Genomic DNA, 115343 nt, shown 5'->3' with positions numbered 1-115343 from the left:
TTCTATGCCTCAAAAGATTCATCGAAATTTATGCTACTTAGTAAATTTCCAGGGACCAACTCCGTATCCACAAACTCTTTTAAGAGCGCTGCCTGCCCATCTTCACCCATATTACTAAGTTCCTGTATTTGCTCATGTATTATTCGCAAAGTTTCATCATCAACAGTTTGAATACCGTGCACGCTACCAACTTTAGAACCAATCAAACTCAAAATATGGGCAGCATCTATCACTTGAGTCCCCGCTAGTTTGGTTTTACCTACAAGTGGTTTGACAATCGTAGGTGACGGAGGAGTGCCTGGCTTATATGTAAGATTCTTATATGCACCTATATACTGCATCCACTATTTCTAATATCAGTTCTGTTGTATAAATTCTTTTTGGCATAATAAAACACTCCCCATTTATCAGACTGGTTATGATTTTGTTCTGCGGTTAATCCAGAAATAATTCATACAAATTGCTTCATAAAAAGCATTTATTTTCACGAATACCCCAAGCAAAAAGGATTTTATTTCCTTGTAGTAAATATTTTTTTGCAGCTTTTTGCAAACAGGTATCTTCAGGATAGCTTTGTTTGTTTTCCGAAATAAATCCAAAAATTCGTTCTTCCGCTTGACGCTCCTGCAGATCAATGGTAAAGATCTTGTATTCTTTTTGAAAATTTAGGATGTTCGAGTCTGAATCCAACAGCAGAGGCAATGCCGGGCTCAGTAGCCAAGACCCGCATAAAAACTACATCGGCTCCAACTTAAAAAAATCGATAGCTTTAAGATAAGAGAATTTCATCTGCTCTGAAAACAGCTTTTCGCCCTCGGGAATATGTAGTTTAGGACAATCTGTCCTTTCTTTGGGCAGGCAGCATCTTGTATTTCAAAAGGAAAGGGCATAGGCTGAAACTGCAATCGGCCAAGGCGGAATAATTTGAGCTGCAAATGCAACGATAGCCAGTCGTACTCCTGTAATCCATAAATACCAATATTTTGAAAGCATTTTCTTTTCCATAACGTAATATCAGAAAATGTATCCCAGTATACCTCTTCTGAAATACCCTTTTCTGTATATTGTGCTCTTATGTCCATAGCGAAGCGTATGTAATATTGAAGGAAAATACGCTCACTTTCAGGCTGTGATCAAATTCCTGATAAAAAGCTTTTTTATCAGAATATAATTGATTCTTCTTCACTTGATAAAGTTCTTCATCGAAAGCAAGCGTACTTATATTATCAATTGCATCAGAAGAAAGCTTTATCCTGCTACAGAATTCATCTATTTGCATTTTGTATCGCTCCTTATCATTTATAAAAATGGATATTCAACATGCTAAAGGCGGAGCGCTTTTTCTTTATAGGTATAGTTGTACATAATATAAAATTCCATTATGTACAATTTATCGGCATTAGGGATTGATAGTTTATTACTAGCTATAGCTTTCTTAGAACAATTAAATCCCCTTGTTCGGTGGTTATTTCCAATATCATACCCGTGCTCTCAATGATAGCATCCTTCCAGCCCCAGCAGCCTTTCGGAATTGCTACTTGCCTTACATTCGTATTCTTAACAAGTATCGGGGCGACGAGAAGGGCATCACCTAACATGAACTCGTCCATCACCTGCGCCCACCCCTGATTGGGGAATTCATATTCCAGCGGTCGCAAAATGGGTTCTCCGGTCTCTCGGCAAAGCTGTATCGCCCTGTTGATTTCCTCCCAATATTTATTTCGTATCTGTACAAGATTTTTAATTCTATCAAAGTATGGTGAGGAGAGCACACGCCACGGCGCAGCAGAAAACTGCATTACCGGCATTAAGCAGGCCACCTCTGTATGTCGAAGAAACAATTCCGGGTCAAGCGAGGTCTGGCTTAAAAAATTGCGGTACTCTCCCCCGCCAATCATATCTGGGGAGCAAAAAGGGTGCCCCGTCAGGTTTTGTATCAAAGCATCTGGAATCAGCGCGGCCAAGCCCGTTTCGCCCCAGCTATGGTCTTTATCGCAAAGCCGCTGCATCAGCGACCATCCCCCTGCTTTGGTTGTAACGCGAAATTCATTGAAGTGAAAGCGTTCTCCATAAGCTGCCCAGAACCCTGAATGCCCATCAGGAGAGATTTCACCATCAACCGGGTAATAGGTGCTATCACCCGCATCAAACTTGAAGCCATCCACACCCAATTTCCGGAGCTCATCCATCTGTTTATCCAGCCAGCTGCGGGCTGCAGCCTTGGATAAATCAAGAACAGCCGACCATCCGTTCCACCAGTGAGCAATGTGCACTTCACCGCATCCATTTTTTACGAGGAGGTTCTGTTCCTTCAATTCGCGGTAAACCAGAGTGTCCGGCGTGATAAACGGGCAAACCCATACCATCACAAAAAACCCCCATTCATGCAGCTGTCGGAGCATCTGCTCCGGCGCAGAAAAGCTCTCCCTGGAAAAACTCCACTTACCATAATAGTCGCTCCAGCCATCATCAATTATTAAAACTCCGGCGGGCAGCCCATTTCTCACAATGTTTTCAGCATAGTTTAATACGGCTTGCTGCGTCTGGTAAAAGGTCAGCTCAATCCACGTGTTATACACCGGGGTTTGAAACATCTGAGGTGCCAGATGACAGGGATGAAACGGGAAGTGCTTCTTCATCGCACCGGAATACGCTGTGCGCAAGCTGTCTCCCGCTTTGCCGATTTCCACATCATCAGGGCAATCGATTACCCCTTTTTTAAACTGAACAGGGAATCCACGATCTTGCCAAAGCCAGCGGCCATGGGTAGATACAAACAATGGCATAGCCTGATTCGGAGTTGAATTCTGCGTAAGGTCCAATACCACATCACTTTCCGCCCCGTACGGTTGGCGAACACCCTCTGTTACATAGCCCCCATACCAATACTCTTTTTCTAAAAAGCGTAGCTCCACTGCCGTCATCCTCTCTTGTTTAATGCTCCTTTTTATGGCCAGACGCCCCCTCGCGCTTTCCGCTCGGGGTCGTCTGGAATAGTAGAAGAAGATAGCTGAATTAAGGTAATATGCTACTGGCGCCATCAAACACTTCCAACTCATTGATGGCAAAATGCTTCCAATCAAGATTTGCCGAATTGATTTTAATGCGGAGGTGTTTTACATTTTCCACGCTGGTAAACGTAAAATCCTTGCTCTCAATGGTCTTATCATTGGAGTGCCAAACTAAATCCCCGCTGTTTGCCGCCGTCATCCAGGCGGTTCCATCAGCCGATGTCTCAATATCGACATTGGTGGGCGCCTGGCTTTGGGCGTACCAGCAGTGCATCTTTACACGGTCAAAGCTGACAGGGGTAGCCCAGCTTAAAGTTATGTACTGCGGCATTGCCAGATTATCTTTGCTCTGTGTGGCTTTGCCCAAGTTATTATCCGTCAGAAATCCTGCATCGGCGCTGTTCATGATGGGGATAGCTTCATTTGCAATATTTGTACCGACGCAGGGTGTAGAGGAATCTTTTACGATTACCTCATTGATGGCGAAATGCTTCCAAGCGGTATTGGCACTATTGATTTTCAGCCGCATTGCTTTTTGACCGGTAACTTTGCTGAAGGCAAGTACTTTGCTTTCAATATCCACAGTGTTGGTATTCCATGTCATATCTCCGGAGGATGCTACCGTACTCCAATTCGTTTCACCGTCAGCAGACACCTCCACATCCCAGTTGGTTGGTGCCTGACCCTGTGCATACCAGGATTTCAATGCAACTGTATCAAAATCCTGCCCATCTTTCCAGTCAAAATAAATGTACTGCGGAAATGTGACGTTATCTTTGCTCTGCATACAGGTATATGCATTATTATCGCCTGCGTTGCTGGGAGGGTTGTTCCAATCCCAGCTTTTGTCAGAGCCCTTCACTGCGTAGGGGGCAAGATTTTCACCAGCAGCAGGGGTTCTTTCCTGCTCAATCATAGCAGGTCTTTTGTATGCCCTAAAGTAGTCGATTTCAAACTTTTTGGGATACAGCGCATTGGGGTCGGGGATGCCTGTCCAAGAGTTTGGCGCCTCGTAAATACCCAAAAGTGTTGTCATTTTATAATTGGGAGTCTGTGAAGTCTGCTTGACAAGCTGGTTGTCAAAATAGAATTTCATTCCGGTTTCATCCCATTCGAAGCCGTAAACATGGAATTCATTGCTTAAATCGGCATTGGCATAATAGTTCAGGCTTTGCTCCCGGCTGGCCGGATCTGCCCAAGGGTGTACCGACACATTTACCTTGCTGCGGTTGGCGCCACATTCCTTGCCCAGAATTTCGAAAATGTCGATCTCGGTTACTTCATTTGCATTGTCCTGGTTGCCAACCATCCACCAAGCGCAGTGCATACCGGGGCCGCCTTGAATGCGGGCACGGAGCTCAAAGTAGCCGTATTTGGTTTCATAATTGGTGTTGGCGCGATGATGGTCTACCATCTCAACATCGTTGCCAAACCGGTGCAATCCGTCCCGCATCCCAGTGGCAATGCTGGAAATCATCTGTACGGTACCGGGGCGCCATCCGCCCTGATCCTTGTCGATTTTCAGCACCAAATTTCCGTTCTCAAAGGTATAGTTGGCTTTGCTTTGCTCCAGGGTGGTCCAGTGGGTAAGGTAATTGTCTGTAAATTTGGTCTTATCCAGTTCTGGCCCATCAAATTCATCCGCAAAGTCCAGCTGCCACTCTGCTTTATCCGGCGGGTTTGCAGGGTAATCGGCTGCGTACACGGTCGTACCACTGCCGATCGATGCAATTATGCTAATGCACAGCGTGCTTGTGAGAAGTTTCTTCCAGAATATGCTCGTTTTCATAAGATCCTCCTTTTCTATTTCAGGCTGCCTCTATCCTAAGCTTTATAATTATAACTGCACCAATTCTCCACAATTTTTATTGAAAACAGGTCTGCCTTTTCGGGACGGAAAAGCTGTTGTCTTTTGTACTTTGTTGTGAGTGAAACAGACTCTCCCCACATTTTCCAGATGCAACAAACGGTCATCAAAACAGAGAAAACGATTGCCGTCGAGCATAAGGAACTGATGATAAAAGCGGTTTGGCACTGTTTTTTGATAGCGTGGAGTCGCCTGAATGGGCGCATACCCCCAATCAGGAACATAAGAACAATTATCAAAGGTGTTGTCGCTTATTACAATATTCTGTGTCGTCCCGCTCTCAAACCAGTTGCTGGCGTCTCCCTCCATCAGTATGGCTGCGCCCGGTACCTGAAAGAGATTGCCCTCCACCAGAACATTCCCTGCGCTGGTGAGCAGCAGTCCCCGCGCGCGGTTGTTTCGAAAAGTGCAGCGGGAAATTTCTACATTCGGCACCCATGAGATGTTTTCTATAGAGTTGCCCTCGATGAGCCCATCGACCGGTTCTTGCAGTTCCATATAGAAGTAATCTCGATTCAGCATAGAATAGCTCTTTATGGTTGCCTGTCCGGTCTCCAACATGGTTTGATGGTCTACGCAACGGAGCATTTCACCTATTTCTGCAAAACAGACCCCTTTTTGCATAGGATGAACCAATTCTGCTACAAAACAACCGGGTTGTAGCACCTTTTTGATGCGAGCGTAGATACCATGGATATTGACTGCGTCATCCAGCTGATTTTCGAAAAGGCTTTCCTGTATGGTGATCTTGCCGCCGCAATAGACAAAATGAGTGGCATCGGCCGCGGCCGTAAAGATACGGGGTCTTTTATTACTGCGGCATACGTTAAAATGACTTAGGGTAAGGTGGCGGCTTCGCTGTGCCATAAAGGCAATCCCCGTAGCGTGATGACATTGCACATTGAGCAGGGTAACATGTTCGCACTGCGTGACGTAAAAGCCCGGGTGACTACGGGGATGGTGGCGAAGAACCAGACGATTTCCGGGTCGGCTTTGCGGAAGAAAGCTCTTTTCGTCCTTTATATGGACCGCCACAGTGTTCGGCCCGGTTTCTTCATACCATGTGAAGTGTTCTCCCCGGCTGCCGTTAAAGTTCATATCCAAAATGTTATGAACCGGTGCACAACGCTTTTGGTCAAATTCCAACCATGCGGTAAGCTCATGCTCAAAATTCTCCCCCAGAAAAACCAGCCGCCCGTGCCGCACTTCGTAAGGGTAAAGCTCACAATCGATGCGCAGTACCGTGGTTTTGGGCGTTACCTCTAAAACCTCTGCCTCGCTGTAGGAAGGGCGGACATAGTCCACAGAAAAGCCTTCCAACGTAAGGTTTTCTGCTTTGTGAGCATAAAACGGGATACAGTCGGTGTGAAAAAGAAATTCCGCCCCGTTCCCTATCAAGTGAAACCCTTTGGTTTCGGACAGATCAAAGATAATTCTTTTTAGGGTATCTTCATCGTGGTTGGAGATACAAAGAAGTTTTTCGTACGCATAATCGGGGTAAAAATGGTAGGTGCCCGGGGTAAACTCTAAAGTCACTCTGGAATTTTTTCGTACGTTGTCTAAAAATTTTCGAAGCGCCAATGTAGTTTCACGGCAATCACCGGGTAAAAGCCCGTAATCCGCGGCGTGGCAAACAATATGTTCCATTCACTTCACCTCATGGATGGGAGAGAAACTTGCTCATCTCCGTTACGGTATGGCTTAGACGGGAACGCTCGGCTGCGAAGCACATAAGGTGGCTTTGCAATGATGCCCGGGCTGAGGATAAGCTATCCCCCCGCCCTTGTCCCTGTACCAATCGGACAAAATCACGCATGAGGCAGTAATCCCCGCCTCCGTGACCATAGTTGTTGCTCTCTTTAGGCGGTATGATATTAAATGTTTCAGGCTTATCCTCACCAAAACGGTGCAGGACTATGGTGTTTGCCCCCATATCGGCCGTAATTTGACCTTTGCTGCCCATGATTTTGATCTGACGAGCCGAATCGGTGGTAAAGGCCGTCATAGTAAGGCTAGCCACCGCACCACCCTCAAACTCCATGCTTACCACTTGACGATCCACCACATCGTTGTCGCAGTGGTAAACGCACCGACCATAGGGGCCTTTCTTCAGTGCTGTGACCCGACCATCGTATGACAGATCGGTGCTGATCATATCGGTAGGCCAGCCGATGTTGTGGGTAAGATACAGCTTGGGGGCATAGTAGGGGCAGCTCTCACTATGGGGGCAGCCATCCAAGCAACGGGCAGGCGCACCTTTCGGGGCGTTTTCCGGCGTGAAATGCCGCAGGCTGCCAAAGCTAGAAATCCGCTCGCAGTCACGCCCCATAAGCCATAAGATAATGTCGAGGTCATGGCAGCTCTTTTGTAAAATCATCGGGCTCGTCTCGGCTGAATTTCGCCAATTACCCCGAACAAAGCTATGAGCCTGGTGCCAATAACCGACGTTTTCAATTTGGTCGATGGAGGCCAGCTCTCCCACAAATCCGGCTGTGATAAGCTCTTTCAGCTTTTGATAAAAGGGCGTATACCGCAGCACATGGCAGACGCTGAGCACCCGTCCGGCGTTTCGGGCTGCCGCCTCAATGGCGCGGCATTCGTCCTCGGTGTTGCTCATCGGCTTTTCGAGTAAAACGTGATAGCCTTTCTCCAGTGCCGCCAAGGTGGGGGTGGTGTGCAAATCATCCAGAGTGCATACTAGCGCCGCATCTGCAAGGCGGTGATGCACAAGCAATGGCTCCCAGCTCTTGTATTGGTTTTCAGATAAAATACCGTATTTTTCACAAAACTGTATCCTGCGGCTTGTCTTGGGCTCTGCTACCGCTACAATTTTAAGCTCCTCCGGGTGCTCCATAGCGTAGTTAGCATAAATCTGCCCCCGGGCGCCAGCGCCCAGCAGAATGGCGGTTACCTGTTTCATTCTCTCATTCCTTCCAGTCGCTCAGAGCCTGCAAAAGCTCCTCATATACAGTTTCAAAAATGACAGGATCGTCGTTATAAGTGTAGTTGTTGGTAAATACCCTGCCCACCAGTTCGTCATGCCGGGCTTCGTCCTTTTGCCGCAGCAGCTTCAAAAGTTCAGCATCCTCCGCACCCCGGCGCTGTGCCTCCATCCGCATTCCCATCCATGGACCGTCTTTGCCGGGATAGACGATAAAGGAATCCCCGCAGGGGAAGTTTGTGCCAATTCCGGTGTGGTTGGGGCAGCTCGTGCCTTTGAACGGATCCATCTCCATTGGAAATTGGTTAAAACCCCAATGCAAAAAACCCGAAATGCGGTTTTTTGCGCAGCCCCAAAAAAGCAGCCTGCTTTTTAGTACCGCAAAATCCAAAAAGCGGTTGAGCCAATGCCCCTCAGGCCCACAGCACACATAGGTCCAAACCTCTTCTCCTAACCCAATCAGGTGGTCAAACTTTTCTTTCTGCTCCTCGTAACCGGGGGTGCCGGGCACCCAAATATCTACGCCGCCCCGGAATTCGGCAGAGGAAACCGCCTCAATGGTGCGCACGCCGGGCAGGTATTTGCGCAGAATGTTTACAGCCAGATAGTACTGCTGCTTACGTGCCTCAATGGTTTCGGGGCTTTTCGCATGAATATCAGGCTCGTCGTGAACGTGAAATACAACGCAGTTGTGCCAATTGTATTTTGTTAAGAAGGCTGCCAGCGCCTGCACAAACCGCACCGTAATGGTGTAGCCCTCGGTGGTATCGACAGGCACCTGAGGTGCCATAGCGCACTTAAAGCGGTCGGTATACATATCCGGCATTCCGCTTGGTAACCCCCCCCTTGACAACAACGGACCAATCTCCAGTTGCTGCATTCCGGAGCTAAAAAACGTCTCAATGATTGGGCGTAAGTATTCAAAATCAAAGGTGTAGGGCTCTCTGCCGGTCACACAGGTGTCATCCAACTCCAAGTAAAACAGCGTCTGGCGGGCACGGCGCATCGCCAGTGCATATTCTTTTAATACAGCATAGAATCCCGGGGTATCCCGCTCCACTTGATGGAACCGGCAGATGGCATCCAGGCTGAACCAGTTGGTTACCGAAAAGGTTTCAGCGGGGATGTTTACCGGATACACCTGTATGGTAAGGGTGCAAGTGTATATACCTTCGTCGGTTTCTATCGAAAGCAGGGCGGTATGCTCTCCTGCCACCAGAACCCTTTTCGGGTGAAGGCAAAAGTATACAGGGGCAAAGCCGTCTGCTGCTTGCACCATCCCTTCCGTTGCAGGCGCCAGACAGTCATACACCCAAAAGGGTGCCAACCGGGTGGCATAGGACGGCTTCTCAGTTGGGCGGCTTTCCAGCACCATTCCGCCGCCCTGTTCCACCCCGTCACCAGTGTTGTACTCCACCGGTACCTTAACCATGCGATACCATTGTGGCTCAAAGCTTTCACTTTCCAGATGAAGTTTTACTGCGTCCCCACAGGTTTTGAGCAAAACCTGAATTCCGCGCAGACCGTTTTGTGCAGCGGCCAGACGTAGCGAAGTCGGAAGAACCGAGCAACTGCTGTCCGGGTATAGAAATTCTTCCCGCGAAGTAAGGATGCCGTAAAATGTATGTTTCTCCATTTTTGTTTTTCCTTTCTGGTAGAAATATGGCACGAGCCCGGAAAAGGGCCCGTGCCATACCCATAGCTAAGTATAGTTTAGGTCTTATTTGCTGATGCCAGCTTTAGCGGCAGCTTCGTTGACTTCTTTGAGCATGCTCGACAGCCCCTTTACTTCATACTGAGCAATTAGGTCATCCACCATCTTATCCACAGACTCGGTGCCCATCATAATTTGCATCAGGTCATCGCTGGTATTATATACAAACTTATCCTTCAGCGGAGTGGAGAGGAACATAATGGCATCATAGTACTTGGACAGGGTACCGTTGTTCACCGCGTCCTCATGGCGCGCATCGTTCAGGGAACGGTATTCTGCAGGGTTGTTTGAGGGGAACGTGGAATTCCAGTCGCTGGGGTTCCACATTGCAAGGCTATTAATATTAGAATTAGGATTCATAAAAGGATATTTGTCAGCTAGCACTACGCCGTCTTTCATAACCGTCATGCGGCCGGAAATCTCATAGTCTTCACCTTCAATTCCGCAGAACACAAGGCGAATACCCTCTTCCGAGTACAGAAAATCGAACAGCCTACAGATAGCGGTCATCTTTTCGTCATCCACTTTGGAGGATATGTAGCTTTCAGACCAAGACTCGGTATCTACAAAATAGTATTTTTTACCATCGGCACCAGGATACAGCTTTGCAATACGTACGTCATCGAGGAATTTCCGCCCGTACAGGGTCTCGTAATCACGCCCAATTTGGTTATACAGCCATGCGGGGCCAGACCCAGCAAAAACCATAGCGGCACTCTGCCCCTGTAGAAACTTCTCCTTAGAGGTATCCAGCTTGGCAAGGGCAATATCCTTTTCAATGGTACCCTCTTTGTACATATCGCGGGCAAGCTGCATAGAGGCTTTCAAATCGCCGGCAAAATAGCTGGGCATAAACTGGCCGTCTTTTTCGACCCATTTTTTATCAATAATACCGCCGTAAGGATAAATAAAACCTCCTAGGAGCTGCGGCAATGCCTGCGTCATACCGCTAATTTTTTTACCTTCAGGGTCGGCCGCAATAATTTTCTTAATCATATCGCGAAATTCATCGTAGGTTTCCGGTTCTTTGGTGACACCGGCTTTCTGCGCCAAATCCCAACGGTAAACCACATTGCGATCCTGCACGCTATAAGAGATATCGCCATAGGTCTGGCGGGGAATCATATAATATTTACCATTCTGTTTTGCAGCTACCGCACGCTCCATTGTCAGATACTCTTTTAAATTTGGGTATGCGGACAAATCATCAGGCAAAGCACGGATAACGCCCTGTTCTACCCAGTTGAAGAAGAATGATTTACCTACAAAATCGCCACAAAAAATATCGGGCAGCTGCCCATTCGTGGCCCACAGCTGAATTTTCTGCTCTGCGTCATCCCAGGTTACGTTCTGAGCAACTAGACGCACACCAGTTTTTTCCTCGAGTGTTTTCAAAACCTTATCATTTTCGCCCCCGGATAAACCATCCTCTGCGCCCCAGATTGCAATGCTGATCTCTACCGGTTTTGAAGATTCGGCTGCCGCTGCTGAGCTTTCACTTCCAGCTTCACCCGCAGCGGGTGTGCTGGAAACAGGTTTGTCGCCGCAGCCTGCGAGCATGCCAACAGACATAACAAGCGCCATTGCCAGTGATAATACTCTTGTTGTTGTTTTCATGTAGATTCTCCTTTTTATTATTTTACCGTAATGACCTATTCCTTTACAGAACCGACCATAACTCCTTTGACAAAATATTTTTGAACAAAAGGATATACACACACAATGGGAAGCATGGTGATGATGATCGTAGCCATCTGGATGGACTGAACGAACACCTTACCCTGCGAACTCATAATGGACTGTGCCTGTGTGGCAAGCTGGCTGTTAAAATTCACCAAGACGTCCCTTAGGTAGATTTGCAGAGGCTTAATGCTTTTGTCGTTAATATACAAAAACGCATTCCACCATTCGTTCCAGCGTTCAACGGCATAAAACAATGCGAAGGTAGCCATAAAAGGCGCCGAAATTGGAATATAAATGCGTGTAAGCACTACAAACTCATTCGCACCGTCAATGCGTGCTGCTTCCTCCAGGCTGGGCGGTAGGCTGGCGAAGTAGTTTTTCATAATAATCAGGTAATAGGTATTAATCAAACACGGTAAGATCATTGACCAGATACTATTCGTCAGCCCTAAACCGCTTACTACAAGGTAGGTGGGTATCATACCGCCCGAAAACAGCATCGTAAACAAGATGACGCTTAAGATAATATTGCGCCCGACAAGACGCTTTTTGGAAAGAACATACGCTGCTGTAACCGAAAAAAGCATATTCAGTGCAGTACCTACAATGGTAACAAACAATGTTGTACGCAATGATTTAAAAAAGTATGGGTCATTGATAATGGTTTTGTATCCGGTAAGGTCCATGACATGAGGATACAAATAGGGTGTATGGGTAGCGTTGGCAATCGTGTTTGAAAGCGAAACAATAAATACATTATAAAATGGGTAAATGGTAATAACGGCCAGCAGACCAAAGAATATGTAAAGAAAAATTTCAAAGGGTGAAATGTGCCGGCGATTTTTTACAACCGATTTTGCAGTTTGCATATAAAATACCTTCTTTCTAGTACAAGCCCTCTTCGCCCGCTTTGGTCACAACCTTGTTGGCAACCGTAATCATAATAACGCCAATCAACGATTTTAAAAGTCCGATTGCCGTGGTGTAACCAAAGTTCGTACCTACGCTGAAAGACTGACGAAATACATAGGTGTCGATAATATCTGCCACCGGATAAACGGGTGAGGAGTAAAGATTGAATACTTGGTCAAACGAGGCCCCCCCCATAATGCCGCCGATTTGCAAAATAAGCATAATACAAACCGTTCCGCGAATACCCGGCCAGGTGATATGCCGCATTTTTTGCAGCCTGTTTGCGCCGTCTATGCTGGCGGCTTCGTACAGTTGAGGGTCAATACCCGTAAGTGCTGCCATATAAATGATTGAATCCCAGCCGAACTCCTTCCAGATGTTTGAAACCCAAATAAACGGACGAAAAGAGGTAAGCGACACCAGCGGCGAAACCTCAGGTAAACCCAGTACACCAAACAGCTGGTTGACGATACCGTTTGATGCGAACATATTAATCAAAATACCGGAAAGCACAACCCATGAGATGAAGTGAGGGAACGTAAATACCGTTTGAAAAAACTTCTTTGTTCGCGGGTGCCGGATTTCATTGAGCAAGATCGCCACCACAATGGGAACCGGGAAATGAAACAATAGCTTACCAAAACTAAATATCAGTGTGTTTTTGAATGCACGCCAGAATTCCGCATCCTGAAACATGGTTTTAAAGTGCTCAAAGCCTACCCAAGGGCTGCCCCAAAGCCCCATATCATATCGATAGTTTTTAAAAGCGAGTGTCACGCCGCCCATGGGCAAATAACAAAAGATTAAATACCAAACCAATACGGGTAGCAGCATTGCATAAAGCAACCAGTCGTTCTTCATTTGTTTCCAGATTGAATGTTGTAAATTCGTTGCTGTAGTTTTTTGTCTGTTCATTTTCTCACCTATCACTCTATTGCCATCCTATATCCCCGCGGATGGATGCCCCTCTTTTTACCCTTATTATACAATGCGGAGACTGCGATGGGTATGGACATTTTAAAGGTCTTTTTCATAGAAAAAATGGAATTATTTTATTTTTTTTATATAAATCGTTTAGTTTAAAAGGAATATGGAATTTTATTAGGGCACCACATAACATTTTTCCATATTTACCTAACGGCAAGCATGTTATAATAAAAGCAACAGAAAGAAGGGACTGCAGTGAAACTTTCCAAGTTTTCTATCAAAAAACAATTTAAAATTATTCTGGCTTGCCTGCTTGTGCTCTGCTTTGCTCTGGCTACAATCTCTTATATGGCATTGGACAACCTGATGGTGAAAAACGCTACAGCCTATGCCCGAAATACCGCCCAGAAATTTGATGACGAAATGCAGTACCTTTTTAAACGCATCGATTCTATCTTCACCAGTCTTCTGTTCGACCAAAATATAGAACGGCTGATGCTTTCGCCTTATACGGAGGACACACAAAGATATATCAACAGCACGCTGGTGCAGTTCTCGTCTTACTCCATCATGAATCAGGATATCAGTGATATTGCCCTAATTACGGACGAGCTGAGTTGGTCCAACTTTTTTGATTCCAAAACCCTGCTGAAATTCGCCCAGACAATAGGGGGCAAATACGGAACACAGAGTTTTGGTATCCAAAGCACCCCGCTTAAAATCAGTAACGCACCGGAAGGACAGCGGCTCGTTTTTGGGCGCAATGTATACGGTATGCATGACTCTGCCCATTACGGGGAGCATCTTGGCAGTATTGTCCTTTCCATCGACCCAGCAAAATCACCTATCTCGCTGCCTCGGGCAGAGCGAGGCTCTACCTCCTTCGTGCTTGCAGATTCCGACGGTGACATCTTTCCGTTTAACTGTTCTGCTGAAATCGGTGCGGATATTTTGGCGCAGAGCGGACAATTGTCTGAATTTTGCCAGGATGATACCTGTGTTCTTGAAACACAGGATTACTTGATTTATATCACGCCCGTACCCGATGCAGGATATTACATGATTAGTGCCATTGACCGGCAGGCACTCAACCACGATGTGATTCAGGCTTCGATCTGGATTGTATTGGTTGTACTGGCCGCATTTTCTATTTTGGTTGCACTGATGTACACCATTTTACGCAATATGGTCACTCCTCTGGAGCAATTCTCCCGCTATATTCAGCAGATAAAGGAATCCCCTTTGTCCGGCCAGTACAAAGAGCTTGTTCTGGATGGCTGCAGTGAGATACGCACCTTAAACCAGTCTTTTGCGGAGCTGTTGGAGGAGGAGGAACGGCTCACCGCCGAGTTATACGATGCTACCGTTAATCTGTATGAAACAAAGCTTGGGAAAAAACAGGCCGAGCTTGATTTTTTACGCAGCCAGATTAATCCGCACTTTTTGTATAATGCGCTGGAATCCATCCGAGATATCGCAGTTGAACAAAACACACCCGAAATCGCCTCCATCGCAGGCGCTATGGGTAAGCTGTTCCGTTATAACGTAAAAGGCAGCGCAATCGTACCCCTGAAGCAGGAATTTGAGATCACGCAGGCATATCTGGATATCCAACAGGCACGCTTTCCCGACAAACTGAACGTCATCTACAGCATACGGGAAAATGTGAAAGACGTGCCCATGATAAAGTTTTTATTGCAGCCCCTGGTGGAAAACGCTGTATACCACGGGCTAGAGCCAAAATCAGAGAAAGGCACACTGTTTATCGGGGCACGTTTGCAGGAAGAAGCTCTGCTCATTACAATTCAGGATGACGGCGTAGGTATACCTGAGGGGCAGTTAAAAACCTTGCGGGAACAATTAGCCGGCATGACCCGGGTGAACGATTTTACAGGGCGGCATGTGGGGCTGCTGAATGTACAGCATCGCATTTTATTGACCTACGGGGTGAAATATGGCATCACTGTGGAAAGCCAGGAAGGCATAGGCACTAGGGTTCTGCTCCGTATTCCCTATGAAGAAAAGCTCCAATAATGTGCAAAGGAGAATTGACCAATGTTCAAGGTAATGCTTGCAGATGATGAAAACCGAATTTTAAAATTTTTACAAACCTCTATCCCCTGGACACAACTTGGCCTGGAGGTAGCCACAACTGCAACAGACGGCAACGAAGCGCTTCGCCTTGCCCAAGAGGAATGTGTGGATATTGTGGTAACCGATATCCGCATGCCGGGGCTCGACGGATTGGAGCTTTGCCAAAGCCTCCATGAAATCAATCCGAACATACAAATTATCATTGTAAGCGGTTATGCCGATTTTGATTATGCAAAACGAGCCATTCAATTGCAGGTGCTGGGGTATTGCCTTAAGCCTATTATAGAAAATGAAATGATTGCGTTTTTGCGCATCGCGGTAAAAAATATACGCAAAGAAACCACTTTAAACGGCGATTCCTTGCTGGACAGCATTGAAGAAGGCAACGAGCATCAAATTGCTGAGATTTTTGAGGAATTAGGGGTGGCTGCCTCGCGTTACTATATTGCAGTTTCGGTGAGGGTACATAATATTGCCAAGCAACTCGGTGCGGAGCTTACCCTCAAACTCGGCAAACACAAATACCTGTATTTCTCCTCACGTCCACTGAACAGAAAAGCCGCCAATGAACTGATTTGCTATACAGGCGAAAAAGGCGGAATCGGCATCTGGCCTGCTGCTGTTGCGCCGGGTCAGTTAAAAGATGCTATTTCAGACACCACCATCATGGCATACCAGTTTTTTATTAGCAGCGCACCTACTGTGTGTGAAAAACTGGTAGAAGGGCCGCTTACAGATGACCTGTTCTCGCAGATGAAGCAGGCACTAATTGCGCCGGAACAGCTAAAAGCCTTTTTAGAAAAATTGCAGACGGCAAACTGTTCGATGTTGTTTAATCTGCGCTGTGCATTTCGGTTTTATAATTATATCTATTCCAGTAAACTGTTAGGCACAATTCTGGAGGCGGATGAGTATTATCTGTACGGATATGAACAGCTTGCTGTGGAGTACGGCTGCTTCGAGGATGTCCTTTCAGAAATGCTGAATACACTGTGCGTACCGCCTATGCGAGAAACACAAGATGCTTCCTCCGCATCCTCTTTTATGAAGATTATCAAATACCTCAATGAGAATTACGAGAAGGATATCTCGTTAAAAAAGCTTTCGGAGCTGTTCCACATGAACTCCTCCTATATAAGCCAGCTGGTTAAAAACGAAACCGGGCTCACCTACTCTCAGTATCTGACAGAACTGCGTATTGGAAAAGCAAAGCAGCTTTTGCAGACCACCAACCTAAGTCTCACCGAAATCAGCGAAGCCGTGGGCTTTAACGACTATTTTTATTTTATTAAAAAATTCAAAAAAGTTGTGGGTGTAACCCCAGGTAAGTTTGACGGTTCGTTACAACGTTAGTTCCTTGTGTAAGAAAACTAATCCAAATAATCAGAAATCTATCTAAAGTAAAACGGACAGGTTATGCGCTACACCTGCCGTATATTAGGACGAGAGACATTTTTGTTTTTTGAAAATAACAACCGCTGGTTTGTTGAAGCAAAAGGATAGACAGTGCAAAATAGCACTGTCTATCCTTTTGTAGCAATATGTGGAAATTTGTAGTATAATAATTCCATATAAAATATTCACATAAATATGTTTGGGTTAAGCAATAAATTATGTGTTATAGCAATACTGCGCAATTCACTTTTCAATTGCATTTTGTTTATTGAGAACAGTCAAACTTGTATTGTATTAGTATGTTGGCAGCAATCAAGAATTGAACATGTCGAGGAGGGGCTTATGAGAATTACTTTTGCGAAAGTAAGCAACTATAGAAATATTGATGGGATCGAAGTCACTTTTAACCCGGAGTGCAATTATATTATCGGTGAAAACAACCTCGGTAAAAGCAACTTTTTATCGCTACTTGCTACGGTTTGCAGCGGTAAAGGGTTTGATGAGAGAGATTTTTCTAACCCAGAAAAGCCTATAGAAGTAGAGTTGAATATCAAATTGCTTCCAAATGAATTTGGATTTTTCGGAGACAATTTTTCACCAGATAAAGCTTCACTGCTAAAAATCCGATATCAGCAAACGGTTATGGATGCATACCCTACTATTGTCAGTGCTGACTCCAATGAAAGTATCAATCCTCGCCAAGTGCGGAAAATCAACTTTCTTAAGTATGAGACCACCTCCGTGCCAAGCAAAGAGTTACGCCTTGACACACAAAAAGGTACTGGGCTTTTAATTCGCATGATAATTGAGCGGTTCAACGATGGTACAACGCCTGACTTCCTCAATAATGATCAAGTCGATAATCTAATGGAATTCATCAACGGATATCTCGGAAAAATTCGTAGTTTCCGAGACTATTCTATCAAGGCAACCGTTGCGCAAAACCCGGCAGAAATGCTCACAAGCCTGTTTTACTTATCAGACGGTGATAGGAAGATTGAAGCCACCGGCAGTGGCGTTCAGTACATGGCTATGGCATCCATTAATATTATGTGTCAAATAATGGATATGTATAAGAGTAAATCTATTTCGTTTGCCGACCTACAGTACACCGATTCTTCTGGTAAGAAACTGCTACCACTCGTCTTATCTATTGATGAGCCGGAAGTTCATCTCCACCCATATCTTCAAAGGTCGCTCATTGGTTATTACAAGCGTATACTGCGTAACGAAGATAGTGAGTTTGTAGACCTCTTGAAAAATTGCTTTAATATTGACGGCATTGATGGTCAGCTAATCATTGTGACTCATTCGACCGATGCCTTGGCTGGGGATTACCGCAACCTAGTCCGCTTCTATAAAGGCGATAATAAGACGGCAGTTATCAGTGGTTATGCTCTTCGCCCGATTGCAGGCGCAAACAATGAAGGGCACATCAAATCTGAAAACGAGAAACATCTTATCATGCATTTTCCGGAAATTAAAGAAGCATTCTATGCTAAGTGTGCCATTTTGATTGAAGGAGAAACGGAATACGGTTGCATTCAAGCTTTTGCTAACAAGATGGGCATATCGCTGGACGATTACGGAATTTGTGTAATCAATGCAAGAGGTGAAGGATCAATTAAGCCGCTTCGTCAGTTACTTAGCCTTTTTGCAGTACCGAGCATAGCCATTTACGATGGCGATGTTAAGGTAGAAGATACTGCGACCCCTGACGAATTTTTTACATCAGAACTATGCTTTGAGATAGAGATAGTGAATACACTCTACGCAGCAGGAAAAGCGAATATAATCAGGCAAATTGCTCTTGATATGGATAGTCAAGCTGCTGCTGTTGAATTGGATGTTGATTTTGTTCGTAAACATTTCAAAAAGATGGGTATTGAAATTACAGGCTACATACCAAAAAAATTAAGCGATGTGCGCGATGACGACAAAGAAGACTTTTGCCACATGTTCTCAGCGTGGTTTATGGCGAAGAAGGGAGTTCTCCTCGGTAGAATTGTTGGAGAAGCTGTTCCGGCAGTATACATTCCCACTTGCTACAGAAAAGCCATACAAAAAGCTCAGGAGGCGTCAGCAAGTGTCTAATACTAATCTTGAAAAAATCAAAGAAAAGATAACTGCCCAACATGAAGGTGATGAGAAGCAACTCGAAGTTATTTTTTCAGATAGTCCACGCCTGATAGTTGAAGCCCCTGCGGGATATGGAAAGACAACTACGATGATAAGTCGGATCGCCTACTTGTTTGCCTCTGGTCGAATCCCAAACCCCAAACGAATCCTTGGGCTTACTTTTAGTGTGAACGCTGCTCTAAAGGTTAAACGAGAAGTCGCAGGGAAATTGCCCTCGTTGCTTGGTTCGCAAAACAGCCCAGTGGCAATCGGAGAAAAGGTCACGGTTACGAACTACCACGGTTTCTGCAAAGGGATATTGAAAAAATATGGATACCTTATTTCGGACGCCTTGCGGAAGGATATTAATCTTTTTCGAGCTGTTGGCGATAGTGATATCGAAAAACACGCGAGTCTAAAAACGGCATTGACTTCTGCCGAACTTCAGAGTCTCAAAGCCGTAGGAACTGCCGTTAAAGAGGCTCGTGTTCCCAATGCTGAGACAATCCACGCATATAACGATATTGTCATTAAGAAACTACTTCCATTAGATTACGTTACCCATAATGCAGTCATCTTGTTTGTATTGGAAATTTTCGAGAATCACACAGAGGTCAAGAAGTTTTATCAAAACTATTACCCACTCGTTGTTGTAGATGAATTTCAGGACACAAACTGTATAGCATGGGCGTTACTCGAATCGGTTATTTCAAATCAGACGCAGTTGCTCTTCCTTGGTGACCCACTACAACGGATATACGGATTCATAGGTGCGCTTCCAGATATAATGTCCAAAGTCCTTGATGAACATGGAATGGCTAAAGTATCGCTTTCAAAGAACTATCGTTTCCGCAACAACCCTGAAATGTTAAAGCTTGATAAGAACATTAGAGCCAACGCTGCCTCTTGCTTCACACCAATTATCGCAGATGAGGATTCGGCAGACCTTCCTATATTTTGGGGCTTAACTCAGCAAGATGAAGCGGAGAAAGTTGTTGCTAAAGTCCAAGCGCTGAGGGGTGAAGAAAATGCAAAGATCGCAATCCTGTTCCGTGGTCGTGGTAAGAATGCAGAAATCGTGGAAGCCGAACTTGCAAAGAATAACATTCCGTATTTTTATGGTATGTTTACCGACGAAGACACTGACTATATTGAGTTCCATAATAAGTGCCAAGATATGTTTATTAGGCGATTTGGTAAGTCAAAGTCCATAAATAAAAAGGCTCTGAGGACATTCTCCGACAGCGTAAAGACTGCTTATGCAGCATCTACAGACAAGACGGTTGATTCTCTACTTTGGTTGCTTGATGCCCTCGTAGAAAAAGTAGCCGTTGATTATGCAGACCTTGTTCCAGAAGATAAGTACACTCTACTACTGGATATTTTCGAGAACCGTCAACTAAAGCAAGCGATGGAATATGTCGATTCGCAAGTAATTATTTCAACCATTCATGGTGCAAAAGGTCTGGAGTGGGATTTTGTAATCATTTGTGATGTTGAACAATGGGTATTTACTTTTACTTGCAGAGACTGTCCAAGTAAATTGACACAAAATAGCCCTGTATGCAGGCTCCCACAAAAGGTGCCTACACAAATGGTTGGAACGTTACTTGATGACCTTTGCGTGTTTTATGTGGCACTAACCAGAGCCAGAAGGCAAGCATTCATCTCCGCAAGCGGAGAACGCTATAATGCCCGTGGTCAAAAGTTTACTGGCGGGAAAATTTGTTGCTTTGCTTTAGTTAATGGTGTTACGCTAATTAACGCTGCTACAAACAGCGGTGATTGAATTTATCCTTTTGAACTTTGCAGTTTGTTTAATATTCTATCAAGGTAAAGATAAAGGGCTGAGGTTAATGCCTCAGCCCTTTGCCGTATCAAAACATGTAGAAATTCGCTGTATTATTTTGTAACATTAGTTATAGATTCCTATTTGTGGTGATGGTATGATAATATTGTATGTTATAAGCTAGAAACTTTAAGCAATTATTTCGTAAAACAATGTTAGTACCATATTGTGTAATTTGCCTAACGATAGGTGATTAGCAATAACACGAAATTTATAAATGCAGTTTTAAATTAACTAATGACAGGAAAGGAAATATTTATGAGTCAATTCATTCTATTAGAACAACTTATTATTAAACATAAGGATAAAGTGCTGTGTGATATACAATTCACATCTGATACATTTGAACATAGTGGAATTCCTATAACAACATCTATTATTGGAACTAATGGCGTAGGTAAAAGCTTTGTATTGATGGAAATTTCAGAAATTTTCAATGCACTAGGCTCATCGAGAAATGTATTAAGCTTAAAATATGATTATTATCAACTTTCATATAATTACGATAATCATTTTTGTAAAATTAAAATTGCTAACAAAAAAGTACATTTTGTAATAAATGAACAAGAAGTGTCTTACGATAAAATGATTTTTCCAACTAAAGTCTTAGGTGTGTCGTATATCCTTAATGATAAATTCAAATTCAAATTATCCGATGATGAAATTTATCAATATTGTGGAGTGCGGCAAACTTCAAACGCGTCCTGGACGAGTTCTATTTCCAATAAAGTCGCCGACTATATGATGGAGATTTTTGCAACGATGCCGGTAGAAACCATTTCTAATATAACAAATTTTTTAGAAATTGACAATATGCTTTCCTTTTTGATTACGCCTAAATCAAAGACTTTCTTCAAAAGAAAAAAGAATATTACGGAGTTGCAGAATCGTGCAGCAAAATATAAAAATGATTATCGTATAGATAAAATTAAAAAGTTAGATTTTGATAGTTTTCAAAATATTATCGATTTTTTAGAAGAAATTAAATCAAACCATTTATTTGACGAGGATAAAGATGGACGCACAACCTTTGAATTTACTTTTTCGGGCAAAAGCGATAGTCTTACTAAGAGTAAACTTAATTCCTATTATCGCGCGATCAAAAATCTAAATACATTAGGATATATAAAGAACATTTCACTTTGTTTTTACAAAAATAAAGACATTTTTCCATTTGAATTTGCAAGTTCAGGAGAAAAACATTTTATATTTGAGATGGTAAGTATTTTAGCCAATATAAAATCCCATTCTATAATTTTAATTGATGAACCCGAAATAAGCATGCATCCAAATTGGCAATTAAAGTATATAAGTGGTTTAAAAAATATTTTCAAAAACTTTTCAAGTTGTCACTTTATTATTTCAACACATTCACATTTTATTGTTTCCAATCTAGACAGCAGTTCATCTTCGCTTGTAGCCATGGAATATGATTCAGCGACAAAGACACGAGAGGCAACTCTAATTCCATATAGTACGTACGCATGGTCAGCAGAAAACATTTTGTATAATATTTTTAAAGTGCGCACTACAAGAAATTGGTTCTTCGAGCAGGATGTTGCTAAATTAATTTTTTATATAGATTCAAAAGAGCCTGATAAAGAATCCATTAATCAGCTTATTGCCAAACTTGATGCCTATAAACTGTCAGATAATGACCCTTTGATTGAATTGATTAGCGAGGCAAAAAAATATGTTGAATTACTTTGATAACCTTACCCATAATGTGGATTTAACAACATATAATGAATTTATTGAATCCTTAAAGCCACATGCAGGAAGCACTTGGGACAACAAAACTGAAAAAATGAAAACTCTAAAAAGATATATAAGTAGTATGCTTGAGCGTTTTCAAAAACGTAGATGTGCATATTGCGGGTTAGAATACACAGCAACAGGATATACAAATATTGAACATATTGCTCCTAAAAATAAATATCCACAGTTTATGTTTGAATCAAAAAACCTAGTTGCTGCGTGTCCTAGATGCAATGGATTTGAGAAAAAAGGCACTCTAGATACCGTAGAGTTTTTATCTGCAATTTACGATGAATGCACCTTTATAATTGTACATCCATACTTCGACAATCCAGAGGATCACTTTGAATTTATCAATGGAGAAAGTGGAATTATTATCCGTCACAAAACCACTAAAGGCGCTAAAAGCATAGAAATATTTAAATTAGATGACACATGGATGTTAGAGCAAAGAGCGAAACTTTTCATTTCGCTGAAGACAAAAAAACCCGAACGAAAAAGACAAATAGATTCCATTTTGGCTGCTATGCATTAATTTCGCAATGTGTTTACTTAAGGGGTAAGCCCAGAAGGCACTCTTCTAGGCTTAATATTGATAATTTGGATTAGTACCATATTGTGTAATTTGCCTAACGATAGGTAATTAGCAATACTACGAAGTTGGCACTCAGTTTTGATTATGTCTATAATATCTTATAAAAAAGTTAAACAGGTTAAAATAATAGGAAACATAGTGATCAAAGTAAAAAATTAAGGTGATATGGAGGGACAAGCGTGAAAGATTCGGATAAGCGAATTCAATTTATAGCAGATTACATTTCTGCTTATGAGCAAAAGATTAAGTTACTAAATAATAACGGACTCTTTGATTCTGCTAAATTGTTTGAATTATTTGCAATTGAAGTAGGTTCTTTATACTTTGGTCAAAAGTTTAGTAATTTAAATATTGTTAAACCCAATTATCCTTATGTTGATTTAATTTCTGCTGATAAGAAAACCTACATACAAGTAAGTACCGAGAAAGGCATCCCTAAAAAGATAAAAAAAACACTTGAAAACATTAGAGACTCAAAGTTAAATGAATTTGAATCACTGACGAATGTAAAATTCATGGTGCTTAACAATGAAAGTATAGACAAGGTAAAAGACTATGTAGGAAAAGACAAAATAGGGCAAATTTCATTTACTAGAGTAAATGACTTGGTTACTACAAGGGATATTCTTCAAAAGTCAGAAAGTGATATAGATTTTCAAATAGCTTTATATAATCTACTTAAAAAAGAATCAGAGAGCATTAAAGATAATGAATATAAATTTAAAGAAGCCATTGAAAATAGCAAAAGCGTTGGATTAGGTAATATAGATTGTAAAATAAATAATGAATACGAAGTAGATAGAAGTAAACTGATTTCCAAAATAAAAGAAGAAAACCATAAAAACATTTCTATACAAGGCGGACCCGGTAGCGGCAAGTCAGTTCTTTGTAAGAAGATTGTTGAAGAAGAAACAAACCTTATTTATGCAAAGGCAGAACTGTTTCTTCAGGAAACTGACATAAACAATATTTGGGGGTTTAATGTTAGGAAAACGCTTGAATACCTAAATGGTAAGGTTGTATTTTTTATCGATTCTCTTGAATTTATTGCAGATAACCGTACAAAACTGGACTTATTATGTGTTCTCTATGAATGTACAAAGGATTATCCCGCAACAAAAATAATTACTTCTTGCCGTACAAGCGATAAAAATGCTTTCATTAAAATTGAAAGTAATTACTCAGTTCATTCATATGAAATACCTGAATTAATGATAGAAGAGCAATTAGATATTGCTAAAAAATACTCCATTATTAAAAAAATGTTCAATATGAATTCGTATGTTGAACTTTTAAAATCACCATTTTATATAAACTTGATAGTTTCAAAAATTACTGATATTGATAATATTTGTGATGAAAATCAACTAAGAGAATATATTTGGCAACATATAATTTGTTTAAACGACAGCAAGTATAAGAAAGTTGTTGAATCAATAGTTTTTACTAGGGCTAAAGATTTTTCGCTTGGAGCTACTAGCACAGACTATGACAAAAGAAAAATCAACAAACTAATTTCAGAAGGTGTGTTAGTCAAGAATGGTTCTACAGTGAGATTAAAATATGACATTTTCGAAGATATTTGCTTTGAACAGCATTTTGATAACGAGTTTAATAAATGTAAAGGCAATTATAATATATTCTTTAATGAAATAGAAATATTAGGAAGATGTATTTATCGGCGTTATCAAATTTGGATTTCAAATAAATTATTAGAGAAAGACAATCGTGAGAAATTTCTATTTGAATTGGTCTTTTCAGATAAGATGCCACCAATGTGGAGAAAACAAACTGAAATTGGTTTAGTGAAATCAAGATATTGCGAGCAGTTTTTTAGTGAGTACGGGCAAGCAATGATTGATAATAAAATCCTTAATAACTTTATTAAAACGACAAATTTATATGCATTTGAAATCATGAGTGACTATTCAAAATTACTTTCATATATTCGGTTGCGTCCAAGCGGGAAAGGAAGACAAAGCCAAATTCACTTAATTGTTGAAAATAATCTCTACAAGAAAGATGGACTTTCACAATTAGACTTAGAAAAACTTTGCACAGATTATTCTAAAATAAGGAATAAGGAAAAGAGGACAGCAGAAGAAGCTTGTATTATTTTAGAATATTTTATTGATAAATATCTAATCGAATTTGAAACAAAGCGCTACTATAAATTAGATGATATATTAAATCGTCTACTTGTGCCTATCTATCAGATGGCGGAGTATTCCCAAGAATGGATAAAAGGATTTTGGGGTAGGCTAAACTCTTACTATAAAGGTGATAATCGAGACAAAGAGCGACTGTCAGAAGATATTATCGAGAATACTCTCAAAGTCAATCACATGAAACTAGCAGAACAGTTACCGACGGAATTATGCAATCTTGCAGAAATGTTTTGGACATTTTCTCCTAGAGAAAAACATAATAAAGACCACTTTGACATTTATGATAGATACGATATGTCTTATCAGTATGGTTTGAGTGAGAATGCTGAACATTATGAACATGGATCAACTCGAAATACAGCAATAAGTAGCAATTTCTTTTATGCTTTATTTAAAAATAATTTTTGGATAGGCTTAAATTGGACAATTGAATTTGTTAATAAAGTAGTATTAAGTTTTGCAAAAAAAAATGAAGGTGGATTACCTACTAATGAAATTAAATTTATTGAACAGAATATAAAAAAGTCTTACCTAGGTTTACCAGAAATGTGGTTAGTAACTACGCAAGAGCATAGAGCACCTACCATAATAAGTGACTTAATATATTGCTTAAAAGAAGAATTACGTAACGTAATAGAAAACGATAAAGTTGTAAATAAAGAAACTGCTATATTTGCTGAGAATGTTAAAAAACTCATTTACGAAAAAACAAACAATATAGCATTGCTAACAATTATTGCAGATATAGGAATGGAATTCCGCCATAAACTTCCTGGATATGCATTAGACTTAGCAACAAATATTGATATCATCCTTATCGACTTAGAAAAGCTTTACCTATTAAAAAGGAATCCTTTTTCAAAAATGCTTGAAAAACAAATATTTATGACAGTGGGGATGCCGTTTCAATTTCCAGATAGGTACAACAATAACGATGTTAAGCAATATGATTTGATAACTTATATTAGGGATTCTCAAATTTATTATGGTGATGAAATTAGAATAAGATGTCACACAATTCTAGACTATCTCTATTCGATTGTACCAAACAATAAAGAGAACGCAATTAAATATTTACAAATTCAGAAGATGGATTTGCGAATTGCAAAAGCTGTGAAAGTTGATGATACTACCATAGCATTGATTCCAACTATCACTGGTGAAGCGGAAAAAGTCATTATTGAAAATGAAAAGCAACGACAGCCTGATAATGCAATGGCATCCTTAATTACAAGTTGCAATGATAAACTCAGCAAAGATGAATTTGGCTTAATAGATTGCCTGATAGCAGTAGAAAAGGTGTTAGAGACAAAAAATGATTGTGTTGTTCCGGGCGTTTATGATAAGTTTCTTGTTGATTTATTTACTATTGCACTTAACAATAAAGATCTTGATGCCGACACAAGGTCAAGATTTTGTCAAATGTGGATTGACGGAATAAAAAGTTATTTTTCAAACGGTAGCTTTATTTTTGAATATAGTCTCAGTATAAAACTTTTTGAACAAATAGAAACTGATGTTTGTACTGAAATAAAAAATCAGATAAAGCAATTGATAGTAGATTTGATATTATTTAAGGGAAACCATGGAGTAGTTGCTGAAATAGCACGTTATGCTAAAAGATATTTATCGAACAATGAGCGACTTGCCAGAGCTGTATTTAATACTATTGTTAAGCTTGCTGAAGATAAATTGAACCGTCAAAAATTTAATGCTGAATATATGAAGCAGCATAGACAAAACGAAAAAATTGAATTTGCCTCAAGCGCTCAGCCCAAACTCTTGGGTGCTAATAATAATGATGAAATGGGGTATCAGAGCAAGAAAGATGAAATAATCAGAGAGTATTTGTTTAATAACACCGGTCTTAATTTATCAAACTTTGATATGAACAATTATGACATAGCAACATTATGTTATGCCATTAATTGTGGTTTATCTCTTGATGATACAGCTTTTGCTGTGATTGTTAAAAAATTTGTTACAGATTTGATTAATCTATGGAAATCAAAAGAGAATACATATCATTCACATGATATACTTGGTGTCCACCCTCTTTATGAAGTTATGAAATTCTTTCAAAGAGAACTTATAAAAAATGAGAGTGAGACATCAATTGTCTTGAACATTCTCTTTACAGATGTTGATTTCTCAAAATTCACTCATGAAACTATTGAGTTCTATCTTGATGTATTTGGGTCACTACTCTCAGAGTATTTTGACTCACATAGCAATAAAATCAGAAGGGCAAACTGCGTAAAAATTATCCGTTCATTAGAAGAAAAGATTGTAGAAATAAAACAAGAAAATGTTAGGATTGAATTGTACAAATCACTGATGCTGTCTATTACAAATTATGGTGGTGCCGGAGACTGGAGTAAATGCCCGTCCGGATATTCTTATCAAGATAAGCAATTTTTAAATGCTTTATTCAGCAAATATGGCAGGTTCCATTTAAAAGAGATGTTAGATACAATTTATAAACTTCACTTAGATAAATTACTGCCGGAAATACTTTTATCAGTGAGAGATGTATTCAGATACACTCTGAGAACAGAAACAGGTGAGTTGAGAAAAGAGGAGTTCGCAGAAATAGTAAGAGATAGAAAAACAATTATTCTAACAATAATAACAAAAGCTTTTTTGGACTTCGGCGACGAAATAAAACAAGATGATGATTTAACAAAGGCATTTGAAGAAATCCTGGAGATGCTAGTAGAAATAAGCTACGAAGAAGCGGCAACTATCTTAGATGAATTCAGAGTTCACTAAATTATTAGTTGGCACGAATCCCGCTTTATTAGTAAGATTATGAGCATTAGCTGTAGTGATATGAGTTGCGCATTATGTTTATAATTGCCCCACCTGCGGCACTATCAGTATTTCTCAACCTTTGAAATATATTTAAAGGAAGGTAATCTGGGGCAAAATAAAAAAATACATCGACAGCTATGTTGAGCGTGTCGATATGTATAGGGATAAAGTAAATGTTTAACCATCTCTTCTGTTACTGTAATCTGCTGATTGCTTGTATCTATTTTCTTTAAATCTATATTTATTGCCGCAATCTTCCTTTCAACATTTTTTAGCTTCTCGGTAAACACATCATCAGAACCCGTCTTTGTAATTGCTTCAATAATATTTGCCTTGTTGTCTTCAAGTTCTTTCAGTCTACTTTGGTATTTAACAATGTTTGAATCTGCCTTACTCTGTGATTTTTTACATACTCATTTAATTGGTTAACCTTGGAATTATATTATCATTGAATAGATAGCTTTTCAGCTGTTCAATGACATATCAATACAGACTTCATTTGAGGTTGAGGGGGTAAGCATTATAATACAGGCTGATGGCTTATTGTTATCCCACATCTACCGCAAAAGGAATCTATGTGTCTTATCATCATTGTACATGGCTTCTGTCATGATATTGTTTTTTTCATTAATCACTGTAATCTGCTCCTTTTTAATATTCTTCTGCAAACAGCATGGTGGCATGGGTGTCATGATCTATACAAAATATTTTACGGTTACTAATAGGGTTGCTGACCTTAACAGTAACCGTATTTGCAATGTCATTTGTAATGTATTTGGGATTATTAGACATGGTTACATGTCCTTTTCAATTAGTTCTATTTGCTTAGGGGTTAATACTGATTGTGGGATTATAACGTCACAGCAAACATTATTGTTCTTAACCCATGTTGCAAAGTAGATAGCAGTATTATATATATTATTAACGCTAAACGTATTAAGAATATAGTTCTTAGACAACTATAGTATTAACGACAAAAAGTACATACCCCCGCTAATGCAGAAAAATTCCCACGAGAATGACACAAAGGCCATACTCATGGGAATTTCTTATTTTATTTTAAATGAAACTGATGAAAATGCTTATATATTTTCCCCTAAAACGGTTGCCCTTCGTGATATATTTACTGCTCGTTTTTCTTTTTTCTAAGGAATGCCAGAAAGCCTGTGATAGCTGCCAGCATTGCAACAATCCATGCAAACATAAACACACTGTTGCGGCTTGCAGCTGCGTTTTCGGGTGTTCCTGCAAAAGCATCCTTTTCAAAGCCACTGGTAGGTGGTGTAATGGTAATGGGAGCGTTAGGAGCCTTCTGGCTTTCTACAGTGGCAGGTGCTTCAAGATCCCACACATTTCCATCCCCGCCTGTTTCAGGGTTAATTCCCGAAACAATCTGCGTTTTAGCATCCTTGTTGAGCTTTTCCAACAGCGAAAGCGGATAGTAAATGCGTCCTGCTTCGGGCTTTAAAGCCTGACCTGCCGGAATTGTAATGGTATTTCCACCGTCCCAGCTAATCACCAGCGTTACACCCTTATCTTGCAAAGCTTTCATAACATCTACATCTAATTTATCATCTGTGTGCGCATTCACATTTATAGTGTCGCCATTTGCAGCCTTCTTAATCGCATCTTCTACAGACTGCCAGAAATCATCCTCAGAAGATTGAGAACTATTCGATGACCCATCGGAAGGTCCGGGTTTTGAAGATTTAGTGTATGTTATAGCATAAGTAGAAAATTTATCAGTTTGGAAAGTAATAGTATTGGGATCATTATCTTCATCAGAAAGCATAGTGACAATATCATTATGCACACGGGCTACTTGATAATTACTATGCCCTACATCTGAGTTAGGTATATCTATAACGATACGGATAAGGGATTCTGCAAGAGGAATTGCTTTTTTAGCTGCTGCATTGTTTCCAAGTATTTCTTTAAATAGTGAGATATCTAATACTTGCCCTAAGGTTTGTGTTGTTAAGGCACTTCGAATTTTAGTTGCATCCACAATATTTGCTGAGCCATCTGATAACTCCAGAGTATATTTTATGATATTACCTAAGCCTATGATATTCATATCTTGTGGACTAAATACATTGGATATATCTGAGTTTATTTGAATTGGTAATGCGGTAGTTACATCTGTTAACTTACCTGTAAGAGTTAGTGTAACATCACCAGGGGTTACAGTATCGTGAGTTAATGTAACTTGTACTTTATTGCTAGCGTTTTCATCGTTAGCATAAAGTGTGTATATACCTGCTGGAATTGGATCAAATATTACATGTCCTAGCTTATCTGTCGGTGCCGATACATAAATCTGTTGTGAACCGACACGTTTTGCATATACAAGTACTCCTTGCATTGGTTGGTTACCGCTCGTATTAGGTTGTACAACGGTTGCACTTATTCTAGCAAACATAGCTGTGCGAACGTTATGAACTGTAGAATATATCTTGGTTCCACCGTTTAGACTAGCATATGCTTTAATGTTGTATGTTGTATCTGAACTTAAGCCTTCAATTAATGTCTCGCTATTAGATATTGAATTAGCTGTGACTTTAATCCATTCACTTGCAGAGGCTGTTTTATATTCATAGCCTACTTCACGAACAGTCGCTAAGTCAAAGTTGTTTAATTTTAATTTGGCACTAATTGTACTTGAAGTTAATGTATTTCCCGGCAGTAAATCAACTGTAGGTACAGTACTTACCGGATCCCCGTCTGTTTTAGGGTATATCACGGTTTTAGTAACTCTTAAAGTATCCAAACTGAAAAATAAATTATCTGCACTGTCATTAACCTTTATAGTATTCCCGATAGGCATGCCTGAAGTGCGACTAAATACGTATTCAGCTGAATATAAAGTATTTGGCGCAAATGTATTGTTTATAAGTTTAGGAATCCAATTTGTTGCAACTGCAAAGCCCGGGGTTATACAAATTGCATCTTGTGCAATAGCATTTTTTACAGGTGCAGGGGGTTCCTTAAAAGTAATGGCGTCTGTAGGTGTGCTTGCAGCATTTACAACTAATTTAAGAGTTATGGGTTCTGCTATACAATTATCAGCTTGTGTGTTTGCTTTAATTGTATACACACCTGCTGAAAGATTTGGTAGAATATTCATAGAATATCCCACGGTTTCTTTCGGTGTCAGAGTCCCCGGAGTTGTATCCAATGTGTTTGCAAATCCTAGCACACTCGAGTCTGTTTTTATTTTATAATTAGTCACAGTACTGTCAGTTGGATTATTCACTCGAAGAGTTCCAAATAGAGTATCCGTATAGCCTTCAGTTACTGTTTTAGTAAATGTTATTCCTGCAACCGGATCTGTAGTTGTAACGATATCGGTGTCTGTCATAGATACTGCTAATTTAGATTTTGTTTGTTTTGTGATATTAACTATAAGTTTTGTTATGTCGTATGTAAATGGCATGCCCTCTAATGTTCCAGTTAGTCGAATTGCTTTTAAGAGCTGATTTGGTGGGATTCCGGATTTAAGCTTTATTTGTATTTGATTGGTTTCATATCCATTTAATAGCTGATCAGCATTTGAAATTAATTCGTAATAGTCTTTATAGGAGCCCAGTAGCATAATTTTGAAATCTGTAATTGGTCTAGACTCACTATTGGTTATTGTATAAGTTAATAAGTCTAAATCCGCATAACCCTCCACAAGATTAAAGGTAATTGTGTCCCCTTCGGGGTTTCCCCTTATTGGTTTATCCGAAAAGGGTATAGTATATTTCTTAGAAGATGTAGTTGCTGTCTGTTTGTCTGGACTAATATCAACAAGTGCACTTTTTACAAACTCATGAGGCGGAATTGCTTGAAAGGTGGCAGTAGAATAATAAGTTACACCGCCTAAAAAAGTATCAGCTACCTCTGGACTCCAACTTGTACTTACAGTATATGGAGAACCCTGAGGTATATTGTATTTTCCCGGTTTGTTACCTGCAACGGGTGTTGGTGGCGGGGTAAAATTAATATTATATATTGGTATTTGCTGGATAACATTAAGACCGGCTTGTAGAACAAAACTTCTTCTATCCGCACTAAGCCTACTTGGTTCTATACCCGGCCCACCGTTAATAGAGGTGAGTGTGTTGAATATATACCCTGACTTTGCTACTACAGTTAATTTACCAGTGTAACCTGAATTCATAACATACGAATGTCCGTATTTATCCCATTCAACTGAAGCTAAGTATTCTGCACCTTCTCCTACGTATGGTCCGGGAAACTGGTCGCCCAGATCAACTGTCATAAAAGACATGTCAATAGTTAAGTGAGTGACTACTGTAGGGTTTGAAACGTTTAATGTTGTATCTACTCTAAAACTTTTCATATCGCTAGTGAAATCAGCTAATGGTACTGTAGCTCCCTTGAATGTAGTATCTGCTGTAAAAACATAACCTTCTTTTGCACGTATATAAATAGTGCCAGTATATGACATTTCCTTAATTACAGTATCACTTCCCTTATTCCAAGATACAGATATATCATATCTGCTGTCCTGTGGTTTTGGATATGGAAATTCTTCACCTTTGTATCCATGTAAGAAAGCTGTATCTGGCGAAACATCTGCTATTGCAGTATCTAATACAGGCGTTGGATTCCCATTCGCTGTCACATTGGCTTCGGCGAAAACCGTAGTTGGCAACATAGTAAAAATTGTGAGAAGTGCTAGAAAAATAGAAAGGACTTTTTTCATTTAATATATCTCCTTTTAAATTTTATTACAGCTTATCGATGCTTTAACGTAAAAAAGACTGTTGTTGGTGATAGTTGCCACAGCCAGACAGGAACACCTCTAATCGCTAATAAGAAGTTGGATTGGTTTGCTTGGGGTTGCCCATCGGGCTTAAATCTATACTTTATCATTTTTTCTTTTGACCCTTTAGCCCCGGAGTAATGTGGTAGGACGGGCAGTGGCAGATGCTTTTTTCAAGCACAATTTGTGTGGTTTTACGAAAATCCGCGTATTTGCAATACCAACATTCACGCATTTCAAACGTACCGCCCGCACCCGCCTCCCAATTGGGACAGCTATACTCACCTGTCACAATTGGGTATCCGTCTTCGGTAATTCCGATCATACCGCCTATCTTCATAGGATTTCACAATTCCTTCCGTACATGTTTTCCGCCCTGTCCATATAAGTACGTATTGGTTGGTCATCTACAATACCAGAGTGCTTTTCCAACGTCAGCTTTTCAATATAAATTTGAAGTGCAGAGGTCAGCACCTGCTCCATTGATATCGACAGATGATCCGCTATGATTTGATACGCATCTTCTAATTCATTTGGCAGCACTACCCTATATCCGCTCACGCGCAACTCTCCTCTTTGAAAGATATGCCAAAAGACTACCCTTTCATCCAAATTTATACTATATTCTACATATTATTTTGTTTAGTGCCTGCCTATGTAAAAAATCAGGCGGCAAATGTTAAAAAGCCCCGAGCGTTTTTTCACTCGGGGCTTTTTGCATGCTTCTCAAAGGTGGTTTGCCATGTGTGAGGCAAAACGGCTTTTTGCTTCGGTAACCTTCACGCTGACCGGGATGCTGTTACCGCCTTTCATTACCATGGTGCTCCCGGATACCGAATACACATGATCCAAATTGACCATATAGCTTTTGTGGCATCGGTAAAATCTCTTATCATCCAGCTGCTGCTCCAACTCATCCAGCCGGATATAAAAGCAGAGTGGCTCCTTTTGATGAGTATGGACTAAGGCAACCCTAGCATTACTCTCCACATATAGGATGTCAGAGTAGCTTATGCGGTACACACCCTGCTTGTTGGTCAGTGAAATGCACCTATCCTCTCGGGAGGACAACTGTTCCAGTGCCTGAGCCAGCGCCTCGCCGACACTTCTCTCATCCAAGGGTTTAAGCAGATATTGTAAAGCGTGTACTCCATATCCGTGTACCGCATGATCACGGGAGTTGGTAGCAAAGATTATGGCACAGTTTTTATCAAACTCTCGTATCTCCCGGGCAATCTCAATACCGTTGGAAACCCCCATATATACGTCCAAAAAGTAGATGTTTGCACTGTACCCTAATCTTATATCATCAAGCAGTTCCTCTCCGCTAGCGTATTCGCTGATATAAAAAGAATTTTCCAACGTCATGCCATACAGTATATCTATCATGTGTTTGCGCTGCTTCTGCTCGTCGTCGCATACGGCAATGGTAACCATGGTTCAATTCTCCCTTTTGCAATAAAGTATGTTCTCTGTGTATTGCGCTGTCCGCTGTTAAGATATATAATTAAAATATCATAAAATTTACAAATTAGAAAGTGGGGAGATGAAAATATCTTGGCTTTATATTGTACCAACAATTACCTTAATTGCGCAATTAGTTGTCCACTATCAGACACTGGAAGTACGACGTCCCAGACGCATCCAGATTATATGCTGGCTTGCTGCATTTGCCGGGGTAAACAGTGGTGTCTGCCTGCTCATCTATATGACAGTTCACAACTTTCTGTATTACTATTCTTTGACTATATTATATATTGTCTGCTTCATTTATATATTTTCCGGCTCTGTGGCTAAAAAACTTTTCGTATACTTTACTACCTGGCAGATTGCCACATTCATCTCCACGCTGTGTGGGTATGTGGCAGGGAAGTTCCCGTTGGAGTTTGATGCGTGGCTGCTTGTGCGGTATGTGCTCTATATTTCTTCCTATCTAATTATATTGCCACTGTACATCACCAAGGCTCGGGACTTTGTGCGCAAGCAGCTGGCAATGATGGACCGCTGCAACCATATCTTTGCTCTGTATCCGGTGCTGGTATTTGTGGTTTTCTCAGTGCTTTTCAACCCAATCAGTTCAGAATTGGTCGTCAAGGAAGTCATATATATGCTGCTCTTTGAAACCATGATCATTTTCACTTATTACTTGCTGTTCAGCCAGATTGGAGCGGTGTATAACCGCACCATGGTAGAGAGTCGGTTGGAATCTACAGAGCAGATGCTTATGCTGCAGAAACGGTATTATGCTCAATTGGAGAGCAATATAACCCAGCAGCGATGCATAATGCATGATACCCGACACCACCTTGTGGCAATAGCCTGCCTGGGCAAAAACGGAGAGCACGATGAATTGCAACGGTATGTTGACGATCTGATCGAAAAGTGCGACGCGGCAGTTTCCCGTAGATTCTGCCAAAATTCTGCCGCCAACGCTATACTGTCCGGCTACATCGAGCGGGCAGAGCAGCACAACATATCCGTATCAGTAGATATAGAATTGCCCGAAAATATAGGCATCAACCGGTACGATTTGTGTACTGTTCTGGGTAACTGCATAGAAAATGCTATTGAAGCCTGCCAGCGAATATCACAGGACAGTCCATTATATAATAAGCGGTATATTGACATACGTGTCAGACGTGATGGTGACAGGTTGATTATCCGAATAGAAAATTTATGCGACACCACCATAAGTAAACATAACAGCCTTAAGTCAAGCAAGGGAAACCTTGGTGGTATAGGCTTGCAAAACGTCCGTAGCGTAGTGGAAAACCACCGAGGCAGCATGAGCACAGAGTTTGGAGACAGCTGTTTCACCTTGTGTGTCATCATGTGCGACAACGAAGATGCGGTGAAACCATCTGCAAAAACACCTGTTCTAATTTAGCTGGAAAGGTTAAGTAAACTGGGGAAAATATTAAAAATTGAATAGATAGCTTTTTAGCTGTTTAATAACATAACGCTCCAAATCGTTTCTTTTTATTTCTTACTATAGAAGTTATTTTAGATTGCGATAACTCTGGGCATAATTGTAAATTAGAATTATTCTGAACAAAAAAGTTAGTTTCCCATTATGAATAGCAAATTATCCGAGGCCAGGAATAAAAAAGGCAGCTTGTGATGCATTCACAACTGCCTGACGTTGGATAATTTTATAGCACGAAACCGCGGTCGTAGTTGCAGCGACTATGGGGAAAGTATCTTTTCACTTTCGCAAACTTAATTTTACTTAAAGCTTGAAAAATGCCACCGCCAAAGGCGTTTTAGTGCTATGTTTAAACAGAGTTCTACTAACGAAAATTTATATAATGGTAGGTATTTTAAAATGGGGTTATTTACAGGGGGAATTGCGTTTATAATAGCAATTATTAACTTAATATTAGTCTTTACTGGCAAGCATAAACATTGCAACATTCTTGCTTTTTTAAGCTTATCCAGTGGTTTACTTGCAATGTTAAGTGAGTATGTTTTGATAAACGGATGGGTACAAGCCGGCGATATTTCAGCTTTAATGGATGTTGTCCCTACTATGAACAATATTCTTATAACCGCAGTATGTATTGGAGTTGTTTTTAACGCTATCGCAGTGTTTGTAAATTACAAAAAGTTAAAGAAGTAAGCGGTTTTTAGAGTCCTGACTATAGAGGTTATGAGCATTAGCTGTAGAAGATTGAACTTCGTCTAATGTTTATATGGACATGTATACATTTTTGAAAGGTAGTAGAATAATGAGCAAATTTATAGAACTGTTTGGAAATTCTGCTTTTACAGCATTGATAGGGGCACTGTTTGGTGGAACTATATCAGTTATAGGTCAATTAATAACATCTAGATGTAGCAACAATCATGTGGAAAAGATGTATAATTTAAAACGTATGAACCACAAAAAAGAATTAAACTTTAAATACAAAAAGCAATCATACATAATGTTTTTAAAATGGGCAAATCAAATGACAAGTATACTTCAAAAAAGAAAACTTGCCGCTATTACTGGCAAATTAATCTCTGATGATACAGATATATGTGTTGAAGATATTTTTGCAGAGCTGCAATTATATGCATCAGATAGGATATATAGTTTATGTTGGGATTTTTTCAATTCTTCGTTTGAAAATAAAAGTGCAACAAACGATATTTTAATAAAAATAAGTAAAGAAATGAAACTCGACTTAGAAATTTAAGTAAATGAAAAAAAAGAATACCTAAGAATGCTATATTACGTCATTACTAACTTCTAATTATGTTTGTTTAAGATGAACAGCAGATACAGGAAACGCAATAGTGCAGACTATTTATAGCACGAAAGAAGAGTTGAAATGAAACCATGGTTTACAATAGATCGAATTGATGCAAGCACACATATTATCAGCGAGTACCGTCACTGGGAGGAAACACATTGTTATCTGCTTGAAGGCAATGATCGTGCCCTTCTTATAGACACTGGAATTGGTATCTATGATATTTCAGAAGAAGTGAAAGCTTTAACGGATAAACCAGTGATAGCAGTTGCCACGCATGTTCACTGGGATCACATCGGCGGTCATAAATACTATCCTGATTTTTACGCCCATGAGGCAGAACTCAATTGGCTATCCGGTGAATTTCCTTTAAGCATGGATACAATACATGGAATGGTGCTTGACCGCTGTGATTCACCGGACGGGTACGATGTAAATACCTATGAATTTTTTCAAGGAATACCCTCACGAGTACTGCATGACAGCGATATAATTGACCTTGGTGGCAGATCCATTACCGTACTACATACGCCAGGTCATTCACCGGGACATATGTGTTTTTGGGAAGCCGCAAGAGGTTATCTGTTCACTGGCGATCTGGTTTATAAAGATACGCTGTTTGCCTATTATCCATCCACAGACCCGCAGGCATATTTAAAATCCCTTGAAAAAATTGCGAAGCTGCCCGCAAATCAAGTGTTTCCATCACACCATTCCTTGGAGATTCATCCCGAAATACTCATTCGCATGCGAGATGCATTTAGTCGGCTTAACAATGAAGGAAAGCTTCATCACGGTAGCGGCACATTTAATTATGGTGATTGGGCTGTTTGGCTGTAATGAACATAATTTATATTAGGCGGTAGAAATCTAGTGGAATTTAAAACTTATCCCTTTAACACACTCGGAAATTATTTTTCTGCAGATATTATGCCAACTTATAATGGAAAATGGATATTTTGTATGCATAAAGATAGAATTACATGGGAACATCCAAGTGGTCATATTGAATCTGGTGAAACACTATTAGAAGCTGCAAAAAGAGAACTTTATTGCCAGATGAATTGACGTATCCGATTTTACGTGATTATTTTTCAATCGCCATAAGAAAACAGCAATAATTAGGCATTAGCTGTAGCAGATTCAGTCTAATGTTTAATAAAATTCCAGAAAGGATTTTCAAATGTCACATAAATTATTTGATATACGTAATTTAGAATACTATAAAAGCTACAACATTTTTACAGGCAGTAAAGATAACTTCAGGTACAAAATCACTCCAAAAGATGATTTGTTTTTTGTAGAAGTTTGGTATGGAAAGCTATGTTATGAAAAAAGTGAGATAGCACAACAAGCTGAATTTGTGTTTGACCAAGAAGGCTTTGATAAAGTCGCAGCATGGTTAGAAGAACAGTATCAGCAAAAACCAATTTATATCGTATAAACAACACAAGCCACAGCATTACGCTATGGCTTGCTTTTTTCTATACACTCTTTCGGTTCTTTATCATCCCTAAAGCCTTTAAAAACAGATTGGTTAAGTGCACCATTGTCCCGCGGCATCCATTGCACAACACAAACCTGCTTTGGCTCTAACCACACCGCATTATCGTTACCGGATGGAACTTCCAACGATGGGCTGGAAAGCCTTTGCAACTGAGAAAGAATATCTATGTGGCGAGAAGTAACTCCGGATGTTACATGCCCCTTATAAACAAGTACGCCTTCCCGATACTGTGCGATTACTAAACTTATCTTGCCTGCACCTTTAAGGATGTAACCGCAAACGACGAAGTCATCATCCAGTAGCCATTTAATTTTAATCCAGTCTTTTGTACGCTTATCAAAGTAGTATTTACTATCTTTGCGTTTTGCGACGATACCCTCTAATTTTTGTTGCTCAGCAAGTTCATACAGAGCTATGCCTTTTTCCTCAATATATCTTGAGATAGCAAACCTGTCATTTTCAGCCTTTACTACTTTCTGCAAAAGCTTTTTTCGCTCCATCAAAGGTAAATCCGTTACCTGTCTATCTTTGTAGTACAAGATGTCATAAGCTATAAAACTGGCAGCATTTTTTTCTGCTGCCAGTTTTATTTTAAAAGCGTTGCTCATTAGTGAGCGCCGCTGAATCTCTGCAAAACTGGGACGACCATTAACCATTACTATCTGTTCGCCATCTAAGATACAACGGCACTTAACTTGCTTGTGTATTTCAGACAGCTCAGGCACTTTGCTTAGCATTTTTACATTTCGCTTATTTCGCAGCTCTGTACTATCTTTATCCAAATAGGCTATGCAACGCTCACCGTCCAACTTTAACTCGTATATATAATCAGGGCTGTCAAAGGCATCCTGATTTTCACCGATCAACATTGGTTTAATGTTTTTTTCTTCAAATATATCCATTATGCCCCTTTGGGCTTTCTGCCGCGTTTAGGCTTGTCTTTTTCTGCAGGCTTATTCTTCTCTATGCTGGCTTTTAAAGCATCCATAAGGTCGATTACGTTGCTCTGAGGCTCATTTGCAGGGGCAACCACTTCTTTGCCTGCAATTTTGGTTTCAACCAGCTCACGCAATTTTATCTGATACTCATCTTTATAATTTTCAGGAGTAAAAGGAGTATCCATGGATGTAATCAAAGTTTTTGCCATCGAAAGTTCTTGTTCAGATACTTCGGGTCTGTTGTAAGTTTTAGGCAGTTCTTTGATATCATCCTCGTAAAGCATCGTTTGGATGAGCATACCGTCTTCACGCGGAATGATAGCCAACAACGTTTCTTTACTCCCCATCACTGTCTTTCCAATGGCAATTTTCTGCTCAGCCATTAACGCAGCACGCAACAATTCAAATGCCTTATCTCCTCCAGCCTCAGGGACCGCCTGATATGTTTTATCATAATACACGGGACTGATCTGATTCAAATTTGCAAAGTGCAGTATCTGTATGGATTTGTCCTTTTCTGATTTTATTTTCTCTAAATCATCTTCAGTAATGATAACATATTTGTCCTTATCATACTCATAGCCCTTTACAATGTCCTTTGTTGCTATTTCCTGCCCACAGTGACCACATACTTTTTTATACCGCACTCTTTGATTATCTGCTGTATGCAGCTGGTTAAAATGTATGTCGTTGTCTTGTGTAGCCGTATATAGACTGATTGGAATACTTACAAGGCTAAATGCGATTGTAGTTTTATGCGCAACCGCCATAATAACACCTCCATATATTATGGATAGTATATCCAACTTTATATGTAATAAACAAGTTCATTACTTCATCAAAAAAGTAAAAAGTGCAAAGTAGATATTTCCGGCTTTTTTGTTGCCTAAAGATTATAATAAATTACAAAAATATACATGTAGGTTTGTGCATTTTTAACCCGGTCTTTGCTTGACTTGCCACATACATATGTGGTATTATATATGCATAAGGTAAACAAGGAAAGGGGTAAACATAATGGATACCATTTATCATGACAGTTTAGGCAGACCGGAAGCTATTGCAGATATCGCTCTATACTATGATTATTTTAATAAGACATCTAGATTTGCACTAACGACATTATCTGACGCCCCTAAACCAAAGTGGGTTGCCAAAGATGATATTAATCAGCAAGCCATAGAGATTGCACAAGAGATGGAGTCCAATGGATGGGATTGTACAATATCAAAAGATGGTTACAATAAACCAGTTATCCGTTGCGTTCATATCGCAACTGAAAAACTGATATACAAAAAAGCGAATGAGCAAAAAGCTAAGTTTGAAAACGCAGAAGCAGGATATATCCGATTTGGAGAAATCCCTAAAAATGGAATATCAAAAAACTACCGTGACAACACCAACGAAAAAGGCTTGTCAGTGTTTGAAGCCGAATTTGTCGGCAACGATTACAGAGTAAAATTAACCCCAGTGCTTGAAGTTACGTACTTAAACGTTATGCAGCGTCAAGCGTACAGAGTGTACGGCGAAAGGGTAGCAACTGGTGCAGATGGGGAACCAATAATCAAGTTAGAAAAAGCAATCGCTATCAAATAATATTAAGCGGAATTACTCAGCAGAAAAGGATGAATCTAATGACTAAAATAGAAGCACGCCGTAAATGTAAAGGCTTATCCCGTGCTGAACTTTCACGCCAATCGGGAGTTCCGATTCGCACGTTGGAAAGTTGGGAAGCCGGTATAAATGTCCCAAGAGACGTTTACCAACTATACAAAGTGTCAAAAGTGCTAAACTGCCATATTGAGAATTTGATTGAGGTTGACGATGATTAGGCTGTGCGCTGTATGTAGCAATCCGTTTGATTGCCCGCCATCCGATAAAACCGTCACGTGCTCAAAAAAGTGCAGCCGTATACATAAATCTCGCACCCATAAAGGCAAGCGCAATAAATGGAGCGAGGCAGCACGACAGCGTTTGTCAAATAAAGGCGTTACAGACAACTTGAAAAAAGGCAGCATTGCAGCGCAAAATAGTCCCAACTCGGGGCGCTTTGAAACAAATGTAAATGCCAAAGAGTGGGTGCTGGTAAACCCTTGTGGTAAAATATACAAAGTGCGCAACCTTAAAAATTGGGCGCGCAACAACTGCCATTTATTCGACAAGGAAACAAGCGAGGAATCCGCAACCCAAATTGCATCGGGGATTAGGGCAGTTAAACAGGTTTTAAACGGAAATCGAAAAGACACATCACCGCAATACATGGGATGGACATTAAAAATGTGACAACCTCCCCATTAACTTAGATTAGAAGCTTATTATGTAAACTGTACAATGTACTGCACACAGCTATTCTACATATTTAAATTACATAAGCTATATAATGTACAGACATAACTGTTTTTAAGCGAGGTGTAACATGATTAAATATTGCTCTGAATGCGGAAAACCCTTTAAAAGCTATGTATATGAAAATAAATTAACTTGCTCGAAAGAGTGCAGTAGCGTGCGAAGATCACGTACACATAAAGGGTGCGGGGTTAATAATCCTAGAATTGGAAAGTTTGAAACAAATATTAATGCAAAAGAATGGATACTCGTGGACCCTCACGAAAAAGTTTATAAAATTAAAAATTTAAAAAACTGGGCGCGTTCCAACTGCCATTTATTTCAAAAGGAGACAAGCGAGAAATCCGCAGCCCAAATTGCATCGGGCTTTATTCAGATTAAAAAAGGATTTGAAGGTAAACGCAAATATATACAACGCACGTATAAGGGGTGGACGCTACAACTAAAAAGCAAGGATAAATTACCCCTGGCTTTTCGCTTTTTTGTAGAACGGTTTAATAAAGTTTTGTAAATATTTTATGTAGCGTGCAGTAGCGTGCGAAGATCACGTACCCATAAAGGGTGTGGAATGAAAAACCCTAGAATGGGGAAGTTTGAAACAAATATTAATGCAAAAGAATGGATACTTATAGAACACACGGCAAAATTTATAAAATTAAAAACCTTAAAAATTGGGCACGCCATAACTGCCATTTATTTAACAAGGAGATAAGTGAGCATTTAGCAACCCAAATAGCCTCAGGATTCAACAGGTTAAAAGAGTGGCTGAGGGTAAATGCAAAAATATGGTACCTGCGTATATGGGATGGACATTAAAATTGGACATACAATAAGTGAGATTGAGCAAATCCTCTGCTGTGTATGGTTGCATGGCGTAGCCCTTGGTAATATCTTGTTGCATTGCACTGAGAAAAGCGACTGCAGCACAATAAATCAATTATATTTTCAGTTGTAAAGAAAATTGGGAAATCCTTGCATCCTTTACCATTATGTGCTATATTATTTTCAGATAACAAAATAACACCCTCACAGCGCACTATCTGCTAGCAACAGATAATGCGCATCCGCCTTAAAGATGTGGTGACATCTTGTAAGACTTATGAGAGTGCATTCATGTCGTGATTTTAACACGGCTTGATATACACTGTCAAGGGCTTTCAAATGCTACCTATCCGTCGGAGGCATTTGAGGGCTCTTGCTTTTTTGTTTTAAGGTGGTCACTCGACCATTTTAAATAAATCCATACCGAATAGTAGTTGTTCACTGTCGAATAAACCTAGTCGGTATGTGTGGGCTACGGTAACGGTTTACCTTTAACCCACTGGCGCACCTTGTTGCAAAGCAGACAGCAACGCAATTGACGTCTGCTAGAGCATAGCATATCCACACGCTCTAACAACTGAATAGCCATACAAGAACATAATACCAAGGCATAAAGGAAAGTGTGCATTCTGCTCGCCCTTTATTTAATCGGCGCATAGCGAAACCTTGTGAATACATTCCAAGATAGCTTAACTGCTGCATTGCTACCTAGCTGAGGGATAGGAAATGTGCTTGTGCAAAATGGAAACTTATATAATCACCGAGTGGAGGATGTTAGCGCATTCTCTACTCGGATTATATACTGTTATAACACAAAAGAGCCTATGAGAAATAGACTTTTTTGTGTTATAATGGTATTTGGTTGGGCTGGCTGGATTCGAACCAGCGGGATGACGGAGTCAAAGTCCGTTGCCTTACCGCTTGGCTACAGCCCAGTATCTGAATACAGATGAGCAAATGTTTTTGTATTGCTCATCTGTACTCAATTATTATGGGGTGGATAGTCGGATTCGAACCGACGGTCTTCAGTGCCACAAACTGACGCGTTAACCAACTACGCTATACCCACCATATTGGCGCGCCAGAAGGGACTCGAACCCCTGGCCTACTGCTTAGAAGGCAGTTGCTCTATCCAGCTGAGCTACTGGCGCCTATGAAGATGATATTGGAGCGGGTGATGGGAATCGAACCCACGCGACCAGCTTGGAAGGCTGGAATTCTACCATTGAACTACACCCGCATCTACTTTTCAACGACGGATTTTATTTTACCAAATATTTTGCAGTTTGTCAAGATATATTTGAAAAATTGATGGAAATTAGGAGGCATAGCATTTCCATGCCTCCTTTATTTCTCTATTAGATGGTTAATAATTTAAGTTCGCCGTCTTGCACAGTTACTTTGATGCCTGCAGGCGGTGCATCCAAGCGCTCTACCAGCATATTGCAAATTGCATCTTCCACATTCTTACGGATAACTCTGCGAAGATCTCTTGCGCCGCTTTTCTTGCCATAAGCTTTCTGCGCAATCCATGAAAGTGCATTGTCATCGTACACAAATTTTATTCCCTTATCGGCAAGCGGTGTGGTAAGTTCATTCAGCATCAGGGCTGCAATCTTTTGGTAGTCGTTTTCATCCAAAGCGCGAAATACTACAATTTCGTCCACACGTCCGAGAAATTCAGGGCGCAAAAACTCTGAAAGCGCTTTATGCGCACGCTCTTTCGCCACATCGCCCGGGCGCTTCTCAAAGCCCATTGTGCCCTCACGCCGTTCACTGCCCGCGTTTGAGGTCATTACAATAACCGTATTTTCAAATGAAACGGTTCTGCCATGTGCGTCGGTAATTCTGCCTTCATCAAGAATTTGAAGCAGAATGTTCATCACATCGGGGTGAGCTTTTTCAATCTCATCAAACAGCACTACAGAGTAAGGCTTGCGGCGAACCTTTTCGGTAAGCTGCCCTGCCTCATCGTAACCGACATAGCCCGGAGGAGAACCTACAATACGAGACACCGAGTGCTTTTCCATAAACTCAGACATATCCAAGCGAATCAAAGGGTCTGTATTATCGAATAGTTCCTGTGAAAGAACCTTTACTAGTTCGGTTTTACCCACACCTGTCGGTCCAACAAAAATAAACGATGCAGGGCGTCGTTTAGCGGTAACCTGTACACGCGAACGGCGCACTGCCGCTGCAACAAGTTCCACTGCCTCATCCTGCCCGATGATTTTTTTCTTAAGGATTGGTTCCAGCCTTGCCACCTTGGCAAGCTCGGTTTCTTCAATCTTGCTGGCAGGGATTCCGGTCCACAGCTCGATAACATGTGCCAAATCCTCATGGGTTACAGCTGCATTCAATGCTGCGGGCTCCAACTCTTTTATTCTGTCATCAATGCGGATCAACTCGGCTTTGATTCTTGCCATCTTCTCATAATCCACTTGCTCGGTGCTTTGCTCCATTTGTTTTTCTTGGTCTTTCACTTTTTGATATTTCATGTTTAAAATATCGTATTCTGCCAGTTCTTTATTGCGCAAAGATGCACACGAGCAGCCTTCGTCCAAAAGGTCAATCGCTTTATCGGGAAGAAACCTGTCGGTGATATAACGCTCGCTCATTGTCACAGCACTGTGAACGATTTCATCAGAAACTTTTACATGATGATACTTTTCATAGTAACCCTTAATGCCTTTTAACATTTCCATGGTATCGGCAATCGAGGGCTCGTTTACTGTAACAGGCTGGAAACGACGTTCCAGCGCCGCATCTTTTTCAATGTACTTGCGGTATTCCTCAAAGGTGGTAGCACCAATTACCTGAATTTCGCCTCTTGACAGTGCAGGTTTGAGGATATTTGCCGCATTCATACTGCCTTCGGAATCTCCCGCGCCGACCAGGTTATGCACCTCATCGATAAATAAGATGATATTGCCTGCATCGCGAACCTCTTCGACAAGCCCTTTCATTCTGCTTTCGAACTGTCCGCGAAACTGAGTACCTGCAATCAAGCCGGTAAGGTCAAGCAGGTGGAGTTCTTTGTCCAGCATCTTGGGTGGAACAGAACCCTGCACAATACGCTGGGCAATGCCTTCAGCAATGGCGGTTTTACCAACACCGGGTTCACCGATAAGGCATGCATTGTTTTTTGTGCGGCGGTTTAAAATTTGTATTACCCGCTGAATTTCGCTGTCTCTGCCGACAATCAAATCCACCTTGCCGTCCGCCGCTTTTTTAGTGAGGTTCTCGGTGTATTGGTCAAGATACTTACGTTTTTTCTCTTTTTCTTTTTTGTCTTTTTTATCACGATTGCGGGTGGAAGCGTCATCTTGCACACCACCTGTGCTCAACGGCTGCCCTCCGCCGAAAAAATTTTGTAAAAAAGGGAACGGCTGTGCTCCCCCCATTTCAAAATTTTCATCTCCGTCAGGATTCATCATTTCCATAAGCTGATCGTCCATTTGTGCCATATCATCTTCAGAGAGCCCCATTTTCTCCACTAAATCGTTAATTGGCTTAATGCCTAGCTCTTTTGCACATTGCAGGCACAGCCCCTCATTGATGGTTTTGTCGCCCTCCATACGGGTCATATAAACGACAGCAACCCTTTTTTTGCATCTGCTACACATCATATTATTCATAAAAGTACTTTACACCTCATTAATCAATTAGCGCTAGGTTTTTGTTTTATATTTATCAAAATGTTATTTAACATTTCCACTTTAGTATACTGTGTCGTTATGAACGCATTATGACAAAAGAATTTTCTAATTATCAATATATACTTTTTCTGTAAGCATTTAATTAATCTTTCTTTTTGTTTAATTTTAAAAATACAGGAATATACATAAAAAATGCGAACAACATAAAAACCGCCATTATCACCAACAGACTAAACACTAATTGTGTTTTGAGGTTGGGAAATCCAATAATCATAAGCATTATTATATAAAACACCACTGTGTAAAGTTTACCAAACCACTTAGAGCCTTCCAATTCTTTGTCACGGCGGTAGATTTTTAGCCCCGCCAAAAGCATAATAATTTCTTTTATAATAAATAGAGCAAGAATCACCCAGAACTCGGGATTACGGATGCCCAGCATGATGCAAGCCGCCGCTTGTGTCAATTTATCTGCAAGCGGGTCAAGAATTTTGCCCAACTGCGTTATCATGTTAAATTTACGTGCAATCACACCATCCAAAAAATCTGTGATGCCCGAAAGCAATAGTATCAGCGCCGCAACATAAAACCACGGCTGTTCTTGAGCATTCAAATACACATAGCCAAAAATAGGTATCAATGCAATGCGAAAAACAGATAATATATTCGGAATATTCATACTTTTAGTACTCCTTCACCCATCGAAATACATTGCTGCAACCCGACGTTTATTTGAAATTTACGAAATCGTTTAAAAAGCCGAAGGGATTGAACCGCAAAAACAAACGATAGGTATAGGTTTGCTCCAATATCTCCTTATTTAAAAATTGAAGAGAATCATTTGTAAGCGTCAGTACGAACTGGATAATTGTAATAATGATAAATAAGTTAACCGCCCCTGTTAAAAGGCCGACTATGCCGCCAAGAATCGAGTTAAGCGGCCCAATCAACGGCACACGGTTTACCCCGTAAAAAAAACGTGTAAGGCTGCGTATCACCACCATCAGCACCGAGAAAAATACAATAAACAAAATCATAGTCAGCATACCCGTAATGGCGGGCGCGAATACCTGATCCACCACAAGTTCTGCTGTGTTTGAGCTGTATTCGCCAAGTAATTGCGCAAGTTCACCGGCATTATAGCCGCCAATGTTCAGCATACCCCCTATATAAGACGGCAGTGCCTCCAGTAAACTGGCTGCCGCTTCGGCAAAATCCAATCCACCGGGAATTTGTTCAAGCGCCGCGCTTACGCGCTTAACAAACCCTTCGCGAAGAAAGCTATCAAACAAGGCAGGAGCAGCCATTTTAGAGAACGCCCAGGCAGCGCTAAAGGCAACCGCGTATCCTATAAAACTTACCACAGTTGCAGCAAAGCCACGGCGGGATGATATATAAATATAGTAGAGCAGCAAAATTGCCGCCAATATGTCATAAACAATCGGTAAATATTCCGTCATTCCAAAGTCCTTCCCCGCTTATCATATATTACCTAAAAGTAACGATTCTAACCCAAACAATATAACACAGTTTTAATTTGATTTCAAATTTTCTAATTGAGCGGTATTTTTTCGATTGTATTGGGAGTAATTACATAAACGGTTGAGTCGATTGTTTGCATGGCAAGCGGTTCAACCGAGAGTGTTTTGCGCTTTACAGCCCTGCCCGAAAGGTCGTAGCTTTTCAGCTCACCGTCTACTACCATGCATATTTTACTTCTGCCAAGGTTCATCAAATCGGCATGCGAAGATATTTTTTGCTCCCATGCTTTGGTGCAGTCTTTCCCCAGTACAATCAAATCGCTGTTTTTATTTTCACGATAGTCTCCGAACATCAATGCGGTGTAACCTGCATCATTATGGTCAAAACTTACCAGCGTTTCGTTTTTATAATGATATTCTTGTTTTATTTCGCCTTTGTACGAAAGCTGTACCGCTCTGCGGTCGGTAATAATGTTTACCCCTTGCGAAGTGGTATCGATTGAGTGAATCAGTTCGCCTACAAATTCTTGTACGCCCACCTTTTCTTTTTGATTAAAGCGGAACATCTGTACTGTTGAGAGCAGGTCGCCCTCCCGTGCATTGACACCTGCTGCCGCAATGCCCTTGCCGTCGTGCAAAAATCTAAGGGCAGTGATGTAATTATCGGCGGAACGCCACGAAAACTTAGCCGGTTCGCTAAGCATTTTGTCGTAAACAATCATTTGAGACAGATAGCGTTGTGCTTCGGTAGCCACCGCAATCTCCCCGCGGCTCGAAATATCCCCTGCGTAAATAGCGTATTCAAACTCCTTTTGACCAACGGTACGCGCCAGTGTTTCTACACGCAGCTTTTTACCGCCGCGGTCGTAAATAAGAATACGCCGCCTGCTTATTTTCACCACAGGGTTCGAATATTTATGCTGTATGCTGCGAACTTCTTTGCCGCTTTCATTGTATATGTACAGGTTTGAATCGGTAAGCACCGCAAGATTGCTGCCGATTTGATAGGTGCCCTGCACCTGGTCACCCGCAAAATCCAGCGGATAACCATCGCCCGAACCCAAACCCGCAATCATATCTTGAATATAATCGGTAATCCCTATCGTGGTTACTTCGTCTTTTAATGCGTACATTCCTATGCCTGCACAGGTTAATGCAATCAACAGCAGGATTCGGCCAAGCAGAATTTTTCTGCGTCTCTTTTTCCTTACTTTGTCGATTTCAGAAAGTTCTGCTGCCATAGTCATCCTCCTGTACCTTATTCATAAAAAACTTCATCCAAATACAGCCCCCAGGCAGGCATTGTTTTGCATTCTACACGCCGCACACCTAATTTCATGATACGCGGGATGTCCTGTAAATTCAGTCGATTTTCGCATACAGCAATCACAGTACCTACTAAAATACGAACCATATTGTAAAGGAACCCGTCGCCTTCCACATAAAATTCAACAAGGTTACCGCTTCTGCGCATTCCGCAGGCTGTAATTGTGCGAATGGTATCTTCTTGTGTATTCTTACCGCCGCAAAACGCGGCAAAATCGTGCGTACCCACAAATATATCGCAAACAGCCTGTGCCTGTACAAGGTCGATGGTTCTAAAATAATGGTAAGCCAATCCCTGTAAAAACGGGTTTTTGTAATCACAATTCCAAATTTTATAAAGGTAGCGCTTGCCTTTGCAGCTGTACCGTGCATGAAAATCTTCAGGTACATCTTCGGCACACTGTACTGCAATATCGTCGGGCAGCACAGCATTCAGTGCTTTTTTAATGCCCCAAAGCGGCATTTCGGTTGCGGCAAAAAAGTTGAGGCAGTACCTGTTGGCATGCACACCCGCGTCGGTTCGCGAACAGCCTTTTATATCGTACCTCTTGCCGAATATGCGCTCGATTGCGTTTTGCATCGCTTCGCACACCGTAATGCCGTTGTTTTGTACCTGAAAACCATGATAGTTCGTCCCAAGGTAACAGATGGTTAGTTTAATGTTTCTCATAACAAAATATTTATCACAATCACGCCCGCAATGCACAACGCAACAAATGCAGCACTCACAAAATCTACCGCCTGCATTTTAAGCTGTTTCATGCGTGTTCTGCCGTCGCCACCTCGGTAACAGCGGCACTCCATGGCAAGTGCAAGTTCATCTGCACGGCGAAAAGCCGATACAAACAACGGGATAAGAATGGGGATCAGTGCTTTTGCCCGCTGTATCAACCCGCCGCTTTCCATATCTGCACCCCTTGCCTTTTGGGCGCTCATAATTTTTTCGGTTTCTTCTATCAATGTAGGGATAAAACGAAGTGCAATGGTCATCATCATTGCCAGCTCATGTACGGGGAACCGCAGCTTTTTCAAGGGGCTCATCAGCCGCTCAATACCGTCGGTAAGTGCAATGGGCGAAGTGGTGTAGGTGAGCAGCGAAGTACCCGCTATCAGGCAAATGATGCGTACTGCCATCAATACTGCGGTGCTTACACCCTCGCGTGTAATGTTAATAATCCACCATTTAAAGATGGATTCACCCTCGATAAAAAACATGTTCAAAATTGCGGTAAAAATAATGATGGGAACGACCGGCTTTAAGCTTTTGAGTATCATTTTGGGCGGAATGCGCGAAATGCCGTAGGCGATAATCAAAAACACTACACCCACCAAAAGCCCCCAAATGTTGTTCGCCGCAAACAGCAAAACCACATAAGCAAGGGTAAGCACAATCTTCATGCGTGGGTCGAGCTTGTGCAGGGCAGACTTACCCGGGAAGTATTGACCGATCGTAATATCTTTGAGCATCTAGGATTTTCCTCCCTTCGCCAGTGTTTGCATTAAAATCTGCTTAGCCCGCTCTACAGTGTAGACGTTATCGGGTACGGGGTAACCGTCTCGGTTAAGCTGCATAAAAATGCGCGAAATCTGCGGAACTGCAAGCCCCATATGGCGTATTTCTTCCACATGAGCAAACACTTTTTCCAGTTCATCGTACATAAACACCTTTGCCTGGTTCATCACCAACAATTTTTTGGTGTATTTCGCAACATCTTCCATACTGTGCGATACCAAAAGCACGGTGTTTTTCTCTTGCTCATGGTATTCTCGTATCTGCCCCAAAATGCGTTCACGTCCTTTTGGGTCAAGCCCCGCTGTGGGTTCGTCGAGTATCAGCAGCTTGGGGCGCATTGCCAAAACGCCTGCAATTGCCACCCTGCGTTTTTGCCCGCCCGAAAGTTCAAACGGGCTTTTTTCAAAGTGATGCTCTTTGAGCCCTACAAATGCCGCCGCTTCGCGCACACGCTTGTCTATTTCGGTTTCATCCAGCTTCATGTTTTTTGGGCCGAACGCAATATCTTTATACACCGTCTCTTCAAAAAGCTGGTATTCGGGATACTGAAACACCAAGCCCGCTTTAAAGCGCACGGCGCGGATATCCACACCATCACCCCAAATATCTTCACCGTCGATGTAAATCTTACCGGAGGTGGGCTTCACCAATCCGTTAAAATGCTGAATCAGCGTGCTTTTACCCGAGCCGGTGTGGCCGATGACACCGACAAATTCGCCCTCTTCTATTTCAATGTTGATGTCATCGATTGCTGTTTTTTCAAACGGCGTACCAATGGAATAAGTATAAGTCAAATGTTCGGTTTTAATGATGGACATGGTTTTCCTCCATTAGCTTTTCTAGAGCCTCGATGCATTCTTCCTCCGAGATAATATCCTGCGGGATGTTATAACCCGCTTTTCTAAGCTCATACACCAACTCGGTTGCCTGAGGAACATCCAGCCCCACTTCTTTGAGTATCTGCACATGACTAAACACTTGTTTGGGCGTTCCGTCCAAAATAATCTGCCCTTCATCAATCACCACAACGCGGTCGCATTTCGCCGCCTCATCCATGTAATGGGTGATGAGCACCACGGTGATGCCGTAGGTTTCGCCCAGCATACGTATGGTTTTCATAACCTGACGCCTGCCGTGTGGGTCAAGCATAGCGGTAGGTTCGTCCAGCACGATACAGTCGGGGCGCATTGCTATAATACCCGCAATGGCTACCCGCTGCTTTTGCCCGCCCGAAAGCTGATGCGGTGCATGCTCGCGGTACTCGTACATGTGCACCGCTTTCAGTGCGTCATTCACACGCTGACGAATCTCTGACGGGGACACACCCAAATTTTCCAGCGCAAACGCAACATCTTCCTCCACAATGGTGGCAACAATTTGATTGTCGGGGTTTTGAAACACCATACCCACACGCTGGCGAATATCGTAGATGCGATCTTCGTCTTTCGTATCAATCCCCTCAACCATTACGGTGCCGCCCTGCGGCAGCAAAATAGCGTTAAAGTGCTTAGCCAATGTGCTTTTGCCCGAGCCGTTATGCCCAAGCACCGCCACAAAGCTGCCTTTTTCGATATTGAGAGAAATATCTTTGAGTACAGTGCGCGACTGCTTCTCGTCGTAACTTTGATATGCAAAGGTAATGTTTTTTGCACTGATGATTGGTTCCATAGTCATTTTCCTTACTTTTTAAGATCAATGCTCTCAAAGAGAGTCATTGTCGAATAAAATTATTTTATTTAAATGTTAAAAGCAATTTTCACTTCGTGGCTATTACTTTTTAATCGTTTGCGGTTTGCCATATAGCCGTGGAGCCGCAAGGCAATGCATAACCGCTTTCACGCACAGGCAGCCCAATCTCTGAAGACGATACTTCGCCCTTGTACTTTGTACCAACCGTAACACCCAGCAGATATTCCATCACCGATGCAGGCAAACCTGTGGTATAAGAGTTGAGTACAAAAAACAGGGGGTTGTCCGAAAGCACTTTCGAACAAACATCCACAAGGCTGTACACCTGTTCTTCCAGCTTCCACACTTCACCGCCCGGGCCTCTGCCGTAAGACGGCGGGTCCATAATCACGGCATCGTAGGTATTGCCGCGGCGTATCTCACGCTCAACAAACTTCTGGCAGTCATCCACAATCCAACGGATTGGTTTTTCGTCCAAACCCGAAAGCTTGGCATTTTCGCGCGCCCAGTTTACCATACCTTTGGATGCATCGACATGGCACACCTGCGCCCCAGCCGCCGCACAAGCAAGGGTTGCACCGCCGGTGTACGCAAACAGGTTGAGTACCTTGATGGGCCTACCTGCCTTTTTTATTTTGTCCATAAAGAAATCCCAATTTACCGCCTGCTCGGGGAACAGCCCCGTATGCTTAAAACCGGTGGGGCTTACCTGAAAGGTAAGGTTTTTGTAGCGGATGTTCCACTGCTTTTTCTTCATATGATATTCTTCCCACGTGCCCCCGCCTGTAGCAGAACGGAGGTAACGTGCGTTGGCTTTGTTCCAGTCGGGGCAGGTTTTGGGGGTCTCCCAAATAATCTGAGGGTCGGGGCGAATCAGCAAAACATCGCCCCAACGCTCCAGCTTTTCTCCGCCGGATGTATCAATAATCTCGTAATCTTTCCAATCGCCGGCTATTCTCATAGTCTCTCCTCAATTTGCTTTGCAAGGTTGTTTACAATCTCTGTAATCTGCGCAATATCGGCGCCCTCTGCCATTACGCGGATGAGCGGCTCGGTACCGGACGGACGGACAAGAATTCTGCCGTTGCCGCCAAGCTGTTCGGTGTAAGTATCAATGCTGTCCCAAATCTCTTTCGCATCGGGCAGCTTTGCTTTTTGCTCTTTTTCGGCACGGACATTTACCGAAACCTGCGGGTATTTGGTCATAACTTTTTTCAGCTCAGTCAGCGGCTTGCCTGTCTGCGAGATAACATCGAGCAGCTGCAATGCCGAAAGCTGGCCGTCGCCCGTTGTCATATGCTCCAAAAAGATAATATGCCCGCTCTGCTCGCCGCCGATGATATAACCCTCTGCAAGCATTTTTTCAAGCACATAGCGGTCGCCCACCTTGGTTGCATGTACTGTAATGCCGTTCGCCTCGCCAAAACGGAAGAATCCGAGGTTGGACATGACCGTGCCTACCATCGAATTGCCTTTGAGTACCCCGCGCTCTTTCATCTGTTTTGCAAAAATCGAAATCATGGTGTCTCCGTCAATGACACAGCCTTCACTGTCTACCGCAAGGCAACGGTCGGCGTCGCCGTCAAATGCAAAACCAACATCAAATTTATTTGCTTTTACATATTCGGCAAGTCGCTCCACATGCATCGAGCCGCAATCCAAATTTACGTTAACTCCATCGGGGTTGGCATTCAGGATGGTTAACTGTACGCCCATATCCGCAAAAATGCTTGCGGCGGTGCGGCTGGCACTGCCGTTGGAACAATCAAGAACGACTTTTAGGTTACGAAAATGCCCCTGAACCGTACTTTTGATGTGCTGTACATAAAGGCTTACCTTATAACGGTCATCGGTTACTCTGCCTATTTCATCGGATGATGCGTATTCAATCTCCTCGGCTTGGTCGAGTACGATTGCCTCAATCTCTTCTTCATCTTCATCCGAAAGTTTAAAGCCCTGTGCGTTAAATATTTTAATGCCGTTGAATTCATAGGGGTTGTGGCTCGCGGTAAGCATAACACCTGCATCTGCATCCAGCGCTTTTACCAAATACGCTACGGCAGGGGTAGGCACTACACCAAGCAAAACTACATCTGCACCTACAGTGGTTAAGCCTGCTGCCATTGCGCTTTCCAACATATCGCCGGAAATACGTGTGTCTTTACCAACCACAAAAGTGGGTTTACCACCTTTTTCGCGCTTGATTATCATCCCCGCTGCTTTCGCAATATCCAATGCAAGCTGCACATTTAAATCTTGATTTGCTACGCCACGCGCTCCGTCTGTTCCAAAAAGTCTTCCCATTCATAGCCTCCGTCCTGCCGTTTTGGGGCAGATTATATTGTAATTTTAATTAAGATCCTCAATACCCAGCTGTTCAAATTCATCTGTTCTATTGGGGCTCTGGTTCATATGCTGATAGCCGGGCAGTGTAACACAGCGCCCACGCGGTGTGCGGGTGAGAAAACCCAGCTGCATTAAATATGGCTCGTAAACATCTTCGATGGTGATGCTCTCTTCGCCGATTGCCGCCGCGATGGTATCTAACCCCACAGGGCCGCCCGCATAGTTTTTAATCATCGTTTCAAGAATTAAACGGTCAATATTATCCAGCCCCAACTCGTCAATCTCCAAACGGCTCAAAGCCTCTGCCGCTATTTGAGCATGGATTTTACCGTCACCCAGTACCTGCGCAAAGTCGCGGACACGTTTGAGAAGGCGGTTTGCAATACGCGGGGTACCGCGGCTGCGTTTGGCAAGCTCACGTGCTCCGTCCTCGTCGCAATCTATCCCTAGAATGCCCGCACTGCGCTTGACAATGCGCCCCAACTCCTCGGGCGTGTACATTTCCAGACGCAAAATCACGCCAAAGCGGTCGCGCAGCGGACCGGTAAGCTGCCCTGCACGGGTGGTGGCACCCACCAGCGTAAAACGCGGCAGGTCGATGCGAATGCTGCGTGCGCTCGGCCCTTTGCCGATAATGATATCAAGTGCATTATCCTCCATAGCGGGGTAAAGCACTTCTTCCACCGCACGAGAAAGCCGATGGATTTCATCTATAAACAGTATATCATTTTCGCTTAAATTGGTGAGTAATGCAGCCAAATCGCCCGGTTTCTCAATCGCCGGCCCCGAAGTGATGCGAATATTCACATTCATTTCGTTGGCGATAATCCCCGCAAGCGTGGTTTTACCAAGGCCGGGAGGGCCGTAAAGCAGCACATGGTCTAGGGGCTCGTTTCGCCCTTTTGCCGCCTCGATGTATACCGAAAGGTTCTGCTTTGCCTTCTCCTGCCCGATGTACTCGGAAAGAGTTTTTGGGCGCAGAGAGTTTTCTACATCAAAATCTTCTCCCGCGTATTCCGGCGTCACGATTCGGTTTTCAAAATCCATCTCGTAGCTATCCATTGGTTCCTCCTGCGGCTTAGAGCCGCTACAATGCCGCCCAAGCCATTCTTTATTCGTCGCTCTGTTTTTTCTTTTTAACCTGCCGCCCCGCCCGTTTACAATAAGGCGGGTGCTTTTTATAAAGCCTGTGGTGCTCCATGCATTCTTCGCATTTGCCAAAGCGCGGACAATCTTTTATTTTACAGTTGCATACCTCTTTGCCGTTTTCTAACATAAGCTCCTCCTGTTTTGCAGTTTGCTTTTTGTCAGGGGTGCAAGTATGTTCTGTCAAGTTAAAATCTATGCGATTTTCTCAACACTTTTTATACTAACATAGCGGTACGTACCGTCATCGTTTTGCGCCATCGTATAGGCAAGTGTCTCTTTTAACACAATTTGTATAGGGTCGTCATAAAACTCGATATAAATCACTTTGTCTTGTTCTGTCCCCTCTATGCGTACCACACGTTCGTTGGTGGTTGCCCCACACCTGCCCAACAGCTCGTAGCGCTTTTCATGTTTATTATAAAAGCGCGAATCGGTGTGAACATAGCTATCTAAACCGTAATACTTCTTTGCCAGCTCATTCAGCCGCTCCTGCGTCAATCCGTTTGGGTCGCCGTTTAAACCAATGAGATAATCTATGTCAATCTCTTTATTCAATTCCTCCGGCGACGTAAATGGCTGCCACATACATCCCCAATCTCTTGCAGCGGTTAGCTGATGAGCTGCCGCATCTGCTGAAATCACTTCATCGGCAATGTACTTTTCGGCAGGAGTAATGGATAAAACTGCGGGGTTAAGGTCATACGGAGGGGGACCTGCCCGCATGATATATTTGTGGCTGCCTGTTTTAAGCAAGGTGCCGCCCGCATCGGCAACATCGAGCGTCAATTCATATACTCCGATTGAATCTTCCGATTGAATTTTGGTATAAGAAATACTGTTCAATTTAACGGCTTTGAGGTAATTGTATGAGCCTTCCTTCCCCTTAAACCGTTCAGGGTTGCCGTATGTTTCCAAGTCTAAGGTGTCCATCTTTTTAAGTGCATCAACAAAGCCTTGCGCGGCTTGGTCTGCTGTAATAGAGGCTTCTTCGGTATATGGATTATTCTCTTGTTCGGTTTCGCTCGAAGTGCTGCTTTGGGTTTGGGATGAAGATAACGCAGATGATGTTTCGGCAGACGGAACTTTCTTAACTATACCGCACCCTGCCATGCTCAACAGCAATACCATAAATGCTACTGCTATGATGTTTTTCATCTTATTTATCCCCTTCCCGTTGTGCCTGTTTTTGTACATAAAAACAAATACCATCGTCCGTGCATAAACAAGAGGCAGGTAATTTATCAACTAAGATGTTTGCTATTTGTGCGATGACAGCGCTTTCAGCCCACCTTTAATCAGTTCCTCTACAGGCAGGCTGACGTCGAGTTTAGAAAGTGCCACCGCTGCCTCGCTGCGCGAGTAGCCGAGCGCCACCAACGCACCGATTGCCTCTGCGAGGCTGCCCGTACCCACATCTACCGCGCCTCCGCTCTCTTTCACGCCCATACTCAAGTCATCGCTCGATACCTTGTCCTTAAGCTCAAGAACGATTCGCTGTGCGATTTTATTGCCCACACCCGGTGTACGGGTAAGCGTTTTGTAATCGCCCGCAGCAATACAAAGCGCCAGCTTTTCTGGGGTGAGGTCAGAGAGAATTGCAAGTGCAACCTTAGGGCCTACACCCGTAACGGTGATAACCATTTTAAAGAAATTAAGCTCCATGCTACCTGCAAAACCAAACAAATCAAGTGCATTATCGGTAACATGAAGATAAGTATAGAGCAACACCTCAGAGCCTTGCTTGGGAAGAGTTGCCAAAGTGGTGGCAGTTGTCTTGCAAGCATAGCCTACGCCACTGCATTCTACTACCGCAAGATTGGGCTGGGTATGTACAAGCTTGCCACGTAAACTATAAATCATCGGTTATTCCTCCTTAAATCAAACGGCTTATAAGCGAACCGGAACAATGCCCGTGGCAAATTGCCATAGCAAGTGCATCCGCGGTATCGTCCGGCTTAGGGATACATTCGAGCTTTAAAATAGATTTTGTCATCTCTTGCACCTGTGTTTTAACAGCCTTACCATAACCAACCACACTTTGTTTTACCTGCATGGGCGTATATTCATAAACAGCTACATTGTTTTGCCTTGCTGCCAATAAAACAACGCCTCGCGCTTGAGCTACATCAATACCCGTAGTTTTATTGTTTGTAAAATACAATTTCTCAATCGACATTGCATCCGGCTTGTACTTGTTTAAAATGCGCATAACTTCATTGTAAATAATCTCAAGCCGGCGTTCAAACTGCATGCCGGCAGGGGTAGTAATCGCACCGTAAGCGCAGGTTACAAACCTGTTTTTTGCGTAACTCACTACACCGTAGCCCACAATGGCATAGCCCGGGTCAATTCCTATAATAACCATATCTACTCTCCATTTGAACGTCATTTACATATAAGCCTGTATACCAATGCAGTGCCTGCTTACAGTAAGACATAATCAACCCATTATCTTTACCATTATAGCATAAGCGGTAGGGGCAAACAACATTTTGCTTTGATTATTCGCCGCCAGAATTGGGCAAAATGCTTACTATTTTAACATCTTTTTGGAAGAAACGTATTTTTGCACAAAGTTATACGAAAATATTTTACAAAATTTTTGTGTCTTAAACTTGATTTTCATGTAAACTTATTGTATAATTAACAAGTCGCTTTAAGCGAAAGCTTGTCCGCGGCTATATTTTTATATTTGGACGATTAGCTCAGCTGGTAGAGCTTCCGCTTGACGTGCGGAAGGTCGGGGATTCGAGTTCCTCATCGTCCACCAGGGGTGCTGTCCTTGCAATCGCGGGGGCGGTACTATTTTTTTGTTTTATTGATACGGTTTGTTGGCATTTATTTGCTTGCAAGCCGTATTTTTTTAATTATTACGAATTTACTTTTATAACTTTAAATGACGTTACTGCAGGAGTACGACAAAACATCAATCAATGGCATATACTGTTATTGGGGAATTCCCCCAACAAAAGAATAGAAAAGAAAGAATGATAAATATATGTTTAGATGTAAAGGATGCAATATTTTCGCAGTCATTGCAAGTTTGCTTATTGGCATTGGTATTGCACTACTTGTTTATTATGGTCTCATCCCTCTAGGTCTTATTGAAGATGTAGCTTTTCTCCCCATTATAACTGCCACCATTACCCTTCTGGCTTTGGTTGTGGTTCCTTTGTTTGCACATCGCATATCCCCTTGTGCGCTAAAATGTGTGTGCATATACGGCTACTGCCTGTTGGGCGCAGCGGCAGGTTCCCTTATAACTACCATTATTGCTTTAATAATTGTTCCTAACCTAATTGCTTTAACCGTACTGATTGGGTTAATTGTGTTCTTTTTCAGCCTTCTCTTCCTCACTATCGTAGATTTTATTATTTGTTTGCTTAGAGAATTATGCTGTAGGTGCTAACCTTTGCCAACAAAACAGCGGACGAAGATTTCTTCGCCCGCTGTTCTTTTTATCACAGAGTAATTTCGCCAACATAATTGGTTGCAAATTCTTTTCTAACTTCGGCAGGGGCACTGTTCTTGCCCAGTGCCCACATCAGTTTGGTAACTGCTGCCTCAGTAGTCATATCATAGCCCTGTACTGCGCCTTTTTCCAGTGCCTTTTGCCCTGCCTGATAAATTGAAAAATCACTGCGCTCATACAGGCATTGGCTGCACACCACTACAGTAATACCGCTTTCAACAATCTTTTGCAGCTTAGAAATTAAATCGCGACGGATAAAGTGCAACCCTCCCGCTCCGAAAGCCTCAATCACAATTCCCTTATAATTCATCTGTAAAAGCATATCGAATATTTCGGGGTTTAACCCCGGTGTAAGTTTAATAAGGAACACGTCACCGCACAATTTATCCTCCAAACAAAATTCGTTTACAGGCATTACGGGTTTATAAAGCATTTGCAAGCCCTGTGCGTTGATGACCGCGGCATACTCGCTGTTTACACTTTCAAACGCATCAAAACCGGTAGTACGTATTTTTACTGCTCGCGTGCCAAAAATCACCTTGCGGTTAAATACAACAAATACACCCGGTGCACCCGAGGCAGCCATAGCAAAAGCACCGCGCAAATTTTCCAACGCATCCGAAAGGGGATGCAAAATAGGTAGCTGAGAGCCCGTAATTACCACGGGGATTGGTATGTCCCGCAGCATAAACGACAATATGGATGATGTATATGCCATCGTGTCGGTGCCGTGCGTCAGTACAATTCCGTCGTAATTGCGGTAACGCTGTGCAATGCACCCCGCAATTTGCTGCCATTCCTCCGGTTGGATGTTCGAGCTGTCGAGGTGGAACAGGTCGTAGGTTTCAACCTCATAATTGGTTGTAATGCCGCCCAACAGCGCATACAGCTCCCCGCTGGTAAGCGTTGGAGCCAGTCCCTCTTCGGTAGGCTCGCTTGCTATGGTACCTCCGGTGGTGATAAGTAAAATTTTCTTCATTCCGTCTTCTCCGTACATCATTTTGCTTTGCGATTAAGATATGCCTCACGGCCGGATTGGTAAAGATTATTTCCGTCACAGTCAATCACAACCACTACAGGCAGGTTTTCTACTTCCAGTTTGCGGATTGCCTCTGCCCCCAAATCTTCATAGGCGATAACCTCCGCCTTTTTTACGCATTTTGCCAGCAGTGCACCGGCACCGCCGATGGCGCCGAAATAGACAGCACCGTTTTGCTTCATCGCGTCTACTACTTCACTGCCGCGCTTGCCTTTGCCGATCATCCCTGTTTGACCAAGGCGAATCAGTGTGGGGGAATAGGCATCCATACGGTAGCTTGTAGTAGGACCTGCAGACCCGATTGCCTGCCCTTTTCTTGCAGGGGTAGGACCAACATAATAAATAATCGCATCTTTCACATCCAAAGGCAGCGGCTTGCCTTGCTCTGCCAACTCTACAAGGCGTTTGTGGGCGGCATCGCGCGCTGTATAAATGGTACCTGTAATGTATACGCTGTCTCCGCAATGCAAATCTTTTAGCTTATCGTGCGTAAGCGGTGTTTTGATATGTTTCTCCATCTCAGATCACCTCCGTTTTATGGCGGGTAACATGGCAGTTGATGTTGACTGCGCACGGCAGACCTGCAATGTGGGTAGGCAAAGTCTCAATATTCACCGCGAGTGCCGTGGTTTTTCCGCCGAACCCTTGGGGGCCAATGCCTTTACGGTTAATTTGTTCGAGCATTTCTTCTTCGAGCTGTGCATAAAAAGGGTTACTGCTGCGCTGTGTTAAAGGGCGCAACAGTGCGGTTTTGGCAAGCAGTGCAGCCTTATCAAATGTGCCGCCAATACCAACACCCACAACAATGGGCGGGCAGGGGTTCGGTCCCGCATCCTCCACAACTTTAAGGATAAACTCTTTCACTCCCTGCAGCCCGTCCGAAGGCTTGAGCATTTTAATTTGGCTCATATTTTCGCTGCCAAAGCCCTTTGGTGCAACCGTAATTTTGATTTTATCACCCGCAACCAAATCAAAATAAATCATCGCCGGGGTATTATCTCGGGTATTCACACGGTCAAGCGGGTCTTGCACCACCGATTTGCGCAAATACCCCTGCTCGTAGCCCTGCCGTACGCCCTCATTTACTGCGGCTTTTACATCACCCGTTATGTATACCTCTTGCCCTATTTCTAAAAATACACAAGCCATTCCCGTATCCTGGCAGATGGGGACTGCATCATTTTGTGCAATTTCATAGTTCTCTATGATTTTATCTAAAATGCCTCGCGCGGGTTTCCAATCTTCGCATGCTCGGCACTCGGTAATGCGCTGCTGCACATCGGCGGGCAGATAGCAATTTGCCTCAATGCAAAGCCTTTTTACCGTATCGGTAATTTTTTGCGGGCTAATCTCTCTCATGTTCATTCCTCCGTCCACATCATTATCGTTCAATCCCCTTACGCGCATCCACTCCTTTATCGTAAGGGTGTTTGATTTTACGTATTTCAGATACATAATCTGCCGCATCCACCAGCCACTGTGCCGGATTGCGCCCCGTCATCACCAATTCGAGCTGCGCAGGTTTCTTCTCCACCAATTCATGCAGTAAATCTTCGTCGATTAAACCACAGTTGAGTGCACCAACCAATTCGTCTAATATCAGCAAATCACATTCGCCGTTTTTTGCAAGCTTCAGTGCAGTATTTAAATAACGGCTGTGTACCATTTTTGTACTTGCCAGTTCTTCGCTGTTCATTTGAAACGTAAATTTGGGGCTGAGCTGCTCGCGAATTACGGTAACGTTGGGCAGCATTTGGAGCATTTTGAGTTCACTGCTTTGCTGCCCTTTTAAAAACTGCACCAGTGCCACTTTCATCCCGCTGCCTGCAGCGCGCATTGCAAGGCCCATTGCCGCGGTCGTTTTGCCTTTTCCGTCACCGCAGTAAATATGAATTAATCCCGTCTGCCCATCCATCACTCTTCCTCCTGTAAAATCAAACTATTAGTAATATTGTACAACGTTTCGGTAATCGGTTCAACATTTTTCTGCTTATTGCAAAATTATCAAAACACCCCTTTTCAAACGGTTGTTTTTGTGCTAGAATCAGCTTAGAACAAATGTTCTTAAATCGAATTGTCATTGAGCAAATGCCATTTTCGATATATTTTATATAAGAACATACGTTTTTCGAGGGATACTATTTTGAGGAGGTTGTTTTTGATGACAATAGAAATTTTAAAATGGGTTTTGGCTGGGCTCTGCTTTGGCATAGCGCTTCTCGCGGTAACGGTATCGCATATGATACATTACTTTTCAAAAACTGCAAACCACACTGTATGCAAAAAACATTCAGCACACAAAACTGCTATACCGGTTTATTTGCTTCAATATAAAAAGCCGGATTACAAACCGGCTGCTTAAAGCTGCTTTTTGCTGTACAGCACCCCCAAAAAAGACCTTCTTCAAAACCCGCAGAGGAGTTTGAAAGAAGGTCTTTTAGTGTATCAGTAGTTTTCTGCTTTTTGCTGGAAAAAGCCCCTCTCGTATTTGCATACAGGGCAGATTTGAGGTGCCGATGTGCCAACATGGATATGTCCGCAGTTACGGCAAATCCAAACGATTTTATCGCCTTTTTTAAATACCTCACCGTTTTTCAGGTTTTCAATTAATTTACGGTAACGTTCTTCATGTTCTTTTTCAATTTTTGCAATCAGTTCCATTTGTATTGCAATGTCGGTAAATCCTTCTTCTCGGGCTTCTTCGGCAAATTTAGGGTACATACTGCTCCACTCGTAATGTTCGCCGCCCGCTCCATCCTCCAGGTTGGATTGGGTATTGCCGATGCTGCCGCCATGAAGGTGCTTAAACCATTGTACGGCATGTGCTTTTTCATTTTCTGCCGTTTCTTCAAAAATCTCAGCAAGCTGTTCGTAGCCGTCTTTACGCGCCTGCTCTGCATAAATCGTGTATTTGGTACGTGCCTGTGCTTCACCTGCAAATGCTGCCATTAAATTTGCCTCGGTTCTGCTGCCTTTGAATTCCATAGTATCCCTCCATACTTCGTTTACGGATAATATGGGCTTGAAGGTACTTGAATATACATACAGCAGGCAAAAAGCCTACCGCTGTGCCAATTCGAGTGCAAACAGATACAACCCTGCAATAAACTCATCAGCAACCAACGTACGCAACACTTGCAGCAAAGCATTTGCACCATCTTGTTGGTATGCTTTGCGAATTTCACCTAAACAAAAAGCAGCCACATGGCGTTTGTCTATACACTTGATTGTGCGCAAAATCTCTTTTGGGCTCATCACCTTATGCAGCGATTCGGCTATCTGCACTAAATCTTCATTTTGAATTTGTTCCAACGCTTGCCCTATCTGTTTATTCAGTTCGTCAAACGTATAAGTAACAAGCGGTGAAAGCTCAAAAACACGCGCGGCAGTTTCTCCGGCGGCTGCAATAGCCGCATCACTCGTCATACGCACATGTGCCGTACTGTTTACCACACGCGCCAAACCTATGCCGGAATCTGCCTGTATCAATGTCTTTTTATATTTTTGCACCGTCAGGTCTAATTTAATGGTAATAAGATCAAAGTATTTTTCCAGCCTGCGCGCATTCTTTTCAATTTCGCCTCTGTAGAACGGATAGGCAAAGCCTTCAAGCTTGCCAAATGCTTTCATCATATCGAGGTAGCCCAGTTCGATGTTGCGTTTCGCTGCTTCTTTATCGAATAAGATAAAAACGCCCAAATCCCACTTACTGCGGATATAACGGATTTTGACACCTGGCGCATTCACGCGCTTTTGCCGCCCAATTGCCTCCAAATCCACGGCTATAATTTCATCTGCACCTCGTTGGATGGCAAGGTTGATGGGCATATTGTCGTAATACCCACCGTCGATGTAGCGGGTATCGCCAATTTGGCGCATTTTCATTGCAGGAAAACAAGCAGCACTCGCCATCAGGTAATCTACCAGTTCACCCTCGGGCAGACTTTCTTTATTGATAATACAAGGGGAAAGGCTTGGGCACTCCACGGTAACAATTTCAAACTCAATGGGCGATTGGCGTATACGCTCCTCATCGATATAACGTTGCAGAATTTTTTCAAGAGGGCCGGGGTCGGCACCGCCGTTTTTTGCCATTTCTCGTACAAACAATGCCAGCTTGTTGTTAAAATCGCTGACACTGTCGATTTTATCGTCTATATCCATACTCAATACGTCGGAAGTGGATATTGTCTGCCACATCTCAACCGCAACATCATAATCGTTTTGTACCATCAGCGCACCGTTCAGTGCACCCACCGATGTTCCGGTTACAATATCAAACTCCCAGCCCAGTTCACGCAATGCACGCCAAACACCTATCTGGTACGAACCGCGCGAGCCTCCTCCCGCCAACACCAAAGCCCGTTTCGCCATATTCTGCATCTCCTCCTATCAACTCTGTTATGCACCGGCTGTGTAATAAAGCTGCACCAAACGTTTGGGCAGCCCCGTACGGCGTGCAATATCCTCCATGGTTACCACTTCGGTTCCGTCTGTTAATTCTTCGCCGTCAAGCAGTAAATATGCACAGAACATATCTGCTTCATTTTCATATCGCTGGCAGTTAAGCAAGGTTTGGGTGCGCATAAACACCGCGTTAAAATCACGGTGCAGCTGTGTATGCCCCAGTTCATGCCCGCAAACCACGCGCGCTTCATTTTCGTCCAGTTCCTGATTGAGAAAAATCACTTGATTGTTGTTAATCAAAAGGTAAAACCCTTTTACATCTATAGGCAGGTCACAATACAGCACCCCGATGTGCAGTGCCTCGCAAAGCGCGAACGGGTCGTTTGTACCATATTCGCTGCGCAGCTTTTTTACCAATCCTTTGATATCAGCCAAACCAATTCCTCCGTCAATTACTCATTCTTTTGTCCCAACACAAAGCTGATGCCCAGTTTGATGGCGTTTATAATTTTTTCGCTGTCCGCAGGTTCCACCAAAATACCGTTAAACATCAGCCCCTCTTGCTTTAAAATCGCTTCGCGAACACTTTCAATAATTTCGTTCAAGTCTTTTTGCTGTGCTGGTGTGTTTGCGCCAAGAAAAAAATCGCTGGATACATGAAAGAAACTGCAAAGCCTGCCCAATGTTTCATGGTCGGGCTCTCTGCGCCCCTGCTCATACATACCAATGGCACTTGCCGATACACCAATTTGCTGTGCAAGCTGTAATTGGGTTAACCCTTTAGTTTTTCGCAGTTCTCTCAATCGCTCTGCCAACATGCCCTCATCTCCTTTACCCACTATAATACACGTACTGTGTAGATATTGCAAGATGTTTTTATAAATTTTTCGTATAGTATTTTGATTGACAGATTGATTTTCGTATGATAGTCTTAGAATTAAGCCCCCAATATGCAGCTGTTTCCGCTTCGGCTGCAAAATTTATATAAGAACATACGTTTTATTACTACACATATTGTGTGATTAAGAAAGGAGCCTGACTATTTGAATTATACCGCGATGATTGACGATTATACCCATACCGAAACGATGCTGCGAGAACGTGTTGCCGCGTTACGTCAGCAGATGAAACTGCTGCCTTTGGCTGAGCGCGACGAAGTAAAACGCCGTTTAAATGTGATGCAGGAGGAAATGTATGACGTTGCTTTGGTTCGTCTTGAACTGATACGCCGCCAACGCGAAGAGGAGGAAATGTTTTGTTAAGAGCCAAAACCAAACGTGTGTTTACAGTAGAGGATATTGACAGCATTTCGGCACAGGCTCAGCAGTGTTTGGGCAGTGATAACACCAACCGCCGGTTTCTCAAATCGCTGCTGCATGCAACACGCTACGCAGTAGAAAACGAGCTGACCCACCGCCAGCACCAGTGTTTTACCCTGCATTATTACAAGGGTCTTGCCGTAAAGGACATTGCCGCACAGCTTGGTATCGATTGCTCGACTGTTTCACGCCATATTCGGGCAGCGCGCGAACGCATCCGTTCACATGCTCATTACTGCGTGTTTGCCTACCGTGATTCTCCGCATAGCTTTGATTGCTGAACAACGATTTGTAATAATTTTTTATCATATTCATCCTAATTTAAAGCAAGCCGCCAAAAGCAATAAACAGTAATAAATGTGCTACTACACGTTTATATGTGTTTTTTTCAAATTTGCTTGCCTTGAGTGCTTCGAATGTCTATAATAGACTTATATCAAATGTATGGAGGTATCCGATGGATTTTGACTTTTATCTTCCGACTCATATCATCAGCGGCGCAGAGTGTGTTCGCGGCGGCGGAGCAGTATTTTCTTCTCTCGGCCGTAAGTGCCTAATCGTAACCGGTAAAAGCAGTGCGAAAGCATGTGGAGCTCTGGATGATTGTACCGCAGTGCTGGACGAGCAGGGAATTGCCTATCGTGTGTTTGACGGCATTGGGCAGAATCCTCTGGTATCCTCATGCGAAGCAGCAGGAAAGCTTGCCCGCGAGTTTGGCGCAGAGTTTCTCATCGGTATCGGCGGGGGTTCTCCGCTTGATGCAACCAAGGCAATTGCATTTTTTGCCTGCAACGACCTGCATGGTGTTGATATTTACGGCGATTTACCAAAAAATGCACTTCCTATGGTACTCATTGGCACAACAGCCGGTACAGGCAGCGAAGTAACCCCTTATTCTGTACTTACCGTAGATGAAACAGGGCGCAAGCGGTCTTTTCGCGATAAGCATGGGCTTTCTTATGCATCTTATGTTTTTTCAGACCCAAAATATACAGCATCACTCCCCTACGATTTTACAATCAGCACGGCATTGGACGCACTTTGCCATGCATTGGAAGGCTACTTTGCCTCGAATGCCACTGATATTTCGGACATGTTTGCAACACGCGGTATTGATGTGATTGTGCAAGCACTGGAAAATATTAAAAACAAGCCCAAAGAAGAAATTTTAATGAGCGACCGCGAAATGCTGCTTTACGGCTCTCTTTATGCGGGTGTTACCATTAATACGACAGGCACCGGCTTTTGCCACCCGCTCGGCTATTTTCTCACAGAAGAATATCAGGTACCTCACGGACAGGCTTGTGCTGTTTTTCTGCGTGACTATTTAAGAGAAGCAAAGGAACACTTATCTGATAAATATGAAGCACTGTTTGGCACACTTGGGTACAGCGGCAACAAAGTTTTAGCACTGATTGGCGAGTTGTTGGATGTGGATTTACCTGTACTTAGCGAAAACACGCTGAAAGAGGTTGCACAGCGCGGTGCACCCACAGGCAATTTTTTGCACTCTCCCGGCGTATTCACCGAAGAAAAAGCGTTTGCCCTATTAAAGAAAATATTTAATTTATTATAGGATAATATTGTGCAACATAACGCACAAAGAAACGGGAGTATGAAATATGAATATTTGGCATGACATCAGCCCCAAACGCATTACACCAAAAGACTTTATGGCTGTCATCGAGATTCCCACCGGTAGCAAAAAAAAGTACGAATTGGATAAAGAGACCGGCCTGATTGTTCTTGACCGTATTCTCTACACCTCCACCCACTACCCTGCAAACTATGGCTTTATTCCGCGCACCTACGGCGATGACCGCGACCCTCTCGACGTTTTGGTGCTTTGCAGCGAACCAATCGACCCGTTGACACTGGTGCGTTGTTACCCCATTGGTGTCATCACCATGATTGACAACGGTAGAAACGATGAAAAAATTGTTGCTATCCCGTTTGAAGACCCCACCTATAACAGCTATAAAGACATCGACGACCTGCCCTGTCATATCTTTGATGAGATGATACACTTCTTTCAGGTATACAAGGCACTCGAAAACAAAGAAACCGCAGTGAATGAGATTGAACATGTAGATAGAGCTGTTGAGGTGATTCAAAAGGCTCTCGAATCTTATATTATCAATTTTTGCAGATAATCACCAAAGGGCATTATCGCTTTGTCGATGATGCCCTTTTTATAATATTAAATGAAAGTTCAGCATAAGGTGCTGTTAAAATAATCAGGTACAAAAATAACCTAATATTATGTTTTATGAAATACAAACTTGGCAATATAAAAGCAGAGCTTTTATTTATCACGATATTTTCAATTATAAAATTAAAATTTCGCTTGACTCTTACGTTGCGTTATAGCTTACAATAATAATTAAAGAAAGGGGGATTGTTGTGAACAGAACGGTTCATCAAGTTGCAAAGCTGACAGGTATCAGTGTGCGCACACTGCATTACTACGATGAAATTGGGTTGCTGCACCCATGCGAAGTAACCGAAGCCAAATACCGTCTTTACGATGATGCATGTTTGGAACGGTTGCAGCAAATACTATTTTTTCGTGAATTGGGCTTTGCTTTAAAGGATATCCAACCGATTTTGGACGACCCTTTCTTTGATAAAAACAAGGCACTAAAAAATCATAAAGATTTGCTGATACTGAAACGCAATCGGCTTAATTCTTTGATTGCCTTGGTAGAGAACACACTGAAAGGAGAAAAAACTATGAGTTTTCAAGAATTTGATATGAGTGAAATTGAAAATAGTAGAAAAAAATATGCCAAAGAAGCCGAAGCCCGTTGGGGTAACACTGACGCTTACAAAGAAAGCCAGAAAAAAGCTGACGGATACAGTGCAATGGAGTGGGCAGCGATTACAGAAGAAACACAAAAAATTTACGCTGCTTTTGCTGCCAACATGCATCGCGAGCCGTCCTCGCCAGAAGTACAGCAGCTTGTTGCCGACTGGCAAGGTCTTATCACCAAACATTTTTATCATTGTACAAACGAGATTTTAGCAGGTTTGGGCGAAATGTATATTGCAGATGAGCGATTTACAAAAAATATAAATCAACATGCCGACGGGCTGGCACAATTTATGAGCGATGCAATTCGTATCTACTGCAAAACAGCCGAATAAACCTAAAAGGGGAGCTTGAAGCTCCCCTTTTTACAAGCCTTTTTACATTTACCCAACTATCCCTTGTATTTTTTGTTACTCAAACATATCCCTTGTCATGGGCTTTTCTATTTTTATATAAACACTCAGATTGTTTTCATAGTCGCAGGTTGCGAGAAATACATCTTTTATTTTAGATATCTTCTGCATTTCCAGCTGTTTCTTCAGCCATTGCATGTTGTTACCGGTAAATTTAAGGTTATCTTGCAGAACTTTTCCGTCAAGAATTACATTAACCACAGGTTTCTCTTGCAAAGGGAACAAATTCATATCGCCGGGGGTTACAGGCCTTTTGGCTGCCAACGGTAAAAAGCTGATTTTTCCATTTGGCTCTAAAATAGCTGTTTGAATGTCCGAAAGGTTAAAGTATCCGCTGTTTCGGCATTGGGTTAAAAATTCCGTTACATCCAGCTTTGCTTTTTTTAAATTACTTTTATAAATTTTACCCTCATTAAACAAAACCAATGTTTCACCTGTCAATATCCTGCGCAGTTTAATCGATTTGCTTGTTGCGAAAGAAAATAAAACAGAAAGGAGAGCATATACAATCATTGCGGTAAGCGGTTTTATAAAATCATCCTCAAGTGAAGTTGCCATTTCTGCTGCAATTGAACCAATAGTGATTCCGTTGATATAATCAAACATGCTTAATTGTGACATTTGACGGTTACCCATAATTTTAGTCAGAATAAAAAGAGCAATAATAGAGCCCAATGAACTAAGTAAAACATGCAGCCATTCCATAAACAGTATCCTTTCCGGTTACTTGGTAAGATAAGATCGTCCTCTCACCTATGTTGTACCAAAAACCATTTTTTATAACTTTTACTATTATAAATGCACTGCAATTTTATAACAAACACACTTTAAAACATGAAATTTTTCCACAATATTATTTTAACTTGTTAAATAAAAACGCACTTGATTCTGAATAAATTACTCAAAATCAGGTGCGTTTATTAAATAATTTTACTACTTGGTTCGTTTAAACCGAAGTTAAAATTTATTTGTTTTTGTCCATGTGCTGGATGAGCATAAGGACTTTGTTGGAATAACCCCACTCGTTGTCATACCAGGAAACCAGTTTGACAAATTTATCAGTAAGAGCGATACCAGCTTTAGCATCAAAGATAGAGGTGTGCTCGTCGTGGATGAAGTCGGAGGAAACAACAGCATCCTCGGTGTAACCAAGAATACCTTTCATTGCGCCCTCCGATGCAGCTTTAATCTCAGCACAAATCTCATCGTAGCTTGCAGATTTAGCAAGGTTTACAGTCAAGTCAACAACCGAAACGTCCAAAGTAGGAACACGGAAGGACATACCTGTGAGTTTGCCGTTCAGCTCTGGGATAACTTTACCAACCGCTTTTGCAGCACCGGTAGAAGAAGGAATGATGTTGCCGGAAGCAGCACGTCCGCCTCTCCAGTCTTTCTTGGAAGGACCATCGACCGTTTTCTGGGTACCGGTGGTGGAGTGAACTGTGGTCATCAAACCATCAACAATGCCAAACTTGTCATTGATAACTTTAGCTAAAGGAGCCAAGCAGTTTGTTGTGCAAGATGCATTGGAAACAATGTCCATATCTTTGGTGTATTTGTCTTGGTTAACACCCATAACAAACATCGGTGCATCTTTAGAAGGTGCAGAGATAACAACTTTTTTAGCGCCTGCTTTGATATGAGCCTGAGCAGCTTCCATTGTGGTGAAAACACCGGTGGATTCTACAACATACTCAGCACCGCAATTACCCCAAGGGATGTTTGCAGGATCTTTTTCTGCAAAGAATTTGATTTCTTTACCGTTTACAACGATAGCATCTTCGGTGTATTTAATATCACCTTTGTACTGACCATGAACTGTGTCATAGCGCAGCATATATGCGCAGTAATCAGGTGTCATGAAAGGATCGTTGATTCCAACGAACTCAATTTCCGGATTATCCAAACCGGCACGGAAAACCAGTCTACCAATACGACCAAAACCATTAATACCAACTTTTATCATGGGGAAACCTCCTAAATTTATAATCTAATATTATTCTATCTCAAACAGACAAAAATGACAAGCACTTTGTGATAATATTAACCATAAAATTATATTTTTGTACACTTGTTTAAAATCCTATATTTATTTGCCCTGTTTCTAATAAATATTGTTTACTTCACATGGAAATTTATATATAATGTAATGTGGAAGAAAAGAGTTTAACCGATACAAATGCCAAAATCGTTATAACCTTTTTCTTGATATCAGGGTTGAAAGGTGATATATGCTATGAAGGGTGGCTCATGGTGGGGTAACTCCTATATCAAAAGTTTTGAAGATGCGGCAATCCCCGTCATTCTTGTCGATCAAGGCTTTACTTATCAATGGGCAAACAAAGCTGCTAAAGCTCTTTTCCCTAATCAAGCTATCAACGAAGTGGTTAACCAATTTATTTTTTCGCAAAACTTTTCGACAATTTTCGACCAACTTACCCAAAAATCTACAGTTCAAGTAGCAGCAAAATGCACATTGCAAAATGATTATGATTTTCAGCTTTCCCCTGTTTTTGACAAAGAGAACCTCATTGGCTGTGTTGTTAAACTGTGCAAGTTTGCTATTTGTAATCATCCGCTGCAGCTTGAAGGTATTGACCGAATACTTGCTACTTTTACACACCAAACGCGAAATCCTCTTTCCACCATCTTCGCAGCATTATCGGGTATTACCCGCTGTAATGATGAGCTTGAGGACCCCGCAATCCGCGAATATGTCAATAAAATCTCTACACAATGTTATCGTCTGTTGCGCAGCAGCGCCAACATCTCTGAGGTTAATCGGTATCAGCACGGGTTATCCACATTTTCTCCGAAAAAGCAGGATTTATGCCTGTTTTTGGAGCAGCTTTGCCGAATTGTTTCGGTAATGATTGAAAGCATCGGCATTCGGTTCCGTTATTCTGTCCCGGGGGAACCAGTGATTACAATGTTTGACCCTGAGAAAATTTCAACCGTCGTGCTCAATCTCATCTCCAACGCTGCAAAATTTATCGGCGAACAAGGAGAAATTCTGGTTACTTTGGGGTTAGATAACGGTCAAGCTTCCATATCGGTAAAAGACAATGGTTTGGGTATTAATGATAAAATTTTACAGCGCGTTTTTGAAACCTATTTTAGTTACGACCCCCGCTCTGCGGGCATTTGCGGTGACGGGCTGGGGCTCACAATCAGTAAAATGATTGTGCTGGAGCATGGAGGTTCGATTGCGGTAAATTCACATGAGGGAGTTGGTACCAAGGTAGTATTTACGGTGCCGATAAAACCCGATGAATCCACTCAATTAACCATCAGCGATGTTGCAAATGAGTATCTGTGCGACCGATTTTCAAATATGTTTGTTATTTTGTCCGACGTGTGCAAAACACCGGATTTCTGACGATAAAAAAGGGAGTGTAAATACACTCCCTTTTTATTTTATATCAATGTGTTACCTTTCTGGTAAAAACAATGCAATACAGCATTAAGAAGATATCGTAAACAATCACGGTGGTTTGCGCCGGCTCAAACTCCAGTCTGCCTATAAGGATACCAAAAAGTTCAGGCAACAGCAAAATAAGCGCAGTGAGTGCGAATGCATAGCCCGAAAACTGCAGCAACCGGTACCCTTTGTTTAAATTCAACTGGGTTATTACGCGTGCATGCGCCATCATAAACAAAATACCAAATACCAGCATCACCATCTCAAGCATATCATCCGAAATCGTTATGGGCGAAGTATGCTTTGTAAAGCGTTCAATAAGCATCAGGCATTGGTACAATACCGTTATTGCCAAAACGATAGAACTGGGATACCCTTTGAGCGAATGAGTACCCATATTTACCGCCAAAACAATCATCACAATACCTGTAACTACCGAAACCAGCACCGTTATCGAATTCAGTAGTAAATCCATCGTCTTGAATTGTTCGCCGCTTTTAATCTGGTTGAACAGCTCATATCCGTCGGTCAACGCTTTTGCCTCAATCGCCATACCAAATATTGTTGCTAACGGGCTGATGGTTTTCAGCGGAGGAAGAAGCTTTTTTTCGTAATTTTCTTTGTCGGAATAAGAAAAAAACAGCAAAGCCAAACAAAAAACTGCATATACAATGGCAAAAGCCGAGTTGAGAACACTGTGTGTATTATAAAAACCCGTTTGCGGGTCAATAAAATCCAGTTTTAAAATCATGCGAAAACATACCAAAACCACTGCTGCCAGTATAAAGATAAGATAAGATGCTTTTGTGCGCTTTTGTTGAGATTGATTCATCCTAGTCCTCCAATACAAAATAAAGGAGTACAGCCAAATGGGTGTACTCCTTTATAGTAACGATATTTCATTTAAATTGCAAGTATCCAGTTATCTTTCGTTAAGAGGAATATATTCGCAGTCTTTCGAAACAGCTTTGTATGCCGGACGAATAATTCTGCCGCCTGTAATAAGCTCTTCAACACGGTGTGCACACCAACCACCAATGCGAGAGCTGGCAAACAACGGGGTATAAAGCTCGGGCGGAATGCGCAGCATTTTGTAAACCATACCGGAGTAAAGGTCGACATTCGCACAGATAATTTTCTTTTCTCCCTTGACAGCAGATAAAACCTGCGGTGCGAGCCTTTCTACACTGTCCAGCAGCATAAACTCATCGATAAACTCGGTGTTTTGGGCAAGCTTGAGTGCATTTTCTTTTAAGATTCTTGCTCTCGGGTCGCTCTTGGTATAAACAGCATGCCCCATACCATATATTTTACCTGATAAATCGCCGCATTCTTTGCGTATCAGTTTGGCTAAATATTCGGCAACTTCATCGTCGTTTTTCCAATCTTTTACGTTTTCTTTGATGCAATCCATCATATGCATCACTTTTGCATTTGCCCCGCCATGCAAAGGGCCTTTGAGTGAGCCGATGCCTGCTGCAATCGCAGAGTAGGTATCGGTACCCGATGAAGTAAGCACACGCGTAGCAAAAGTGGAGTTGTTACCGCCGCCATGCTCTGCATGTAAAATCATGCATTTATCCAACAACTTTGCTTCTTCTTCCGTAAAAGTTTTATCGGAACGCATGGTGTACAAAATAGTTTGTGCAATGGAGTGGTGCGCCTTAGGCGGATGGAAATACATACTTTTATGGTCGTAAAAGCGGCGTTTTACCTGATAAGCACTTACCATAATGGTGGGCATTCTCGCAATCAGCTCCACCGACTGGCGCAGTACGTTTTCAAGTGAGCAATCATCGGCATCTTCGTCGTATGAATACAAAGCAAGCACAGAACGTGCCAGCTTATTCATAATGTTTGGCGAGGGTGCTTTTAAAATCATATCTTCGGTAAAAGTATCGGGCAGCTCGCGCATGTGGGCAAGCAGGCTGGTAAAATCGGCAAGCTGTGTTTTGGTAGGCAGGTTGCCAAACAGCAACAGCCAAACAGCTTCTTCATATCCATACCGATCTTCTTTTTCACAGCCCTCAATCAGTTTTTCCACGTTGATACCGCGGTAAATCAATTCACCGTCAATCGGTGCTTTTTCACCTTCATCCATCACATAACCATGCACATTACATATATTTGTAATGCCTGCCATAACACCGGTGCCGTCTGCATTACGCAAACCACGTTTTACACCATACCGATCAAAAGCTGAGGGATCGATGTGGTTATACTTGCGGTATTCATCGCATAGTATTTTAATGTCGGCACGCTCTTCTTCCGGGGCAACGCCGTACTTTACAGAACTAAAGGTCATAAAGTTCCCTCACTTTTCTAAAATAGATACAGCAAAAAAGCATTTTACCTGCCTTGCTGTGTAAAAAAATATTATTAATACTATAGCCCAGTAAAGCGCAGAAGTCAAGAAAAATTATATCGATTTTGAAAGATTTAAAAAAACTTAATTCATTTTAGCAATATTTTATACATTTTTTTCTTGATTAAAGGTGATTTGTTCGAAAAATATGAAAGATTTTATTTTTTGGTTTGCAAAAAATCAAAAGATATCAATATCCTGAACAGAAAGGTTGTTTAAGATGAAAATACCTATGATACTTATTTCTGTTTTTGCTGTGCTCACACTCTGCTTACCGCTGGTAGCGGTAGGCTCATCGCTGCCTGCTATTGAACCCGATAAAAAAACTACACAAACTGCGCCCAAGCAGCAATCTGCACAGGCGGTTACACAAACGGAGGCACCCCAAGTTGCACAAAAAAACAGTACAGAACTCGACACCATAGAAGCAGCGGATACCTTCCGCATTCTCAACCTTTCTACAGGCAAAGTGCAAAAGGTAAAGCGCATCGATTATGTACGCGGTGCAGTGTGTGCCGAAATGCCCCCCGCCTTTCACACACAGGCACTTACAGCGCAGGCGGTGGCAGCAAACACTTTTGCTGTTCGAAACAAAGCAGAGCAGGCAAAAAAACCTGACCCTAATCTAAAAGGCGCCGATTTTTCGGCAGACCCCGATCATTGGAAAGGATATGTCACCGAAGAACAGGCAAAAGAGCGTTTTGGGGATAAATTTGACGTTTATTGGGACAAGATTTGCAAAGCCGCGGATTTGGGCAGCACTTATGTGATGGTATACGATAACGAACCGATTGTGGCAGCCTATCACTCCATCAGTGCAGGGCAAACCGAATATGCAAGCAACGTGTGGCAGGGCAGCGCCCCTTACCTTGTGCCGGTAGAGAGCTTTGGCGATACCCTCGCCCCCAATTACGAAAGCACCGCCGAATTCACCGTACAGGAGGTGCAGGAAAAACTGCTCAAAGAAGACAGCAGCATCCAGTTTGGAAAAGACAAAAACGGGTGGCTTCGTATCGTGAGCCGCTCAGAATCAGGCTATGTACTCAGTGCAATGGCTGGCAATAAGCAGCTTACAGGCAAAGATATTCGGCGCATTTTCGACCTGCGCTCGTCTGATTTTGACCTAAAAGCAACGGGCAATACCTTTACTTTTACTGTGCGCGGGTACGGGCACGGTGTGGGGTTAAGCCAGTACGGTGCCGATTATATGGCACGGCAGGGGGCAACCTTTGACGAAATTTTGAACCATTACTACAGCGGCTGCGAACTAAAAATGGTAAAATAAAAACGGACGCCTAGGCGTCCGTTTTGTTTTGCAAAATTATCAAACCAAGTGCAGCGTAATCCCCATTGCAGTCAGCCTATGCTTCCACTCATCCGAAAGCCCGCTGTCCGTAACAATTGTATTGATTTGCGAAAGATCGCAAAAATAAGCGGAGCGTACCACATCAAATTTACTCGAGTCTGCCACCAATATTTTTTCTAAAGAAGATTTCAGTATTGCCCGCTTGGTAGGCACCTCATAATTCTCGATACAAGTTACGCCCAGCCCTTCATGGATGCCGGCGGCCGAAACAAATACTTTTTGTGCGCGCAACGAGCGGATAAAACTAATTCCCTCTGCACTCTCAAACATTTGTGTATTGGAATGATAATACCCGCCTGCAAACATCATTTTTACACCTGGGTTGCGCCTCAGCTCCATCAAAACGTTAATATTGTAACACAATACGGTAATATCCTTATTGGTTGGTAGGTGCGGAACAATACGTTCTGTCGTTGTTCCTGTATCCACAATGATAATATCGCCTTGCTCTAACCAGCGATGCTGCAAATTTACCAATACTGTCTTTTTGAGTGTCTTGTTTTTCTAACTCAGTGAAAAAATTGTACTCATTATCACTTTTTGTAACGGTATGCGCTGGGTTATAGACGGTTGTACCGTAAATATTTTCTGCAATACGGTTCTGCTCAAGTATTTTAAGGTCGCGGCGGATTGTCATTTCGGAGACACCCAGCATAGATGCCAATTCTTTGATTGATACAAAATTACGCACCTTTAATATTTCTACCAGCATATTCATACGCTGTGTTTTTTTGTTCATACGCATACCGCCACCTTAAAATGTAAAATTGAGTTGTGCTTTTTGTGATAACTCTAACATATTTTTGTTAAAATGTAAATAGCAGTGTCCATCTTTTGTTAGAAATGTAATTATTACAAAAATTATTACAAAGTTGTATGTTAAAAAGTGAAAATTGTAACAATATTTGGTTGACACTCCATATGAAATATGATAGCATACAATTAACACAAAAGTTGGTCATACTTATTATAAGTTTTATGGAGGGCGCATATGGAAAACAAACAGATTTATGGTCATATTGACCACACTCTTTTAAAGGCAGTTTCTACCTGGAAAGACATTCAGAAACTTTGTGACGAGGCAATTCAATATAAAACCGCATCTGTATGTGTTCCTCCGTCCTATATCGCCCGTATTCATCAAACCTATGGTGATAAAATCAATATATGCACCGTTATAGGCTTCCCATTAGGTTACAACACCACCGCAGTTAAGGTTGCAGAGGTAAAACAGGCAATTGCCGACGGCGCAAACGAAGTAGACATGGTTGTGAACCTTGGCGATGTTAAAAATGGCGAATTCGATAAAGTTACTGAAGAAATTGCAGCTTTGAAAAAAGCAGCAGGCAGTAAGGTACTGAAAGTGATTATTGAAACCTGCTACCTTACCGAAGAAGAAAAAATTGCACTTTGCAAGTGTGTTACCAACGGCGGTGCAGATTATATCAAAACCTCCACCGGTTTTGGTACAGCAGGCGCAACAGAAGCAGACGTTTTGCTCTTTAAAAAGCATATCGGCAAAAACGTAAAAATGAAAGCTGCCGGCGGCGTGAAAAGCAAAGCAGACCTTGAAATGTTTTTAAATGCAGGCTGCGAACGCATCGGCACAAGCTCTGCAATTTCAATACTCACCAAAGGCGAATCGGGTTCGTATTAAATAAACTAACAAAACGGAGGACAAAAATATGGCTAAAATCCCTACCCCGCACATTGATGCAAAAATGGGCGACATCGCCCAAACCGTATTAATGCCCGGCGACCCGCTGCGTGCAAAAGTTGTGGCTGACACCTTCTTGACAAATGTGGTAAAATATAACAATACACGTGGTATGCTGGGTTTTACCGGCGAGTACAACGGTAAACGTATTTCCGTCCAGGGCAGCGGTATGGGTATGCCCTCCATCGGTATTTATTCGTATGAATTGTACAACTTTTACGGTGTTGAAAACATCATCCGTATTGGTTCTGCAGGTGCTATCAATGATGATTTAAACATAGGCGACCTTGCTATCGGTATGGGCGCATGTACCAACTCTAACTTTGCAGCACAATACCAGCTGCCCGGCACGTTTGCACCCATTGCAAGCTACGAGCTGCTGAAAAAAGCAATTGAAAATGCTGAAAAGTACGGCTTAAATTATAAAGTAGGCAACATTCTTTCGAGCGATACTTTTTACGACGACCAGGAAGACTGCCTGCTGCGTTGGAAGAAGATGGGTGTGCTTGCGGTTGAAATGGAAGCCGCTGCATTGTATATGAATGCAGCAAGGGCGGGTAAAAACGCTTTGTGCATTCTTACAATATCCGATTGCCCGTTTAAAGGTTTAGCCACCACCGCAGAAGAGCGACAAAATTCGTTTACAAATATGATGAAAGTGGCATTAGACCTTGCATAGGAACAATTTTCTATTTATAATAGTTAAGCGCTAAGCCGAAGGGAATGATCGTATGACAAAAAGAGTTTTTATAATTGTACTGGACAGTGTTGGAATTGGTGAAATGCCGGACGCCGCAAATTACGGCGATGCAGGCAGCCATACTTTAAAAGCATGCTACGATACAGGGAAGCTGCATGTTCCCAATCTTCAAAAACTGGGGCTCTTTAACATAGAGGGCATTGGCTGCGGAGAAAAAGCTGCTGCACCGCTTGCTGCTTTTGCAAGAATGCGCGAGGCGTCTGCCGGTAAAGATACCACCATCGGGCACTGGGAGATTGCCGGCATTATTTCGCCCAAGCCTCTTCCTACTTATCCCAACGGTTTTCCCGCCGACGTCATGGATGAATTCGAGCGCAAAACGGGATGCAAAGCAATTTGCAACAAGCCTTACTCCGGCACACAGGTTTTGCTTGATTACGGCGAAGAACATGTAAAAACAGGTGATTTGATCGTATATACTTCGGCAGACAGCGTATTCCAGATTGCTGCACACGAGGATATTGTACCTGTAGAAAAACTGTATGAGTACTGCCAAATTGCACGAGACATGCTGGTTGGCGAGCACGGTGTGGGCAGGATTATTGCCCGTCCGTTTGTCGGCAGCTATCCCGATTACAAACGCACGTCCAACCGCCACGATTTTTCTTTGGCTCCCCCCGCACACACCTTTTTGGACAGTCTGCAAGACGCAGGGCTTGCAACGATTGGTGTCGGTAAAATCTACGATATTTTTGCAGGCAAAGGGATTTCATCTACACAGCGCACCACAAGCAACGACGATGGTATGGCAAAAACTTTGGCGCATGCCAAAGAGGATTTTACCGGACTTTGCTTTGTAAACCTGGTTGATTTTGATATGGTTTACGGCCACCGCAATAACGTGGAGGGATATACCGATGCACTGAACCGCTTTGATGTGCAATTGGGCGAGCTTTTACCGCTGATGTGCGACGATGATGTTTTAATGATTACCGCAGACCATGGCTGCGACCCGGTTACCCCCAGTACCGACCATTCCCGCGAGCACACTCCCCTTTTAGTTTACGGTAAACAAATCAAGGCAGGGACTGACCTTGGAACACGCAGCACGTTTGCCGACATTGGTGTAACTGCCGCAGATTTACTGGGTGTTAAAGCAAAAACCGATGGACAGTCGCTGGTACCCCTTATCACAAAATAAAATCAGGAGGACTCGGCATGGATGACAAGGCTTTGATTCGAGAAGCTTTTGAAGCGCGAAAAATGTCTTACTCACCTTACTCCGGCTATATGGTTGGTGCTGCATTGCTTGCAAAAAACGGTAAAGTTTACCGTGGCTGCAATATAGAAAGCTCCTCCTATACCCCTACCAACTGTGCAGAGCGCACAGCATTCTTTAAAGCAATTTCAGAAGGAGTGCACGGGTTTACGGCGATTGCTGTTGTGGGTGCACAACAAAATTCAAAACCAGAGGAGTTTGGTTTTGCCTATCCCTGCGGAGTGTGCCGCCAGGTGATGATGGAATTTTGCAATCCTGAAACATTCCGCATCCTTACCGCAAAAAGTGAAGATGATTACACCTCTTACACATTGCGCGAACTTTTGCCCAACGGTTTTGGCCCCGGCGATTTAAACAAAGAGGTTAATTATTAAGCCGCTCGGCTTTTTAATAAAAAACTGAAACGATTTTTAGGAGGAAAAAGTATGAAAAGAATACTGTCAATTGTTCTGGCAGCAGCCCTTGCACTTTCCATGGCAGCTTGCGGTTCTAAGGCTCCGTCTGAAACCGGTGCTCCATCCGAGTCCGAGTCAGCATCTGCAGAAACTCCGGCAGAAGAAGGCAAATTTGAACTTGCTCTCATCACCGATATCGGTACAATCGATGACAAATCTTTTAACCAAGGTTCTTGGGAAGGTTTGAAAAAGTATGCTGAGGAGAAAAATATTACTCATAAATACTACAAACCAACCGAAAAAAGCACCGATGCTTACCTGTCTGCAATCGATTTGGCTGTTAAGGGCGGCGCAAAAGTAATTGTTACCCCCGGCTTCTTGTTTGAAGAGCCTATCTTCATTGCACAGGATACTTACCCAGACGTAAAATTCATCCTCATCGACGGTAACCCACATAATGCCGATTACACTGAGTTCCGTACAGAGAAAAATGCCGTTGGCATTGTATACGCTGAAGAGCAGGCAGGTTACCTTGCAGGTTATGCAGCTGTAAAAGACGGTATGACCAAACTTGGTTTCTTGGGCGGCATGGCTGTTCCCGCTGTTGTTCGTTACGGTTACGGCTTTATTCAGGGCGCAGATGCAGCTGCAAAAGAGCTTGGCCTTGCTGATGGTTCTGTAAGTGTTAACTACCACTACACCGGCGGCTTTGATGCTACACCCGAGGCTCAGACATTGGCTGCTTCTTGGTACCAGGCAGGCACACAGGTTATCTTTGCTTGCGGCGGTGCAGTAGGCAACTCTGCAATGGCTGCAGCAGAGCAGGCAAAAGGCAAAGTAATTGGTGTTGACGTTGACCAATCTCCCGAATCCCCAACCGTTATTTCTTCTGCTATGAAAGGCCTTGGCGTATCTGTTTACGACACCATCAAGGCTTATTACGAAGACAAATTCCCAGGCGGGCAGGGGCTGGTATTCAGCGCTGCCAACAATGGTGTATCTCTGCCTATGGATACCTCCAAATTTGAGAAATTCACCAAAGAAGATTACGAAGCACTGTACAAAAAAATGGCTGCCGACGAAATCTCTATCGTAAAAGATACCGATAAAGATGGCAAAGAAGTGAAAGTTACCGATTTGAAAACTTCTGCTGTTAAAACTACGGTTGTAGAGTAATACAAACGCCTTGCAGTAAGTAAGATTTGCCCTATAGCTTTGGCTTAAAGCAACTCGCTTACCCGCTTGCGATTATATGGGAAGGGACTCCGCACAAAGGGCGTTGAGCTCCTTCCCATTTTTTCTTTTTTGAAAGGCAGCGGTTGCCGGCCGCGCCGTAGTTTTTCAAAAAAGCAAAACACCACGGAAACCGCTTAATTTATATCAAATACAAAATAAGTGAAAACAGCAGGGGTGACAAGTATGGATTATATTATCGAAATGGTGAACATCACCAAAGAGTTTCCCGGCATCATCGCAAACGACGATGTAACTCTGCAACTCAGAAAAGGGGAAATTCACGCATTGCTTGGCGAAAACGGTGCAGGAAAATCCACGCTGATGAGTGTACTGTTTGGTATGTATCAACCAGAAAAAGGTGTCATTAAGAAAAACGGGCAGGAGGTTAAAATCCATAACCCAAATGATGCCAACAAGCTGGGCATTGGGATGGTACACCAGCACTTCAAACTGGTACATAATTTCACCGTACTCGAAAACATTATTTTGGGTGTAGAAACCACCAAAAATGGCTTTTTAAAGATGGATAAAGCACGTGAAAAGGTAGTGGCTCTATCTGATCGATACGGCTTAAAGGTAGACCCCGATGCACTAATCTCCGACATCACAGTAGGTATGCAGCAGCGTGTGGAGATACTAAAAATGCTCTACCGCGATAACGAAATTTTGATCTTTGATGAACCGACAGCAGTGCTTACTCCGCAAGAAATCGAAGAGCTGATGAAGATTATGAAAGAGCTTACTCAAGAGGGCAAATCCATCTTGTTCATCACACACAAGCTGAACGAAATCAAAGCGGTTGCAGACCGTTGCACGGTACTTCGCAAAGGCAAATACATCGGCACTGTAAATGTTGCTGACACCAGCAAAGAGCAGATGTCTGAGATGATGGTTGGGCGTAAAGTCAATCTGCAAGTAGAAAAAAAGGATGTACGGCAAGGCGAAGTCATTTTTAAAACCCAAAATTTAAGCGTTAAGAACAAGCTGACGAGTAAAATGGTGGTAAACAATGTTTCACTCAATGTTCATGCGGGCGAGATTGTGTGTATTGCAGGCATCGACGGCAACGGGCAAAGTGAACTGGTGTATGCGCTAACCGGGCTGATTCATCCCGATTCCGGCACAATCGAGCTGAAAGGCAAAGACATTACTCAATCCACCATTCGTGAGCGCAACATAGGCGGAATCGGGCACATCCCCGAGGACCGACACAAGCATGGTTTGGTGCTGGATTACAATTTGGCGTACAATCTGGTACTGCAAAGCTATTTCACCCCGCAGTTTCAAAACCATGGTTTCCTAAAATACGACGAAATTTACAAATATGCCGATACATTAATTGATAAATTTGATATTCGAAGCGGACAGGGTACACGAACCATTACACGCAGTATGTCGGGCGGCAACCAGCAAAAGGCAATTGTTGCACGCGAAATCGACCGCGACCCCGACCTGCTGATTGCCGTACAGCCCACCCGCGGTTTGGACGTAGGTGCAATCGAATATATTCATAAAAAACTGGTTGCAGAGCGTGATGAGGGCAAGGGCATTTTGCTTGTTTCGTTAGAGTTGGATGAGGTAATGAACGTGAGCGACCGCATTCTTGTCATCTATGAGGGCGAAATCGTCGCAGAGCTTGATCCGAAAACGGTTACAGTTCAAGAGCTTGGTCTGTACATGGCCGGTTCGAAAAGAGGTGCAGACAAATGAGTAACAAAGAAAAAAATATAACAGCAAATATGAACAGGCGCTGGAGCAGCCAAATTTTTCATGTCGAAGGCTTTTCAAGTTTTGTATCCTCTTTGATGGCGATTGTTGTGGGCTTGCTGGTTGGTTTTATTGTTCTGCTTGTAAGTAATCCGTCGCAAGCGGTAGGCGGTTTTATGAAAATCATCATGGGCGGCTTTGTGGATATGAAAAACCTCGGGCAGGTTTTTTACTTTGCAACCCCCATCATCCTTACCGGTTTATCGGTTGGTTTTGCAAACAAAACAGGTTTATTTAATATCGGTGCATCCGGCCAGTTCATTATTGGTGCATACGCAGCGGTGTATGTCGGTGTTAAATGGACATTTTTACCCGGAGCATCCCACTGGATTGTGGCACTGCTTGCAGCCATGGTTGCCGGTGCACTGTGGGGGCTTCTGCCCGGTATCCTCAATGCATACTGCAACGTAAACGTGGTTATTTCGTGTATTATGATGAACTACATCGGTATGTACACCGTAAACTTTCTGGTTACCAAAACCATCTTCGATTCGCTCAAAAACCAGTCTAAACGTGTAGCTGCCAACGCTTTGCTGCCCAAATTGGGTATGGATCAACTTTTCAAGGCGGGCAACAGTTCGTCCAGCGTAAATGCAGGTATCTTTATTGCAATTATCGCCGGCATTGTTATCTATATTATTTTGGAGAAAACCAAATTTGGTTACGAGCTGAAAGCGTGCGGTTACAACCGTGAAGCAAGTAAATACGCAGGCATTAACGAAAAGCGAAACATCATGCTCTCTATGGTAATTGCAGGCGCTCTGTCGGCTTTGGGCGGCGCTTTGCTTTATCTTGCAGGCTCGGGCAAAGGCATTGAAGTGCTGGATGTATTGGCAGCCGAAGGCTTCAACGGTATCCCCGTGGCATTGCTTGGTCTGAACAACCCCATCGGTATCATCTTCTCGGGTATTTTTGTTGCTTACCTCAATGTGGGCGGGTTCAATATGCAGCTTTACGATTTTGTACCGCAGGTCATTGAAATTATCATTTCCGTTATCATCTACTTCAGTGCTTTTGCATTGGTGATTAAAGGTGTAATTCATTCATTTGCGAAAAGGAATGACGAACACGCAGCAAATGCAAATGCAGAATCTACAACGGTTAATGTAACCAAGAAAGGAGGAGAAGAATAATGGAGACTTTATACTTCTTAGTTCAGCAAACAATGTTCTTCTCAATTCCTCTGCTGATTGTGGCACTGGGCGGCATGTTCTCTGAACGCAGCGGTGTTGTTAATATCGCGCTGGAAGGTATTATGATTATGGGTGCGTTCACCAGTATTTTGTTTATCAACATATTTCAGGCAAAGATACCGGGGCAGCCCATCCTTCTTATTGCTATATTGATTGCAGCGTTAACCGGTATTATCATTTCTTTAGCGCATGCTTATGCAGCCATTAACATGAAGGCAGACCAAGTCATCAGCGGCACTGCAATCAACATGTTCGCCCCTGCATTTGCTATTTATGTTGCGCGTATGATCCGCACCGTACAGCAAATTCCGTTTGTTAACGAATTCCGCATCGAAAGTGTCCCCGTATTGGGCAATATCCCCGTGATTGGCGACCTTTTCTTTAAAAACACTTACATAACCACTTATATTGGGTTTGCTATACTGGTGGTATCTTGGATCGTATTGTACAAGACCAAATTTGGTCTTCGTCTGCGCTCCTGCGGCGAGCATCCTCAGGCTGCCGATTCGGTGGGTATCAACGTATATAAAATGCGTTACGTCGGTGTTATGATTTCGGGTGCATTGGCGGGTGTGGGCGGTTTGGTATTCGTTATCCCCACCTCCACCAACTTTAACGCAACCGTTTCGGGTTACGGATTTCTTGCACTGGCAGTGCTCATATTCGGGCAGTGGAAACCATCCCGTATCCTTATGGCTGCATTCTTCTTCGGTTTGATGAAAACAATCGCATCGGCGTATTCGGGTATTCCGTTTTTGGCATCGTTGGGCATCCCCAACGATATCTATAAAATGATACCGTACATTGCCACATTGATTGTTTTGGCTTTCACATCCAAAAATTCTATGGCTCCCAAAGCTTCGGGTATCCCCTACGATAAGGGCAGCAGATAACACGAATGCTTTAACCGCGAATAAAGGCACGGCTTGCCGTGCCTTTTTCATTCTAGCTACATTATAAGGAGGTTTTTACTATGCGCATGTACGACATTATCATGGACAAACGAAACGGCTCTGTTCTCACAGATGAACAAATCAAGTTTGTGGTAGATGGCTTTACCGGCGGTAGCATCCCCGATTATCAGGTATCCGCACTGCTGATGGCTATTTACTTTAAGGGTATGAACGCACACGAAACGGCCTATCTCACCGACTGCATGGCACACTCGGGTGATATGATTGATCTCTCGCCCATCCCCGGTATTAAGGTAGATAAGCACAGCACCGGCGGAGTAGGAGATAAAACCTCGCTGGTAATCGGCCCCATTGTAGCTGCTTGCGGTGTACCGGTAGCAAAAATGTCTGGCCGCGGCTTGGGCCATACCGGCGGCACCATCGACAAACTGGAGTCCATCCCCGGTTTTCAAACATCCATTGAAAAAGAGCGTTTTTTCGATATTGTCCGCGAGATTGGTCTTTCCATCATCGGGCAGACAGGCAACATTGCCCCTGCCGATAAAAAGCTGTATGCACTGCGAGACGTTACCGCAACAGTCGATAATATTTCACTGATTGCATCCTCTATTATGAGCAAAAAACTCGCAGCAGGCAGCGATGCCATCCTGCTGGATGTAAAAACAGGCAGCGGTGCTTTTATGAAGACGCTGGATGCTTCAATAGAGCTTGCACAGGCAATGGTTTCTATCGGCGAGCACATGGGGCGCAAAACAGTTGCTCTTATTACCGATATGGATATTCCTCTGGGGCATGCAATCGGCAACTCACTGGAGGTAATTGAGGCTGTGCATACTTTGCAAGGGCACGGGCCGGCAGATTTTACCGAGGTTTGTTTGCAGCTGGCAAGCAACATGCTCTATCTTGCAGGCAAAGGTGAACTTTCGCAGTGCCGTAAATTAGCCGAAGATGCCATTGCAAGCGGCCACGCACTGGAAAAGCTAAAAGCAATGGCAGACGCACAAGGCGGCGATGTATCGGTGCTCGAGGATACCGAAAAGTTTGCCAAAGCACCACTCACCCACAAGGTGCTCTCCCCCGCCGATGGTTATATATCACATATGGATACTGAGCATTGCGGCATTGCATCGGTTGTTTTGGGTGCCGGCAGAGCCAGCAAAGGTGACCCCATTGATTACAGCGCAGGCATTCTTCTGTTGAAAAAGGTAGGCGAACAGGTAAAAAAAGGCAATGTGCTTGCAGAACTGTTCACCTCTCAAGTAAATTCGATTGCCGAAGCCGAACGGATGCTGCTGCAGGCAATAACCATTTCAGATACAAAACCACCAGAAGAAAAACTTGTTTACGCACGAGTTACCATGGATAGTGTAGAAAAATTTTAAGCAATACGATAAAACGGGAGAAAGCGAACATTCGCTTTCTCCCGTTTTTTGTTGAATCAAATTACAATTACTCTATAATAAGCCATTGCCTGCATTGCGTAGCTTGTTCTTGCAGTTCGTCCATAAAAACGCTGGCATGGTATCCATCGCATACAGCGTGGTGTACCTGTAACGAAACCGGCAACAATGTTCTACCTTCCTGCTCAAAATATTTCCCACCTGTTATAATAGGCAACAAGTACATACCGTCGGCAAAAATGTTCAAATTAAACGACGTAAAGTTTGCCCATGGTATGCAAGAAACCGGGAATGTATTCGGTGGAACATTTTTTCTTGCCACAATATCTTTTACATTACCGTATTTTTGCATGTTTTCAAGATAGCATGAGTAAAACGCAGCAAAATTTTCGCAGTTTTCTATCCATAGATTAGAGAACGTCTTGTCATCGTTATGAAAAAAAGTAAAACAGGGCATCATGCTTTGCCAATAGCCAACGTTCCCCTGTTCATCAAAGCAAGTGCGAAATTCTTGATGAGCATTTACAACCTTGGTTACCATATAAAGAAAAGTGGGATAAAACTTAATATCCTTAGTATGGAGTTCTAAAAGTAAATCCGTAATATCAATATTTACTGTCATGCTGAAGGTACATCTTATATTATTTATAAAATGCTCATAATACGGTTTTCTAGCCCAATTTTCTATGTCTATTTTATTAAAATTCATAAGTAGCCTCCTAAAATTTTGTTCTTTTTATTTTTTAGGAGGCTATTTGCGTGTTATCACCATAAAATTCATCCTCTCAATATAATTTACTAAATTAGCCGTTGTTCCGCCTGCATTAGGATTTGCTGTATTGTTTGAGACTCCAATTCGCTGATGGGTTTGACTGGCTGCGGATCATTTTGATGGCTCATCAGTGCTTTTTCCAGCCAAATTACATCTCGCCACATGCCCAACTTATAACCTGCCTTACGGAATACGCCTATCTTATCAAACCCGTAGGTGCTGTGAAAGCGTATGCTGCGCTCGTTAGGGTAAGTGATACAGGCATAAGCGTTATGTACACCCTGCAGTTGAAGCAAACTCAGCAGTGCGTCGTACAATGCCGTTGCAATGCCTTTTCCTTGCGCGTTGGGGTGCAGGTAGATAGAGGTTTCCACATCCCATTGGTAAGCTGCACGTGTACGGTACGGCGAGGCATAGGCGTATCCTACAGGTATACCTTGGTTTTCGCACACCAAATAAGGGTATATTTTTAAAACAGATGCAATACGCCCCTGGAACTCTGCCAAAGACGGCACTTCGTATTCAAATGTTATGGCGGTATCGGTAACGTACGGGGCATAGATTTGCAGCAATTGCTTTGCATCAGCGGTATTTGCGAGGCGAAGGCGGTATTCACTCATATTTATATACTCCTTTGTGCGGATGTCTATAGATAAAACATCTGCTCCAGTTTATCAACATCACCGTTGGGGCGGCGGTGCGCCGTGCTTTGTGCGTACTCGGTGGGCGTCATACCGAATGCCTTTTTAAACACCTTGCAAAAATAGTTTGCGCCTGCAAAACCGACCATATCTGCTACCGTTTCGAGCGTATATTTACCGGTTTGCAGCAGCAGCTTGGCATTCTCCAGCCGAACTTCCGAAAGATATCTGCCCGGAGGTGTACCGATATACTCTGAAAACTCACGAATCAGGTGGTGTTTGGATACGCCCAAGCGATCCGCCAATTCTTCAATGCCCGAAAGATAAGCGTATTGCGTGCGAATCAACTCCACAGCTTGGTCTACCAGCAGTGGAATTTTAATTGATTCTTCTTTGTCTGCAAGCGCACTAATCTCCATAAGCAACGCAAATGCCTTTTCGCATCCCCAATATCCATCTACCGCTGCACCCAGTTCGATGCTGTTGTATATGCGCCTCAACATCCCCGCTACAGAATTGTGAAGATTGATGTGAAACTGTACCCCCAAACGCTCGGTAACTGCCGTGAGGTACCGTTGTGTTAAATCACCGCCTAACAAGGCACAGCTGAAACAAAGCTCGCTTGTATACCCCAGTTTTTTGTCAAGGGGTACAATGAGCAAATCGCCTTGTTTTACGGTGTATATTTGGCTGCCGGCGGTCACCTTGCCTTTCCCTGTAGATACAGCGAGCACCAACCACCCGCTATCCGAAAAAACATGATTGATTTGTTTCTCATATACAGCATCACCTGCATGGTTGTCTGCCATCCCTGTTAGGTATAAAACAACGTCCCGCGCCACACCGGCAGGCGGAAAAGGCAATTTTAAAAAAGAGGTCACTATATTACACCTCATATCAATATATTACCATTGTATTGATGTATTGAACAAGTTACAATAGATTTATAAGGATTATCACCATTATACAGGCTTTTTTTACAAAACACAACAGGTCAATAAATTACAATGAAAGAAGTAGGTGTAACTATGGCAAGTATTAGTTTAAAAAACATTTTTAAAATTTACCCCGGTGATGTAACCGCTGTAAATGATTTTAATCTCGAGATTGAAGACAAAGAGTTTGTCATCCTTGTTGGTCCTTCGGGCTGCGGTAAATCCACCACATTACGTATGATTGCGGGCCTTGAAGAGATTACAAAGGGCGAACTGTACATTGGCGACAAACTGGTGAACGACGTTGCCCCTAAAGACCGTGACATCGCTATGGTGTTCCAAAACTATGCACTTTATCCGCATATGACCGTATTTAAGAATATGGCTTTCGGTTTGGAACTGCGTAAAGTTCCTAAAGATGAGATTAAAACAAAAGTGGAAGAAGCGGCAAGAATTTTGGATATTGAGCACCTGCTCAACCGTAAACCAAAAGCTCTTTCGGGCGGTCAGCGCCAGCGTGTTGCTTTGGGACGTGCAATGGTTCGTGACCCGGCAGTGTTCTTGCTTGACGAGCCTCTGTCAAACCTTGACGCAAAACTGCGTACCGCTATGAGAACCGAAATTACCAAGCTGCATAAGAGACTGGGTACCACTTTTGTTTACGTTACCCATGACCAAACCGAGGCTATGACAATGGGTGACCGTATTGTTGTTATGAAAGACGGCTTTATACAGCAGGTAGATACCCCTCAAAACCTCTACGACAAACCCTGCAATATCTTTGTAGCGGGCTTTATCGGCTCTCCGCAAATGAACTTTATCGATGCTGTTCTCACCAAAAAAGACAACGGCTATTTTGCAGAATTTGAGGGTTATTCCATTGCTATCCCCAAAGGCAAAGCAGAACCAAAAGAGCTTGATAAATATATCAACAAACAAATCGTTTTAGGTATCCGCCCTGAAAATATTCACGATGAGCCTGTATTTGTTGAAAGTGCAGAACACAGCGTGGTAGAGGCAAAAGTTGACATTGCCGAAATGATGGGCTCTGAGATTTATTTGTACCTTGATTGTGCCGGCAAAAAGCTGACTGCTAAAGTGCCCTCTCGCTCTACTGCTAAATCGGATGATGTGCTCAAGATTGCATTTGATAACAACAAACTGCATATGTTCGATAAAGAAACTGAGCAAGTTATCTTTAACTAGTCTTATCAAATTACAAAGCGCTCTGCAATAACGGCAGAGCGCTTTTCATGCTGATACAACCATATTGTTTATTGCAACACCGGTGAAAGGATGATTGTTATGACATACAATTTAAAATTTAATGGGAATACTGCCGTTGCAGACACCCGTGGCGCTGAGCTAATTTCTTACAGTGATGATTCGGGTACGGAATACATATGGAATGGCGACCCTGCTTATTGGACAGGTCACAATCCATTGCTGTTCCCTATTGTGGGCAGTTTGAAAAATGATGAGGCTCAAATCGAAGGCGGCACATACCGTATGGCACGCCATGGCTTTGCGCGCCGCTCCGATTTTGAGGTTGCAGAATCCGGTGAGCATTACATCGTGTTCCGCCTGCGCGATAATGCGCAAGCACTTGCACAATATCCGTATCATTTTGAATTATTGGTGCGCCACGAGCTTACTTCAAGTGGATTTACCACCAAATACACTGTAAACTGCACCGACAACCGCCCCATCCAGTTCTGCATCGGTGCTCATACAGGTTTTATGTGCCCGTTGCACAAAAATGAAAAATTCGAGGATTATTCCCTTGAATTTGAAAAAGCTGAGGATCTGTGCTCTATGATGCTCACAGAAGATGGACTGATTGACCCTGAAAAAGCTACAGTTTTGGCTAAAAACGCACGTGTACTTGCGCTTGACCACAAACTGTTTGACGACGATGCACTGATATTTAAAGGGCTGCGCTCACAGAGCGTTGCACTGCGACACAATGCCACCGGCAAAGGCGTAAAAATGAACTATGCAGGCTTCCCTATGCTTGGTATATGGAGCAAACCACACTCCGATGCACCTTATGTATGCATTGAGCCTTGGGTTGGTCATTCTGCGGACGCTAATGACAACGGAGAATTTTCCGATAAACCATATGTTATCACTTTGCCCGCAGGCAAAAGCTATTCCATTGCTTACACAGTAGAAATATTGTAAAACCGTGCCCAAAGATTGTTATACTAAACTCCTATAAAAATTAGGAGTTTGCACAAAATCCAGCGTAGCAAAGCTGGACGTACTGCAATGAAATCAATGATTTGATTGCAGTTTAGTATTACAGATAAAAAACACAGTAAAAATAAGTGCGTTTCGTAGAATATGATTCGTTGTACGCAAGCTGGCGCCGTTTTATAAGCGGCGTCAGTTTTATTTTTAACTGAATACGCCTCAAAAAAATTCTCTACCCACTACACGTTCTTTATTCTGGCAACAAAATACCCCCAACCGTAGAACATTTACACTACGATTGGGGGTTCTTTTCTATTTCCGGTTCAGTACAAGTCAACAACGCGGTTGCTCCCTATACATTTAGTCGGATAGAACTTTTTCAAACCTAGAAATATTCTCTTTTGTGCCTACCACTACAATCAGGTCGCTTTCGCTCAGTACGATATCCGGTGTGATATCAACTGCAGTCTTGCCGTCCTTAATAATTGCAATAATATTAAGTCCAAATGTTTTCCTCAAGTTTGCTTCCATAATGGTAACGCCATCAAACTTAGCCGTTAGTTTCATTTCAGAAATGGAGAAATTTTCACTCAATTCAATATAATCGAGGGCACGTGACGTAGTGAGCTTGCTTGCAAGACGTATTGCCATGTCTTTTTCGGGGTAAACAACTTCTGCACCAATCTTCTGCAATACTCTGCCATGCTCTGCACTGATTGCCTTTGCAATTACACGAGGTACACCCAGTTCGATTACATTGAGTGCCGTAAGTATACTTGCCTCAATCTGTTCGCCAATACACACTACAACTGTCTCGCAGTTCTGGATACCCGATTCTTCCAAGGTTGCTTTATCCAGCAATGGGGTAACAAACGCCTGCCCCACGTGCTCTTGAATTTGGCGAATCTTGTTTTCGTTGTTATCAAGTACCAATACTTCTTTACCTGAATGGGCAAGGGTTTCGGCGAGGGCATATCCAAATCTGCCCAAGCCAATAATTCCAAATGGAATACTTGGTTTATGATAATTAAACATAGTATATAAACTCCTATCCTATCGTGATGCGTTCTTCGGCGTAGAGCAAATTAGATGGAGGATGATACGACCACACGCATGCAATCGTCAGTGGCCCCAATCTGCCAAAAAACATAGTACACGACAAAATTATTTTACTGATATCGGTAAGATGAGGGGTTATACCGGTGGATAAACCAACCGTACCGAACGCAGATACCACTTCGAACAGCACCTGAACCAAACTATACTGGGGTTCAAAAACGCACAGCAACAGTGTATTCAGGCAAACGACACTCAATGCCAAAATAGTAAGTGTAAATGCACGCACAACACTTTCGTTGGGTATCCGGCGTTTAAACGCCGTGCAGTCGCGGTTGGTAGCAATACTGAAAATACTTTTGAGCATTGTAAAAAAGGTTGTGGTTTTGATACCGCCGCCGGTGGAGCCGGGAGATGCACCAATAAACATTAAGATAATTAAGATAAACAACCCTGCATTGGTAAACTTGCCAAGATTGTAAGTAGAAAAGCCTGCGGTTCTTGCTGCGGTACTTTGAAAGAATGCACCAAGCCATGTTACTTCCTCAGTACCCTTGAGCAGCAATGTACCTGCGAGCAGCAACGAGCCTGTCATCACCAATACAATCTTGCTGTTCATACTCAGTGTACGCCATCTGCGCTTATGCAAAACCTCTTTGATTACCGTAAAACCCAAACCGCCTAAAATAATCAAACCGCAGGTGGTAAGGTTGAGCAAAACATTGCTTTGATATGGCAGCAGATTATCGAATCCGCCAAAAACATCAAACCCTGCGTTATTGAATGCCGATATCGAATGAAAAATACCAAACCCCAACGCATCCAAAGGTGAGTATTTTTTTAAGAATACAAGAAAGCTTAGCAGCATTCCTATACCTTCAATTGCCAATGTGAGTTTTAAAACCGATTTTACCAGCTTAACAATGCCGTTTAACGAGTTAAGGTTCATCGCTTCTTTTACTAGTATCCGCTCACGCAAACCAATGTTTTTTCCTGCAAGCAAAATAAAAAGAACACCGAAAGAAGTAAAGCCCAACCCGCCTACCTGTATCAGCGCAGCCACAACTGCCCTGCCGAATACAGAGAAGGTGCCACCCATATCAACAGTAACCAAACCGGTAACACAAACCGCACTGGTTGAGGTAAACAATGCATCTACGGGATGTACATGCATACCGGGGTTTGCTGAAATAGGCAGCATCAATAGTAACGCACCGGTAAATATTACAGCTGCAAAGCCCAAAACAAGAACCCTTCCGGGGCTCATCCTGCTTTGATAGGACACAAGGCCGCCCTCCTTAAAATTACGAGTTTTTCATAATAACACTTTCTACCACATTCGCCGCATGCTCGCAAGCATCGCAGCATTTTTCCAAACGATCGAGTGTTTCTGTCCATGCAATAATCTCAATCGGATCTTTGCAATTCACATACAGCTTGCGCACCGATTCTGTGTACAGCTTATCTCCAACCTCTTCGAGACGGTTGATTTCGATGATACTGGTTTGCACCGTAGTGGATTTGCGGAAGTTATGGAACTCCTCCATTGCCTTTTTCAGTGCCTTACAGCAGCTGACAATCACATTAGAGAATTCCAACGCTTCGGGATGAATGGTGGTAATGTTGTACATATAAACACGAAGCAAAACATCCTCAATATTATCCGTAACTTCATCCAGTTCCTGTGCAAGCTCCATAATATCTTCGCGCTCAATGGGGGTGATAAATTCGCGTACCAGCTTGTTCATCATATCGTGCTTGCACATATCTGCACCATGCTCTAAGTTGTGCATTTCTACTATTTTCTCTTGCAACTGTTCGGTATCAAAATTCGTAAACAAGTTATGCAGAATTTCTGCCGATTGGCAGGAGTAATCTACCATTTTTACAAACATATCGTAATAGTTGTAGTCTTTTTTGCTGCTCATGTCCACTCTATCCTTTCAAACTAAAAAATCCAAATAAACAGTTTCGCCATTAAAAACCCGATTAATCCGCAGCCGGGAAATGTAAGCACCCAAGTGAGCACCATTTCGTTTACTACGCCCCAGTTAACCGAAGAAAGCCGTTTTGCAGCACCCACACCCATAATTGCAGTGGTTTTTGTGTGAGTTGTGCTTACCGGTACACCGGTAAGAGAAGAAATGAGCAGGCAGCCTGCTGCTGCAAGGTCTGCCGAAAAGCCCTGATATTGCTCCAGTTTTACCATATCCATGCCCACTGCTTTTATAATACGGTAACCACCGATGGAGGTACCAAGCCCCATCACTGCCGAGCATAATATCATCATCCAAATGGGAATCACAAAATTTGTAACGTTGCCTTGCCCCTTTGCAAGAAAAATGCCCAGCATAAAAATGCCCATAAACTTTTGTCCATCCTGTGCACCATGCATAAATGCCATGGCAGCACCGCCGCAAACCTGCGCCCCTTGAAAGAAGCCGCTTGTTTTTCTGCGGTCCATCCTGCGGCAGATTAACTCGGTAAGCTTAACGGTAACCCAGCCCATAACAAAGCCAAGCAGTGTTGAAAGGCCCAAGCCATAGAGTACCTTTACCCATTCACCGCCGTTGATACCGGAAAAACCATTGTGCAAAGCAATCGCTGCACCCGAAACGCCTGCAATCAGCGCATGGCTTTCGCTGGTAGGGATGCCGAATGCCCAGGCAGCCGTTGCCCATGCTACAATTGCAAATAATGCGGCACACAATGCAATCAAGGCTTCGTGCGGGTCGCCGCCAAAATCAACCATATTGTAAATGGTTTGCGCAACGGTTGCATTCACAATCGTCATAAACAATACACCAAAAAAATTAAAAATAGCCGCCATAATAATGGCACTGCGCGGGCTCATTGCTCTGGTAGAAACGCAAGTTGCAATTGCATTTGGTGCGTCTGTCCAGCCGTTTACCATAATAACGCCCAAGGTAAGCAATATGGTAATCAGCAATGGGGGGTTGGATACCGCTTGACTGATAAATTCGGATAGCGTAATGGTCAAGAAAGTTCTCCTCCTGTTTAATCCTGTCTTTTTGTTAATTCTCTGTATCTTTTTTGTAAAATCATCGTAACACGATTGTCGAAACTCGACAATATCCCGTACCCTTTCTTAACACTTTCTTAATGCCCATTTCTTTTGCTTTACAACTGTGTTTACGGTATAATCGATGTAAAGGTCTTACCTTGTCTAACAAGGATAAAGATAGCCAATTCTATTAAGACAGCAAACGGATGGGTGGGTGATTGAACGTGGCAAACAAGCATAAAGGCTTTTTTACCCATAAAAAGCTGCCAAAATGGATGCAGCATGATGTAGTAAAAACTTTATTGGTGTTGCTTGCTGCAACAATTCTATCCATTGTACTGCACCGTTTCTTTATAAGCTTTGACAACGTAAGCATGATTGTCATTTATATTTTAGCTGTGGTATTTGTTTCGCGCATTACAACGGGATATTTCTGGGGTATCTGTGCATCGATAGCGGGTGTGATAGGAGTAAACTTTTTTTTCACTTTTCCTTATTCCACATTGGATTTTACACGTGCTGGCTACCCCATCACCTTTATCAGCATGCTGTTGGTATCGCTTATCACCAGTGCTATGACAGCGCAAATCACAAAACAGGCACGTCAATCTGCCTTGCGCGAATTGCGCACCGAAAAGCTGTACGAAATCAGTAAACAGCTGCTGGTAACCCGAGGGCTGGATAACATTATCCATCTTACTCTGGATTGTTTATACGATATCTTTCATCGTCCGATTATTTTTTACACCGATGATCCGCAGCGCGGATGCTCCGGTAAAATCATAGGTGCCAGCCCGAATCAAGAGCTGATTCTGCAATCATCCAACGAGCGTTTTGCGGTGCATTGGGTTTTTGTCAACAACCAATATGCGGGCACAGGAACCGATGTATGCACCAAAGCCTATGGGCTGTACGTGCCTGTTGTATCTCAAAAGCAGGTGCTGGGGGTAGTGGGGTTGCTGTACGATGACGGCACTGTCCCCGAACCCGACCAAATGACGTTTTTGGACATGATGGCGTCTCAAATTGCTATGGCACTCGAACGTCAGCATCTTTCTGACAAACAGCGTAAAATCTTGGTGGAATCTGAAAAAGAAAAAATGCGCAGTAATTTGCTTCGCGCTATTTCACATGATTTGCGAACTCCGCTTACAAGTATTCTTGGTGCAAGCTCTGCGATATTGGAAAATAAAGACCAACTGGATGCTCAAACGCACGATAAACTCGTTGATGATATCCGTGAGGATTCGCAATGGCTGATTCGCATGGTGGAAAACCTGCTTTCGGTAACTCGCATCAGCGAGGGTGATGCAACGGTTCGCAAATCGCCCGAGGCAGCGGAGGAAATTGTAGCGGACGCCATTACACGCGTGAAGTCGCGCTTTCCAAAGCAAACGGTGCAGGTGCGTGTACCCGATGAATTTTTGCTTGTACCGATGGATGCAACACTGATAGAACAGGTGATTATCAATTTGCTTGAAAATGCCATTAAACATTCGGGCAAAGATGCACCGATTGAGCTCACCGTTACACGCGAAGAAAATTTTGCCGTATTTGAAGTGCGCGACCATGGCAAGGGCATCAGCCAGGCTGATATACCTTATCTGTTCGAGGGCTATGAAGTACGCGGGCAGCGCAGCAGCGATTCTTCACGGGGGATGGGCATTGGGCTTTCTATCTGTAACTCGATTGTAAGAGCACATGGCGGAAAAATAACTGTGACAAACAAACAAAGCGGCGGGGCATCTTTTACCTTTACTCTGCCGATAGATGAAGGGGTGAAGCCATAATGGCGAATAAAGTCACTATTTTAATTGTTGAGGACGAACGCGCCATCAGCAATTTTATCTCTACAATTTTAACTTCGAACGGTTACCGCACCATTAAAACCGAAACGGGACGAGAGACACTTTCTTTGATTACATCACACTGCCCCGACGTAGTACTGCTTGACCTCGGCCTCCCCGATATGGACGGGCTTGAGGTAATTAAAGCGGTTCGTGAATGGTCGACCATACCTATTATTGTGGTGTCGGCACGCGGGTATGAGCGCGAAAAAGTGGAAGCGCTCGACCTGGGAGCGGATGATTACATCACCAAACCGTTCGGCACTTCCGAACTGCTCGCGCGCATCCGCACGGCTTTACGCCACAGCATCAAGCCCGAAACGGGCGATGTCTCATCCAGTATTCGTTTTTCTACAGGCGGTTTTGTAATTGATTTTGAAAAACGGATGGTTTCGGTGGACGGCGTTGATGTACACCTAACGCAAATTGAATATAAAATTGTTGCCCTGCTCAGCCGATATGCCGGCCGCGTTTTGACGTACGATACCATTATAGAGCAAATTTGGGGGCCGTTTGCCGCGGGTGACAACCAAATTCTGCGTGTTAATATGGCGAACATCCGCCGCAAAATTGAAAAAAACCCTGCCGAGCCCCGTTATATTCTTACCGAAGTGGGTGTGGGCTACCGTATGAGCGATTGTGATTAGCAGTAACTTTATTAAATTACCCATCGGAGGTTACAATACATGGTTTTCAGCAGCATCACCTTTTTATTTTACTATCTGCCCGCACTCATCATCCTCTATTACATCGCACCGAAAAAACTGAAAAATTTTGTGATGTTTCTGGCAAGCATGGTGTTTTATGCATGGGGCGAAATACGGTTTATCCCCGTTATGCTGGCACTTTCGGTGGAAGATTACGTTTGTGCACGATTAATGGACAAGTATTCGGATAATAAGCGCCTAAAACGCCTGTTTATGCTCATTTCGGTGTGCAGCAACCTGGGTGTTCTGCTCTTTTTCAAATATACAAACTTTTTTGTGGGCAATCTGAACGCATTGGTGGGCGGTGGCATCCCTGAGCCGAATATTATTTTGCCCATCGGTGTATCGTTTAACTCGTTTCAGTCTATCTCCTATGCCATCGACGTTTACCGCGGAACAACCGATTCGGAAAAAAGCTATTACAACTACCTTACCTACACAACGTTGTTCCCCCAAATTATTGCAGGGCCGATTGTGCGGTACGTTACGGTTGAAAACGATCTGGATGACCATTTGCTGACTGCCGATAGTTTTTCGCGCGGTTCCAGACGGTTTTTGATTGGTTTGGGCAAAAAGGTGCTGATTGCAAACAACGTCGGCTTTTTATGGAGCCAAATCTCAGCAGGTACCGCGGGTGAACCTTCGGTTTTGCTGTATTGGATTGGCATAATCGCCTATACTTTTCAGATTTATTTCGATTTCAGCGGCTACTCCGATATGGCAATCGGTCTGGCACGCATCTTCGGGCTTACCTTTGATGAAAACTTCAACTATCCTTATATCTCACGCAATATTACAGAGTTTTGGCGCAGGTGGCACATCACCCTTGGTGCGTGGTTCCGCGATTATGTTTACATCCCCATGGGCGGCAACCGCTGCAGCAAGCTGAAGCAGCTGCGCAATTTGCTGGTAGTATGGGCACTCACCGGTTTTTGGCATGGTGCCTCGTGGAACTTTGTTTTTTGGGGGCTGTACTTTGCGATAATCCTGATTATTGAAAAATTTGTGCTGCTGCGTTTTTGGCATAAAGTGCCCCGTGTTTTGCAGCATATTTATACCCTGTTACTCATTGTTATAAGCTGGGTAATTTTTTACTTTGAAGATTTAAGCGTGATGGGTACCTATTTTGCAGGCATGTTCGGCTTGCAAAATGTGCCGCTTTGCAACATGCAGGCACTGTACCATCTGCTGAGTTACGGGTTGATTTTTGCACTGGCTGCATTTTTCTCCACACCCGCATTTCAAAAGATTTTGAATCGGCTGGAATGCAGCACACGAAAGCCCGTATTGGTTGGCACATCGCTTGGGTATGTATTTATGTTTGCGGCATGCATTGCCTACCTTGTTAACAGCACATACAACCCGTTTTTATATTTTCGCTTTTAATCGGCAGCGGCAGCACTAAATATGAAGTTAATTGGAGCTTGAAGATGGATAAACTGTTTTTCCGCATCCTCGCTCCCTTATGGGGGGTGGCGGTGCTACTCAATTTAATTATGCCAAACAAAAATTTCTCCGAATCGGAAAATCGTTACCTTGCCGGCTTGCCTGTTTACTCAACGAAAACATTACTGAGCGGCAAATATATGCAAAGCATAGATGAGTACGTCAACGACCATTTTCTAGGACGAGACCATTGGATTGCAATGCAAAGCAGCCTCGAGTATTCTATTGGCAAGCGTGAAAACAACGGTGTGTTTATCTGCAACGGTGCGCTGATGGCGGATATTGAAACACCAAAGGATGATGTTGTACAGGCAAATATTCGCGGCATAAAAGCATTTGTACAGCAATATAACAAGCCTGTTTACCTGATGCTTGTACCCAGTGCCGCAGCGATACAAACCCATAAGCTGCCCCTGTTTGCACAAAGTTGGGACCAGATAGGGTTTGTTGATCGTGTATGCACAGAGCTGGGCGACACCGTAAAACCTGTAAAGCTTTTTGAAACACTAACCGCCCATAAAGACGATTACATCTACTACCGTACCGACCACCACTGGACAACCGACGGTGCATTTTTAGCGTACCAAAAGGCATGCGAAGTAATGGGGCTGCCTGTTAAAACAGCAGATGATTTTAAAATTGATACAGTCAGCGACAGTTTTAACGGTACGCTCTATTCCAAATCCGGCGTACGAAATATTTTGCCCGACAGCATTAAAACTTACAGTATAGGTAAAATTACGGGTTTTTCGGTATACGACGGCAAAAAAACCACCAATTACCCCAACTTGTATTTTCAAGAGTTCCTCTCGCAAAAAGATAAATACTCCTATTTTCTTGGCACCAATCAGCCTCTTGTAACCATTCACACTGCGAGCAATAGCGGCAAGCGCCTGCTGGTTTTTAAAGACTCGTATGCGCACAGCCTGGCACCGCTTTTTGCAGCAGATTACAGCGAAATATCTCTGGTAGATATGCGTTACATTAACGGCGGGCTGACTAAAATAGTAAACCCCGCCCAATTTGATGATGTGCTGTTTGTTTACAGCGTAGATGTATTTGCACAGCAAAACCACTTGGTAAAACTGGAAAGAAACAGCTAAATGCATTGGGTTTTTTCTCTTGGTTCAACATTAACATAAAACCCAACTTTATACAACCATCTACACGCACAGCAAAAGGCGGTACAGAATGCTCTGTACCGCCTTTTTTATTGATTTTTATTGTGCCGTTTTACTGTCGGATGCAATTTCTTTTAGCGATGTTACCAGCCCTGCCATAGATTGTATCTCGCTTGGGATGATAATTTTTGTTGCTTTACCGTCTGCCGCTTTTGCAAATGCCTCAAGGCTCTTGATAGCGAGCACCTGCTGGCTTGGGTTTGCATCGTTTAGCATTTTCAGCGAATCGGCAAATGCTTTTTGCACCATAATAATTGCCTCTGCCTCACCCTGTGCCTCACGTATCTTTTGCTCTTTTACACCCTCGGCACGAAGCACGGCAGATTCTTTTTCTGCCTCCGCACGCAGGATAGCCGACTCTTTTTCGCCCTCTGCAACCAAGATTTGGCTGTGTTTTTCGCCTTCTGCCCTGAGAATGGACTCACGACGCTCACGTTCTGCTTTCATCTGTTTTTCCATTGCGTCCTGAATCTCACGCGGGGGCAGGATGTTTTTAAGCTCTACACGGTTTACCTTAATGCCCCATTTATCGGTTGCGGTATCTAGGGTTGCGGTAATTTTTGTGTTGATAACATCGCGCGAGGTAAGGGTGCTATCCAGTTCCATTTCACCAATTATGTTACGCAGGGTGGTGGCGGAAAGGTTTTCAATGGCAGATAAAGGGCGCTCAACACCATATGTATACAGCTTTGCATCGGTTATTTGAAAGAACACCACCGTATCTATCTGCATCGTAACGTTGTCTTTTGTAATTACAGGCTGCGGTGCAAAATCCACTACCTGTTCTTTGAGCGATACCTTTTTGGCAATACGGTCAAAAAACGGAACTTTAAAGTGAATGCCTGTCTCCCAAGTTGAATGATAGGCACCCAATCTTTCCACAACATACACCATCGCTTGTGGAACAATCTTGATGCACGAAACGATCAGGATTAAAATAACAAAAACCACCGCAAGTACAATAAAACTACCGAATAATTCAAAAATAGGCATTTACTACTCCTCCTTAAGTACCTCTTTATCCGAGGTCTTTTTTATTTGTACAATTAACTTTACGCCTTCTATGGCGAGTATGCTCACTTTGGTACCAGCTTGGATATCGGTATTATCCACCGATCGGGCAGACCAATCCAACCCCATCACACTTACCCTGCCCTGTGCTTTGTCATTATCAATTTCTTCAAGAACAACACCCGTTTGCCCAATTACTCTGTCCGCGTTTGTGCGCTCTTGCTTTACGCTTAAAAATCGCTTTACAAACGGGCGCGTGCCCAGCATTGCCAATGCAGATACCGCAACAAATACAAACAATTGTACCCACATAGGCGCACCCATCAGTGCAGGGATAATTGTTACAACTGCACCTAGCGAAAACCAAATTGCCACCAGCTGCACGGTTGTTGCCTCTATAATGGCAAGTGTAATACCGAGCATCAGCCAAAATACCGGATACAGCTCTTGCGACAGAACCGTTCGCATTTCCTCAAACCTCCTTTATATGATATAAGAACCGATGTACATCTTATGCTCAGCAGTGACAACTTATAACTTTATACGGGTTGTAAGTTATTTGCTTGTTAAGATTATAACATTATGTTATTACTTTTACAAAGAGAAAAAAAGGTGAAATTCGTCCTTTTTAGCACTTATCAGCCGTTTTTAGCAAATCTGTTTTCCCGCTGTCATCAGGGCGAAAAACTGCGTGCTCTGTCTATATCTTTTCAGAATCAATTCCCCGCCACCCTTCACCCAAAATCTCACCTGCATCCGCTACAATCATAAAGGCGTTTTTATCGATTTGCAGCACAATTTTTTTAAGCAGTGGGTATTGGTCATCGCGTACCGCACACATTAACATTTCTTGGTCTTTCTGCGAGTACGCACCTACCGATTTTAAAAGCGTTGCACTTCGGTCCATTTCTTCGATAATTGCTTTTGCGATTTCTCGGTTACAAGCGGATACAACATACACCACTTTGCCCTTATCCAAACCATACAAAATCATATCAATCATTTTTGATGATGCAAGGATGGTGACGAGTGCATAGAGCGCACTTTCGATATTTTGGTAAACCACAGCCGCAGCCACAATAACAAATCCGTCTAAAACCAAAAGTACCTTGCCAAAGGGCATATGGGGGAATTTGAGCTTGGCAAGTCTGCATAAAATATCAGTACCGCCTGTTGTACTGCCGCGCATAAAAACAAGCCCCAAGCCAATACCGCCCGTTGCACCGCCAAACATGGCAGCCAAAAGCAAATTACCCTGATATGGCGGTAAAAACATGGCACATAAATCGATAAATAAAGACATAATAAAGGTGGATTTGAGGGTAAGCAGAGTGAAACGCCTACCTAATATTTTATAAGCAACCAGCAAAAGGGGGATATTGATGAGCATTGCACCCGTACCGATAGGCAAGCCGAACAGAAAATTAATGATAGTTGCAATACCGGTAACCCCTCCGGGCGCAATACGATTTGGGGCAGTGAACATAGCAACCGAAATACCGTTTAGTATGCCGCATGCAACATCACACAGTAAATCCAGTGCAATCTGTTTTGGCTCCATTTTTTCTAAAATCCTACCCATTTTCATTCCTCCAATAGATACCCAAACAAAAAAGAGAAACAGTTTTATTATTGCCAACTGCTTCTCTTTTTAATTGTACAATTCTGCTTTAAGACGAAGCTTTTGTTATAAGCGGCGGTTATTGGGCACAACCGCGTTTTTTCTGCCTCGTTATCTTTGCTTTAATCTGCTAAGATTAGTATAGTATAATCTTCTGCATTTGTAAATATTATCCTTGTTTTAATGCATACAGATTGCTTTTGCTATACTTTTTTATTTTGAAAAAATATGGTATGATAGTAATGTATGCAAATATGATTTACTTAAACAGCGAGTATTGCTGAACAAATAAAGGAGATTCATGAATTTTAAAGATTTAAAACTGATTGCACCTATTTTACGGGCATTGGAAAACCAAAATTACACCGAACCCACGCCAATACAGGCACAGGCAATCCCTCCGGTACTGGCAGGCAGAGATGTAGTGGGCTGCGCTCAGACCGGTACAGGCAAAACTGCGGCGTTCGCCATCCCCATATTGCAAAAACTCAACGAAACATCTGTCCCTAAGCAATTGCAGCACATCCGTGCGCTCATTTTAACCCCCACGCGTGAGCTTGCACTGCAAATCCACGAAAGTTTTGAGGCATACGGCACATACCTAAAGCTGCGATGCTGTGTTATTTTCGGCGGAGTTTCGCAAAAACCGCAGGAAGAGAAACTCAAACGCGGTGTGGATATCCTCGTTGCGACACCCGGCAGACTCAACGACTTGATTAGCCAAGGTATCATCAACCTGAAAGAGATTGAAATTTTTGTGTTGGATGAAGCAGACCGCATGCTGGATATGGGCTTTATCCACGACGTAAAACGAGTGATTGCACAAACTCCGCGCAAAAAGCAGAATTTGCTTTTTTCGGCGACCATGCCTCCTGAAATCACCGACATTGTACAAGCCTTGCTGGTGGACCCAGTGAAAGTGGCGGTGACACCGGTATCATCTACCGTGGATAAAATTGAACAAAGCGTTTATTTTGTAGACAAAGCAAACAAACGAGAGCTTTTGAAATATTTATTAAAAGATCCATCTATTACCTCTGCGCTGGTGTTTACACGCACAAAGCATGGGGCCGACCGCGTGGTACGCGACCTCACCAGAGCAAATTTTAAGGCAGCAGCAATTCATGGCGACAAATCACAAGGTGCCCGCCAGACTGCACTCTCCAACTTTAAAGACGGTACCATTCGTGTATTGGTTGCAACCGATATCGCCGCACGCGGTATTGATATCGATGAACTTTCGCATGTTATCAACTTTGACCTGCCAAACATACCTGAAACTTATGTACACCGTATTGGACGCACCGGCAGAGCAGGGCTATCAGGTACTGCGATATCGTTTTGTGATATCGAAGAAAAGCCATATCTAATGAGTATTATAAAACTCATTAAACGCGATATTCCCGCTGTTACCGACCACCCCTATCCTATGATGGTTTTTGAAATCCCTCCGAAAGAGGCAAGACCTCCTCGCCCTGCACGCACAAGCAAATTGCCCACCCAAGCAGAAAAAAATTCACCCCGCAAGCAGGACGGACTACGCAACAGCAAACAAGGCAAAAACAGGGCAGCATCTACCGCATTACCGGCTGAGCCGCGTGCCCCTAAACCACGCAGCCATAAACCTTCAGGGAAACGCCCTGCACCAAAAACCGGTTCGGCAAATTCCCCCATTACAAAAAATGCTTATTTCCGTAAGGGATAGGCTACGTAATAAGTTCAAAGCATATCCGGAGGATATTAATTTATGTTATTACTAACCGCTGATAAAATCAGCAAAAGCTACAGCGAAAAAACATTGCTTAAAGATATCTGTTTCAGCATCAGCGAGGGCGAAAAACTGGGTGTCATCGGTGTAAACGGCACGGGTAAATCCACATTGCTTAAAATAATCGCCGGTGTTGAAGCCCCAGACAGCGGTGATATTACCAAAGCAGGCGGCGTGAGGGTAGGCTATCTGCCCCAAAACCCAGAGTTCATAGAGGGGGCAACCGTACTCGAACAAACATTGCATGGGATTGCACAGCAGCAGCGCGAAGGCAAGCAATACGAATGCAAGGCTATTTTAAATAAATTGGGCATCACGGATTTTGATAAGCCGATGGAACAGCTTTCGGGCGGGCAAAAACGCCGTGTGGCGCTTGCAAGCGCTTTGGTTACCCCTGTTGAGGTGCTCCTGCTCGACGAACCTACCAACCACATCGACAACGATATGGTTGACTGGCTAGAGGATTTTTTGGCACGTTACAAAGGCGCCTTGCTTATGGTAACGCACGACCGTTATTTTCTTGACCGTGTTACCAACCGCATTGTTGAACTGCAGGGCGGCAGCCTTTATGGTTATCAGGCAAATTACTCCAAGTATTTAGAGATGAAAGCAGAGCGCGAGGATATGCTTGCTGCGAGCGAGCGGAAGCGGCAGGCACTGCTGAAAAAAGAATTGGAGTGGATTCAGCGCGGCGCACGTGCCCGCAGTACCAAGCAACAGTTCCGTGTCAACCGTTTTGCCGAGCTTTCGGCACAAAAGGTAGACCTAACGGAAGATAAACTGGAAATGTCGTCGATGAGTTCACGCTTGGGCAAAAAGATTATTGAGATTGACAATATAACAAAGGCTTATGGCGACCGTACACTCATCAGCGGTTTTTCTTATAACCTGCTGCGCGATGACCGCATCGGCATTATTGGCGAAAACGGCTGCGGTAAATCCACCCTACTTAAAATGATCGGCGGTATGCTGCCGCCCGACAGCGGAAGTGTGGATATCGGCGATACGGTGCGCATCGGGTATTTTGCGCAGGAGTGCGACGAAATGAACCCCTCTTTGCGTGCTATCGACTACATTAAGGATATTTCTGCCGAGGTGCAAACCCCCGAGGGCACCCTCACCGCATCGCAGATGATGGAGAAGTTTTTGTTCACCTCTGACTTGCAGTACACCGCTATCGGCAGGCTTTCGGGCGGGGAGCGCCGTAGGCTGTACCTGCTGGGCATTTTAATGCAGGCACCCAATATCCTGCTGTTTGACGAACCCACCAACGACCTCGATATTCAGACACTCACCATTTTGGAGGACTACCTCGAGGGCTTTGCAGGAGCTGTGATTGTGGTATCGCACGACCGCTATTTTCTCGACAAGGTGGCAACCCGCATTTTTGCGTTTGAGCCTGACGGCGGCATTTGCGGCTCCATGGGCGGTTATTCCGATTACTTGGCACAGCGAGAAGAACAGGCTGAACCTGAAACCGAACGTGATACACAGCAAAAATCGAAGGACAGCTGGAAAACGAAATCGGACAAGCTGAAATTTACTTACAAAGAACAGCGCGAGTACGACGCCATTGATGATGTGATTGCAAAATTGGAAGAACGCATTGACGGCGTTGAAAAAGAACTTGTAAAAGAGGCAAGTAACTTTGAGCGTTTGCAAGAGCTGATGGAGCAAAAAACAGCTTTGGAGGCAGAACTTGCCGCGCAGATGGAGCGTTGGGTGTATTTAAGCGACCTTGCCGAGCGCATAGAGGCGCAAAACCAAGCTTAAACAACAAAAACCGGAGTGCAAAAATGCACTCCGGTTTTTTTATAAGCTTAGCGCCCGAATTCAGATAGAATAAGCCCTTTGTTTTTATCGAGTGCCCAGTTAATATTCCAACTGTCGGTAAACAGCAGCAGAAAACGTCCTTTAAAGTCCTGCACCACTTTGGTATCCGAACTGAGGTTCAGCTGCTTGATGTCGATGTCTTTGTTCTCAATCCATCGGATGTACTGGTACGCCAGCCGCTCCATAATGATATCCACATTGTATTCGTTCTTCAAGCGGTACTCCAATACATCAAATTGCAGAGTACCCACAACGCCTACAATGACCTCTTCCATGCCCTTGAACGGCTCCTGAAAAATTTGAATTGCACCCTCTTGCGCAATTTGGGTGGTGCCTTTTACAAACTGCTTGCGCTTCAAGGTATCCTTTTGGCGAATGCGCGCAAAATGCTCGGGTGCAAAGGTGGGGATGCCCGCAAATTCAAATTTTTTGCTAGGCACGCTGATGGTATCACCGATGGAAAAAATACCGGGGTCGAACACACCAATGATGTCGCCGGCATAAGCTTCGTCGATAATTTCGCGGTCTTGTGCCATAATCTGCTGCGGCTGCGAAAGCTTGAGGTTTTTGCCGCCCTGAATGTGTGCAACCTCCATATTTTTATCAAATCGCCCTGAGCAGATGCGCATAAACGCAATTCTATCGCGATGCGCCTTGTTCATGTTTGCCTGGATTTTAAATACGAATGCAGAAAAATCTTTGCTGAACGGGTCAACCTCGCCTTCGCTTGAATCACGCGGCAGCGGGGGTGTTGTCATTTTTAAAAAGTCTTCCAAAAACGGCTCTACACCAAAGTTGGTAAGCGCCGAACCAAAAAACACGGGGGAAAGTTTGCCATGACGTATGGCATCCATATCAAAGTCGTAGCTTGCGCCGTCGAGCAGCTCAATATCGTCCACCAGTGTTTGGCGGTGTTGTTCCCCAATCAGTGTCTCCAAACGGGGGTCGTTGATATCAACCTCCATTTTTTCTACCTCGTGCTGACCGTTGTTGGCGGTAAACGAGATAATCTCTTTTTTATGGCGGTCGTAAACGCCCTTAAACTCTTTACCGCAGCCGATGGGCCAGTTGATGGGATAGGTTTTGATACCCAGTTCGTTCTCGATTTCTTCCATCAGGTCGAAAGGGTCGCGCGCTTCTCTGTCCATCTTATTGATAAATGTAAAGATAGGGATATCGCGCAGCAAACACACCTTAAACAGCTTTCTGGTTTGGTTCTCAACACCCTTGGATGCATCAATAACCATAACCGCGCTGTCTGCCGCCATGAGTGTACGGTAAGTATCCTCCGAGAAATCCTGATGTCCCGGGGTATCCAGAATATTAATGCAGTAGCCCTCGTAATTAAACTGCATTACCGATGAGGTTACCGAAATACCTCTTTGTTTTTCAATTTCCATCCAATCGGATACTGCATGCTTTGCCGTTTTTTTGCCCTTAACCGAGCCTGCTAGGGCAATTGCCCCGCCGTAAAGCAAAAATTTCTCAGTAAGCGTTGTTTTACCCGCATCGGGGTGAGAGATAATCGCAAACGTTCTTCTGCGCTCTATTTCAGTTTTCAAATCAGCCAAACTGTATTCCTCCACATATTGCAAATTAACCTTTTAATAATAGCATTTTTGAAGTCTACACGCAACTATATTCCCCGCTATACTACAGAAAAACACGTGACCAGACGCATCTTTTTGCATCTTTTGTGTTATAATGTTGGCAGGAGGTGTTAACAAATGAATTTTATGATAGAAAACAATCGAATTTATTATAAGGATGAACATGGAAAACTGGTTGCCGAGGTTACTTTTCCAGCAGAATCGGTTCATGTTGCAAATATTGACCACACCTTTGTGGACGACAGCCTGCGCGGGCAGGGTATTGCCGGCAAACTGATGCAAGCTGCAGTAGAAAAGCTGCGCGCCGACGGTAAAAAAGTACACCCTACTTGCTCGTACGCGGTGACTTGGTTTCAAAAGCATCCGGAACATGCCGATCTGCTTGTATAATCGATCGTTACTAACGTACCGCTGAACAATAGGAGTGACAAAATGAACCTGCTTTCGTTAAAGTATGTGATAGAGGTGGATAAAGCAAAATCGATCAGCAAAGCGGCTCAAAACCTGTTTATGGGGCAGCCAAATTTGAGTAAGGCAATTAAAGAGCTGGAGCACGAGCTGGGCATTACCATTTTTAAGCGTACAACCAAAGGCGTTGCCCCTACCCGCGAAGGTGCCGAGTTTATTACGCATGCCAACACCATTCTTTCACAGGTGGATGAGCTTGAATCGATGTACAAAGCACCCGAAGAAAAAAACATTCGGTTTAGCATAACCGCTGCCCGCGCAGATTATATATCTTTTGGCTTTACCGATTTTTTAAGCAGAATGAAGCGCGGCGCACCTTTATCCGTTACTTTTAAAGAGGCAAATGCTATGGCTGCCATTCGTGATGTGGCGGAGGGAACTTCCAATCTCGGTATCATCCGCTGCCCTACTCTTTTTGAAAGCGAATTTCTTTCTTTTTTGGACGAACATCAGCTGAAGCGAGAAGTAATTTGGGAGTATTCAATGGGCGTTTTGATGTCGAGGCATCATCCTTTGGCACCGTTGAGCGAAATCCCCTACGGCGCACTTGCCAATTATACAGAAATTGCTTACGGTAATATTGAAACACCCGCTCCGTCCTATACAAAAACCATTATCGAAACTCCGGTAAAGCCTTCATCGAAATGTATTTATTTATACGAACAAGGTACGCTGTACCGTTTATTGCAGGAGGTAGCAGGCGCTTATTTTTGGTCGCCGCCCGTTACAAAACAGTTTTTAGAGAAAAACGAGCTTGTGCTGCGCTATTGCGCCATTTCTTCTCTCGGCAGCAAAGACCTTGTCATTTACCCCAAAGACTACCAACTGAATATGTGGGAGAAAATGTTTGTTCAATCGGTAAAAAGTGCAACACGCAATTGTGTACTTGTGTAACCGTAAAAAACAGCCGCAAAACCAAGCGATTGCCTGTGTATTTGCGGCTGTTTTATTTTATTCTCTAAGATGCTATTCTGCCACCAGATTGCTGTTTTTCACTTCATCCATATAAGGGATAGAAGATTCGGCACCTTGCCGTGAAACTGCAATGGATGATGCAACCGATGCCAAACGCAACGCCTCTTCGGCTGCATAGCCTTGCGCCAGGCTACCAATGAAGAAGCCTGTAAATGTATCCCCCGCTGCAGTGGTATCTACCACAGGTACTTTGTAAATGCCATGCGATAGGATTTGCTCGCCGTCTTTATACTGCACACCGTGCTTGCCGAGTGTCAGTACAATTTTTGCTTTGGGGTATTTGCGCGACAAGCTGCCGAGCAAATTATCCTTGCTCTCTTCGCCGCAGATATCGGCTGCCTCCACCTCGTTAAGCATAAAATAATCGACAAACTCAAGGGGCAGCGCAAGAATCTTCTCATTCATCGGCGACGGATTCAGTACAATTACCAATCCTTTTTTGTGTGCCTGCTCCATGATATAGCCTAAATTATTGATTTCGTTTTGCAGGATAAGAAAATCGTCTGCCGAAAAGCCCGCAAGTGTTTCATCAATATGCTCTTTTGTCATCGTTTGGTTTGCGCCGCCGTAAAGCATAATGCAATTTTGCCCCGAACGGTTTACCTGGATAATGGCATGGCCTGTGGCAATATCTTCGCACTGCTTTACAAAATCGATGTTCACATTATTTTTCTTCAAAGCTTCAAGCAACATTTCGCCATCCGCTTTACCCACAGCACCTGCATGGTATACCTGTACCCCCGCCCTTGCCAGTGCAATGGTTTGGTTGAGCCCCTTACCTCCGCAAAAAGTTTGGCGTGACTCTGACGACATCGTTTCGCCGGGACGGACAAAATGGTCAACCTTATACACATAATCTATATTGAGCGACCCAAAATTCAACAGTTTCATTTTTTCCTCCTATTCACCTTGAAAAATATCCAATTTAACCTCATGAGAGTTTTATTGTTGTTTCATAAAATGATAGTAGCATTCGATAGCGTCAAAGTAGTTTTTTATAAAAACACATTCGTTGGGTTTATGTGCTTCGCTGCTTTCGCCCGGGCCAAACAGCACCGTGGGCAAATTGTAATCTTTTAGAAAAATAGATGCATCACTGAAAAAACCTGTTCCTGTAAGCTGTGGCTTTACACCGCACACCTCTTGTACTGTATTTGAAAGTTCTTCAACCAAACTGTTGTGGGGTGAAATTTCAACCGCCATCCGATTGGTTAAAACCTGATATTCTATCTTTAAACCACCAAACTGCTGCTGTAAACCTGCAATCAGCCTGTTCACCTGCGCCAACAGCTCATTGTGGCAAACAGAGGGTACCGTCCTGATATCCAACGTCATATTACAGGCATCGGGCACCATATTTACCTTAACTCCGCCTTGAATTTTAGTCAAAGTACAAGTAGGCACCGAAAGGTACGGGTGGCTTGCCTCTTCGATGCTCTTTTTTATCTCTGTAAAAAGCTCGTAGGCAACCTCTGCCGCGTTGATGCCCTCCCACGGATATGCCCCGTGTGAGGTTTTTCCGCAAATAGAAAACTCCAACCACAATGTACCTTTGGAAGCTACCGAAATTTGGTTGCCCGTAGGCTCTCCTATTATAATATGTCCCACGTTATTTAGCAACCCGCTGTTTACGATTGCCTGAGCACCCAGTCCATCCGTTTCTTCATCTGCTGTGCCTGCAAAAATGATGTCGTGTTCGGGTACAAAGCCCTCTGCCGCAAACATACAAAAGGCATACAAGGCCGCACAAAGCCCGCTTTTCATATCACTGGCACCGCGCCCATACAGGGTACCGCCCCGAATTACTGCTTTATCCGGCGCGGTATTCCATCCATCGGTATTACCAAACGGCACGGTATCCAAATGCCCGTTTATCAGCAGTGCTTTTTGGTTGGTTCGGCCTTTTATGGTTGCTATAATATTTGCCCTGTTGGGTGCAAACTCCTGTACTGTAACCGTACAGCCTGTGCCCTGCAAATAAGAGGCGATAAAATCTGCCAGCAACTTCTCCTCTCCATTGGGATTTACCGTAACGATGCCGATTGCATCGCACAGCAGCTTCAATGCCTCATCCTTTTGAACGTTCGAAATATGTTGTAACATCATTTACCGCCTCTGTAGTTATTGTTTTATTTTGTTAAGTAATCCAAAATCCCTTTCCAAAGTTCGTTGTAATATTCCCAATTTACAAACTCCGGCGGGCCCCAGTGGGGTGCACAATCGGATGTAAATACAGCGGATTTGCCTTTACCAAATTCGCCTACTGCAATAAAGGGGTCGCCATCTATGGTAACCAGTACCTCACCTTGGGCAGTTGCTTTGGTTTTGTTGTAACCGAGGAAATGCGGCCATTCTTTGGGCAGACCTTTAATTGCCTCGTGCTCTTTTACGATTACCGGTACCACACCCTCGGGGTGCTCTGCTCTGTCGTCTATATCCAGGCACTCAACAGGCAGAACGTCTTTAATCGGCGTCTGACCATACCGTGTTTTTGCATCTACACCGGTAAACGACATATAACCGCCAACCATCAAGAAAGAACCGCCCTGCTCCACATAGTCTTTGATTAGCTGACAACGGTTGGGCTTTCTGATGCTTTTAGAAAAGGTATCGGGCGCAAGCAGCAGTGTGTTTGAACCGATGTCGGACAAAATCACGCAGGAATATTCTTTTAACTCTTCCATAGTAAAAGGGAACTTTTCGGGTGCATGATGGTTGGGTATGTAATCTACCTGATAGCCCGCCTGTTCGATAGCGGTGCGGATAGGGCCTACCCCCTCCTCGTACACCGATGTGTAAAAGCTGTCAAAACCTTTCACGTGGGTAGTATAACTCATCCAGCTTTCGCCGGCAATTAAAACTTTTTTCTGCATTCGCGTAATCCTCCTTATTATTCTTGGCACCAATCTATAATGAGTTGTGCATAAACCAAAATTGCATCGAGATATTGCTGTAACTCGATATATTCATTCACTGCATGGCACTGTGCCTGCCTGCCGGGGCCGTACTGTAAAGTGGGGCATTTTGCTATATTGCGCCAAACGCGCGAATCACACCCCGCAGGGGAACCCACAACTTTTACTTCTTTGCCCAGTGCTGTTTTATAAGCACTGCGAAACGCACCGACAAATTCGTGTTTTAAATCCATCTCGAATGAGCCGCCCGCTTGGTAAATGGAGATGCGTGGTTTATGGTCTTTCAGCCACTCGTCGCCTTCGCAGCAGCGGTAGATTGCCTCGGTGTACTCTTTTACCACTTGGTCGTGGCTCATCTGTACGGGCAGATAATGCACACAGGTTTTAAAACAGCAGTAATCTGCTACGGTAGAACCCGCTGTTCCGCCCTCAATCACGCCTGCATTCGAGGTAGGCGACGGCAGCAGAGTATGTTTATAGGTCATCAGCCATTTGTGCTCCAGTTCATCGATTGCAGCCATCAGTTTAACCGCTTTTTCGATGGCACTTACCCCCAGCCACTTGGAGCCCGAATGCACCGCCTTGCCCTCTATTTCTATTTTAAAAAAGATAAAGCCCATGTGCGCAGCAATCAATTCTTCATCGGTAGGCTCACAAACTACCACAGCATCGGCTTTTTGCCCGTTCATCGCCGCGGCAATCGAGCCGTTTCCGCCGCCCTCTTCATCTACAACCGATGTAATAACAACTTTGCCGGGTAGGGGTATCTCTGCATCTTTCAGCAGCTGTACTGCCATTGCAGATGCCATCAGCCCGCCTTTCATATCACACACGCCCAGCCCATACATTTTGCCATCTCGGATGGTGGGGGTATGGGGTGGGGTGTTCCACAGCTTTTCATCACCCGGGGGCATGGTGTCGATATGCCCGTTGAACATGATAGATTTACTGCCCGTTCCTTCAAACGCGGCATACACATTGTAGCGTCCGTCGTAGTTATGCCCGGGGTTGCCCTCTTTGTGCTGTGCAATACTATCTTGGATGACAGCCTCGGTCATTTGGTGTTTCTCCACAGATGCTGCACCCATTTGACGGAACATCTCAACCATATAATCCTGGCCTTTTTTCTCTAAACCGCCGTCGATACCATGGCCCAAGTCTCGCGTATCAATCGCGACAAGGTCAGAAAGCCGTTTTATGTATTTGTCCTTGTTTTTATTCAGTGTCTGCTTCAACTTTTCCATCATAAGGTATCCCCCCCTTAAACGCATGATTTAGTTGTAATACTGCACTGCAATCAAATCATTAATTATAAAGCCTGATGCATTCCTCTACGATATTCCAGAATTTTTCTTGGTCAAGCTTGATGCATACTTTAGAGTTCGGCTCGCGGTGCTGTGTGTTAAAGTAATCGCACAGGGTACGCCCATAGCATTTTTCGCTTCTGATTTCAATCTCTGTGTACATCTCTTTTGTTTCGATACAGGTTGGATCGATGAGGTAGGCGATGCAGGTTGGGTCATGCAACGGGCCGCCTGCCCAGCCGAACACCTTTTTCTGCGATGCACCGAAGAATCGCATCAGGTCGGCAAACAAGTGTGCCGCTTTATTGCCGATTTTCTCCATACGGTCGACAATTTCGGGGTAGCACAGCGCCTGTCTGGTAAGGTCAAGCCCCATCATCACAATCGGTCTGCCCGAGGTAAACACTACATAAGCAGCCTCGGCATCCGCCAAGATATTAAACTCCGCAGCGGGGGTCATGTTGCCCAGCTGGTAAGCGCCGCCCATTAAAACAATCTCTTGAATTTTGTCTACAATTTTTGGCTCGCGGCGCATTGCCATTGCAATGTTGGTAAGCGGGCCTGTGGGCACAAGGGTGATATCGCCATCCGATGCCATCAAAGTTTCTATAATAAAATCAACACCGTGTCTGGGGTCAAGCTGTTTGGTAAGCGGTGCAAACACGGGGCCGTCAAGGCCTGTTTCACCGTGAATATCATCTGCAATCACCTGTTTTTGGCGTACCATAGGGAAGCCGCAGCCTGCACATACGGGTACATCAATGCCCAAATGCTGGCAGACGTTCAGCGCATTGCGAGAGGTTTTCTCTAAGGTTTGGTTGCCCGCCACTACAGTAACACCCAGCAGCTCGAGTTTGGGGTGCTTTGCAGCCATCATAATAGCAACGGCATCGTCATGCCCGGGGTCACAATCCAAAATAATCTTTCTTCTATCCATTTTCAAACTCCATTTCTATCAACAACGTTATTTGGTGACTAAAGAGCTTTTCGCCTTTGCCTCTTTTACATATTTGCGCCACAGCGATACCGCCAGTACCGCAATGGTGATGATATAAGGCATCATCAGTACAAACTGCGAAGGCCAGCCGTAAGACTGTAATCTGCCGCCGAGCGAATCGGTAAAGCCAAACAACAAGCATCCAATCCATGCCATAACAGGGTTTGCATTGCCAAAGAACATTGC

General features: G+C 43.2%; 109 protein-coding genes, 5 tRNA genes and 3 pseudogenes (1 of these 117 cut by a window edge). 48 read left to right on the top strand and 69 right to left on the bottom strand.

Annotated elements, in window-relative coordinates; all coding sequences use genetic code 11:
• Window positions 1-2: 2 nt before the first annotated feature.
• From EDD70_RS02430 to EDD70_RS02380, 12 genes and pseudogenes are all read right to left on the bottom strand, one after another.
• Window positions 3-233 carry a hypothetical protein gene (locus tag EDD70_RS02430; RefSeq protein WP_123810997.1) on the bottom strand — a complete coding sequence of 77 codons (231 nt, stop codon included), beginning with the start codon at window positions 231-233 and terminating at the stop codon, window positions 3-5.
• A gap of 232 nt (window positions 234-465) precedes the next feature.
• Window positions 466-723, bottom strand: a pseudogene (locus EDD70_RS02425) (acyltransferase domain-containing protein); the annotation flags it as partial.
• 62 nt (window positions 724-785) lie between these two features.
• Window positions 786-1082, bottom strand: a complete 297-nt coding sequence (locus EDD70_RS15330) for an acyltransferase domain-containing protein (protein ID WP_092753369.1) — start codon at window positions 1080-1082, stop codon at window positions 786-788.
• Window positions 1073-1279 carry a hypothetical protein gene (locus EDD70_RS02420; protein WP_092753371.1) on the bottom strand — a complete coding sequence of 69 codons (207 nt, stop codon included), beginning with the start codon at window positions 1277-1279 and terminating at the stop codon, window positions 1073-1075. Before EDD70_RS02420 ends, EDD70_RS15330 begins: the two co-directional genes overlap by 10 nt.
• 145 nt (window positions 1280-1424) lie before the next feature.
• The gene (locus tag EDD70_RS02415) at window positions 1425-2915 is read right to left on the bottom strand and encodes a glycoside hydrolase family 31 protein (RefSeq protein ID WP_242943101.1); all 1491 of its coding nucleotides are present in this window, start codon (window positions 2913-2915) and stop codon (window positions 1425-1427) included.
• A gap of 100 nt (window positions 2916-3015) precedes the next feature.
• Window positions 3016-4800 carry a glycoside hydrolase family 16 protein gene (locus EDD70_RS02410; RefSeq protein WP_092753373.1) on the bottom strand — a complete coding sequence of 595 codons (1785 nt, stop codon included), beginning with the start codon at window positions 4798-4800 and terminating at the stop codon, window positions 3016-3018.
• A 48-nt stretch (window positions 4801-4848) separates the two neighbouring features.
• Entirely contained in the window at window positions 4849-6525 is a 1677-nt protein-coding gene (locus EDD70_RS02405; RefSeq protein ID WP_092753375.1) for a right-handed parallel beta-helix repeat-containing protein, read from the bottom strand.
• Window positions 6526-6535: 10 nt separating this feature from the next.
• Window positions 6536-7798, bottom strand: a complete 1263-nt coding sequence (locus tag EDD70_RS02400; RefSeq protein WP_092753377.1) for a Gfo/Idh/MocA family protein — start codon at window positions 7796-7798, stop codon at window positions 6536-6538.
• Between the two features lie 4 nt (window positions 7799-7802).
• Window positions 7803-9455 carry a DUF4091 domain-containing protein gene (locus tag EDD70_RS02395; RefSeq protein WP_092753379.1) on the bottom strand — a complete coding sequence of 551 codons (1653 nt, stop codon included), beginning with the start codon at window positions 9453-9455 and terminating at the stop codon, window positions 7803-7805.
• An 84-nt stretch (window positions 9456-9539) separates the two neighbouring features.
• Complete coding sequence (locus EDD70_RS02390) at window positions 9540-11150, bottom strand: extracellular solute-binding protein (protein ID WP_092753381.1); 1611 nt, start codon at window positions 11148-11150, stop codon at window positions 9540-9542.
• Between the two features lie 35 nt (window positions 11151-11185).
• Window positions 11186-12085: a carbohydrate ABC transporter permease gene (locus EDD70_RS02385; RefSeq protein ID WP_092753383.1), complete on the bottom strand. Its 900-nt coding sequence runs from the start codon at window positions 12083-12085 to the stop codon at window positions 11186-11188.
• Between the two features lie 16 nt (window positions 12086-12101).
• Entirely contained in the window at window positions 12102-13043 is a 942-nt protein-coding gene (locus EDD70_RS02380; protein ID WP_092754624.1) for an ABC transporter permease, read from the bottom strand.
• Between the two features lie 267 nt (window positions 13044-13310).
• On the opposite strand from EDD70_RS02380, the gene EDD70_RS02375 reads away from it, so the two are divergent.
• The 7 genes from EDD70_RS02375 to EDD70_RS02345 all read left to right on the top strand — a co-directional run bounded on the left by EDD70_RS02375 (window position 13311) and on the right by EDD70_RS02345 (window position 27804).
• Window positions 13311-15089: a cache domain-containing sensor histidine kinase gene (locus EDD70_RS02375; RefSeq protein ID WP_092753385.1), complete on the top strand. Its 1779-nt coding sequence runs from the start codon at window positions 13311-13313 to the stop codon at window positions 15087-15089.
• A gap of 21 nt (window positions 15090-15110) precedes the next feature.
• Window positions 15111-16502 (top strand): response regulator transcription factor, encoded by a 1392-nt coding sequence (locus EDD70_RS02370; RefSeq protein WP_092753387.1) that lies wholly within the window; start codon window positions 15111-15113, stop codon window positions 16500-16502.
• A gap of 384 nt (window positions 16503-16886) precedes the next feature.
• Window positions 16887-18638 (top strand): ATP-dependent nuclease, encoded by a 1752-nt coding sequence (locus EDD70_RS02365; protein WP_162840847.1) that lies wholly within the window; start codon window positions 16887-16889, stop codon window positions 18636-18638.
• On the top strand, window positions 18631-20451 hold the full coding sequence (locus EDD70_RS02360) for a UvrD-helicase domain-containing protein (RefSeq protein WP_162840848.1): 1821 nt from the start codon (window positions 18631-18633) through the stop codon (window positions 20449-20451). The genes EDD70_RS02365 and EDD70_RS02360 overlap by 8 nt, the downstream gene beginning before the upstream one ends.
• Before the next feature lie 318 nt (window positions 20452-20769).
• Window positions 20770-22221: an AAA family ATPase gene (locus EDD70_RS02355; RefSeq protein WP_162840849.1), complete on the top strand. Its 1452-nt coding sequence runs from the start codon at window positions 20770-20772 to the stop codon at window positions 22219-22221.
• On the top strand, window positions 22205-22804 hold the full coding sequence (locus EDD70_RS02350; protein WP_092753395.1) for a retron system putative HNH endonuclease: 600 nt from the start codon (window positions 22205-22207) through the stop codon (window positions 22802-22804). The genes EDD70_RS02355 and EDD70_RS02350 overlap by 17 nt, the downstream gene beginning before the upstream one ends.
• A gap of 239 nt (window positions 22805-23043) precedes the next feature.
• A complete protein-coding gene (locus EDD70_RS02345) occupies window positions 23044-27804 on the top strand; it encodes an SMEK domain-containing protein (RefSeq protein ID WP_092753397.1) in 4761 nt (1586 codons plus the stop codon).
• A 693-nt stretch (window positions 27805-28497) separates the two neighbouring features.
• On the opposite strand, the gene EDD70_RS14865 is transcribed toward EDD70_RS02345, so the two are convergent.
• From EDD70_RS14865 to EDD70_RS02325, 5 genes are all read right to left on the bottom strand, one after another.
• Window positions 28498-28638: a DUF960 domain-containing protein gene (locus EDD70_RS14865; RefSeq protein WP_162840850.1), complete on the bottom strand. Its 141-nt coding sequence runs from the start codon at window positions 28636-28638 to the stop codon at window positions 28498-28500.
• Window positions 28639-28969: 331 nt separating this feature from the next.
• Window positions 28970-32560 (bottom strand): fibronectin type III domain-containing protein, encoded by a 3591-nt coding sequence (locus EDD70_RS02340; RefSeq protein WP_092753399.1) that lies wholly within the window; start codon window positions 32558-32560, stop codon window positions 28970-28972.
• A 166-nt stretch (window positions 32561-32726) separates the two neighbouring features.
• Window positions 32727-32945, bottom strand: a complete 219-nt coding sequence (locus EDD70_RS02335; protein ID WP_242943102.1) for a hypothetical protein — start codon at window positions 32943-32945, stop codon at window positions 32727-32729.
• 11 nt (window positions 32946-32956) lie between these two features.
• Window positions 32957-33181: a hypothetical protein gene (locus EDD70_RS02330; protein WP_092753403.1), complete on the bottom strand. Its 225-nt coding sequence runs from the start codon at window positions 33179-33181 to the stop codon at window positions 32957-32959.
• 165 nt (window positions 33182-33346) lie between these two features.
• Window positions 33347-34057, bottom strand: a complete 711-nt coding sequence (locus EDD70_RS02325) for a LytR/AlgR family response regulator transcription factor (RefSeq protein WP_092753405.1) — start codon at window positions 34055-34057, stop codon at window positions 33347-33349.
• A 442-nt stretch (window positions 34058-34499) separates the two neighbouring features.
• Between EDD70_RS02325 and EDD70_RS02320 the strand changes: the two genes are divergently transcribed.
• The 6 genes from EDD70_RS02320 to EDD70_RS02295 all read left to right on the top strand — a co-directional run bounded on the left by EDD70_RS02320 (window position 34500) and on the right by EDD70_RS02295 (window position 38302).
• On the top strand, window positions 34500-35507 hold the full coding sequence (locus EDD70_RS02320; RefSeq protein WP_162840851.1) for a sensor histidine kinase: 1008 nt from the start codon (window positions 34500-34502) through the stop codon (window positions 35505-35507).
• 384 nt (window positions 35508-35891) lie between these two features.
• On the top strand, window positions 35892-36239 hold the full coding sequence (locus tag EDD70_RS02315) for a hypothetical protein (protein ID WP_092753409.1): 348 nt from the start codon (window positions 35892-35894) through the stop codon (window positions 36237-36239).
• Window positions 36240-36348: 109 nt separating this feature from the next.
• Window positions 36349-36801: a hypothetical protein gene (locus EDD70_RS02310; RefSeq protein WP_092753411.1), complete on the top strand. Its 453-nt coding sequence runs from the start codon at window positions 36349-36351 to the stop codon at window positions 36799-36801.
• Window positions 36802-36936: 135 nt separating this feature from the next.
• Complete coding sequence (locus EDD70_RS02305; protein WP_092753413.1) at window positions 36937-37698, top strand: MBL fold metallo-hydrolase; 762 nt, start codon at window positions 36937-36939, stop codon at window positions 37696-37698.
• Window positions 37699-37731: 33 nt separating this feature from the next.
• On the top strand, window positions 37732-37926 hold the full coding sequence (locus tag EDD70_RS02300) for an NUDIX domain-containing protein (protein ID WP_092753415.1): 195 nt from the start codon (window positions 37732-37734) through the stop codon (window positions 37924-37926).
• Between the two features lie 115 nt (window positions 37927-38041).
• Entirely contained in the window at window positions 38042-38302 is a 261-nt protein-coding gene (locus EDD70_RS02295) for a hypothetical protein (protein ID WP_092753417.1), read from the top strand.
• A gap of 23 nt (window positions 38303-38325) precedes the next feature.
• Here the strand turns inward: EDD70_RS02295 and EDD70_RS02290 are convergent, their stop codons facing one another.
• On the bottom strand, window positions 38326-39267 hold the full coding sequence (locus tag EDD70_RS02290; RefSeq protein ID WP_092753419.1) for an ATP-dependent DNA ligase: 942 nt from the start codon (window positions 39265-39267) through the stop codon (window positions 38326-38328).
• Window positions 39267-40073: a non-homologous end joining protein Ku gene (ku, locus tag EDD70_RS02285; protein ID WP_092753421.1), complete on the bottom strand. Its 807-nt coding sequence runs from the start codon at window positions 40071-40073 to the stop codon at window positions 39267-39269. Before ku ends, EDD70_RS02290 begins: the two co-directional genes overlap by 1 nt.
• A 247-nt stretch (window positions 40074-40320) precedes the next feature.
• On the opposite strand from ku, the gene EDD70_RS02280 reads away from it, so the two are divergent.
• From EDD70_RS02280 to EDD70_RS02265, 4 genes are all read left to right on the top strand, one after another.
• Window positions 40321-40899 (top strand): hypothetical protein, encoded by a 579-nt coding sequence (locus EDD70_RS02280; RefSeq protein WP_092753423.1) that lies wholly within the window; start codon window positions 40321-40323, stop codon window positions 40897-40899.
• Window positions 40900-40937: 38 nt separating this feature from the next.
• The gene (locus EDD70_RS02275; RefSeq protein ID WP_162840852.1) at window positions 40938-41135 is read left to right on the top strand and encodes a helix-turn-helix transcriptional regulator; all 198 of its coding nucleotides are present in this window, start codon (window positions 40938-40940) and stop codon (window positions 41133-41135) included.
• A complete protein-coding gene (locus tag EDD70_RS02270; protein WP_092753427.1) occupies window positions 41128-41586 on the top strand; it encodes a hypothetical protein in 459 nt (152 codons plus the stop codon). The genes EDD70_RS02275 and EDD70_RS02270 overlap by 8 nt, the downstream gene beginning before the upstream one ends.
• Before the next feature lie 133 nt (window positions 41587-41719).
• Window positions 41720-42160: a hypothetical protein gene (locus EDD70_RS02265; protein WP_092753428.1), complete on the top strand. Its 441-nt coding sequence runs from the start codon at window positions 41720-41722 to the stop codon at window positions 42158-42160.
• 1170 nt (window positions 42161-43330) lie between these two features.
• Here EDD70_RS02265 and EDD70_RS02260 read toward each other — a convergent pair.
• The 19 genes from EDD70_RS02260 to ruvC all read right to left on the bottom strand — a co-directional run bounded on the left by EDD70_RS02260 (window position 43331) and on the right by ruvC (window position 57999).
• Window positions 43331-43406: transfer RNA gene (locus EDD70_RS02260), tRNA-Gln, on the bottom strand.
• Window positions 43407-43463: 57 nt separating this feature from the next.
• Window positions 43464-43540: transfer RNA gene (locus tag EDD70_RS02255), tRNA-His, on the bottom strand.
• A 5-nt stretch (window positions 43541-43545) separates the two neighbouring features.
• Window positions 43546-43622, bottom strand: a tRNA-Arg gene (locus EDD70_RS02250).
• Between the two features lie 15 nt (window positions 43623-43637).
• Window positions 43638-43711, bottom strand: a tRNA-Gly gene (locus tag EDD70_RS02245).
• A 118-nt stretch (window positions 43712-43829) separates the two neighbouring features.
• Window positions 43830-46100, bottom strand: a complete 2271-nt coding sequence (locus tag EDD70_RS02240) for an ATP-dependent Clp protease ATP-binding subunit (protein WP_092754627.1) — start codon at window positions 46098-46100, stop codon at window positions 43830-43832.
• 172 nt (window positions 46101-46272) lie between these two features.
• On the bottom strand, window positions 46273-46809 hold the full coding sequence (locus EDD70_RS02235) for a CDP-alcohol phosphatidyltransferase family protein (RefSeq protein WP_092753429.1): 537 nt from the start codon (window positions 46807-46809) through the stop codon (window positions 46273-46275).
• Window positions 46810-46858: 49 nt separating this feature from the next.
• Window positions 46859-47590, bottom strand: coding sequence for a CvpA family protein (locus EDD70_RS02230; protein WP_092753430.1), 732 nt, complete (start codon window positions 47588-47590; stop codon window positions 46859-46861).
• A gap of 92 nt (window positions 47591-47682) precedes the next feature.
• Entirely contained in the window at window positions 47683-48852 is a 1170-nt protein-coding gene (locus tag EDD70_RS02225) for a DUF5711 family protein (protein WP_092753431.1), read from the bottom strand.
• 17 nt (window positions 48853-48869) lie between these two features.
• The gene (truA, locus tag EDD70_RS02220; RefSeq protein ID WP_123810996.1) at window positions 48870-49607 is read right to left on the bottom strand and encodes a tRNA pseudouridine(38-40) synthase TruA; all 738 of its coding nucleotides are present in this window, start codon (window positions 49605-49607) and stop codon (window positions 48870-48872) included.
• Window positions 49604-50404: an energy-coupling factor transporter transmembrane component T family protein gene (locus EDD70_RS02215; protein ID WP_092753435.1), complete on the bottom strand. Its 801-nt coding sequence runs from the start codon at window positions 50402-50404 to the stop codon at window positions 49604-49606. The genes truA and EDD70_RS02215 overlap by 4 nt, the downstream gene beginning before the upstream one ends.
• Window positions 50405-51268 carry an energy-coupling factor transporter ATPase gene (locus tag EDD70_RS02210; protein ID WP_092753437.1) on the bottom strand — a complete coding sequence of 288 codons (864 nt, stop codon included), beginning with the start codon at window positions 51266-51268 and terminating at the stop codon, window positions 50405-50407.
• On the bottom strand, window positions 51255-52118 hold the full coding sequence (locus EDD70_RS02205; protein ID WP_092753439.1) for an energy-coupling factor transporter ATPase: 864 nt from the start codon (window positions 52116-52118) through the stop codon (window positions 51255-51257). The genes EDD70_RS02210 and EDD70_RS02205 overlap by 14 nt, the downstream gene beginning before the upstream one ends.
• A gap of 109 nt (window positions 52119-52227) precedes the next feature.
• The gene (locus tag EDD70_RS02200) at window positions 52228-53100 is read right to left on the bottom strand and encodes a class I SAM-dependent methyltransferase (RefSeq protein ID WP_092753441.1); all 873 of its coding nucleotides are present in this window, start codon (window positions 53098-53100) and stop codon (window positions 52228-52230) included.
• Window positions 53097-54443: a phosphoglucosamine mutase gene (gene glmM / locus EDD70_RS02195; RefSeq protein WP_092753443.1), complete on the bottom strand. Its 1347-nt coding sequence runs from the start codon at window positions 54441-54443 to the stop codon at window positions 53097-53099. Before glmM ends, EDD70_RS02200 begins: the two co-directional genes overlap by 4 nt.
• Window positions 54444-54488: 45 nt before the next feature.
• On the bottom strand, window positions 54489-55547 hold the full coding sequence (gene ruvB, locus EDD70_RS02190) for a Holliday junction branch migration DNA helicase RuvB (RefSeq protein ID WP_092753445.1): 1059 nt from the start codon (window positions 55545-55547) through the stop codon (window positions 54489-54491).
• A 49-nt stretch (window positions 55548-55596) separates the two neighbouring features.
• Entirely contained in the window at window positions 55597-55761 is a 165-nt protein-coding gene (locus EDD70_RS14860; protein WP_162840853.1) for a hypothetical protein, read from the bottom strand.
• 65 nt (window positions 55762-55826) lie between these two features.
• A complete protein-coding gene (locus EDD70_RS02185) occupies window positions 55827-56789 on the bottom strand; it encodes a hypothetical protein (protein WP_092753447.1) in 963 nt (320 codons plus the stop codon).
• A 102-nt stretch (window positions 56790-56891) separates the two neighbouring features.
• A complete protein-coding gene (gene ruvA / locus EDD70_RS02180; RefSeq protein ID WP_092753449.1) occupies window positions 56892-57494 on the bottom strand; it encodes a Holliday junction branch migration protein RuvA in 603 nt (200 codons plus the stop codon).
• 13 nt (window positions 57495-57507) lie between these two features.
• A complete protein-coding gene (gene ruvC, locus EDD70_RS02175) occupies window positions 57508-57999 on the bottom strand; it encodes a crossover junction endodeoxyribonuclease RuvC (RefSeq protein ID WP_092753451.1) in 492 nt (163 codons plus the stop codon).
• Between the two features lie 329 nt (window positions 58000-58328).
• On the opposite strand from ruvC, the gene EDD70_RS02170 reads away from it, so the two are divergent.
• Window positions 58329-58404 (top strand) — tRNA-Val (locus EDD70_RS02170).
• A gap of 228 nt (window positions 58405-58632) precedes the next feature.
• Window positions 58633-59043, top strand: coding sequence for a hypothetical protein (locus EDD70_RS02165; protein WP_092753453.1), 411 nt, complete (start codon window positions 58633-58635; stop codon window positions 59041-59043).
• A gap of 52 nt (window positions 59044-59095) precedes the next feature.
• On the opposite strand, the gene EDD70_RS02160 is transcribed toward EDD70_RS02165, so the two are convergent.
• From EDD70_RS02160 to EDD70_RS02145, 4 genes are read right to left on the bottom strand one after another with little or no spacing between them, the layout of a single operon-like run.
• A complete protein-coding gene (locus tag EDD70_RS02160; RefSeq protein ID WP_092753455.1) occupies window positions 59096-60085 on the bottom strand; it encodes an asparaginase in 990 nt (329 codons plus the stop codon).
• A 17-nt stretch (window positions 60086-60102) separates the two neighbouring features.
• Complete coding sequence (locus EDD70_RS02155) at window positions 60103-60663, bottom strand: Fe-S-containing hydro-lyase (protein WP_092753457.1); 561 nt, start codon at window positions 60661-60663, stop codon at window positions 60103-60105.
• 1 nt (window position 60664) lies between these two features.
• Window positions 60665-61504, bottom strand: a complete 840-nt coding sequence (locus EDD70_RS02150) for a fumarate hydratase (RefSeq protein ID WP_092753459.1) — start codon at window positions 61502-61504, stop codon at window positions 60665-60667.
• A 22-nt stretch (window positions 61505-61526) separates the two neighbouring features.
• Window positions 61527-62060, bottom strand: a complete 534-nt coding sequence (locus EDD70_RS02145; RefSeq protein WP_092753461.1) for a cob(I)yrinic acid a,c-diamide adenosyltransferase — start codon at window positions 62058-62060, stop codon at window positions 61527-61529.
• 243 nt (window positions 62061-62303) lie between these two features.
• Here EDD70_RS02145 and EDD70_RS02140 point away from each other — a divergent pair, with 243 nt between their 5' ends.
• Entirely contained in the window at window positions 62304-62507 is a 204-nt protein-coding gene (locus EDD70_RS02140) for a hypothetical protein (protein ID WP_123810995.1), read from the top strand.
• Between the two features lie 83 nt (window positions 62508-62590).
• Here EDD70_RS02140 and rbr read toward each other — a convergent pair whose 3' ends face one another.
• From rbr to EDD70_RS02120, 4 genes are all read right to left on the bottom strand, one after another.
• Window positions 62591-63130 carry a rubrerythrin gene (gene rbr, locus EDD70_RS02135; RefSeq protein ID WP_092753466.1) on the bottom strand — a complete coding sequence of 180 codons (540 nt, stop codon included), beginning with the start codon at window positions 63128-63130 and terminating at the stop codon, window positions 62591-62593.
• 75 nt (window positions 63131-63205) lie between these two features.
• Complete coding sequence (locus EDD70_RS02130; protein WP_162840854.1) at window positions 63206-64519, bottom strand: patatin-like phospholipase family protein; 1314 nt, start codon at window positions 64517-64519, stop codon at window positions 63206-63208.
• 27 nt (window positions 64520-64546) lie between these two features.
• The gene (locus EDD70_RS02125) at window positions 64547-64987 is read right to left on the bottom strand and encodes an ImmA/IrrE family metallo-endopeptidase (protein WP_162840855.1); all 441 of its coding nucleotides are present in this window, start codon (window positions 64985-64987) and stop codon (window positions 64547-64549) included.
• 17 nt (window positions 64988-65004) lie between these two features.
• Window positions 65005-65370 (bottom strand): helix-turn-helix domain-containing protein, encoded by a 366-nt coding sequence (locus EDD70_RS02120; protein WP_092753472.1) that lies wholly within the window; start codon window positions 65368-65370, stop codon window positions 65005-65007.
• Window positions 65371-65595: 225 nt separating this feature from the next.
• Here EDD70_RS02120 and EDD70_RS02115 point away from each other — a divergent pair, with 225 nt between their 5' ends.
• The 5 genes from EDD70_RS02115 to EDD70_RS02095 all read left to right on the top strand — a co-directional run bounded on the left by EDD70_RS02115 (window position 65596) and on the right by EDD70_RS02095 (window position 69018).
• Window positions 65596-65814, top strand: coding sequence for a hypothetical protein (locus EDD70_RS02115; protein WP_092753474.1), 219 nt, complete (start codon window positions 65596-65598; stop codon window positions 65812-65814).
• Entirely contained in the window at window positions 65808-66152 is a 345-nt protein-coding gene (locus EDD70_RS02110) for a sigma factor-like helix-turn-helix DNA-binding protein (RefSeq protein WP_092753476.1), read from the top strand. The genes EDD70_RS02115 and EDD70_RS02110 overlap by 7 nt, the downstream gene beginning before the upstream one ends.
• A gap of 176 nt (window positions 66153-66328) precedes the next feature.
• On the top strand, window positions 66329-67447 hold the full coding sequence (locus EDD70_RS02105) for an iron-containing alcohol dehydrogenase family protein (protein WP_092753478.1): 1119 nt from the start codon (window positions 66329-66331) through the stop codon (window positions 67445-67447).
• Between the two features lie 46 nt (window positions 67448-67493).
• Complete coding sequence (locus EDD70_RS02100) at window positions 67494-68024, top strand: inorganic diphosphatase (protein ID WP_092753480.1); 531 nt, start codon at window positions 67494-67496, stop codon at window positions 68022-68024.
• 250 nt (window positions 68025-68274) lie between these two features.
• The gene (locus tag EDD70_RS02095; RefSeq protein ID WP_092753482.1) at window positions 68275-69018 is read left to right on the top strand and encodes a MerR family transcriptional regulator; all 744 of its coding nucleotides are present in this window, start codon (window positions 68275-68277) and stop codon (window positions 69016-69018) included.
• Between the two features lie 75 nt (window positions 69019-69093).
• Here the strand turns inward: EDD70_RS02095 and EDD70_RS02090 are convergent, their stop codons facing one another.
• Together EDD70_RS02090 and gap are read right to left on the bottom strand one after the other, a co-directional pair.
• Window positions 69094-69801 (bottom strand): DUF421 domain-containing protein, encoded by a 708-nt coding sequence (locus EDD70_RS02090; RefSeq protein WP_092753484.1) that lies wholly within the window; start codon window positions 69799-69801, stop codon window positions 69094-69096.
• Between the two features lie 259 nt (window positions 69802-70060).
• Window positions 70061-71062 (bottom strand): type I glyceraldehyde-3-phosphate dehydrogenase, encoded by a 1002-nt coding sequence (gene gap, locus EDD70_RS02085; protein ID WP_092753486.1) that lies wholly within the window; start codon window positions 71060-71062, stop codon window positions 70061-70063.
• A gap of 270 nt (window positions 71063-71332) precedes the next feature.
• Between gap and EDD70_RS02080 the strand changes: the two genes are divergently transcribed.
• A complete protein-coding gene (locus tag EDD70_RS02080; RefSeq protein WP_092753488.1) occupies window positions 71333-72475 on the top strand; it encodes a sensor histidine kinase in 1143 nt (380 codons plus the stop codon).
• Window positions 72476-72518: 43 nt separating this feature from the next.
• On the opposite strand, the gene EDD70_RS02075 is transcribed toward EDD70_RS02080, so the two are convergent.
• Both EDD70_RS02075 and EDD70_RS02070 read right to left on the bottom strand, forming a co-directional pair.
• On the bottom strand, window positions 72519-73349 hold the full coding sequence (locus tag EDD70_RS02075; RefSeq protein ID WP_092753490.1) for a hypothetical protein: 831 nt from the start codon (window positions 73347-73349) through the stop codon (window positions 72519-72521).
• A gap of 90 nt (window positions 73350-73439) precedes the next feature.
• Complete coding sequence (locus tag EDD70_RS02070) at window positions 73440-74822, bottom strand: citrate/2-methylcitrate synthase (RefSeq protein ID WP_092753492.1); 1383 nt, start codon at window positions 74820-74822, stop codon at window positions 73440-73442.
• A gap of 280 nt (window positions 74823-75102) precedes the next feature.
• Here EDD70_RS02070 and spoIID point away from each other — a divergent pair, with 280 nt between their 5' ends.
• On the top strand, window positions 75103-76167 hold the full coding sequence (spoIID, locus tag EDD70_RS02065) for a stage II sporulation protein D (RefSeq protein WP_092753494.1): 1065 nt from the start codon (window positions 75103-75105) through the stop codon (window positions 76165-76167).
• A gap of 39 nt (window positions 76168-76206) precedes the next feature.
• Here spoIID and EDD70_RS15120 read toward each other — a convergent pair whose 3' ends face one another.
• Both EDD70_RS15120 and EDD70_RS15115 read right to left on the bottom strand, forming a co-directional pair.
• The gene (locus EDD70_RS15120) at window positions 76207-76677 is read right to left on the bottom strand and encodes a DeoR/GlpR family DNA-binding transcription regulator (protein WP_243116506.1); all 471 of its coding nucleotides are present in this window, start codon (window positions 76675-76677) and stop codon (window positions 76207-76209) included.
• The gene (locus EDD70_RS15115; protein ID WP_243116505.1) at window positions 76625-76987 is read right to left on the bottom strand and encodes a DeoR family transcriptional regulator; all 363 of its coding nucleotides are present in this window, start codon (window positions 76985-76987) and stop codon (window positions 76625-76627) included. Before EDD70_RS15115 ends, EDD70_RS15120 begins: the two co-directional genes overlap by 53 nt.
• 252 nt (window positions 76988-77239) lie before the next feature.
• Between EDD70_RS15115 and deoC the strand changes: the two genes are divergently transcribed.
• The 9 genes from deoC (at window position 77240) to EDD70_RS02015 (ending at window position 86831) form a co-directional block, all read left to right on the top strand.
• Window positions 77240-77905, top strand: a complete 666-nt coding sequence (gene deoC, locus EDD70_RS02055) for a deoxyribose-phosphate aldolase (protein WP_092753498.1) — start codon at window positions 77240-77242, stop codon at window positions 77903-77905.
• Between the two features lie 28 nt (window positions 77906-77933).
• Window positions 77934-78644 (top strand): purine-nucleoside phosphorylase, encoded by a 711-nt coding sequence (deoD, locus tag EDD70_RS02050; RefSeq protein WP_092753499.1) that lies wholly within the window; start codon window positions 77934-77936, stop codon window positions 78642-78644.
• Between the two features lie 52 nt (window positions 78645-78696).
• Entirely contained in the window at window positions 78697-79866 is a 1170-nt protein-coding gene (locus EDD70_RS02045; protein ID WP_092753501.1) for a phosphopentomutase, read from the top strand.
• Between the two features lie 17 nt (window positions 79867-79883).
• On the top strand, window positions 79884-80318 hold the full coding sequence (cdd, locus tag EDD70_RS02040; RefSeq protein WP_092753503.1) for a cytidine deaminase: 435 nt from the start codon (window positions 79884-79886) through the stop codon (window positions 80316-80318).
• A gap of 51 nt (window positions 80319-80369) precedes the next feature.
• Complete coding sequence (locus EDD70_RS02035) at window positions 80370-81515, top strand: BMP family lipoprotein (RefSeq protein ID WP_092753505.1); 1146 nt, start codon at window positions 80370-80372, stop codon at window positions 81513-81515.
• Between the two features lie 243 nt (window positions 81516-81758).
• On the top strand, window positions 81759-83285 hold the full coding sequence (locus EDD70_RS02030) for an ABC transporter ATP-binding protein (RefSeq protein ID WP_092753507.1): 1527 nt from the start codon (window positions 81759-81761) through the stop codon (window positions 83283-83285).
• Window positions 83282-84475, top strand: a complete 1194-nt coding sequence (locus EDD70_RS02025) for an ABC transporter permease (RefSeq protein ID WP_341465117.1) — start codon at window positions 83282-83284, stop codon at window positions 84473-84475. Before EDD70_RS02030 ends, EDD70_RS02025 begins: the two co-directional genes overlap by 4 nt.
• Window positions 84475-85428, top strand: coding sequence for an ABC transporter permease (locus tag EDD70_RS02020; RefSeq protein WP_092753509.1), 954 nt, complete (start codon window positions 84475-84477; stop codon window positions 85426-85428). Before EDD70_RS02025 ends, EDD70_RS02020 begins: the two co-directional genes overlap by 1 nt.
• 80 nt (window positions 85429-85508) lie before the next feature.
• Window positions 85509-86831, top strand: coding sequence for a pyrimidine-nucleoside phosphorylase (locus EDD70_RS02015; RefSeq protein ID WP_092753511.1), 1323 nt, complete (start codon window positions 85509-85511; stop codon window positions 86829-86831).
• 67 nt (window positions 86832-86898) lie between these two features.
• On the opposite strand, the gene catA is transcribed toward EDD70_RS02015, so the two are convergent.
• From catA to EDD70_RS02000, 3 genes are all read right to left on the bottom strand, one after another.
• Window positions 86899-87558: a type A chloramphenicol O-acetyltransferase gene (gene catA / locus EDD70_RS02010; RefSeq protein ID WP_092753513.1), complete on the bottom strand. Its 660-nt coding sequence runs from the start codon at window positions 87556-87558 to the stop codon at window positions 86899-86901.
• A gap of 89 nt (window positions 87559-87647) precedes the next feature.
• Entirely contained in the window at window positions 87648-88241 is a 594-nt protein-coding gene (locus tag EDD70_RS02005; protein WP_092753515.1) for a GNAT family N-acetyltransferase, read from the bottom strand.
• 26 nt (window positions 88242-88267) lie between these two features.
• Window positions 88268-89143: a helix-turn-helix domain-containing protein gene (locus EDD70_RS02000; RefSeq protein WP_162840856.1), complete on the bottom strand. Its 876-nt coding sequence runs from the start codon at window positions 89141-89143 to the stop codon at window positions 88268-88270.
• 147 nt (window positions 89144-89290) lie between these two features.
• Between EDD70_RS02000 and EDD70_RS01995 the strand changes: the two genes are divergently transcribed.
• Both EDD70_RS01995 and EDD70_RS01990 read left to right on the top strand, forming a co-directional pair.
• The gene (locus tag EDD70_RS01995) at window positions 89291-90403 is read left to right on the top strand and encodes an ABC transporter ATP-binding protein (RefSeq protein ID WP_092753519.1); all 1113 of its coding nucleotides are present in this window, start codon (window positions 89291-89293) and stop codon (window positions 90401-90403) included.
• Between the two features lie 99 nt (window positions 90404-90502).
• Window positions 90503-91381, top strand: coding sequence for an aldose 1-epimerase family protein (locus tag EDD70_RS01990; RefSeq protein ID WP_162840857.1), 879 nt, complete (start codon window positions 90503-90505; stop codon window positions 91379-91381).
• A gap of 372 nt (window positions 91382-91753) precedes the next feature.
• Here the strand turns inward: EDD70_RS01990 and EDD70_RS01985 are convergent, their stop codons facing one another.
• From EDD70_RS01985 to EDD70_RS01970, 4 genes are read right to left on the bottom strand one after another with little or no spacing between them, the layout of a single operon-like run.
• On the bottom strand, window positions 91754-92428 hold the full coding sequence (locus tag EDD70_RS01985) for a potassium channel family protein (protein ID WP_092753523.1): 675 nt from the start codon (window positions 92426-92428) through the stop codon (window positions 91754-91756).
• 13 nt (window positions 92429-92441) lie between these two features.
• Window positions 92442-93734 carry a TrkH family potassium uptake protein gene (locus EDD70_RS01980; RefSeq protein ID WP_423230118.1) on the bottom strand — a complete coding sequence of 431 codons (1293 nt, stop codon included), beginning with the start codon at window positions 93732-93734 and terminating at the stop codon, window positions 92442-92444.
• A gap of 19 nt (window positions 93735-93753) precedes the next feature.
• On the bottom strand, window positions 93754-94377 hold the full coding sequence (locus EDD70_RS01975) for a DUF47 domain-containing protein (RefSeq protein ID WP_092753525.1): 624 nt from the start codon (window positions 94375-94377) through the stop codon (window positions 93754-93756).
• 20 nt (window positions 94378-94397) lie between these two features.
• Window positions 94398-95450 carry an inorganic phosphate transporter gene (locus EDD70_RS01970; RefSeq protein WP_092753527.1) on the bottom strand — a complete coding sequence of 351 codons (1053 nt, stop codon included), beginning with the start codon at window positions 95448-95450 and terminating at the stop codon, window positions 94398-94400.
• A 248-nt stretch (window positions 95451-95698) separates the two neighbouring features.
• On the opposite strand from EDD70_RS01970, the gene EDD70_RS01965 reads away from it, so the two are divergent.
• Genes EDD70_RS01965 through EDD70_RS01950 form a run of 4 tightly spaced genes read left to right on the top strand, consistent with a single transcriptional unit; the run spans window position 95699 to window position 100577 of the window.
• On the top strand, window positions 95699-97264 hold the full coding sequence (locus EDD70_RS01965) for an ATP-binding protein (protein WP_242943103.1): 1566 nt from the start codon (window positions 95699-95701) through the stop codon (window positions 97262-97264).
• Window positions 97264-97968 carry a response regulator gene (locus EDD70_RS01960; RefSeq protein ID WP_092753529.1) on the top strand — a complete coding sequence of 235 codons (705 nt, stop codon included), beginning with the start codon at window positions 97264-97266 and terminating at the stop codon, window positions 97966-97968. The genes EDD70_RS01965 and EDD70_RS01960 overlap by 1 nt, the downstream gene beginning before the upstream one ends.
• Before the next feature lie 39 nt (window positions 97969-98007).
• Window positions 98008-99414 (top strand): MBOAT family O-acyltransferase, encoded by a 1407-nt coding sequence (locus EDD70_RS01955; protein WP_092753531.1) that lies wholly within the window; start codon window positions 98008-98010, stop codon window positions 99412-99414.
• Between the two features lie 44 nt (window positions 99415-99458).
• On the top strand, window positions 99459-100577 hold the full coding sequence (locus EDD70_RS01950; protein WP_092753533.1) for a DHHW family protein: 1119 nt from the start codon (window positions 99459-99461) through the stop codon (window positions 100575-100577).
• A gap of 117 nt (window positions 100578-100694) precedes the next feature.
• Here EDD70_RS01950 and EDD70_RS01945 read toward each other — a convergent pair whose 3' ends face one another.
• From EDD70_RS01945 to EDD70_RS01935, 3 genes are all read right to left on the bottom strand, one after another.
• Window positions 100695-101648 carry an SPFH domain-containing protein gene (locus tag EDD70_RS01945; protein WP_092753535.1) on the bottom strand — a complete coding sequence of 318 codons (954 nt, stop codon included), beginning with the start codon at window positions 101646-101648 and terminating at the stop codon, window positions 100695-100697.
• 3 nt (window positions 101649-101651) lie between these two features.
• On the bottom strand, window positions 101652-102134 hold the full coding sequence (locus tag EDD70_RS01940) for an NfeD family protein (protein ID WP_092753537.1): 483 nt from the start codon (window positions 102132-102134) through the stop codon (window positions 101652-101654).
• Window positions 102135-102366: 232 nt separating this feature from the next.
• Window positions 102367-103248 carry a YitT family protein gene (locus EDD70_RS01935; protein WP_162840858.1) on the bottom strand — a complete coding sequence of 294 codons (882 nt, stop codon included), beginning with the start codon at window positions 103246-103248 and terminating at the stop codon, window positions 102367-102369.
• A gap of 340 nt (window positions 103249-103588) precedes the next feature.
• Here EDD70_RS01935 and EDD70_RS01930 point away from each other — a divergent pair, with 340 nt between their 5' ends.
• From EDD70_RS01930 to EDD70_RS15315, 4 genes and pseudogenes are all read left to right on the top strand, one after another.
• Window positions 103589-104992, top strand: coding sequence for a DEAD/DEAH box helicase (locus EDD70_RS01930; protein ID WP_092753541.1), 1404 nt, complete (start codon window positions 103589-103591; stop codon window positions 104990-104992).
• Window positions 104993-105034: 42 nt separating this feature from the next.
• Window positions 105035-105814 (top strand): annotated as a pseudogene (locus tag EDD70_RS15325) (ABC-F family ATP-binding cassette domain-containing protein); the annotation flags it as partial.
• Between the two features lie 138 nt (window positions 105815-105952).
• Window positions 105953-106267 (top strand): annotated as a pseudogene (locus EDD70_RS15320) (ATP-binding cassette domain-containing protein); the annotation flags it as partial.
• An 18-nt stretch (window positions 106268-106285) separates the two neighbouring features.
• Window positions 106286-106828: an ATP-binding cassette domain-containing protein gene (locus EDD70_RS15315; protein WP_423243274.1), complete on the top strand. Its 543-nt coding sequence runs from the start codon at window positions 106286-106288 to the stop codon at window positions 106826-106828.
• Window positions 106829-106875: 47 nt separating this feature from the next.
• Here the strand turns inward: EDD70_RS15315 and EDD70_RS01920 are convergent, their stop codons facing one another.
• A complete protein-coding gene (locus EDD70_RS01920) occupies window positions 106876-108459 on the bottom strand; it encodes a peptide chain release factor 3 (RefSeq protein WP_092753545.1) in 1584 nt (527 codons plus the stop codon).
• Window positions 108460-108615: 156 nt separating this feature from the next.
• Here EDD70_RS01920 and EDD70_RS01915 point away from each other — a divergent pair, with 156 nt between their 5' ends.
• Both EDD70_RS01915 and EDD70_RS01910 read left to right on the top strand, forming a co-directional pair.
• Window positions 108616-108888 carry a GNAT family N-acetyltransferase gene (locus EDD70_RS01915; protein WP_092753547.1) on the top strand — a complete coding sequence of 91 codons (273 nt, stop codon included), beginning with the start codon at window positions 108616-108618 and terminating at the stop codon, window positions 108886-108888.
• A gap of 42 nt (window positions 108889-108930) precedes the next feature.
• Entirely contained in the window at window positions 108931-109860 is a 930-nt protein-coding gene (locus tag EDD70_RS01910) for a LysR family transcriptional regulator (RefSeq protein WP_092753549.1), read from the top strand.
• 72 nt (window positions 109861-109932) lie between these two features.
• On the opposite strand, the gene EDD70_RS01905 is transcribed toward EDD70_RS01910, so the two are convergent.
• The 6 genes in view from EDD70_RS01905 to EDD70_RS01880 are tightly spaced (at most 58 nt apart) and all read right to left on the bottom strand, a layout consistent with a single transcriptional unit that may run on beyond the window.
• Window positions 109933-110832 (bottom strand): ribokinase, encoded by a 900-nt coding sequence (locus EDD70_RS01905; RefSeq protein ID WP_092753551.1) that lies wholly within the window; start codon window positions 110830-110832, stop codon window positions 109933-109935.
• Window positions 110833-110883: 51 nt separating this feature from the next.
• On the bottom strand, window positions 110884-112047 hold the full coding sequence (locus EDD70_RS01900; RefSeq protein WP_092753553.1) for a M20 family metallopeptidase: 1164 nt from the start codon (window positions 112045-112047) through the stop codon (window positions 110884-110886).
• Window positions 112048-112070: 23 nt separating this feature from the next.
• The gene (locus EDD70_RS01895; protein WP_092753555.1) at window positions 112071-112814 is read right to left on the bottom strand and encodes a glutamine amidotransferase; all 744 of its coding nucleotides are present in this window, start codon (window positions 112812-112814) and stop codon (window positions 112071-112073) included.
• Window positions 112815-112831: 17 nt separating this feature from the next.
• On the bottom strand, window positions 112832-114103 hold the full coding sequence (locus EDD70_RS01890) for a M20 family metallopeptidase (protein WP_092753557.1): 1272 nt from the start codon (window positions 114101-114103) through the stop codon (window positions 112832-112834).
• A 58-nt stretch (window positions 114104-114161) separates the two neighbouring features.
• Window positions 114162-115097, bottom strand: a complete 936-nt coding sequence (gene rihB / locus EDD70_RS01885; protein WP_092753559.1) for a ribosylpyrimidine nucleosidase — start codon at window positions 115095-115097, stop codon at window positions 114162-114164.
• Window positions 115098-115124: 27 nt separating this feature from the next.
• On the bottom strand, window positions 115125-115343 hold the 3' end of the coding sequence (locus tag EDD70_RS01880) for an ABC transporter permease (protein WP_092753561.1). Its footprint extends 714 nt past the window's final position; the window shows 219 of its 933 coding nt (coding positions 715-933); the start codon falls outside the window, past its right edge — the gene reads right to left on this strand; it ends in the stop codon at window positions 115125-115127.

Origin of the sequence: Hydrogenoanaerobacterium saccharovorans, assembly GCF_003814745.1 — a bacterium.
Classification (GTDB): domain Bacteria; phylum Bacillota; class Clostridia; order Oscillospirales; family Ruminococcaceae; genus Hydrogenoanaerobacterium; species Hydrogenoanaerobacterium saccharovorans.
The sequence above is the reverse complement of the archived record's forward strand: the minus strand, read 5'-3'. Positions and strand labels throughout refer to the sequence as shown.

Coding starts and splice junctions, on each gene's coding strand:
- EDD70_RS14865 (WP_162840850.1), bottom strand. CDS start 28,638: ATGTCTAATAATCCCAAATACATTACAAATGACATTGCAAATACGGTT.
- EDD70_RS02235 (WP_092753429.1), bottom strand. CDS start 46,809: ATGAATATTCCGAATATATTATCTGTTTTTCGCATTGCATTGATACCT.
- EDD70_RS02340 (WP_092753399.1), bottom strand. CDS start 32,560: ATGAAAAAAGTCCTTTCTATTTTTCTAGCACTTCTCACAATTTTTACT.
- EDD70_RS02305 (WP_092753413.1), top strand. CDS start 36,937: ATGAAACCATGGTTTACAATAGATCGAATTGATGCAAGCACACATATT.
- EDD70_RS02325 (WP_092753405.1), bottom strand. CDS start 34,057: ATGGTTACCATTGCCGTATGCGACGACGAGCAGAAGCAGCGCAAACAC.
- EDD70_RS01940 (WP_092753537.1), bottom strand. CDS start 102,134: ATGCGAACGGTTCTGTCGCAAGAGCTGTATCCGGTATTTTGGCTGATG.
- EDD70_RS02225 (WP_092753431.1), bottom strand. CDS start 48,852: ATGGCAGCAGAACTTTCTGAAATCGACAAAGTAAGGAAAAAGAGACGC.
- EDD70_RS02075 (WP_092753490.1), bottom strand. CDS start 73,349: ATGAATCAATCTCAACAAAAGCGCACAAAAGCATCTTATCTTATCTTT.
- EDD70_RS02105 (WP_092753478.1), top strand. CDS start 66,329: ATGGATTTTGACTTTTATCTTCCGACTCATATCATCAGCGGCGCAGAG.
- EDD70_RS02365 (WP_162840847.1), top strand. CDS start 16,887: ATGAGAATTACTTTTGCGAAAGTAAGCAACTATAGAAATATTGATGGG.
- EDD70_RS02275 (WP_162840852.1), top strand. CDS start 40,938: ATGACTAAAATAGAAGCACGCCGTAAATGTAAAGGCTTATCCCGTGCT.
- EDD70_RS15315 (WP_423243274.1), top strand. CDS start 106,286: ATGCAGGCACCCAATATCCTGCTGTTTGACGAACCCACCAACGACCTC.
- EDD70_RS02230 (WP_092753430.1), bottom strand. CDS start 47,590: ATGACGGAATATTTACCGATTGTTTATGACATATTGGCGGCAATTTTG.
- EDD70_RS01945 (WP_092753535.1), bottom strand. CDS start 101,648: ATGCCTATTTTTGAATTATTCGGTAGTTTTATTGTACTTGCGGTGGTT.
- EDD70_RS02150 (WP_092753459.1), bottom strand. CDS start 61,504: ATGAGAGAGATTAGCCCGCAAAAAATTACCGATACGGTAAAAAGGCTT.
- EDD70_RS02130 (WP_162840854.1), bottom strand. CDS start 64,519: ATGGCGAAACGGGCTTTGGTGTTGGCGGGAGGAGGCTCGCGCGGTTCG.
- cdd (WP_092753503.1), top strand. CDS start 79,884: ATGGATGACAAGGCTTTGATTCGAGAAGCTTTTGAAGCGCGAAAAATG.
- EDD70_RS02290 (WP_092753419.1), bottom strand. CDS start 39,267: ATGGATATATTTGAAGAAAAAAACATTAAACCAATGTTGATCGGTGAA.
- EDD70_RS02165 (WP_092753453.1), top strand. CDS start 58,633: ATGTTTAGATGTAAAGGATGCAATATTTTCGCAGTCATTGCAAGTTTG.
- EDD70_RS02205 (WP_092753439.1), bottom strand. CDS start 52,118: ATGGAACCAATCATCAGTGCAAAAAACATTACCTTTGCATATCAAAGT.
- ruvC (WP_092753451.1), bottom strand. CDS start 57,999: ATGGTTATTATAGGAATTGACCCGGGCTATGCCATTGTGGGCTACGGT.
- EDD70_RS02025 (WP_341465117.1), top strand. CDS start 83,282: ATGAGTAACAAAGAAAAAAATATAACAGCAAATATGAACAGGCGCTGG.
- EDD70_RS02070 (WP_092753492.1), bottom strand. CDS start 74,822: ATGACCTTTAGTTCTGTAAAGTACGGCGTTGCCCCGGAAGAAGAGCGT.
- EDD70_RS02080 (WP_092753488.1), top strand. CDS start 71,333: ATGAAGGGTGGCTCATGGTGGGGTAACTCCTATATCAAAAGTTTTGAA.
- EDD70_RS02395 (WP_092753379.1), bottom strand. CDS start 9,455: ATGGAGAAACATACATTTTACGGCATCCTTACTTCGCGGGAAGAATTT.
- EDD70_RS02380 (WP_092754624.1), bottom strand. CDS start 13,043: ATGAACAGACAAAAAACTACAGCAACGAATTTACAACATTCAATCTGG.
- EDD70_RS02210 (WP_092753437.1), bottom strand. CDS start 51,268: ATGTCCATCATTAAAACCGAACATTTGACTTATACTTATTCCATTGGT.
- EDD70_RS02350 (WP_092753395.1), top strand. CDS start 22,205: ATGTTGAATTACTTTGATAACCTTACCCATAATGTGGATTTAACAACA.
- EDD70_RS02280 (WP_092753423.1), top strand. CDS start 40,321: ATGGATACCATTTATCATGACAGTTTAGGCAGACCGGAAGCTATTGCA.
- spoIID (WP_092753494.1), top strand. CDS start 75,103: ATGAAAATACCTATGATACTTATTTCTGTTTTTGCTGTGCTCACACTC.
- EDD70_RS01995 (WP_092753519.1), top strand. CDS start 89,291: ATGGCAAGTATTAGTTTAAAAAACATTTTTAAAATTTACCCCGGTGAT.
- EDD70_RS01915 (WP_092753547.1), top strand. CDS start 108,616: ATGAATTTTATGATAGAAAACAATCGAATTTATTATAAGGATGAACAT.
- EDD70_RS02145 (WP_092753461.1), bottom strand. CDS start 62,060: ATGGATGGGCAGACGGGATTAATTCATATTTACTGCGGTGACGGAAAA.
- EDD70_RS02030 (WP_092753507.1), top strand. CDS start 81,759: ATGGATTATATTATCGAAATGGTGAACATCACCAAAGAGTTTCCCGGC.
- rihB (WP_092753559.1), bottom strand. CDS start 115,097: ATGGATAGAAGAAAGATTATTTTGGATTGTGACCCCGGGCATGACGAT.
- gap (WP_092753486.1), bottom strand. CDS start 71,062: ATGATAAAAGTTGGTATTAATGGTTTTGGTCGTATTGGTAGACTGGTT.
- ruvB (WP_092753445.1), bottom strand. CDS start 55,547: ATGGATAGCTACGAGATGGATTTTGAAAACCGAATCGTGACGCCGGAA.
- deoD (WP_092753499.1), top strand. CDS start 77,934: ATGGCTAAAATCCCTACCCCGCACATTGATGCAAAAATGGGCGACATC.
- EDD70_RS01960 (WP_092753529.1), top strand. CDS start 97,264: ATGGCGAATAAAGTCACTATTTTAATTGTTGAGGACGAACGCGCCATC.
- catA (WP_092753513.1), bottom strand. CDS start 87,558: ATGAATTTTAATAAAATAGACATAGAAAATTGGGCTAGAAAACCGTAT.
- EDD70_RS01950 (WP_092753533.1), top strand. CDS start 99,459: ATGGATAAACTGTTTTTCCGCATCCTCGCTCCCTTATGGGGGGTGGCG.
- EDD70_RS14860 (WP_162840853.1), bottom strand. CDS start 55,761: ATGTTAGAAAACGGCAAAGAGGTATGCAACTGTAAAATAAAAGATTGT.
- EDD70_RS01900 (WP_092753553.1), bottom strand. CDS start 112,047: ATGATGTTACAACATATTTCGAACGTTCAAAAGGATGAGGCATTGAAG.
- ku (WP_092753421.1), bottom strand. CDS start 40,073: ATGGCGGTTGCGCATAAAACTACAATCGCATTTAGCCTTGTAAGTATT.
- EDD70_RS02155 (WP_092753457.1), bottom strand. CDS start 60,663: ATGGAGAAACATATCAAAACACCGCTTACGCACGATAAGCTAAAAGAT.
- EDD70_RS02405 (WP_092753375.1), bottom strand. CDS start 6,525: ATGGAACATATTGTTTGCCACGCCGCGGATTACGGGCTTTTACCCGGT.
- EDD70_RS02310 (WP_092753411.1), top strand. CDS start 36,349: ATGAGCAAATTTATAGAACTGTTTGGAAATTCTGCTTTTACAGCATTG.
- EDD70_RS02020 (WP_092753509.1), top strand. CDS start 84,475: ATGGAGACTTTATACTTCTTAGTTCAGCAAACAATGTTCTTCTCAATT.
- EDD70_RS02335 (WP_242943102.1), bottom strand. CDS start 32,945: ATGATCGGAATTACCGAAGACGGATACCCAATTGTGACAGGTGAGTAT.
- EDD70_RS01890 (WP_092753557.1), bottom strand. CDS start 114,103: ATGATGGAAAAGTTGAAGCAGACACTGAATAAAAACAAGGACAAATAC.
- EDD70_RS01975 (WP_092753525.1), bottom strand. CDS start 94,377: ATGAGCAGCAAAAAAGACTACAACTATTACGATATGTTTGTAAAAATG.
- EDD70_RS15330 (WP_092753369.1), bottom strand. CDS start 1,082: ATGGACATAAGAGCACAATATACAGAAAAGGGTATTTCAGAAGAGGTA.
- EDD70_RS01985 (WP_092753523.1), bottom strand. CDS start 92,428: ATGTTTAATTATCATAAACCAAGTATTCCATTTGGAATTATTGGCTTG.
- EDD70_RS02160 (WP_092753455.1), bottom strand. CDS start 60,085: ATGAAGAAAATTTTACTTATCACCACCGGAGGTACCATAGCAAGCGAG.
- EDD70_RS02410 (WP_092753373.1), bottom strand. CDS start 4,800: ATGAAAACGAGCATATTCTGGAAGAAACTTCTCACAAGCACGCTGTGC.
- EDD70_RS01990 (WP_162840857.1), top strand. CDS start 90,503: ATGACATACAATTTAAAATTTAATGGGAATACTGCCGTTGCAGACACC.
- EDD70_RS02265 (WP_092753428.1), top strand. CDS start 41,720: ATGATTAAATATTGCTCTGAATGCGGAAAACCCTTTAAAAGCTATGTA.
- EDD70_RS02215 (WP_092753435.1), bottom strand. CDS start 50,404: ATGCTCAAAGATATTACGATCGGTCAATACTTCCCGGGTAAGTCTGCC.
- rbr (WP_092753466.1), bottom strand. CDS start 63,130: ATGGAATTCAAAGGCAGCAGAACCGAGGCAAATTTAATGGCAGCATTT.
- EDD70_RS01955 (WP_092753531.1), top strand. CDS start 98,008: ATGGTTTTCAGCAGCATCACCTTTTTATTTTACTATCTGCCCGCACTC.
- EDD70_RS02400 (WP_092753377.1), bottom strand. CDS start 7,798: ATGAAACAGGTAACCGCCATTCTGCTGGGCGCTGGCGCCCGGGGGCAG.
- EDD70_RS02390 (WP_092753381.1), bottom strand. CDS start 11,150: ATGAAAACAACAACAAGAGTATTATCACTGGCAATGGCGCTTGTTATG.
- EDD70_RS02185 (WP_092753447.1), bottom strand. CDS start 56,789: ATGAAAAACATCATAGCAGTAGCATTTATGGTATTGCTGTTGAGCATG.
- truA (WP_123810996.1), bottom strand. CDS start 49,607: ATGAGAAACATTAAACTAACCATCTGTTACCTTGGGACGAACTATCAT.
- EDD70_RS01910 (WP_092753549.1), top strand. CDS start 108,931: ATGAACCTGCTTTCGTTAAAGTATGTGATAGAGGTGGATAAAGCAAAA.
- EDD70_RS02370 (WP_092753387.1), top strand. CDS start 15,111: ATGTTCAAGGTAATGCTTGCAGATGATGAAAACCGAATTTTAAAATTT.
- EDD70_RS02355 (WP_162840849.1), top strand. CDS start 20,770: ATGAGTCAATTCATTCTATTAGAACAACTTATTATTAAACATAAGGAT.
- EDD70_RS01930 (WP_092753541.1), top strand. CDS start 103,589: ATGAATTTTAAAGATTTAAAACTGATTGCACCTATTTTACGGGCATTG.
- EDD70_RS02240 (WP_092754627.1), bottom strand. CDS start 46,100: ATGATGTGTAGCAGATGCAAAAAAAGGGTTGCTGTCGTTTATATGACC.
- EDD70_RS02385 (WP_092753383.1), bottom strand. CDS start 12,085: ATGCAAACTGCAAAATCGGTTGTAAAAAATCGCCGGCACATTTCACCC.
- EDD70_RS02045 (WP_092753501.1), top strand. CDS start 78,697: ATGACAAAAAGAGTTTTTATAATTGTACTGGACAGTGTTGGAATTGGT.
- EDD70_RS02200 (WP_092753441.1), bottom strand. CDS start 53,100: ATGAGAATAGCCGGCGATTGGAAAGATTACGAGATTATTGATACATCC.
- EDD70_RS15115 (WP_243116505.1), bottom strand. CDS start 76,987: ATGAACAAAAAAACACAGCGTATGAATATGCTGGTAGAAATATTAAAG.
- deoC (WP_092753498.1), top strand. CDS start 77,240: ATGGAAAACAAACAGATTTATGGTCATATTGACCACACTCTTTTAAAG.
- EDD70_RS02120 (WP_092753472.1), bottom strand. CDS start 65,370: ATGTTGGCAGAGCGATTGAGAGAACTGCGAAAAACTAAAGGGTTAACC.
- ruvA (WP_092753449.1), bottom strand. CDS start 57,494: ATGATTTATAGTTTACGTGGCAAGCTTGTACATACCCAGCCCAATCTT.
- EDD70_RS01905 (WP_092753551.1), bottom strand. CDS start 110,832: ATGAAACTGTTGAATTTTGGGTCGCTCAATATAGATTATGTGTATAAG.
- EDD70_RS01935 (WP_162840858.1), bottom strand. CDS start 103,248: ATGGGTAGGATTTTAGAAAAAATGGAGCCAAAACAGATTGCACTGGAT.
- glmM (WP_092753443.1), bottom strand. CDS start 54,443: ATGGGAAGACTTTTTGGAACAGACGGAGCGCGTGGCGTAGCAAATCAA.
- EDD70_RS02295 (WP_092753417.1), top strand. CDS start 38,042: ATGTCACATAAATTATTTGATATACGTAATTTAGAATACTATAAAAGC.
- EDD70_RS01895 (WP_092753555.1), bottom strand. CDS start 112,814: ATGCAGAAAAAAGTTTTAATTGCCGGCGAAAGCTGGATGAGTTATACT.
- EDD70_RS02315 (WP_092753409.1), top strand. CDS start 35,892: ATGTTTAAACAGAGTTCTACTAACGAAAATTTATATAATGGTAGGTAT.
- EDD70_RS02420 (WP_092753371.1), bottom strand. CDS start 1,279: ATGCAAATAGATGAATTCTGTAGCAGGATAAAGCTTTCTTCTGATGCA.
- EDD70_RS02100 (WP_092753480.1), top strand. CDS start 67,494: ATGAATATTTGGCATGACATCAGCCCCAAACGCATTACACCAAAAGAC.
- EDD70_RS02090 (WP_092753484.1), bottom strand. CDS start 69,801: ATGGAATGGCTGCATGTTTTACTTAGTTCATTGGGCTCTATTATTGCT.
- EDD70_RS02270 (WP_092753427.1), top strand. CDS start 41,128: ATGATTAGGCTGTGCGCTGTATGTAGCAATCCGTTTGATTGCCCGCCA.
- EDD70_RS02005 (WP_092753515.1), bottom strand. CDS start 88,241: ATGAGTGAATACCGCCTTCGCCTCGCAAATACCGCTGATGCAAAGCAA.
- EDD70_RS02015 (WP_092753511.1), top strand. CDS start 85,509: ATGCGCATGTACGACATTATCATGGACAAACGAAACGGCTCTGTTCTC.
- EDD70_RS02035 (WP_092753505.1), top strand. CDS start 80,370: ATGAAAAGAATACTGTCAATTGTTCTGGCAGCAGCCCTTGCACTTTCC.